The sequence below is a fragment of the Xanthomarina sp. F2636L genome (assembly GCF_026410195.1).
Taxonomy (GTDB): Bacteria; Bacteroidota; Bacteroidia; order Flavobacteriales; family Flavobacteriaceae; genus Xanthomarina.
In genome coordinates this window covers 346,028-461,370 of sequence record NZ_JAPMLM010000055.1, presented here as the reverse complement: position 1 = coordinate 461,370, position 115,343 = coordinate 346,028, and the positions used below count along the sequence as shown (strand labels likewise).

Annotated in this window: 103 protein-coding genes (2 of these 103 running past the window's edge); 59 read left to right on the top strand and 44 right to left on the bottom strand. The window is 32.1% G+C overall.

What is annotated here, in order from left to right:
• The 3 genes from OS191_RS03160 to OS191_RS03150 all read left to right on the top strand — a co-directional run.
• Positions 1-360, top strand: the 3' portion of a protein-coding gene (locus OS191_RS03160; protein ID WP_267154258.1) for a GlcG/HbpS family heme-binding protein. Its footprint begins 39 nt before the window's first position; only the last 360 of its 399 coding nucleotides appear in the window; the start codon falls outside the window, past its left edge; its stop codon occupies positions 358-360.
• A gap of 215 nt (positions 361-575) precedes the next feature.
• Complete coding sequence (locus OS191_RS03155; RefSeq protein WP_267154257.1) at positions 576-1,076, top strand: GreA/GreB family elongation factor; 501 nt, start codon at positions 576-578, stop codon at positions 1,074-1,076.
• Between the two features lie 280 nt (positions 1,077-1,356).
• Positions 1,357-2,244 carry an arsenite methyltransferase gene (locus tag OS191_RS03150; RefSeq protein ID WP_267154256.1) on the top strand — a complete coding sequence of 296 codons (888 nt, stop codon included), beginning with the start codon at positions 1,357-1,359 and terminating at the stop codon, positions 2,242-2,244.
• Positions 2,245-2,341: 97 nt separating this feature from the next.
• On the opposite strand, the gene OS191_RS03145 is transcribed toward OS191_RS03150, so the two are convergent.
• On the bottom strand, positions 2,342-3,697 hold the full coding sequence (locus OS191_RS03145; protein WP_267154255.1) for a DEAD/DEAH box helicase: 1,356 nt from the start codon (positions 3,695-3,697) through the stop codon (positions 2,342-2,344).
• A 146-nt stretch (positions 3,698-3,843) separates the two neighbouring features.
• On the opposite strand from OS191_RS03145, the gene pabB reads away from it, so the two are divergent.
• The 5 genes from pabB to OS191_RS03120 all read left to right on the top strand — a co-directional run bounded on the left by pabB (position 3,844) and on the right by OS191_RS03120 (position 11,197).
• Positions 3,844-5,154: an aminodeoxychorismate synthase component I gene (gene pabB, locus OS191_RS03140; RefSeq protein WP_267154254.1), complete on the top strand. Its 1,311-nt coding sequence runs from the start codon at positions 3,844-3,846 to the stop codon at positions 5,152-5,154.
• 73 nt (positions 5,155-5,227) lie between these two features.
• Positions 5,228-6,550, top strand: coding sequence for a tRNA lysidine(34) synthetase TilS (tilS, locus tag OS191_RS03135; RefSeq protein ID WP_267154253.1), 1,323 nt, complete (start codon positions 5,228-5,230; stop codon positions 6,548-6,550).
• Positions 6,540-8,534, top strand: coding sequence for a protein-disulfide reductase DsbD family protein (locus OS191_RS03130; RefSeq protein WP_267154252.1), 1,995 nt, complete (start codon positions 6,540-6,542; stop codon positions 8,532-8,534). The genes tilS and OS191_RS03130 overlap by 11 nt, the downstream gene beginning before the upstream one ends.
• Positions 8,535-8,614: 80 nt before the next feature.
• Positions 8,615-10,234: an adenine deaminase gene (ade, locus tag OS191_RS03125; protein ID WP_267154251.1), complete on the top strand. Its 1,620-nt coding sequence runs from the start codon at positions 8,615-8,617 to the stop codon at positions 10,232-10,234.
• A 3-nt stretch (positions 10,235-10,237) separates the two neighbouring features.
• Positions 10,238-11,197, top strand: coding sequence for a YheT family hydrolase (locus OS191_RS03120; RefSeq protein ID WP_267154250.1), 960 nt, complete (start codon positions 10,238-10,240; stop codon positions 11,195-11,197).
• 335 nt (positions 11,198-11,532) lie between these two features.
• Here the strand turns inward: OS191_RS03120 and OS191_RS03115 are convergent, their stop codons facing one another.
• Positions 11,533-12,510, bottom strand: coding sequence for an NAD(P)H-dependent flavin oxidoreductase (locus OS191_RS03115; protein WP_267154249.1), 978 nt, complete (start codon positions 12,508-12,510; stop codon positions 11,533-11,535).
• 221 nt (positions 12,511-12,731) lie between these two features.
• On the opposite strand from OS191_RS03115, the gene OS191_RS03110 reads away from it, so the two are divergent.
• The 6 genes from OS191_RS03110 (at position 12,732) to OS191_RS03085 (ending at position 18,129) form a co-directional block, all read left to right on the top strand.
• A complete protein-coding gene (locus tag OS191_RS03110) occupies positions 12,732-14,270 on the top strand; it encodes a YifB family Mg chelatase-like AAA ATPase (protein ID WP_267154248.1) in 1,539 nt (512 codons plus the stop codon).
• A 132-nt stretch (positions 14,271-14,402) separates the two neighbouring features.
• On the top strand, positions 14,403-14,903 hold the full coding sequence (locus OS191_RS03105; RefSeq protein ID WP_267154247.1) for a hypothetical protein: 501 nt from the start codon (positions 14,403-14,405) through the stop codon (positions 14,901-14,903).
• A 3-nt stretch (positions 14,904-14,906) separates the two neighbouring features.
• A complete protein-coding gene (locus OS191_RS03100) occupies positions 14,907-15,626 on the top strand; it encodes a hypothetical protein (protein WP_267147838.1) in 720 nt (239 codons plus the stop codon).
• A 174-nt stretch (positions 15,627-15,800) separates the two neighbouring features.
• Complete coding sequence (locus tag OS191_RS03095) at positions 15,801-16,508, top strand: hypothetical protein (protein WP_267154246.1); 708 nt, start codon at positions 15,801-15,803, stop codon at positions 16,506-16,508.
• Positions 16,509-16,604: 96 nt separating this feature from the next.
• On the top strand, positions 16,605-17,318 hold the full coding sequence (locus OS191_RS03090; RefSeq protein WP_267154245.1) for a hypothetical protein: 714 nt from the start codon (positions 16,605-16,607) through the stop codon (positions 17,316-17,318).
• The gene (locus tag OS191_RS03085; RefSeq protein ID WP_267154244.1) at positions 17,302-18,129 is read left to right on the top strand and encodes a sensor histidine kinase; all 828 of its coding nucleotides are present in this window, start codon (positions 17,302-17,304) and stop codon (positions 18,127-18,129) included. The genes OS191_RS03090 and OS191_RS03085 overlap by 17 nt, the downstream gene beginning before the upstream one ends.
• A 241-nt stretch (positions 18,130-18,370) precedes the next feature.
• On the opposite strand, the gene OS191_RS03080 is transcribed toward OS191_RS03085, so the two are convergent.
• The 3 genes from OS191_RS03080 to OS191_RS03070 form a co-directional block, all read right to left on the bottom strand.
• The gene (locus OS191_RS03080) at positions 18,371-19,078 is read right to left on the bottom strand and encodes an RluA family pseudouridine synthase (RefSeq protein ID WP_267154243.1); all 708 of its coding nucleotides are present in this window, start codon (positions 19,076-19,078) and stop codon (positions 18,371-18,373) included.
• Positions 19,079-19,121: 43 nt separating this feature from the next.
• On the bottom strand, positions 19,122-19,940 hold the full coding sequence (panB, locus tag OS191_RS03075) for a 3-methyl-2-oxobutanoate hydroxymethyltransferase (protein WP_267154242.1): 819 nt from the start codon (positions 19,938-19,940) through the stop codon (positions 19,122-19,124).
• A gap of 153 nt (positions 19,941-20,093) precedes the next feature.
• Positions 20,094-21,518, bottom strand: a complete 1,425-nt coding sequence (locus OS191_RS03070; protein ID WP_267154289.1) for an L-serine ammonia-lyase — start codon at positions 21,516-21,518, stop codon at positions 20,094-20,096.
• 199 nt (positions 21,519-21,717) lie between these two features.
• Between OS191_RS03070 and dnaK the strand changes: the two genes are divergently transcribed.
• The 5 genes from dnaK (at position 21,718) to OS191_RS03045 (ending at position 29,569) form a co-directional block, all read left to right on the top strand.
• A complete protein-coding gene (dnaK, locus tag OS191_RS03065; RefSeq protein WP_267154241.1) occupies positions 21,718-23,628 on the top strand; it encodes a molecular chaperone DnaK in 1,911 nt (636 codons plus the stop codon).
• A gap of 172 nt (positions 23,629-23,800) precedes the next feature.
• The gene (locus OS191_RS03060; RefSeq protein ID WP_267154240.1) at positions 23,801-25,864 is read left to right on the top strand and encodes a BspA family leucine-rich repeat surface protein; all 2,064 of its coding nucleotides are present in this window, start codon (positions 23,801-23,803) and stop codon (positions 25,862-25,864) included.
• 146 nt (positions 25,865-26,010) lie between these two features.
• Positions 26,011-27,546: a M28 family peptidase gene (locus OS191_RS03055; protein ID WP_267154239.1), complete on the top strand. Its 1,536-nt coding sequence runs from the start codon at positions 26,011-26,013 to the stop codon at positions 27,544-27,546.
• A gap of 137 nt (positions 27,547-27,683) precedes the next feature.
• The gene (locus OS191_RS03050; RefSeq protein ID WP_267154238.1) at positions 27,684-28,631 is read left to right on the top strand and encodes an NAD(P)H-dependent flavin oxidoreductase; all 948 of its coding nucleotides are present in this window, start codon (positions 27,684-27,686) and stop codon (positions 28,629-28,631) included.
• 176 nt (positions 28,632-28,807) lie between these two features.
• Entirely contained in the window at positions 28,808-29,569 is a 762-nt protein-coding gene (locus OS191_RS03045; protein WP_267154237.1) for a CDP-alcohol phosphatidyltransferase family protein, read from the top strand.
• Positions 29,570-29,642: 73 nt separating this feature from the next.
• Here OS191_RS03045 and OS191_RS03040 read toward each other — a convergent pair whose 3' ends face one another.
• Both OS191_RS03040 and OS191_RS03035 read right to left on the bottom strand, forming a co-directional pair.
• The gene (locus OS191_RS03040; protein ID WP_267154236.1) at positions 29,643-30,218 is read right to left on the bottom strand and encodes a GNAT family N-acetyltransferase; all 576 of its coding nucleotides are present in this window, start codon (positions 30,216-30,218) and stop codon (positions 29,643-29,645) included.
• A gap of 4 nt (positions 30,219-30,222) precedes the next feature.
• On the bottom strand, positions 30,223-30,858 hold the full coding sequence (locus tag OS191_RS03035) for an alpha/beta hydrolase (protein WP_267154235.1): 636 nt from the start codon (positions 30,856-30,858) through the stop codon (positions 30,223-30,225).
• Between the two features lie 40 nt (positions 30,859-30,898).
• Between OS191_RS03035 and OS191_RS03030 the strand changes: the two genes are divergently transcribed.
• From OS191_RS03030 to OS191_RS03010, 5 genes are all read left to right on the top strand, one after another.
• Positions 30,899-31,324, top strand: coding sequence for a PaaI family thioesterase (locus OS191_RS03030; protein ID WP_267154234.1), 426 nt, complete (start codon positions 30,899-30,901; stop codon positions 31,322-31,324).
• Positions 31,324-32,463 carry a chorismate-binding protein gene (locus OS191_RS03025; RefSeq protein WP_267154233.1) on the top strand — a complete coding sequence of 380 codons (1,140 nt, stop codon included), beginning with the start codon at positions 31,324-31,326 and terminating at the stop codon, positions 32,461-32,463. Before OS191_RS03030 ends, OS191_RS03025 begins: the two co-directional genes overlap by 1 nt.
• Positions 32,464-32,513: 50 nt before the next feature.
• Positions 32,514-34,274, top strand: coding sequence for a 2-succinyl-5-enolpyruvyl-6-hydroxy-3-cyclohexene-1-carboxylate synthase (menD, locus tag OS191_RS03020; protein ID WP_267154232.1), 1,761 nt, complete (start codon positions 32,514-32,516; stop codon positions 34,272-34,274).
• 159 nt (positions 34,275-34,433) lie between these two features.
• Positions 34,434-34,772, top strand: coding sequence for a DUF2853 family protein (locus OS191_RS03015; RefSeq protein WP_267154231.1), 339 nt, complete (start codon positions 34,434-34,436; stop codon positions 34,770-34,772).
• Between the two features lie 92 nt (positions 34,773-34,864).
• On the top strand, positions 34,865-35,695 hold the full coding sequence (locus OS191_RS03010) for a CvfB family protein (protein ID WP_267154230.1): 831 nt from the start codon (positions 34,865-34,867) through the stop codon (positions 35,693-35,695).
• Here OS191_RS03010 and OS191_RS03005 read toward each other — a convergent pair whose 3' ends face one another.
• Both OS191_RS03005 and OS191_RS03000 read right to left on the bottom strand, forming a co-directional pair.
• On the bottom strand, positions 35,696-36,118 hold the full coding sequence (locus OS191_RS03005) for a hypothetical protein (protein WP_267154229.1): 423 nt from the start codon (positions 36,116-36,118) through the stop codon (positions 35,696-35,698).
• Between the two features lie 5 nt (positions 36,119-36,123).
• On the bottom strand, positions 36,124-36,570 hold the full coding sequence (locus OS191_RS03000) for a hypothetical protein (protein WP_267154228.1): 447 nt from the start codon (positions 36,568-36,570) through the stop codon (positions 36,124-36,126).
• A 132-nt stretch (positions 36,571-36,702) separates the two neighbouring features.
• On the opposite strand from OS191_RS03000, the gene OS191_RS02995 reads away from it, so the two are divergent.
• The 3 genes from OS191_RS02995 to OS191_RS02985 all read left to right on the top strand — a co-directional run bounded on the left by OS191_RS02995 (position 36,703) and on the right by OS191_RS02985 (position 39,355).
• The gene (locus tag OS191_RS02995) at positions 36,703-37,542 is read left to right on the top strand and encodes a 1,4-dihydroxy-2-naphthoyl-CoA synthase (RefSeq protein ID WP_267154227.1); all 840 of its coding nucleotides are present in this window, start codon (positions 36,703-36,705) and stop codon (positions 37,540-37,542) included.
• Positions 37,543-37,568: 26 nt separating this feature from the next.
• Positions 37,569-38,474 carry a 1,4-dihydroxy-2-naphthoate octaprenyltransferase gene (gene menA / locus OS191_RS02990; RefSeq protein WP_267154226.1) on the top strand — a complete coding sequence of 302 codons (906 nt, stop codon included), beginning with the start codon at positions 37,569-37,571 and terminating at the stop codon, positions 38,472-38,474.
• 203 nt (positions 38,475-38,677) lie between these two features.
• Positions 38,678-39,355 (top strand): metal-dependent hydrolase, encoded by a 678-nt coding sequence (locus OS191_RS02985; protein WP_267154225.1) that lies wholly within the window; start codon positions 38,678-38,680, stop codon positions 39,353-39,355.
• A 29-nt stretch (positions 39,356-39,384) separates the two neighbouring features.
• Here the strand turns inward: OS191_RS02985 and OS191_RS02980 are convergent, their stop codons facing one another.
• Both OS191_RS02980 and OS191_RS02975 read right to left on the bottom strand, forming a co-directional pair.
• The gene (locus OS191_RS02980; protein WP_267154224.1) at positions 39,385-40,176 is read right to left on the bottom strand and encodes an SDR family oxidoreductase; all 792 of its coding nucleotides are present in this window, start codon (positions 40,174-40,176) and stop codon (positions 39,385-39,387) included.
• Positions 40,173-41,108, bottom strand: coding sequence for a sterol desaturase family protein (locus OS191_RS02975; RefSeq protein WP_267154223.1), 936 nt, complete (start codon positions 41,106-41,108; stop codon positions 40,173-40,175). The genes OS191_RS02980 and OS191_RS02975 overlap by 4 nt, the downstream gene beginning before the upstream one ends.
• 62 nt (positions 41,109-41,170) lie before the next feature.
• On the opposite strand from OS191_RS02975, the gene OS191_RS02970 reads away from it, so the two are divergent.
• The 3 genes from OS191_RS02970 to OS191_RS02960 are packed head-to-tail and all read left to right on the top strand — an operon-like array spanning position 41,171 to position 44,286.
• Positions 41,171-42,205, top strand: coding sequence for an o-succinylbenzoate synthase (locus OS191_RS02970; RefSeq protein WP_267154222.1), 1,035 nt, complete (start codon positions 41,171-41,173; stop codon positions 42,203-42,205).
• Between the two features lie 3 nt (positions 42,206-42,208).
• On the top strand, positions 42,209-43,207 hold the full coding sequence (locus tag OS191_RS02965; protein ID WP_267154221.1) for a CPBP family intramembrane glutamic endopeptidase: 999 nt from the start codon (positions 42,209-42,211) through the stop codon (positions 43,205-43,207).
• 5 nt (positions 43,208-43,212) lie between these two features.
• A complete protein-coding gene (locus OS191_RS02960; protein WP_267154220.1) occupies positions 43,213-44,286 on the top strand; it encodes an AMP-binding protein in 1,074 nt (357 codons plus the stop codon).
• Between the two features lie 37 nt (positions 44,287-44,323).
• On the opposite strand, the gene OS191_RS02955 is transcribed toward OS191_RS02960, so the two are convergent.
• From OS191_RS02955 to OS191_RS02945, 3 genes are all read right to left on the bottom strand, one after another.
• On the bottom strand, positions 44,324-45,109 hold the full coding sequence (locus tag OS191_RS02955; protein WP_267154219.1) for a hypothetical protein: 786 nt from the start codon (positions 45,107-45,109) through the stop codon (positions 44,324-44,326).
• 89 nt (positions 45,110-45,198) lie between these two features.
• The gene (locus OS191_RS02950; RefSeq protein WP_267154218.1) at positions 45,199-45,954 is read right to left on the bottom strand and encodes a hypothetical protein; all 756 of its coding nucleotides are present in this window, start codon (positions 45,952-45,954) and stop codon (positions 45,199-45,201) included.
• Between the two features lie 96 nt (positions 45,955-46,050).
• On the bottom strand, positions 46,051-47,679 hold the full coding sequence (locus tag OS191_RS02945; protein ID WP_267154217.1) for an acyl-CoA carboxylase subunit beta: 1,629 nt from the start codon (positions 47,677-47,679) through the stop codon (positions 46,051-46,053).
• Between the two features lie 143 nt (positions 47,680-47,822).
• On the opposite strand from OS191_RS02945, the gene OS191_RS02940 reads away from it, so the two are divergent.
• From OS191_RS02940 to ettA, 7 genes are all read left to right on the top strand, one after another.
• The gene (locus OS191_RS02940; RefSeq protein ID WP_267147809.1) at positions 47,823-48,179 is read left to right on the top strand and encodes a DoxX family protein; all 357 of its coding nucleotides are present in this window, start codon (positions 47,823-47,825) and stop codon (positions 48,177-48,179) included.
• Position 48,180: 1 nt separating this feature from the next.
• Entirely contained in the window at positions 48,181-48,711 is a 531-nt protein-coding gene (locus tag OS191_RS02935; protein ID WP_267154216.1) for an NADPH-dependent FMN reductase, read from the top strand.
• 1 nt (position 48,712) lies between these two features.
• Entirely contained in the window at positions 48,713-48,997 is a 285-nt protein-coding gene (locus tag OS191_RS02930; protein WP_267154215.1) for a GNAT family N-acetyltransferase, read from the top strand.
• Between the two features lie 137 nt (positions 48,998-49,134).
• Entirely contained in the window at positions 49,135-49,572 is a 438-nt protein-coding gene (locus OS191_RS02925; RefSeq protein WP_267154214.1) for a MarR family winged helix-turn-helix transcriptional regulator, read from the top strand.
• A 161-nt stretch (positions 49,573-49,733) separates the two neighbouring features.
• The gene (locus tag OS191_RS02920) at positions 49,734-50,453 is read left to right on the top strand and encodes a pirin family protein (protein WP_267154213.1); all 720 of its coding nucleotides are present in this window, start codon (positions 49,734-49,736) and stop codon (positions 50,451-50,453) included.
• A gap of 100 nt (positions 50,454-50,553) precedes the next feature.
• The gene (locus OS191_RS02915; RefSeq protein ID WP_007651202.1) at positions 50,554-50,736 is read left to right on the top strand and encodes a CAL67264 family membrane protein; all 183 of its coding nucleotides are present in this window, start codon (positions 50,554-50,556) and stop codon (positions 50,734-50,736) included.
• 69 nt (positions 50,737-50,805) lie between these two features.
• A complete protein-coding gene (ettA, locus tag OS191_RS02910) occupies positions 50,806-52,497 on the top strand; it encodes an energy-dependent translational throttle protein EttA (RefSeq protein WP_267154212.1) in 1,692 nt (563 codons plus the stop codon).
• Between the two features lie 68 nt (positions 52,498-52,565).
• Here the strand turns inward: ettA and OS191_RS02905 are convergent, their stop codons facing one another.
• The 4 genes from OS191_RS02905 to OS191_RS02890 form a co-directional block, all read right to left on the bottom strand.
• Positions 52,566-52,769 carry a hypothetical protein gene (locus OS191_RS02905; RefSeq protein WP_267154211.1) on the bottom strand — a complete coding sequence of 68 codons (204 nt, stop codon included), beginning with the start codon at positions 52,767-52,769 and terminating at the stop codon, positions 52,566-52,568.
• 8 nt (positions 52,770-52,777) lie between these two features.
• Positions 52,778-53,020, bottom strand: a complete 243-nt coding sequence (locus OS191_RS02900; protein WP_267154210.1) for a hypothetical protein — start codon at positions 53,018-53,020, stop codon at positions 52,778-52,780.
• Positions 53,021-53,095: 75 nt separating this feature from the next.
• Positions 53,096-53,914, bottom strand: a complete 819-nt coding sequence (locus tag OS191_RS02895; RefSeq protein WP_267154209.1) for an MBL fold metallo-hydrolase — start codon at positions 53,912-53,914, stop codon at positions 53,096-53,098.
• A gap of 43 nt (positions 53,915-53,957) precedes the next feature.
• Positions 53,958-55,433 (bottom strand): helix-turn-helix domain-containing protein, encoded by a 1,476-nt coding sequence (locus OS191_RS02890; RefSeq protein WP_267154208.1) that lies wholly within the window; start codon positions 55,431-55,433, stop codon positions 53,958-53,960.
• Between the two features lie 120 nt (positions 55,434-55,553).
• On the opposite strand from OS191_RS02890, the gene aceB reads away from it, so the two are divergent.
• Together aceB and OS191_RS02880 are read left to right on the top strand one after the other, a co-directional pair.
• Positions 55,554-57,152 (top strand): malate synthase A, encoded by a 1,599-nt coding sequence (aceB, locus tag OS191_RS02885; protein WP_267154207.1) that lies wholly within the window; start codon positions 55,554-55,556, stop codon positions 57,150-57,152.
• 71 nt (positions 57,153-57,223) lie between these two features.
• Positions 57,224-58,855, top strand: coding sequence for an isocitrate lyase (locus tag OS191_RS02880; protein ID WP_267154206.1), 1,632 nt, complete (start codon positions 57,224-57,226; stop codon positions 58,853-58,855).
• 52 nt (positions 58,856-58,907) lie between these two features.
• Here the strand turns inward: OS191_RS02880 and OS191_RS02875 are convergent, their stop codons facing one another.
• A complete protein-coding gene (locus OS191_RS02875; RefSeq protein ID WP_267154205.1) occupies positions 58,908-59,372 on the bottom strand; it encodes a GNAT family N-acetyltransferase in 465 nt (154 codons plus the stop codon).
• Complete coding sequence (locus OS191_RS02870) at positions 59,347-60,384, bottom strand: formimidoylglutamase (RefSeq protein ID WP_267154204.1); 1,038 nt, start codon at positions 60,382-60,384, stop codon at positions 59,347-59,349. Before OS191_RS02870 ends, OS191_RS02875 begins: the two co-directional genes overlap by 26 nt.
• A 94-nt stretch (positions 60,385-60,478) precedes the next feature.
• Between OS191_RS02870 and OS191_RS02865 the strand changes: the two genes are divergently transcribed.
• A complete protein-coding gene (locus OS191_RS02865; RefSeq protein WP_267154203.1) occupies positions 60,479-61,363 on the top strand; it encodes a DUF8428 domain-containing protein in 885 nt (294 codons plus the stop codon).
• A gap of 73 nt (positions 61,364-61,436) precedes the next feature.
• Here OS191_RS02865 and OS191_RS02860 read toward each other — a convergent pair whose 3' ends face one another.
• From OS191_RS02860 to fumC, 4 genes are all read right to left on the bottom strand, one after another.
• The gene (locus OS191_RS02860) at positions 61,437-62,006 is read right to left on the bottom strand and encodes a hypothetical protein (RefSeq protein ID WP_267154202.1); all 570 of its coding nucleotides are present in this window, start codon (positions 62,004-62,006) and stop codon (positions 61,437-61,439) included.
• A complete protein-coding gene (hutI, locus tag OS191_RS02855; protein ID WP_267154201.1) occupies positions 61,990-63,225 on the bottom strand; it encodes an imidazolonepropionase in 1,236 nt (411 codons plus the stop codon). The genes OS191_RS02860 and hutI overlap by 17 nt, the downstream gene beginning before the upstream one ends.
• Before the next feature lie 100 nt (positions 63,226-63,325).
• Positions 63,326-64,726, bottom strand: coding sequence for a T9SS type A sorting domain-containing protein (locus OS191_RS02850; RefSeq protein WP_267154200.1), 1,401 nt, complete (start codon positions 64,724-64,726; stop codon positions 63,326-63,328).
• Positions 64,727-64,777: 51 nt separating this feature from the next.
• Complete coding sequence (gene fumC / locus OS191_RS02845) at positions 64,778-66,175, bottom strand: class II fumarate hydratase (protein WP_267154199.1); 1,398 nt, start codon at positions 66,173-66,175, stop codon at positions 64,778-64,780.
• A 150-nt stretch (positions 66,176-66,325) separates the two neighbouring features.
• On the opposite strand from fumC, the gene OS191_RS02840 reads away from it, so the two are divergent.
• Entirely contained in the window at positions 66,326-67,648 is a 1,323-nt protein-coding gene (locus tag OS191_RS02840; protein WP_267154198.1) for an APC family permease, read from the top strand.
• 69 nt (positions 67,649-67,717) lie between these two features.
• On the top strand, positions 67,718-67,897 hold the full coding sequence (locus OS191_RS02835; protein ID WP_267154197.1) for a hypothetical protein: 180 nt from the start codon (positions 67,718-67,720) through the stop codon (positions 67,895-67,897).
• A 227-nt stretch (positions 67,898-68,124) separates the two neighbouring features.
• Here OS191_RS02835 and OS191_RS02830 read toward each other — a convergent pair whose 3' ends face one another.
• The 3 genes from OS191_RS02830 to prfB form a co-directional block, all read right to left on the bottom strand.
• Positions 68,125-70,578: a TonB-dependent receptor gene (locus OS191_RS02830; protein ID WP_267154196.1), complete on the bottom strand. Its 2,454-nt coding sequence runs from the start codon at positions 70,576-70,578 to the stop codon at positions 68,125-68,127.
• 118 nt (positions 70,579-70,696) lie between these two features.
• Positions 70,697-71,038: an arsenate reductase (glutaredoxin) gene (arsC, locus tag OS191_RS02825; protein WP_267154195.1), complete on the bottom strand. Its 342-nt coding sequence runs from the start codon at positions 71,036-71,038 to the stop codon at positions 70,697-70,699.
• 2 nt (positions 71,039-71,040) lie between these two features.
• Positions 71,041-72,148, bottom strand: a protein-coding gene (prfB, locus tag OS191_RS02820) for a peptide chain release factor 2 (protein ID WP_267154194.1) whose coding sequence is annotated in 2 segments (ribosomal slippage) — positions 71,041-72,084 and positions 72,086-72,148 — 1,107 coding nt in all. Because the reading frame shifts where the segments join, the coding sequence is not laid out codon by codon here.
• 96 nt (positions 72,149-72,244) lie between these two features.
• Here prfB and OS191_RS02815 point away from each other — a divergent pair.
• Both OS191_RS02815 and OS191_RS02810 read left to right on the top strand, forming a co-directional pair.
• Positions 72,245-73,270: a threonine aldolase family protein gene (locus OS191_RS02815; protein ID WP_267154288.1), complete on the top strand. Its 1,026-nt coding sequence runs from the start codon at positions 72,245-72,247 to the stop codon at positions 73,268-73,270.
• Between the two features lie 29 nt (positions 73,271-73,299).
• Positions 73,300-74,238 (top strand): hypothetical protein, encoded by a 939-nt coding sequence (locus OS191_RS02810; protein WP_267154193.1) that lies wholly within the window; start codon positions 73,300-73,302, stop codon positions 74,236-74,238.
• A gap of 146 nt (positions 74,239-74,384) precedes the next feature.
• Here OS191_RS02810 and OS191_RS02805 read toward each other — a convergent pair whose 3' ends face one another.
• On the bottom strand, positions 74,385-74,708 hold the full coding sequence (locus OS191_RS02805; RefSeq protein ID WP_267154192.1) for a YbaB/EbfC family nucleoid-associated protein: 324 nt from the start codon (positions 74,706-74,708) through the stop codon (positions 74,385-74,387).
• Between the two features lie 86 nt (positions 74,709-74,794).
• Between OS191_RS02805 and OS191_RS02800 the strand changes: the two genes are divergently transcribed.
• The 3 genes from OS191_RS02800 (at position 74,795) to capB (ending at position 79,356) form a co-directional block, all read left to right on the top strand.
• The gene (locus tag OS191_RS02800; RefSeq protein WP_267154191.1) at positions 74,795-76,855 is read left to right on the top strand and encodes a S9 family peptidase; all 2,061 of its coding nucleotides are present in this window, start codon (positions 74,795-74,797) and stop codon (positions 76,853-76,855) included.
• Positions 76,856-76,924: 69 nt separating this feature from the next.
• Complete coding sequence (gene capA, locus OS191_RS02795; protein ID WP_267154190.1) at positions 76,925-77,971, top strand: cysteate synthase; 1,047 nt, start codon at positions 76,925-76,927, stop codon at positions 77,969-77,971.
• Positions 77,972-78,096: 125 nt separating this feature from the next.
• Positions 78,097-79,356, top strand: coding sequence for a cysteate-C-fatty acyltransferase (capB, locus tag OS191_RS02790; protein ID WP_267154189.1), 1,260 nt, complete (start codon positions 78,097-78,099; stop codon positions 79,354-79,356).
• Between the two features lie 56 nt (positions 79,357-79,412).
• On the opposite strand, the gene OS191_RS02785 is transcribed toward capB, so the two are convergent.
• Together OS191_RS02785 and OS191_RS02780 are read right to left on the bottom strand one after the other, a co-directional pair.
• Entirely contained in the window at positions 79,413-80,531 is a 1,119-nt protein-coding gene (locus tag OS191_RS02785; protein ID WP_267154188.1) for a GTP cyclohydrolase, read from the bottom strand.
• 18 nt (positions 80,532-80,549) lie between these two features.
• Positions 80,550-81,536: a transporter gene (locus OS191_RS02780; protein ID WP_267154187.1), complete on the bottom strand. Its 987-nt coding sequence runs from the start codon at positions 81,534-81,536 to the stop codon at positions 80,550-80,552.
• 191 nt (positions 81,537-81,727) lie between these two features.
• Between OS191_RS02780 and OS191_RS02775 the strand changes: the two genes are divergently transcribed.
• Genes OS191_RS02775 through OS191_RS02760 form a run of 4 tightly spaced genes read left to right on the top strand, consistent with a single transcriptional unit; the run spans position 81,728 to position 87,253 of the window.
• Complete coding sequence (locus OS191_RS02775; RefSeq protein WP_267154186.1) at positions 81,728-82,015, top strand: DUF4834 family protein; 288 nt, start codon at positions 81,728-81,730, stop codon at positions 82,013-82,015.
• 29 nt (positions 82,016-82,044) lie between these two features.
• The gene (locus OS191_RS02770) at positions 82,045-84,480 is read left to right on the top strand and encodes a YfhO family protein (protein ID WP_267154185.1); all 2,436 of its coding nucleotides are present in this window, start codon (positions 82,045-82,047) and stop codon (positions 84,478-84,480) included.
• 29 nt (positions 84,481-84,509) lie between these two features.
• The gene (locus tag OS191_RS02765) at positions 84,510-85,802 is read left to right on the top strand and encodes a glycosyltransferase family 4 protein (protein ID WP_267154184.1); all 1,293 of its coding nucleotides are present in this window, start codon (positions 84,510-84,512) and stop codon (positions 85,800-85,802) included.
• Positions 85,790-87,253 carry a lipopolysaccharide biosynthesis protein gene (locus OS191_RS02760; protein WP_267154183.1) on the top strand — a complete coding sequence of 488 codons (1,464 nt, stop codon included), beginning with the start codon at positions 85,790-85,792 and terminating at the stop codon, positions 87,251-87,253. Before OS191_RS02765 ends, OS191_RS02760 begins: the two co-directional genes overlap by 13 nt.
• Before the next feature lie 75 nt (positions 87,254-87,328).
• Here the strand turns inward: OS191_RS02760 and OS191_RS02755 are convergent, their stop codons facing one another.
• Positions 87,329-88,486 carry a hypothetical protein gene (locus OS191_RS02755; protein WP_267154182.1) on the bottom strand — a complete coding sequence of 386 codons (1,158 nt, stop codon included), beginning with the start codon at positions 88,484-88,486 and terminating at the stop codon, positions 87,329-87,331.
• A 221-nt stretch (positions 88,487-88,707) separates the two neighbouring features.
• Between OS191_RS02755 and OS191_RS02750 the strand changes: the two genes are divergently transcribed.
• Entirely contained in the window at positions 88,708-89,775 is a 1,068-nt protein-coding gene (locus tag OS191_RS02750) for a DUF3667 domain-containing protein (protein WP_267154181.1), read from the top strand.
• Here OS191_RS02750 and uvrA read toward each other — a convergent pair.
• On the bottom strand, positions 89,772-92,555 hold the full coding sequence (uvrA, locus tag OS191_RS02745) for an excinuclease ABC subunit UvrA (protein ID WP_267154180.1): 2,784 nt from the start codon (positions 92,553-92,555) through the stop codon (positions 89,772-89,774). The two genes, OS191_RS02750 and uvrA, sit on opposite strands and share 4 nt — an antisense overlap.
• A 239-nt stretch (positions 92,556-92,794) precedes the next feature.
• Between uvrA and OS191_RS02740 the strand changes: the two genes are divergently transcribed.
• Positions 92,795-93,379, top strand: a complete 585-nt coding sequence (locus tag OS191_RS02740; RefSeq protein WP_267154179.1) for an RNA polymerase sigma factor — start codon at positions 92,795-92,797, stop codon at positions 93,377-93,379.
• 57 nt (positions 93,380-93,436) lie between these two features.
• Positions 93,437-93,583: a hypothetical protein gene (locus OS191_RS02735; RefSeq protein ID WP_267154178.1), complete on the top strand. Its 147-nt coding sequence runs from the start codon at positions 93,437-93,439 to the stop codon at positions 93,581-93,583.
• A gap of 59 nt (positions 93,584-93,642) precedes the next feature.
• Here the strand turns inward: OS191_RS02735 and OS191_RS02730 are convergent, their stop codons facing one another.
• Positions 93,643-94,302: an endonuclease III domain-containing protein gene (locus OS191_RS02730; protein ID WP_267154177.1), complete on the bottom strand. Its 660-nt coding sequence runs from the start codon at positions 94,300-94,302 to the stop codon at positions 93,643-93,645.
• Positions 94,303-94,343: 41 nt separating this feature from the next.
• Between OS191_RS02730 and bcp the strand changes: the two genes are divergently transcribed.
• Complete coding sequence (gene bcp, locus OS191_RS02725) at positions 94,344-94,796, top strand: thioredoxin-dependent thiol peroxidase (protein ID WP_267154176.1); 453 nt, start codon at positions 94,344-94,346, stop codon at positions 94,794-94,796.
• A gap of 96 nt (positions 94,797-94,892) precedes the next feature.
• On the opposite strand, the gene OS191_RS02720 is transcribed toward bcp, so the two are convergent.
• Positions 94,893-96,344 (bottom strand): TonB-dependent receptor, encoded by a 1,452-nt coding sequence (locus tag OS191_RS02720; protein WP_267154175.1) that lies wholly within the window; start codon positions 96,342-96,344, stop codon positions 94,893-94,895.
• A gap of 91 nt (positions 96,345-96,435) precedes the next feature.
• Here OS191_RS02720 and OS191_RS02715 point away from each other — a divergent pair, with 91 nt between their 5' ends.
• Together OS191_RS02715 and OS191_RS02710 are read left to right on the top strand one after the other, a co-directional pair.
• Entirely contained in the window at positions 96,436-97,197 is a 762-nt protein-coding gene (locus OS191_RS02715) for an MBL fold metallo-hydrolase (RefSeq protein ID WP_267154174.1), read from the top strand.
• Complete coding sequence (locus OS191_RS02710) at positions 97,197-97,700, top strand: hydrolase (protein ID WP_267154173.1); 504 nt, start codon at positions 97,197-97,199, stop codon at positions 97,698-97,700. Before OS191_RS02715 ends, OS191_RS02710 begins: the two co-directional genes overlap by 1 nt.
• 4 nt (positions 97,701-97,704) lie before the next feature.
• Here OS191_RS02710 and OS191_RS02705 read toward each other — a convergent pair whose 3' ends face one another.
• From OS191_RS02705 to OS191_RS02685, 5 genes are all read right to left on the bottom strand, one after another.
• On the bottom strand, positions 97,705-98,346 hold the full coding sequence (locus OS191_RS02705) for an alpha/beta hydrolase (protein WP_267154172.1): 642 nt from the start codon (positions 98,344-98,346) through the stop codon (positions 97,705-97,707).
• 11 nt (positions 98,347-98,357) lie between these two features.
• Positions 98,358-98,684, bottom strand: a complete 327-nt coding sequence (locus OS191_RS02700) for a DUF4870 domain-containing protein (protein ID WP_267154171.1) — start codon at positions 98,682-98,684, stop codon at positions 98,358-98,360.
• A 4-nt stretch (positions 98,685-98,688) separates the two neighbouring features.
• A complete protein-coding gene (locus OS191_RS02695) occupies positions 98,689-99,942 on the bottom strand; it encodes a dihydroorotase (protein ID WP_267154170.1) in 1,254 nt (417 codons plus the stop codon).
• Positions 99,939-101,861, bottom strand: coding sequence for a vWA domain-containing protein (locus tag OS191_RS02690; protein ID WP_267154169.1), 1,923 nt, complete (start codon positions 101,859-101,861; stop codon positions 99,939-99,941). Before OS191_RS02690 ends, OS191_RS02695 begins: the two co-directional genes overlap by 4 nt.
• 165 nt (positions 101,862-102,026) lie before the next feature.
• Complete coding sequence (locus tag OS191_RS02685) at positions 102,027-103,034, bottom strand: glycosyltransferase family 2 protein (RefSeq protein ID WP_267154168.1); 1,008 nt, start codon at positions 103,032-103,034, stop codon at positions 102,027-102,029.
• A 135-nt stretch (positions 103,035-103,169) separates the two neighbouring features.
• Between OS191_RS02685 and OS191_RS02680 the strand changes: the two genes are divergently transcribed.
• On the top strand, positions 103,170-105,059 hold the full coding sequence (locus tag OS191_RS02680) for a M61 family metallopeptidase (RefSeq protein WP_267154167.1): 1,890 nt from the start codon (positions 103,170-103,172) through the stop codon (positions 105,057-105,059).
• 130 nt (positions 105,060-105,189) lie between these two features.
• Here OS191_RS02680 and OS191_RS02675 read toward each other — a convergent pair whose 3' ends face one another.
• Entirely contained in the window at positions 105,190-106,671 is a 1,482-nt protein-coding gene (locus OS191_RS02675; protein WP_267154166.1) for a S10 family peptidase, read from the bottom strand.
• A gap of 59 nt (positions 106,672-106,730) precedes the next feature.
• Positions 106,731-107,489 (bottom strand): TIGR02757 family protein, encoded by a 759-nt coding sequence (locus OS191_RS02670; RefSeq protein ID WP_267154165.1) that lies wholly within the window; start codon positions 107,487-107,489, stop codon positions 106,731-106,733.
• A gap of 122 nt (positions 107,490-107,611) precedes the next feature.
• On the opposite strand from OS191_RS02670, the gene OS191_RS02665 reads away from it, so the two are divergent.
• On the top strand, positions 107,612-110,641 hold the full coding sequence (locus OS191_RS02665) for an aminotransferase class III-fold pyridoxal phosphate-dependent enzyme (protein ID WP_323370027.1): 3,030 nt from the start codon (positions 107,612-107,614) through the stop codon (positions 110,639-110,641).
• Here the strand turns inward: OS191_RS02665 and OS191_RS02660 are convergent.
• The 3 genes in view from OS191_RS02660 to OS191_RS02650 are tightly spaced (at most 53 nt apart) and all read right to left on the bottom strand, a layout consistent with a single transcriptional unit that may run on beyond the window.
• Positions 110,638-112,305, bottom strand: a complete 1,668-nt coding sequence (locus tag OS191_RS02660; RefSeq protein ID WP_267154164.1) for a DUF8201 family protein — start codon at positions 112,303-112,305, stop codon at positions 110,638-110,640. The two genes, OS191_RS02665 and OS191_RS02660, sit on opposite strands and share 4 nt — an antisense overlap.
• 43 nt (positions 112,306-112,348) lie before the next feature.
• A complete protein-coding gene (locus OS191_RS02655) occupies positions 112,349-113,011 on the bottom strand; it encodes an ABC transporter ATP-binding protein (RefSeq protein ID WP_267154163.1) in 663 nt (220 codons plus the stop codon).
• A 53-nt stretch (positions 113,012-113,064) separates the two neighbouring features.
• Positions 113,065-115,343, bottom strand: partial view of a DUF5916 domain-containing protein gene (locus tag OS191_RS02650; protein WP_267154162.1) — the 3' portion only. It continues 154 nt past the right edge of the window; 2,279 of the gene's 2,433 nt are visible here — the last part of the coding sequence; its start codon lies off the right edge, out of view; its stop codon occupies positions 113,065-113,067.

Below are 115,343 nucleotides of genomic sequence, written 5' to 3'. Positions count from 1 at the left end.
GCAGCAAAACAAAAAGCAACTACAATAGACACCAAAATGAATATTGCCATTGTAGATGCTGGAGCAAATTTACTAGCATTTGGTAGAATGGATGGCGCTTGGTTAGGTTCCTTAGACATTTCAATTAAAAAGGCAAAAACAGCACGTTATTTTGATATGAACACTGGAGTTGTAGGAGAGTTGTCTCAACCAGGAGGTTCTTTATACAATATTGAACATTCAAATAATGGATTAATTACGTTTCCAGGTGGGATTCCAATTAAAAACGCTAATGGTGATATAATTGGAGCTATTGGAGTAAGTGGAAGTTCAGTTGAAAATGATCATGCAGTAGCAGAAGCTGGAGCAACAGCAATCTAAAACATAATAAATAACAAGTTAAGAGGGTAATTGATTTTAATTATCCTCTTTTTTGTTTTTGTCTATTAGCTAAAACTAAAAGTATTTTTAGAAAGTAAATATTCTAGATGCTTTCAATAATAAATAGAAGCGAAATTTTTTTTTATAAAAATTTGATTATTTTTTAGATGTTATAAATGATGTTTTTTAAACATCTTCAATAAAATATAGTACACATGAGTAGAGGATTTGTTAGAGAAGAAGATCAGGAAGAAGTTCCATTAGTTCCGCCAAGAGCTGACTTACCGGAAGGTGTAACAAACTATATGACTCCAGAAGGCATGGATGAGCTTTTAGCTGAAAGACAAGGGTTAATAAATGAAAGAGAGACTTTAGATATTTCTAGTGATAAAGAAAAACGTATTGCAGTAAATTTTATAAATGCCAAATTACAATTACTAAATAACCGAATTTCTTCAGCCTTAATTATAGATATAACTAAACAGCCACAAGATGAAGTCCGTTTTGGCGCTCTAGTAACTCTAAAAATTGGAAGCGATACAAAGCTTCAAAAGTATCAAATTGTTGGTGTAGATGAAGCAGATATTTCTAAAGGAAAAATTTCATTTATTTCTCCAATAGCCAGATTATTGACTAACAAAAGAGTTGGAGACAAGTCCATCTTAAAATTACCAAAAGAAGATAGGATTTTTGAAATAATGAAGATCATATATTAAGATTCTTTCTTGTTACTTCTAAAGATAAAATACATAATATCGTTTAAGCTTAAGACGCTTATTCTTAGTGAATATTGACTTTTTTAATGTTTTAAAATTTAAATTTAATAAAAATTTCACTAAAATAATTTTATCATTTTTATGATTAATCGTAATATTGCAATAAAGGAGTTTGGATTTGGCAAAATAACTGGAAATTTGAGACACAATTTAACTGATTTAACATTTCAAACCCTATACTAATAAAGGATTCTCTAATCATAACAAAACAACAACAATCATGAATAAAGAACAAGAATTAAAAGATATAGTAAAAGAGCGTTACGCTAAGATTGCAGAGCAAGGAAAAGCAGAAAATGCGTCCTCTTGTTGTGGAGCTACTACACCAACTAATAAAGTATATAATATTATGATGGATGATTATTCTGAAACCTCAGGATATATAGAAGATGCCGATTTAGGTTTAGGTTGTGGACTTCCAACTCAGTTTGCGCAAATTAAAAAGGGGGATGTAGTAATCGATTTGGGTTCTGGAGCTGGTAATGATTGTTTTGTTGCCAGACATGAAACTGGAAGCGAAGGAAAAGTGATTGGAATTGATTTCACACCAATTATGATCGAGAAAGCACGAATAAATGCTGAAAAGCTTGGTTATAACAATGTGGAGTTTAGAGAAGGAGATATTGATGCTATGCCAGTAAGCGATAATGTAGCAGACGTGATAGTAAGTAATTGTGTGTTGAACCTGGTTCCAAACAAGGAAAAAGTGATTGCAGAAATTTCTAGAGTATTAAAACCTGGAGGTCATTTTAGTATTTCAGATATTGTTTTGGTAGGCGAATTGCCAGACGCTTTAAAACAAGATGCTGAAATGTATGCAGGATGTGTGGCAGGAGCTATTCAAAAAGATGAATACTTGCAATTAATAAAAGATAAAGAATTTCAAAATATAAAAATCCAAAAAGAAAAAACGATTAGTATTCCTGATGATATTTTGAGCAAATACCTTTCTCAAGAAGAAATAAATTCATTTAATAATGGAGATACAGGTATTTTTAGTATAACTGTTTTTGCTGAAAAAGCAGGAGTAAAACAAGAAAAAACTAAATTAGAACTTTCGGAATTAGATGCTTCAGATTGTTGTGGACCAACTAGCAGTTGTTGTTAATTCTCTAAGTTTTAATAAGCTTGAGTTTATATCATAAAAAAAATCCCTTTTCAGAAATGAGAAGGGATTTTGTTATTAATATATATAATAAGTTTAATCACTTTTTCTTATTGCGTTTATTATAATTTTTATCTCCTCTGGTTTTAGGCTTTTTATATTTTTTAGCTATTTTAAATTTATAAGAACCCCCTAGATTTTCTTTTTGGTTTTTTTCAGATTTCTCATGGAAAGCAGCACCTTTAGTTTCATCTTTTCTAAGTCGTAAAGGGTTATTTCGTTCTTTTATTACTTCACGTTCTTCTTCAATTAATTCTGTAGAAATAACCACGCTTTCTGGTATGTCCAAAACAGGAATTCTCATCTGCATTAAAGCCTCTATCTTCTCAAGAGATTCTTGTTCTTTTTCAGTAGAAAAAATAATAGCATGTCCTTCACGTTCTGCACGACCTGTTCGCCCAATTCTATGCATATAGTTTTCAGGAAAGTCTGGGGTGTCGAAATTGATAACATGAGAGACGTTATCAATATCTAAGCCACGAGCCATAACATCTGTAGCTACTAGAATTCTATTAAAACCCTCTCTAAATTGTTCAATACTTCGCAGTCTGTAGTTTTGTGTTTTATTTGAGTGAATTACACATAATTCATCATGAAATGTTTCATCTAAAGCCTCAAACAACCTATCAGCCATTTTTTTGTGGGCTACGAAAATGAGAACCTTATTAAATGTTTCTGTATCATTTAATAGATAATTTAACAGGTTCAGTTTTGTATAAAAATTTGGTACTGAATATTTTGTTTGAGAGATATTTTCTAAGGGTGTTCCTGAAATAGCTATCGATACACGTTCTGGAGCAATAAAAAAGTCGTAAATTAAATCGTCCACATCTTGTGTCATCGTAGCCGAAAACATAATATTCTGTCTTCTTTCAGGCAGAATATCAAAAATATTTAAAAGCTGATGTCTAAATCCAAGATCCAACATAACATCTACTTCATCAATTACTAATTTTTGAATGGATTTTAACTGCAAAACCCGGCTAACAGCCAAATCGAATAAACGTCCTGGAGTAGCAACAATAATATCTAGACCTTGAGCAACAGCTTGCTTTTGGGTATTGATATTTACACCACCATAAACACCTAGCACGCGAACATTGGTGTATTTTGCCAATTTCTCAACTTCTTCAACTACCTGTACAACCAGCTCTCTAGTTGGAACTAAGACTAATACCCTTGGGTTCTCTTGTTTAGAAAACTTTAGATTTTTTAGTATAGGCAGCATATAGGCAAAAGTTTTTCCTGTTCCTGTTTGCGCAATTCCAACCATATCTTTTCCAGAAGCGACCACATTAAAGGCTTCTTCCTGGATTGGAGTAGGTTGGGTAAAGCCTAAATCGTCTAAGGCGTTGTATAAAGGTGTGTTTAAATTTAAATCTCGAAATGTACTCATGGATGTTCTAATATGCTACAAAGATAGATTTTTTTAAAGGATTTGTCATTCCTGCAAAGGCATGAATCTTTTTTTAATGACGACTAAATAAGATTATAGTTTAGATCAGCTTTTAAATCCGTTTTAATTTTCGGTAATTTGTGGAAGTGAGAACAACACATCTATACAAGCCGGAATCAATCGATACTTTTAAAAAGCAACTCCTTGCTTGGAGTCAGCAATTTTATGAGGTAGTTTGGATGGATTCTAACGGGTTTAATAATACTTATTCCTCTTTTGATACTGTTTTGGCTGTTGATGCTATAACCTGTATTCAAACAGATTATCACGAGGCATTTATAAAGCTAAAAGAATACCAATCTACAACACAGGATTGGATTTTTGGTTATTTGACTTACGACTTAAAAAATGCTGTAGAAAATTTAAAATCTAGAAATTTTGATGGCTTGCAATTCCCAGAGCTTTATTTTTTTCAACCTAAAAAGTTGTTTTTCTTTCATGAAGATATGGTGGAAATGTGTTATTTAAATATGGTTTCAGATGAATTTGAAGCCGATTTAAATGACATAAGTCAGTATGAACCCATAGAAAACAAAAAAGAAAACACTTTGTTTAATATAAATATTAAAAGTCGCATTCAAAAAGCAGACTATTTAGACAAAGTAAAAAATATGCTTGAGCATATTCATAGAGGTGATATTTACGAAGCTAATTTTTGTCAAGAGTTTTATGCTGAAAATACAAACATTCAGCCTTTAGAAATCTATCAGAAACTAAATACTATTTCAAAACCACCGTTTGCAACTTTTATCAAACTTGGAGATAAATATGTGTTGTCTGCTTCTCCAGAGCGTTATTTAAAGAAAACAGAAAACAAAATTATTTCGCAACCTATAAAAGGGACTGCTAAACGTTCAAAAAATAAAATTGAAGATAACAGATTAAAAGAACAGCTGGCTTTAGACGAAAAAGAGCGTAGCGAAAACATCATGATTGTGGATTTGGTGCGCAACGATCTTTCAAAAACAGCCATCAAAGGAAGCGTTCAAGTTGAAGAATTATGTAAGGTTTACTCGTTTCCTCAAGTGCATCAAATGATTTCGACTATTACTTCAGAAATAAATACTTCAGAACACGCTGCACATATAATAGAATCTACGTTTCCTATGGGAAGCATGACAGGAGCACCAAAAATTTCGGCCATGAAAATCATAGAAGATTTAGAAGAAACCAAACGTGGTGTGTATTCTGGAGCTGTTGGCTATTTTACACCAAACAACGATTTCGATTTTAATGTGGTAATAAGAAGTATTTTGTATAACGAAACCAAGCAATACGTGTCTTTTTCAGTAGGAAGTGCCATTACAGCTAAAAGCAACCCACTTAAAGAATATGAAGAATGTTTAATTAAAGCTAAGGCCATGCGTGAGGTTCTTGAAAACGAAATTTATAAGTGAAAAGTTAAAAGTTAAAAGTTTCAAGGTGTTATATTTGAGACATATTTAAAAATATTCGTGAATTTTTGGTAACATGCTAAAAACTTTTAAAAGCCATATTAACAACAATCTAAATTTCTTAAAGGATAGTAAGCTACTTATTGCTATTTCTGGAGGATTGGATAGTGTGATGCTTACGCATCTATCTCATCAAATAGGTTTAAAAATTAGTCTGGCTCATTGTAATTTTAATTTACGGGCAGATGAAAGTGACGCAGACGAAGATTTTGTATTACAATTAGCTGAGGACTTGGAATTAGAGGTTTTTATTGAAAACTTTGATACAGAAACATTTGCTAAAGATCACAAATTATCCACACAAATGGCAGCTCGTAGCTTGCGTTATCATTGGTTTGCTGAATTGGCCGAGCAACTTCATTTCGATTATATTTTAACAGCACATCATGCAGACGATAACCTAGAAACGTTTTTAATCAATCTTTCCAGAGGAACCGGATTAGATGGATTAACAGGAATTCCAGAAATTAATGGAAAGATTATTAGACCTTTGTTGAGTTTTTCGAGAGACGATTTGGAAAATTATGCCTTGCAGAATAAAATTAAATGGCGTGAAGATAGCAGCAATGCCTCCACAAAATATTTAAGAAATAAATTAAGACACGATGTTATTCCTGTTTTAAAAGAAATCAATCCACAACTGCTTAAAAATTTCAAGCTTACCCAAACGCATTTACAAGCTTCGAAAACCATACTAAACGATAGTATTGATAAGGTTCTAGAACAGGTAGTCACAAAAATGTCTGAGAAGGAAATTCATTTCAGCATCTCTAAAATTAAAGAGTTATCACATCCGAAAGCTTATTTATATGAAATTTTAAAAGATTATCATTTTACCGAATGGCAGGATGTGACTGACTTGTTAGACGCTCAAACAGGAAAGCAAGTGTTTTCTAAATCACATCGTCTGCTAAAAAATAGGGGTGAACTGATTTTATTTCGTAATACTATTGAAGAACATGCCGAAGCTATAATTATTTCAAAAGAAACCAAAAGCGTAAACACTGTTTTAGGAAGTTTGATTTTTGAGACAACTGATAGCTTAGATTCTTCAAATAAGTCAACTATTTATGTTGATAAAGATTTGTTAAAATATCCATTAAGCGTAAGGAAATGGGAAAAAGGAGACTATTTTTACCCTTTTGGAATGGAAAACAAAAAGAAACTGAGTAAGTTTTTTAAAGACGAAAAGCTTTCCATGTTAGAAAAAGATAATGTTTGGTTGTTATGTTCTGAACAGGAAATTGTTTGGATTTTAAATTACAGAGCAGATAACCGATTTAAAATAACTAATAAGACACAACATATACTTAAAATATCACTTCAAGATGAAATATAAATTAGGCCTCATTATTACTTTATTTTTTGCAGTTTTAAGTTCTCAAGCTCAAGTACTAAATCCCGTAACTTGGACTGCTGAAACCCAGAAAATTTCGGAAACAGAATACCAGTTAGTTTTTAAAGCTGAGATTGAAGAAAAATGGCATTTATATTCTCAGGACATGCCTGAAGGAGGAGCGCTTCCTACAGAATTTATCTACGACTCTTTAAGTCGTGTAGATAAATATAACCTTGTAGGTAAAACGCAAGAGAGTAAATATATTACTGCATACGATAAGGTCTTTGAGATGGATCTCAATTATTTTGATAAGAGTGCAAGCTTTAAACAAAAAGTTGAAATAATAGATCCAGAATTAAAATCTATTGAAGTTGAAGTTTCTTTTCAAGCTTGTGACGATGTTAGATGTATTTATCAAAACAAAATATTAAATTTCGATTTAACCAGTGCTACGCAGATTACGGAAGATGTTGATGATTATGTTGAAGATCCAAAAGAAACAGTAATCAAAGAAGACATAACGCCTGTTAAAGTAGAAGATGAAAGTAAAGGTTTATTGTCAATCTTTTTTACGGCTTTCTTTTTAGGATTCCTAGTATTGTTAACACCATGTGTGTTCCCAATGATACCAATGACCGTAAGTTTCTTCACCAAACAGAGTAAAACCAGAGCTGCAGGGATTAAAAATGCCTTGTTATACGGGTTTTTCATTATTGTTATTTATACGCTTCTAGGAACCGCTATTTCAGCCCTTTTTGGGTCTAATGCTATGTATGAGTTTTCAACGGGAGTAACCTTTAATGCGATTATGTTTATTGCTTTAATAGTATTTGCATTTTCATTTATGGGAGCTTTCGAAATTATGTTACCTAATTCATGGGTTAATAAAGTAGATAGTGGAGCTAATAGGGGAGGCATCGCTGGTATTTTCTTTATGGCCTTAGCATTAGCTGTTGTTTCCTTTTCATGTACTTTTCCAATTGCTGGAACAGCCTTATTAGACGCAGCAACAAAGGGAGGAATTGCACCCATAATAAGTATGTTAGGATTTTCTTCGGCAATAGCCTTACCATTTGGTTTATTTGCTTTTTTCCCGAGTTGGTTAAACTCGTTACCAAAATCTGGAGGCTGGTTAAATACCGTAAAAGTGGTTCTAGGATTCTTAGAGTTGGCCTTTGCTTTCAAATTCTTATCGATGATCGATTTGGTTTTAGAATGGCATTTCCTAGAGAGAGAAGTATTTATAGCCATATGGATTGCCATTTTTGGTACTTTAGGCTTGTATTTATTAGGGAAAATTAGATTGCCTCACGATTCGCCTTTAGAGCATTTGTCTGTAGGAAGGTTGTGTATGGCAATGTTAACATTTGCTTTTACTTTCTATATGATTCCAGGGCTTTGGGGAGCTCCTTTAAAACTAATTAGTGGATTCCCTCCACCAATGAGTTCTCATAGCGAGTCGCCATATGGTGTTGGTTTTATGAAAAAACAATTCAGCACTACAGGAGAGTTTTTTACTAAAGATCTTCCTGAAGATGCACACTTTGGACCAAACGACTTAATAGCCTTTAAAGATTACGACAAAGGAATGGCTTATGCTAAAAAAGTTAACAAACCAGTTATGTTAGATTTTACAGGTTTAACGTGTGTAAACTGTAGAAAGATGGAAGAACAGGTTTGGGTAGAAGATCAGGTTTATGGACTATTGGATAACGATATTGTACTTATCTCTTTATATGTAGATGATAGAACGAAATTGCCAAAAGAAGAACAATATGAGTCTGAACTTACCGGAAATAAAATTAGAACCTATGGACAAAAATGGTTAGAATTTCAACAAACCAGATATAATACAAATGCACAACCTCTATATATTATACAAGATTTAGAAGGTAAAGATATTAGTGCTCCTGTTGGTTATACGCCAGAAGTTGATGAATATTACGATTGGTTGAAAAAAGGGATAGAAAATTTTAAGAAATAAATTCCAATTATACAATTGAAAAGCGAGACTAGTTCTCGCTTTTTTTATATTTGAATAATTATAAACTTAATTAAGTATTAATGAAACTTCAAGGAAACATAGTAGATATACCAAATAAACGTATTTACAAAGGTGAAATCACTATTAAAGACGGCAAGATTTTAACTATTGAAGAAAAGCATCATGAAGTCAACAATTATATTCTTCCTGGTTTTGTAGATGCCCATATTCATATTGAAAGTTCCATGTTAGTTCCAAGTGAATTTGCAAGAATCGCAGTAAAACATGGAACTGTTGCAACCGTTTCAGATCCGCATGAAATAGCTAATGTTTTAGGAGTTGAAGGCGTAGAATTTATGATTAGCAACGGAAAGAAAACGCCTTTTAAATTCAATTTTGGAGCGCCTTCTTGTGTCCCGGCAACATCTTTTGAATCTGCAGGAGCTGTGATTGATTCTGAAGGCATTAAATTGTTAATGAAAAATCCGGATATTAAATATTTAGCTGAAATGATGAATTATCCTGGTGTTTTATTCGATGATGAAGAAGTGTTAAAAAAAATAGCATGGGCAAAACACTACAACAAACCTGTAGATGGACATGCACCTGGTTTAAGAGGAAATGATGTTACCAAATACATTCAAGCAGGAATAAGTACAGATCACGAGTGTTTTACCTATGAAGAAGGTTTGGAAAAACTTCAAAAAGGAATGAAAGTTCTCATTCGAGAAGGTTCGGCTGCTAAAAATTTTGAAGCGCTTATCGATTTGCTTCCTGAGTATTTTGAAAATATCATGTTTTGTAGCGACGATAAACATCCAGACGACTTACTGTTGCATCATATTAATAATATATGCGCTAGAGCTATAGCTAAAGGCATGGATGTTTTCAAGGTTTTACAAGCAGCTTGTGTCAATCCTGTAAAACATTACAATCTAAATGTGGGATTACTTAATATTGGGGATTTTGCCGATTGTATCGTCGTTGAAGATTTAAAAGATTTTAAAACGCTACAAACCTATATTAATGGAGAATTGGTTTTCGACCAAGATGTTTCAAATATTAAATCTGTCCCTTTTGAAATTCTAAACAATTTTAATACTGATAAAAAAGACGTTTTAGATTTTAGACTTGAATCTTCTGCGAAAGAGATTAGAGTTATTGAAGCCTTGGAAGGACAGTTGGTAACCAATGAACTCATTGAAGAAAGTCTTTTGCAAGATGGGAATCTGGTTTCAAATGTTGACAAAGACATTTTAAAAATGACGGTTGTCAATAGATATCAAAACCAGACACCCGCCATTGCTTTTATAAAGAATTTTGGATTGAAAGAAGGTGCTATTGCTAGTTCTGTTGGCCATGATTCTCATAATATTATTGCTGTAGGAGTCAGCGATGAGGCTATTTGTAAAGCTGTCAATTTACTTATTGAAAACAAAGGAGGAATTTGTGCAGTTTCAGAAACAATTGAAAAAGTGGTGGCATTACCAGTTGCAGGAATCATGAGCGATCAGGATGCCGAAACCATTGGGAAACAATATGCTGAATTAGACCAGATGGCAAAACAATTGGGGAGCACATTATATGCACCTTATATGACTTTAAGTTTTATGGCTTTGTTGGTAATTCCTTCCTTGAAATTAAGCGATAAAGGCTTGTTTGATGGAAATACATTCAAATTTACAAATCTAGAAGTATAGAAAATGCCTATTATTGAATCTACATATAAAGCTCCATTTTTTTTCAGAAACGGATTTATAGCAACCGTTTACTCAGGTTTAATTAGAAAAGTAAACGGGCTAGTTCAAAAAAGAGAGCGCATCACCTTGTCTGATGGCGATTTTCTGGATTTAGATTGGAGTTATTCTGAAGGAAAAGCAGATAAGCTCATTATTATACTACATGGTTTAGAAGGCAATGCACAAAGACATTATATGACTGGAACTGCCAAGCTGTTTAATCAGAATCATGTTGATGCTGTATCTGTCAATTTTCGTGGTTGTAGTGGAGAAGATAATAAATCTTATCGTTCCTATCATTCTGGGGAAACTGAAGATTTAAAACAGGTGATTCAACATGTTTTAAATTCCACAAATTACTCTGATATTTATATAAAGGGGTTTAGTTTGGGAGGCAATGTTACTTTAAAATACTTAGGGGAAACTCAAAATATTCCCCAGCAGATTAAAGCAGGAATAGCTGTTTCTGTACCTTGTTATTTAGCAGGTTCTGCCAAAGAATTACACACCTTAAAGAATAAAGCGTTTCATGATAAATTTAAAAATAATTTAAAGACTAAATTATTTTTAAAATCCAAGCAACATGTTGATATATTGAAAGATACAGATATTACTTCTATTAAAACTTTATACGACTTCGATAATTTGTATACCTCTAAAGCTCATGGGTTTATAGATGCTTTTGATTATTATGAGCAGAGTTCTAGCTTGCAATTTCTTCCAAATATCCAAATTCCAACCTTGCTTATTAATGCCTTAAACGATTCTTTTTTATCGGCCGAATGTTATCCAGTAAAAGAAGCTAAGAACAATCTGAATTTATTTTTAGAAATGCCAAAACATGGAGGACATGTCGGCTTTTTTCAAAGAGGTGGGTTTTATTATAATGAAAAGCGGGCTTTAGAGTTTATTAAGAAGGTTTGATTTTCGTGTATGGGCGCAAGGCTAAAAAGCCTTACTGACTGGAATACTTATTTTGAATTTATTTATTTGACACCACATTAACATAAGGTTTATATGGCTTTGCCATAGGGTTTGTATGGCTTTAATATGGAGTATCTACGAGGGAACCTCATGGAGTTCTCTATTTATAAGTGTTTAAGAGTGTTGCCTATATGGTGTAACCTGCAGTTTTTTTGACCTAAAATTCTGAATTCTATTATTTACGGTGGCTAAAGTTTTATTTTGCTTAGATGTCAAAAACATCTTAAGGTAACCTTGTGTAACCTGTGTTAAGCAGATAAAATAAAGTTAATACATTACTTATAAACTTCCAAATATTTTGTCTGTTCTTCAATAGCAGCTCTAAAATCTTTTTTAAGTTCAACAACCAGCTCAGCAACTTTTGGAGCATCAAGAATATTGGTGACTCCTTGTCCAGCAGACCAAATGGTAGACCAGGCTTTCGCATCGTCTTTGTGGACGGTTAGTTCTTCCCCAAAATCTATTTTTTTCTTTCTTTTAAGCATCTCTTCCGTAATCCCCATCGCTTCTATACTTGGGCCTAAAAAGTTAGCTGCAACACCAGAAATAGCTGCTGTATAAATAATATCGTCTGCTCCAGCATCCATAATCATCTCTCTGTATTCTTTTGGGGCTTTACTTTCTTGAGTATTTATAAAACGGGTTCCCATATAAGCTAAATCGGCTCCCATTTGTAAAGCAGAAGCAATATCACGACCTGTACTGATGGTTCCAGCCAGTATGATGGTTTTCTTAAAAAAGCTTTTAATTTCAGCTACTAATGGCATCGGGTTTATGGTGCCTGCATGTCCGCCAGCGCCAGCAGATACTAAAATTAAGCCATCAACTCCAGCTTCAGCAGCTTTTTCGGCATGACGTTTTTTTATAATATCATGAAACACCAAGCCACCATAGGAGTGAACAGCATCTACCAATTCTGCAACAGCTCCTAAAGAGGTAATAATTAAGGGGACTTCGTGTTTGACACATAGCGCTAAATCTGCTTGCAAACGTGGATTGGTATTGTGAACAATTAAATTAACACCAAAAGGAGCAGCCTTTTTTCCTGTTTCTTTTTCAAATTCAGAAAGTGCTGTTTTTATTTCTATCAACCAAGCTTCAAAACCTTCACTTGTCCTTTGATTTAAAGCAGGAAATGTTCCAACAATGCCATTTTTACAACATTCTATTACTAATTGTGGGCCAGAAATTAAAAACATGGGAGCAGCAACTGCTGGTAATGTTAGGTTTTTTATAAAGGATGGTTTGTTCATGGTATTTGTAAATTTTAAAACGTAATTTTTTATTAGATCAGCATATATCTTTTAAACTATTTTATACATAAAAATATCTGTTAGATAGCTTCAATCACAAATATACCAATCTAAACGCTTGTTTTAAATGATTTATTTCAGATTTATGAATCACTCTTTTGGGGCATTTAGTCATAGTTTTAGTAAATGTTTTTTCTTACATTTATGGAAACCAATCAATTATGCTTAAAAAAGTCTTTGGATCTGCTGTGTTTGGCGTGGAAGCTACAACTGTTACAGTTGAAGTGAATTCGGATACTGGCATTGGATATCATTTAGTGGGATTGCCTGATAATGCTATTAAAGAAAGTAATTTTAGAATAGCTGCAGCCTTACAAAACAATGGTTTTAAAATCCCAGGGAAGAAAATCATTATTAACATGTCTCCAGCCGATTTACGAAAAGAGGGAAGTGCCTATGATCTAACCTTAGCCATAGGTGTTTTGGCAGCAACCAATCAAATTCAAGCCGAAGATTTAGAAGATTTTCTTATTATGGGTGAATTATCTCTCGATGGTTCTTTACAACCCATAAGAGGTGCTTTGCCTATTGCTATAAAAGCTATGGAAGAAGGTTTTAAAGGCTTTATACTTCCAATTCAGAATGCCAAAGAAGCTGCTATTGTTTCTGGATTAGACATTTATGGAGTTGAATCTATCGAGCAAGTGATTAATTATTTTGATAAAGGAGAACCTTTAGAGCAAACTATTATTGATGTTGAAGAAGAATTTAATAAAAGTCTTAATTTTCCAGAGTTTGATTTTTCCGATGTAAAAGGCCAAGAATCCATAAAACGCTGTATGGAAATTGCAGCCGCTGGAGGACATAATATTATTTTGGTTGGACCTCCGGGAGCAGGAAAAACCATGCTTGCCAAGCGCTTGCCTAGTATTTTACCACCTATGACCTTACACGAAGCCTTAGAAACTACAAAAATACATTCGGTTGTTGGACGAGTAAAAGAAAACACAGGGATTATGGCTCAACGCCCATTTAGAAGCCCTCATCACACGATTTCGAACGTCGCACTTGTTGGAGGAGGCAGTTACCCACAACCTGGGGAAATTTCTTTATCGCATAATGGGGTTTTGTTTTTAGACGAACTACCAGAGTTTAAACGCGAAGTTCTGGAAGTCATGCGTCAGCCGTTGGAAGATAGGGAAGTCACCATTTCTAGAGCTAAGTTTACGGTTACGTATCCATCATCTTTTATGTTGGTTGCTAGCATGAATCCGAGTCCGAGTGGTTATTTTAACGATCCAGATTCACCAGTAACCTCGTCTCCAGCCGAAATGCAACGCTATTTAAGTAAGATTTCAGGTCCTTTATTAGACAGAATAGATATTCATATTGAAGTGACTCCTGTACCTTTTGAAAAATTGTCAGATACCAGAAAAGGAGAGTCGTCTATTGACATCAGGAAGCGAGTAACAGCAGCAAGAATTCTTCAAACTAAACGTTTTGAAAATTCGGAAACGGTTCATTACAACGCACAAATGAACACCAAGCAAATTAGAAAACACTGTGTGTTAGATGATGCGTCTATGCAGTTACTAAAAACAGCTATGGAACGTTTAAATCTTTCAGCTAGAGCTTACGACAGAATTTTAAAAGTGTCCAGAACCATTGCCGATTTAGAAGCTAGTGAAGACATACAAGGCACTCATATTAGCGAAGCCATTCAATACAGAAGTTTAGATAGAGACGGTTGGTTGGGTTAATTCCTTAGAAAATAGGAATTTTATAAGATTTTATATTTTTAGAATATTAAAAAGTACCATTTATTAACAATTATTGAAGGAAATTTCAATCTTTTTAATACATTTAGAATCTATTAACCAATCACTTTAACTATGAAAAAATTAGGCTCATTAATTTTAGGAGTTCTTATAGGCGCTTTAGCTACCTACTATTTTTGCTCAACCTGTGAAACCAGTACACAAATAGCTATTGTAGCTCCAAAAGGACTTATTACTCCAGAAGAAGCCAGAACCTTAGATCAAGCCTTTAACAGCAGACATGCTTTGATTAGCGATTCTATAGTCATGCGTCCAGATAACCGATCTTCTTGGTGGTCTTTAAAGGATATGAGAGATTATTTAAACTATGCCGAAAACGAATCTAAAGAGTTGGGTTACACCATGAATGGTGTACGTGTGTATTTAGGCGCTTATCCAACCGACAGAGAAGTTGGTTACACCACCATGTTTTTAGTGCCAACAGGCGTTGAAAATATTTCACAAGGAAATAGTACTTTATTTAATATGTTGCCACCTGGAGGTGGTGATATTCCTGGAGGAGGTTTAAATGGAGGACAGCCTGGAATGCCACCACCAGCTAATTACCCACAATAAATCATGTTAGATTTTATATATAATTATGGCTCACAATTAAATGATTTAATTTTAGTTGTGTGTGCTGTTATAGGTATTATGTTTTATAAAAAATATAGGAATTATAACAGCAAAATTTTTATATATTATTTAGTTTATGTGGCTTTAGTTGATTTTATAGGGAGTTATCCTTCTTATGTTATAGAAATTGAAGAGCTTCATGGTTTAGGAAACTACTTGAAAGGTACCTATTTTAGTAGAAATTTTTGGTGGTTCACAATCTTTTGGAATATTGGAAGTGTTTTATTTATGTCTTATTATTATTACGTGATACTAAAAAATAGAACCTTTAAGAAAATTGTAAAATATATTTGTTTGATATTTTTAGCAAGTTCTATTATTTATATTAGCCAAAATGTAGATGCATTCTTTAATTCACTATTAAAGTTTGTCAATATTTTTGGGGCTTTAGTCATTCTAAATTGCATTTCATTGTATTTTATTGAAATCCTCAATAGTGATAAAATATTGGTATTTTATAAATCTTTAAATTCAATAGTTAGCATAACTATGTTTTTATGGTGGTTAATTATAACCACACTATTATTTTATGAAGCATATTTTTCTGCTTACGATATTGGTTATTTAAATTTAAGAAGTAATGTGTATTTATTTTCAAACTTATTTATGTATTCAACATTTTCTTTAGCATTAATTTTGTGTGATCCAGAACAAGAAATCTAATTATAAAATAAGACTATGAAATTTAAAAATTATGCCGAAAAAGAATCTAAAGTACTAGGTTACACTATGGATGGTGTCCGCATGTATTTAGGTGCTTATCCAACCGAAGGAGAAGTGGCTTAATAGGCTAGGGTTTAATATGTTCAAGAATCAATTATTCAGAATAAATAAATAGTGAGAGAATTTTTATACGAGTATTATACGCTATTAAATAAGAGTGTTGAAATATTAGCTTTTCTTGTTGGTATTATAGTCTATAAAAAGTATAAAAATACCCAAGTCAAATATTTTATTTGGTTTTTAGGCTGGATTGTCTTTGTGGAAACCATTGGTAATTATCCTCGTCATTTAAAGGATTATGGCCTAGAGTATTTAATAGAAGACACTTTAATTGAACGAAATTATTGGTGGTATACTCTTTTCTGGACGTCTGCAGCAACCCTATTTTATTCTTGGTTTTTTAGTTTAAGATACAAGTCGCTCACTTTTAAAAAAACTATAAAAGTTTGTCAATATATTTATTTGTTGATTTTATTAACCAGCATCATTTTTGATCCTCATGAATTTTTTTCTAATAGAGTAGAATACTTAAGTATTTTAAGTGTTTTTATTATTCTATTGAGCTTGGTTTTTTATTTTGTTGAATTGATAAATTCTGAAAAGCTTACAAATATTTCAAAATCTATTTATTTTTATATTTCTGTAACCCTATTTGTTTGGTGGCTTGTTACAACACCATTAAGTTTTTTTGAAAAATATTTTATAGAAGCAGATAGGGACTTTGTCCTAATAAAATGGTACATCATGTTAATATCAAATGTTTTAATGTATAGCACATTTGCTTTTGCCTTAGTTTGGTGTAAACCAGAACATGAAAGATAATTGTTTAAGTTTAAAAATAGCGAACACCTTCTGTAGATGTTTCAAATAATTATATTAAATTGAAGATTAGTATTTTACTTATAAAATTTTAGAAAGGTGAAAGATTTTTTGCTTGTGAATTACTCGAATGTAAATTTAGCGGTTGTTTTTATAGCCGCTATTACTGGATTACTAGTGTTTAATAATTATAAGCATACAGCTGTAAAGTATTTTATATACTTTTTATTTTATGTCCTTGCTGCAGAGGTGCTTGGGTTTTATGGATGGTTTCTAAATTATTTTGATTTGTTTTATTTAATAGAAAACACCCAAATTAAATTTAACTTTTGGTGGATAACTTTAACCTGGTATATTGGTTCTGCTGTTTTTTTGGTTTGGTATTATCGAAAAGTATTACAAACAGACTTTTTAAAATTACTTCTTAAATACGCTGTTTTTTTATTCCTAATAATTTCCTTGGTTACTATAGCATTCAATTTCTCCCAGTTTTTCAATGGAACCTATAAAATTATACGAATAGGGCATATGTCTTTAATCATGCTTTCTGCTATTTTTTATTTATATGAAATGTTACGAAGCAATAATGTCTTGAAATTTCATAAAGACATTCATTTCTATATAAGTGCCATACTTCTAATTTGGTTATTTATGACCATGCCATTAGTGCACTTTGTTTGTGGCAATGCAGATACAGATCCGGTTCAAGCTGAATTAAAATGGATGATTATGTTATATGCAAAGATGTTTATGTATCTTTCTTTTGCCCTTGCCCTAATAGCCTTAAAACCTAAAAATGATTCCATTAATTAATATCTTTTTACAAGCACAACCAACCGTATCGACTTCTGCTGAGCGTTATTTACTAATCTATATGATTGGAGTACTACTTATAGTAACCTCTTTGGTTGTTATTTTCTTTATTGTTTTTCAAAAGAGAAAGAACAAACTATTATTAGATAAAATAAAGCAACAACAAGCTTTCGACGAAGAAATTGCTCAAACCCAAACTGAAATTCAAGAACAAACCTTAAAGCATATTGGCTGGGAATTGCATGACAATGTAGGGCAACTTTTGGCTTATGCCAGCATGCAGTTAAATATGATATCATCAAAAATTCCAGAAGACTTAAAAGGAAGTCTTAACGACACCACAAGCACCATTAAGGAAAGCTTAAAAGAAGTACGCTCCTTGTCAAAATCTTTAAACAATGATGTGATTCTAAATATAGGTTTTGAAAAATCTATTACTAATGAATTGGACCGATTGAAGCGGATGAAGTTTGCTTCAGCCGAATTGCATATAAAAGGCACAAAACAGCCTTTGTCAAATAAAAAGCATGAGATTATTTTATTCCGAATACTACAAGAGTTTTTTTCCAATTCGGTAAAATATTCCGAAGCCCAAAACCTAAAAGTTGCATTGGATTATTCAGAAAACCAATTGTTAATTGTTGCTACAGATGATGGAAAAGGTTTTGATGTTGAAAAAGCAGAAAAAGGCTCTGGGCTTATTAATATGAAAAGTAGGGCAGAGTTAATTGAAGCTAAGTTTGATTTATTCTCTAGACCAAATGAAGGCGTTAAGCTAACAATTACGTACCCTTTAGTTTCTGGAAATTGAACTTGAAAACGAAACTGAGCTTGAACTCGAAATTGAAGCTGAATTTGAAAATAACCTAAACAGGTATAATAAAAACTGACAATTTGGTTTCTCACTTTAGTTTTAGTTAAAGGGAGGTGGCTAGAATAACAATTGGAGGACTAGTAGGAGGGTTTGTTTTTTTTTGAACGTCCGAAAAACTTGAATTTAGCTTTTTGCTATTTGTCCGCTTATCGTATAGGCTATATATAAAATTTGTTTATCAAGATACACAAGCATCCCAAACAGGATCTTTAGGTAGGGGAGCAGTTACATTTATATCTTCATTGGAAACAGGATGTGTAAACTGTAGACTCCTAGCATGCAAACTAATACTGGCATCTTTATTACTTCTATCAAAACCATATTTCAAGTCGCCTTTAATAGAACAACCTATACTTGCCAATTGCACACGTATTTGATGATGCCTGCCAGTTTCTAAGGCAACTTCTAAAAGAAAATAATTATCTAATTTTTTAATCACCTGATAATGAAGAATGGCTTTTTTACCACCGGGAACTTCATTAGGGAAAGCTGTAGATTTATTATTTTTCGGATTTTTACGTAACCAATGAATTAAGGAGTCCTGTTTTTTTGGAGGTTCTTGTTTTACTAAAGCCCAATAGGTTTTGTTGGTTTTTTTATCTGCAAATAATTTATTAAGTCTGGGTAAAGCTTTACTTGTTTTAGAAAACATAAGCACTCCAGAAGTAGGTCTGTCTAATCTGTGAACCACACCAAGATAGACGTTACCGGGTTTGTTGTATTTATCTTTAATATAGTCTTTCACAACATCGCTTAAAGGTTTGTCTCCAGTCTTATCTCCTTGAACAATATCTCCTGCACGTTTATTTACAATGATAATATGATTGTCTTCGTATAAAACTTGAAGGTTTTCTTTTGTTGAAAGTACTTTAGATACAGATTTCACGAATTATCACAGATTTTATTTTCTACCAACTACCAACTAACAACTAGTACTGTTCCTCTTCATTAGGGAAATCTTCCGTCTTTACATCTGTAACATACTGAGAAATGGCAGTTGTCATGTCTTCATATAAATTCATGTAACGTCTTAAAAAACGAGGATGAAATTCATGTGTCATTCCAATCATGTCATGAAGAACCAATACTTGTCCATCGACACCATTTCCAGCACCAATACCAATTACGGGAATAGAGACGCTTTTAGCCACTTCTTGAGCTAATTTTGCAGGTATTTTTTCTAAAACAATAGCAAAACAACCAGCTTTTTCAAGCATTAGCGCATCTTGTTTTAATCTATCAGCTTCTTCTTCTTCTTTTGCACGAACGGTATAAGTTCCAAATTTATAAATTGACTGAGGTGTCAAACCTAAATGACCCATGACAGGGATTCCAGCATTTAAAATACGTTTAATAGATTCTTTAACTTCTTTGCCTCCTTCTAATTTTACAGCATGACCTCCAGATTCTTTCATAATTCTAATAGCAGAACGCAAAGCTTCTTTTGGATCGCTTTGGTAGCTTCCAAAAGGTAAATCTACCACTACTAAGGCGCGCTCTACAGCTCTTACAACTGAAGAGGCATGATAAATCATTTGATCTAAGGTAATAGGTAAGGTGGTTTCATGACCAGCCATCACGTTGCTTGCCGAATCTCCAACTAGAATAACATCTATTCCAGAGCCATCAACAATCTTGGCCATGGTATAATCGTAGGCTGTAAGCATGGAAATTTTTTCACCATTAGTTTTCATATCAACTAAGGTTTTAACAGTAATCCTTTTGTATTCTTTTTTTGCTACAGACATATATGTTGTTTGGTTTTTTATGGATGTAAAAATACTAAATAATTGATAGTTTAATAAAACTCCTACCTAAAATTAGTTACTGATCTTAGTATTCTGATACAGTTTTTAGTAAAAGGCATGAAAGTCTTCGTTTAGGAAAGATCTAGATTGGGTTTAACAGTCAGGGACGTTTACTCCAACAGCTAGGCCACCTTCACTTGTTTCTTTGTATTTAGAGCTCATATCTTTTGCCGTTTCCCACATGGTTGAAACCACTTTATCAAAAGGGACTTTTACGTTTGCAGGATCGGTTTCTAAGGCTATTTCTGCAGCATGAATGGCTTTTATGGCTCCCATAGAGTTTCTTTCAATGCATGGAATTTGAACCAGACCTCCAATAGGGTCGCAAGTTAAACCTAAATGATGTTCCATAGCAATTTCAGCTGCAACCAATACGTGCTCTGGAGAACCACCTAGTAATTCACATAGGGCACCAGCTGCCATGGCAGACGATACACCAATTTCAGCCTGACAGCCTCCCATGGCAGCAGATATAGTAGCACTCTTTTTAAACATACTACCAATTTCGCCAGCCACCAATAAAAAACGCTTAATATGCTCGAAATTTGCTTCGTGATTTTCTATTACCATATAATACATAAGTACCGAAGGGATTACGCCAGCACTACCATTTGTAGGGGCTGTAACGACACGACCTAAAGAGGCATTTACTTCGTTAACACTTAAGGCAAAACAACTAACCCATTTAAGGATTTGTCTAAATTTCACTTCAGTTTTTCTAATGGTTTCCAACCATTCTTGAGGATCAGCATAAGGTAAGTCTCCTTTTAAATTTTGATGCATATCGTAAGCACGACGTCTTACATTTAAGCCTCCCGGAAGATTTCCTTCGGTATGACAGCCAGTGTACATGCACTCTAACATAGTCATCCAAACTCGTTGCAATTCAAAATCTATGGTTTTTTCATCTCTAAGCGATTTTTCATTTTCAAGTACCACTCCTGAGATAGGTAAGTTTAACTGAGAACAATAGGCTAAAAGTTCAGTTCCTTTAACAATTGGATAAGGAAATGTATTTAGAAAAAGTTCTTTATTTTTTTTTGAATTCTTTCGTTCTTCTTTCACAACAAATCCACCCCCAATAGAATAAAAAGTCGATTTTGATTTTTTACCATTTATAGTTGCAGTAAAACTTAAGCCATTGGCATGATATGGAAGAAATTTCCGGTTGAAAACAATGTCTGTTTCCGGGTGAAAGGGCAGTTGTTTTTCATTATTAAAATGAAGTTTTTTATTAATCTTAATAGAACTAATAATTTTTTCAATGGTATCTATGGGAATAATTTCAGGATCGCCACCACTTAAACCTAGCATTACTGCATAATCTGTAGCATGACCTTTTCCTGTTAAAGAAAGTGAACCATATAAATCTACAGAAATTTGTTCCACTTTATCAAATTTATTGGCTTTTTTAAGTTCTTCTATCCAACGCTCGGCAGCTCGCCATGGTCCTAGGGTATGTGAGCTTGAAGGTCCAACACCTATTTTTAACATATCGAAAACTGAAATACATTCCATCATGATATTTCCTCTTTAAGGTAACTACAAATATATAGAGATTTCGCCACTTAATATAAGAAATAAAACAAAGTTTTTTGCTAAAAAGTGACATCATGTCATATTTTTTGACATGGCATAATCATTGACTTATACATTCCGAATTTAAAATTGAACACAACGTTTCCGAAAACGGGAATTTATAAAAACAAATATTATTATGAGTAAAATTATTGGAATCGATTTAGGAACAACAAACTCTTGCGTTTCTGTTATGGAAGGTAATGAGCCAGTTGTTATCCCAAACGCAGAAGGTAAGCGTACTACACCATCTGTTATCGCTTTTGTTGAAGGAGGCGAAATTAAAGTTGGTGATCCAGCAAAACGTCAAGCAGTAACAAATCCAACAAAAACGGTTTCTTCTATTAAACGTTTTATGGGTAATAAGTATTCTGAGTCTAATACAGAAGCAGGACGTGTACCTTACAAAGTAGTAAAAGGTGATAACGATACGCCAAGAGTAGATATTGAAGGACGTTTATACACTCCTCAAGAATTATCAGCTATGATTCTTCAAAAAATGAAGAAAACAGCAGAAGATTATTTAGGAGCGACTGTTACAGAAGCTGTTATTACAGTTCCTGCTTATTTTAACGATAGTCAGCGTCAAGCTACTAAAGAAGCCGGTGAAATTGCAGGTTTAAAAGTTAGAAGAATAATTAACGAACCTACAGCAGCAGCATTAGCTTATGGTTTAGATAAAAAAGGAATTGACCAAAAAATCGCAGTTTTTGATTTTGGTGGAGGAACACATGACGTGTCTATCCTAGAATTAGGAGATGGCGTTTTTGAAGTACTTTCTACAGAAGGAGATACCCATTTAGGTGGTGATGATGTCGATCAAAAAGTAATAGATTGGTTAGCAGACGAATTTAAATCTGAAGAGGATATAGACTTACGTAAAGACCCAATGGCTTTACAACGTTTAAAAGAAGCTGCAGAAAAAGCGAAGATTGAATTATCATCTTCTGCTCAAACAGAAATCAATTTACCTTACGTTACAGCAACTGCTAGTGGACCAAAACACTTAGTACGTACCTTAACACGCTCTAAATTCGAACAACTAATTGACGATTTAGTAAAACGTACGATAGCTCCTTGTGAGTCTGCATTAAAAGCAGCTGGTTTGTCTAAAAACGACATAGACCAGGTTATTTTAGTAGGTGGTTCTACGCGTATTCCAGCAGTACAAAATGCTGTTGAAAAATTCTTTGGAAAAGCACCAAGTAAAGGCGTAAACCCAGACGAGGTTGTATCTTTAGGAGCAGGAATCCAAGGTGGTGTATTATCTGGAGATGTTAAAGACGTTCTATTATTAGACGTAACACCTTTATCTTTAGGAATTGAAACTATGGGTAATGTAATGACAAAGCTTATTGAGGCAAACACGACCATTCCAACAAAGAAAAGTCAGGTTTTCTCTACAGCTGCAGACAATCAACCATCTGTTGAAATCCATGTATTACAAGGAGAAAGAGCTATGGCGGCCGACAATAAAACTATTGGACGCTTTCATTTAGATGGTATTCCACCAGCAAAAAGAGGAACACCTCAAATTGAAGTAACATTCGATATTGATGCAAATGGAATTATTCATGTAACTGCTACAGATAAAGCTACGAATAAAACACAAGATATTAGAATCGAAGCATCTTCTGGTTTGACTGAAGAAGAAATCCAAAAGATGAAACAAGATGCCGAAGCAAATGCTGAAGCAGATAAGGTAGCTAAAGAAAAAGCAGATAAATTGAATGCTGCAGATGCCATGATTTTTCAAACTGAAAGTCAACTAAAAGAATTTGGTGAAAAATTATCTGATGATAAAAAGAAACCAATTGAAGAAGCTCTTGAAGAATTGAAGAAAGCATACGAAACTAAAGATCTTGCAGTTATCGATCCAGCTTTAGAGAAAATCAATGAAGCATGGAAAGTAGCTAGCGAAGAAATGTACAAAGCTCAAGCAGAAACACAAGGTGGACCTGAAGCAGGTGGACCTGAAGCAAATGCTGGAGGAACAGATGCTAACGAAGGAAGCGACGTAGAAGACGTGGATTTCGAAGAAGTGAAGTAAGCAGAGAACCAATTTTGTAAAGCAAAATTGTGTGTATCGCTTATCCTGAGCTAAGGCGAAGGATCTTATACGACTGAACACATATATAACAAACGCAATCATTTATTTGGTTGCGTTTTTTTATGTTTAAAATTTTATAGATATTTAGTTTTTCCAAATTAACTATCTACTTATGAAGAACATTTACTTAACCCTATTCTTAACTTTATTTACTGCATTTGTTCAAGCTCAAGAGCCTTTTATTACTACTTGGGAGGTTAATGATGGAGATTTAAATATTACAATCCTGAATCCTTATGATACTGGTGGTTTTACTTATAATTATAATATAGATTTTGGTGATGGAACAGTAATTAATAATGTCACTAGTTCCATTAATCATGAATATGATATTGCAGGTATTTATACTGTAAGTATAACTGGAGAATTTCCTAAATTCAGTGTTTTATATTCTAATTATAAATTAATGAGTGTAGAACAATGGGGAGATATAGTATGGCTTTCAATGTCAAATTCATTTAAAGACTGTTATAATTTAAATATAAATGCTCAAGACAGTCCAAATTTGAGTCAGGTAACTAATTTGAGTAGAATGTTTCTTGGTTGCTCCAATTTAAATGAATCTCTAGATAATTGGGATGTTTCTAATGTAACTAATATGTTTGAAATGTTTAGGTCAGCTACAGAATTTAATCAACCTCTTGATAGTTGGAATGTTTCAAATGTAACTACAATGGAAGGTATGTTTAACAATGCACTTTCATTTAATCAACCTTTGAATTCGTGGAATACTAGTAGTGTTACCAATATGAAGAATATGTTTTATAGTGCTCAAAACTTTAACCAACCTCTTAATAATTGGGATGTTTCAAATGTTACTAATATGAATTCGATGTTTAAGATTGCCTCAAGTTTCAATAGCGCTATAAATGATTGGAATGTCTCTAATGTTGTTGATATGACAACTATGTTTCAATTAGCATCTAATTTTAATCAGGAATTAGCAGGTTGGTATACCACTAGTTTGATAGATATGGAAGAAATGTTCTCTGAAGCAAGTAGTTTTAATAAAAATATTAATTCTTGGAATGTTTCTAATGTTACAAGCATGAAAGGGATCTTTGAGAAAGCAACAGTATTTAATCAACCTTTAAGTAGTTGGGATTTATCTAGCACGACAAATACTAGTTACATGTTTTTTGAAGCTAAAGTTTTCGATCAACCAATTGGCAACTGGAACACATCTAATGTTACTAACATGTCTAGAATGTTTTATGATGCAGAAAGTTTTAATCAACATATTGATGACTGGAACGTATCTAATGTTACCAACATGTTTGAGATGTTTAGTTATACAGAAAATTTTAATCAACCGTTAAACAATTGGAATGTAGCTAATGTAAACAATATGAGTGGCATGTTTAAAAGCTCCTATAATTTTAATCAAGAAATTAATGATTGGGATGTTTCGAATGTAAATAATATGTCCTCTATGTTCATATTTGCCTTCAATTACAACCAACCTCTCAATAATTGGAATGTATCTCATGTTGTTACAATGGAAGACATGTTTCATAATGCAAGTCAATTTAATCAACCATTAAATAATTGGGACGTTTCCAATGTATCTAATATGAATAGTATGTTTAGATCTACTCCAGTTTTTAATCAACCATTAAATAACTGGGATGTTTCTAATGTAAATGATATGGTGGAAATGTTTTATTTCTCTTATGAGTTCAATCAACCACTAGAAAATTGGAATTTTTCTAATGTTAATAGCTTAGATGCGTTTATATCCTTAACAAATATTGATACCATAAATTATGATGCATTATTATTAAATTGGGTGAATTCAGGAATAGAGAATATATTATTGGGAGCCGATGAAGTGAAGTTTTGTGACCAAGTTAGTAGAGATTTATTAGTTAATGATAGAGGATGGAGTATTTTTGATGGTGGTATGGCGAGTACTTGTAATTTAACCATCGAAGAATTTAGTATTGCCGATTTTGTAGTTTTATTCCCAAATCCTGCTGATGATGGTATTTTTCTTAAAAAGAATTCAAACATACTATTGGAGAATTCAAAACTTTACAACAATCAGGGTCGTGAATTATTGAATCTGCAAGGTAATTTAGATTATATTGATACTAGAAATTTGGATTCAGGAGTATACTTCTTAAAAATTGAAACTAATCATGGAACCTTGAAGAAGAAGGTTCTTATTAAATAGAGTTATCTAAAACAATGAAAAACGCAATCTCCCGATAATTATCGGGGTTGATTGCGTTTTTTTTTGTAAATAATTATTCTCTAGTAACGCATAGAAATATCTCTTTTCTTTCTTACATTCGAGTTTAATTTTTTAAAGTCATAATCATGAAATTACAATCTCTTTTCTTTTCCCTATTCTTTGTAGGGTTTTTATTTAATGGATATTCACAAGTGACTTCTAAAGAGGTGATGCTTGAAAAGATTAAGAACGAAGGTTTTAAAAACTCTCAAGCCATGTCTATGCTAGGCGAACTCTCAGATGTTTATGGACAACGTTTAACAGGTTCGAACGAGTATTTAGCTGCAGCTACTTGGATGTCTGATAAAATGACTTCATTAGGTTTGCAAAATGTGCATTTTGAATCTTATTGCGAGGAATGTCGTGGTTGGAGTATGGAAAGCTTTCATGTGGAAATGGTTTCTCCAAACTATATGCATATTTCAGCTTACCCTTTAGCCATGACAAAAAGTACTCCTGGTATTGTTACTGGAGATGTGGTCCATATAAAAAGTAATAAATCATTAGATTCCTTAAAATTAGAGTTTTCTGGAAAACTAAAAGATAAAATAGTTTTATTAGGAAAGATCCCATCTAAAAAATCTTTAAACGATACACTATTTAAGAGGTATAATGAAAACGATTTAAATAAGATGGCACAATTAGATTCAGCAATGGTTAAACAAACCCCACTGCCTGAACTATTTAAATCTTGGGAAACATCTGATGTTAGAGAAGAAGCCTTTCTTAAGTTTTTAGATGAAGAAGGCGCTTTAGCTGTTTTAATGTCGCGTTCCATGTATTTAGGTGTTTTACATCCAGATGGCACCTATTTTTATAAGAATGGACAATTAAAACCTTTGCCATACTTTACCATTATGCCTGAACATTTTGGCAGATTGGCACGAATGATTGACTTAAATGTGATTCCTAAAATTCGTTTAAACTTAGAAACTTCCTTTTATTCAAACCCAGAAAACAATGTGAATGTTATTGCTGAATTAACTGGAACTGATAAAAAATTAAAGTCCGAAACCATTTTAGTTGGAGCTCATTTCGATTCTTGGCATGCTGGAACAGGAGCTACAGATAATGGAGCAAATTCTATTGTTTTAGTAGAAGCTTTAAGGATACTTAAATCTATAGGATATCAACCAAAAAGAACTATTAAAATTGGACTTTGGGGAGGCGAGGAGCAAGCTTTTTTAGGTTCTGCAGCATTTGCTAAAAATCATTATGGGATATTAGGTGAGAAACCAAATATAGCATCAACTAAAGTGTCTGCTTATTTAAATCTAGATAATGGAGCAGGAGCTATAAGAGGCTTGTATCTTCAAGATAATGCTTTGGCAAAACCTGTGTTTAAAGAGGTGTTTTCTTCTATATCAGATATTACTGAAGGTATTTTAACTATTGAAAATACTTTGTCTACAGATCATGAAACCTTTGATCATTACAATATTCCAGCTTTTCAGTTTATTCAGGATCCTTTGGATTATAATTCGGTAACACATCATTCAGAAATGGATTTGTTGGAATATGTGCCAGAACAGGACGTAATTAAAAATGCCGTTATAATGGCATGGACTATTTATTCACTTTCCGAAAACAAAGAAAAAGTCCCTAGAAAAATCAAGAATTAAAACTTTTTTAAAAAGATATTTATGAAAAGGCATTCGTATAAATAAATTATGCATGCATAATAAATTGATTTATATTTGTAATCTAAATTTACTAGGTTTTAAAACTTAGAAGGTTCTTTTTAAATAAATAAAAACACATGCAAACGCAACTTACCCAACTCTTAAACATAACACATCCAATTATTCAAGCTCCCATGTTTTTAGTTTCTAATACAGCAATGGTTATTGAAGCCATGAAAGGTGGAATTGCCGGTTGTATTCCAGCTTTAAATTATAGAACCTTAGACGATTTGAGAGCCTCTATAAAAGAATTAAAAGCTGCAAAAGTAGAAGGTGGATCTTTTGGGTATAATTTAATTGTAAATAAATCCAATTTAAAATACAAAGAGCAACTTCGTGTATTATGCGAGGAAGGGTGTGACTTTATTATTACTTCTTTAGGAAGTCCAGAAGAAACCATCAATCAAGCGCATGCTGTTGGAATTAAAGTTTTTTGCGATGTTACCGATTTAAAGTTTGCCAAAAAAGTAGAAAGTTTAGGAGCGGATGCTGCCATATGTGTCAATAACCAAGCAGGTGGCCATAGAGGGGATCTTTCACCTCAAGAATTAATAGAGCTATTAACTAAAAACATTTCTATTCCAGTTATTTCTGCAGGTGGTGTTGGCTGTAAAGCAGATATTGATAAAATGCTTAGTTATGGAGCAGCTGGGGTTTCTGTTGGAAGTCCGTTTATTGCCTCTATCGAAGCAGGAGTTACAGACGAATATAAGCAAGCTTGTGTAGATTATGGCGCCAAAGATATTGTTATGACGCAACGTATTTCTGGAACGCCTTGTACGGTTATCAATACGCCATATGTTCAAAAAATTGGAACAAAAGAATCTAAGCTAGAATCTATTTTAAATAAAAATAAAAAACTTAAAAAATGGGTGAAAATGATTCGTTTTTCAATAGGAATGAACGCCACTACCAAAGCAGCTACTCAAGCAACTTACAAAACGGTTTGGGTTGCAGGACCAAGTATTGAGCATACCCATGCTATTTTGCCTACTAAAACAATAATTGAGAATCTGATTAATTAGTATTTGAATAAGATTTAAATTTTTAGACCATTATAAATTCTGAAATTTTTTTAAACTCTTTTTCTAAATAGAAAAAAAGAGATTCTCTTATAAGTCTTATCTTTGCAACTTATTAGAATGCAATTGATGTTTAGGGAACTAAGACATTAAGAAATGCTGATTAGAAAAAGCCATAAATGTCTAAATTACCCAAGGAGCACAAGTTTATAGATCTTTCAGATTATGGTAGAATTCCTGCCAGAATTCTAGCAACTTCTATTAAAAACACCTCGTTAACACCTATTCATGTAACAGTTTCTTTTATTGTTTCAGGGATTATTGGAATTATATGCATTTTGAACAATCAATTTTTGGCAGCTGGATTCTTCTTAATTCTGAAATCAGTTTTAGATGCAGCAGACGGAGAATTGGCACGAATAAAAAAAACACCTTCATATACAGGGCGTTATTTTGATTCTGTTGCAGATATCCTATTAAATCTACTTATTTTTCTAGCAATTTGGCACATTACAGATTCTAATTTATTTAGCTGTATTCTGGCTTTCCTAGGAATTCAACTTCAAGGTACTTTATATAATTATTATTATACTATTTTAAGAAATAGACATAATGGAGACACTACTAGTCGTGTTTTTGAAAATGAAGTTCCAATTGCTTTACCTGGAGAAAAACAAAAGCATGTAAACATCCTTTTTGGTCTGTATAAAATTCTTTACGGAGGATTTGATAAAATAATTTATAGGCTAGATAGAAGTGCTGCCAAAAGCAAAAACTTTCCAAATTGGTTGATGACATTAGTATCCACTTTTGGTCTTGGATTCCAATTATTAGTAATTAGCATCATGTTAGTTTCAGGTTTTAAAGATTATATCATACCGTTTTTTATACTATATTCTGTCATGATTTTTGTCTTTATTGGGATTAGAAAAACGCTATAATTCACAAAAGTTTATATAAAGTTTTACTTTTTTCAGCGTCTCTTGTACGTAAGTCTCTATTGTTTGGATTTCCTTAAAAAGTCTTAGAAAAAATATTTGTTTTTATATCTGGCCATTCCTCTTTTAAAATGCCATAGCAACACGTATTTCTTCTATATCCATCTTGCATTAAGGTGTCTTTTCTTAAAATCCCTTCTAAGCTGGCTCCAATTTTTTCAACAGCTTTTCTAGACTGCACGTTTCGCTCGTCTATTCTAAATTCAACTTTTTCAAACTCTAAAGTTTCAAAAGCATATTGAAGCATTAAAAATTTGATTTGTTTATTTAAACCTGTACCATGAAAATCTCTTCCTAACCAAGTCCAGCCAATATGTAAGGTTTTATTTTCCCAATTTATTAGTCCAAAACGTGTGCTTCCAGCATAAGCTTGTTTAGTTTTATCGTAAATAATAAACGGTATGATGGTTTTATGATAATAGCCATCTACAGCAACTTGAACATACTCTTTAAATTTTTCTAAAGTAGAAATATCGCTAGGAGAGTAGAAAATTAAATCATTTTCAGCTGCAATATCTTGTAAATGCGTGTAATTACTTAAATCTAGTAAAGAGAGTTTTACATGGCTATTTTCTAAAAAAGGTATGTTCATGTTTTTAAACTAAAACCTTGATAAGCTCAATATTCACTTCATGTTTTCCTTCAAAAGAAATAATATTTAAGTTCTTTCCAAACAGTTTCTTGCCTCTTTTTGTTTCTTGTTCCATGCGTTTTTCATCTAGATATGGATCTTCTGTGCCATAAATCATAGAAACTTTAGCGTTTAAAAACTCGAAATTTTGAGGTTCTAATTCTATTGGGATTCCTCCAGAATGCATAATCAATTGCTTGCAATTCAATTTCTTTTTTGCGACATATCTCAATGCGACACTCACACCTTGAGAATAGCCTAAAACTATTAGATTTTTATCTTTTGGAATATTTTCAGCTTCAAATACAGCATCAAAATAAGTCATAACATTTTCTGTTTCCTTAAGCGTATTTTCCTTAGTCAACCAACTAGCTCCAACATGTTTTTGTTTAGGAGGTAAATAATATTTGCTTTGGGCTTGTGGTGCAATGATGTAATTTTCATCTGAATTTAAACCCGTAAAATATCTTAAAAAATAACGACTTAAAAATCCCATCCCATGACAAACAAACCAAACATTTTTAGTTTTAGAAGTTAAGCTGTTTAATGTGGAATAGCTATTGGTAGTTGTGTATGATATTTCTCTTTCTTCTAAATTCATTTTGTACTTTTACAATTCGATATTAAAAATACAATTTTCTATGCAATTATCTAAAGAAAGTGTGCTTGCAAAAGCAAATGCTGCCAGTAAAAATACCTTAATGGAAACTTTAAATATTGAAATGGTCGATTATGGTGCTGATTTCTTAGTAGCCAGAATGCCTGTTGACTCCAGAGTTTATCAACCAGATGGTGTTTTACATGGAGGTGCAACAGCAGCTTTGGCCGAAAGTGTTGGAAGTTTTGCATCTCATCTCTTTATCGATATAGAAAATAAATTTGTGCGTGGTTTGGAAATTACTGCCAACCATTTAAAAAGTGTGACAGAAGGCTATGTTTATGCTAGAGCGACTTTTTTACACAAAGGTAGAACCACACAATTAATAGATATTAGAGTTACGGACGATGATGATAATTTGATATCTATTTGCAGACTATCAACCATTTCACTTCCAAAAAAGAAATAATGACTTCTGAAGATTTTTTTAAAAATATTCAACAGCAGTTCAACAATCAATTACCATTTGTGGTTTATAGAAAACCTAAAGAAGTGGAGGTAAAAGCGCTGCATCAGAAAACAGATCAACTTCATATTGCGAAAGATTATTCGGAAAAAGGTTTTGTATTTGCACCTTTTGATGCAACTAAACTGTCTGTTTTAATTCCCGTTGAAGAATCTCTTTCTTTTGTTTGTAGTTCTTTCAAATCAAGCCTAAGGAATAAAAATGGTGGGGTAGAGAGTGTTCAAAAAATGTCTTCAATAACTAAATCTGATAAAGAGTTTCATATAGAATTAGTTCAAAAAGGCATTGAAGGTATAAATGAAAATCAATTTCAAAAAGTAGTTTTATCTAGGTGCGAACCTGTTAAGCTTCCAGAGGTAGATCCTTTAGATACGTTTAAAAGTTTACTTCATAATTACCCGACGGCTTTTGTGTATTGTTGGTATCATCCAGAGATAGGTTTGTGGCTTGGTGCTACTCCAGAAAGTTTAATTAGCACAGAAGGTTCTAGATTTAAAACCATGGCATTGGCTGGAACGCAAAAATTTGAAGGTACAGATGATGTGCTTTGGCAAAATAAAGAAAAAGAGGAGCAACAATTTGTTACAGATTTTATTTTACAGAGTTTGGAAGAGGCAACGGAAAATGTTCGTGTTTCTGAGGTTAAAACAATAAAAGCTGGTAATTTACTTCATTTACAGACCAATATTTCTGGAATTTTAAATTTTAAATCCTCTAGTTTTAAAGATTTACTTAACAAGTTGCATCCAACACCTGCAGTTTGCGGGATGCCAAAAGAAGAAGCAAAACAATTTATTTTAAAAAATGAAAACTACAATAGGGAATTTTACACGGGCTTTTTAGGTGAATTAAATTTACTAGAGAAAACCATTAGAAACACCAATAGGCGTAATGTTGAAAATAATGCCTACGGGTCTGTAAAAAAAGTTTCAAACTTATTTGTAAATCTGCGTTGTATGCAAATTTTAGATGATACGGCCCTTATTTATATAGGAGGAGGAATCACAAAAGACTCTAACCCTGAAGCAGAGTGGCAAGAAACAGTAGCTAAATCTCAAGTCATGAAAAAGGTATTACAATAATTTTATTTAGACTGTCTATTTACTACATTTACAGCTAGATTTTTTCCAAGATGCTATACCCAAAAAACCCTCTTGCTCAAACCGTTATTCAGTTGTGCAAAGCCAAAAATATTCAACATATTATTATTTCTCCAGGAAGTAGAAATGCGCCTTTAACTATTGGTTTTACTAACGATCCATTTTTTACATGCTATAGTATTGTAGACGAGCGCTGTGCTGGTTTTTTTGCTCTAGGAATAGCACAACAATTAGAAAGTCCTACAGCTTTGGTATGTAGCTCTGGAAGTGCTTTACTAAATTATTATCCAGCAATTTCTGAGGCTTTTTATAGCGACATTCCTTTAGTTGTTCTTTCGGCAGATAGACCAAATTACCTTATTGGAATTGGGGATGGACAGACTATAAATCAGAAAGATGTCTTTGCAAACCATATTTTATTTTCTGCCAATTTAAAGTTGAATTTTGAAAATGCTCCTAAAAATCCTAATGAAAATGAACCAGCTATTATCAAGTCTATTGAAAATAAACTGGAACGTATTTTGGGTGTGAAGCAAGAACTTGACGATGAAAACGAAACTAAGATTAATACAGCTATAAATAAAGCTATTTCTGCACATGGACCTGTACATATAAATATTCCTTTTGAAGAACCTCTCTATGAAACCACTGAAACCCTTGATGTCAAGCCAAAAGTTATAGATATTGAGGTGAAAAAGAGAAAAATTGACGATTTCTTTATTCAAGAATGTTATGATGATTGGAATAGTTATTCTAAAAAAATGATTCTGATAGGAGCCAATCAGCCTAATAAAGTTGAACAACATATTTTGGACGAATTGGCTAAAGATAATAGTATTATTGTTTTTACAGAAACCACTTCTAATGTTCACAACAAACATTTTTTTAATAGTATAGATAAACTGATTGCGCCTCTTTCTGAAGAAGATTTTAAAAAATTGCAACCAGATGTTTTAGTTACTTTTGGAGGTCTGATTGTTTCAAAGAAGATAAAACAATTTTTAAGAAAGTTTCAGCCCAAACATCATTGGCATATTGATAAAAAGAATGCTTATGACACGTTTTTTTGTTTAGACAAGCATATTGAGGCAACTCCAAATCAGTTTTTTAATGCATTGTTGCCAAGGCTTACACATTTTGTTAAGAGCGATTATAAACCCTATTGGAGCGATATTAAACTCCTAAGAGAAGAAAAGCATCAATTATATTTAAATGAAGTTCCTTTTAGTGATTTTAAAGTATTCGATTCTATTTTAAAAGCCTTACCAGAACAAACAGTTTTACAATTAGGAAATAGTTCAACCATTCGCTACACGCAGCTTTTCGATTTAAAGAAAACCATTTCAGTTTTTTGTAATCGTGGTACAAGTGGCATTGATGGAAGTACAAGCACAGCCATTGGTTGTTCTAAAGCAAATAAAATCCCAACCATTTTTATAACAGGAGATTTAAGTTTCTTTTACGACAGTAATGCACTTTGGAATAATTATATTCCTAATAATTTTAGAATTCTTCTAATAAATAACCAGGGTGGTGGTATTTTTAGAATCCTTCCTGGACATAAAAACACGAAAAAATTTGATACTTACTTTGAAACTACACATAATCTAACAGCAAAGCAACTTTGTAAAATGTACGATTTTGATTATGATATAGCTTCCAACGAAAGACAATTAAAAGCACAATTAAAAGTCTTTTTTGAAGCATCCAATCAGCCAAAATTATTAGAGATCTTTACCCCAAGGACTTTAAATGATGATGTGTTGCTTGATTATTTCAAGTTTATTAAATGATAGATTTTAATTAATCTGTTTTTTTTTGAATTTAGAAAAATCATAAATACTAAAAAAGTGAGGCTATGGTTTAAATATCATCATAATATTCTTTCAAATTATACAGATATTGCCTATATTTAAGTTCTAATTATTATTAATCTAAAAATTAAATTTAATATGGGAAAAAGAGATGAATTAATTGTGAAGTATGCTGCAGATTTAAAAGACAAGTGCGGTGTTAATCCAGATATGGATTTACTAACTAAAGTTACTATTGGTTGTGGACCATCAATTTATAATGCAGATGCAGCAACAGTTTCCGGATCCGATCCTTCAGAATTAGCTACTGTAAAAAATAATTTTTTAATAAAAAAACTAGGTTTAAAAGATAGTTCAGATTTAGACAAAGGTATTCAGGCTGTTATGGATCAGTATGGACAGTCTAATAGAAATAAATATAGACCAGTAGTCTATTATTTATTAACTAAACATTTTAAAAAAGAATCAGTTTATTAATATATTACTTTTAAATAAAAGCGTTGCATTTCTTATTTTGGAATTGTAACGCTTTTTTTATTTCTAATAGCTAATATTACTACCTTTGCAGCATGATACATTTAGGAGAATACAATACCTTAGAAATAATTCGCGAATCAGAACAAGGCTTATATTTGGCTGATGATGAAGGAAACGAAATATTATTACCAAATAGATATGTTCCAGAAACATTTAAAATTTGGGAAAAAATTGAAGTGTTTGTTTATTTAGATAACGAGGAACGCTTGGTTGCTGTTACAGATAAGCCATATATTAAAAAAGGAGACTTCGCCTTATTAAGGTGTAATGCCGTTACAGATCATGGTGCTTTTTTAGATTGGGGAATGCTTAAGGAATTATTTTGTCCTTTTAGAGAACAAGCCTTTCCAATGAAAAAAGGAGGTTGGTATTTTGTGTATTGCTTTTTAGATGAGAAAACAGATAGATTGGTTGCTTCTAGTAAAACAAACCAGTTTTTAGATAATAAAGAATTAACTGTAAAAGAGTTTGATAAAGTTGACTTAATTGTATCTCATCCTTCGGATATTGGAATGAATGTAATTGTAAACAAAAAACATTCTGGACTTATTTTTAAAGACGATATATTTCAAGACTTAAGTATTGGAGATAGATTAAAAGGCTATGTTAAGAAAGTTAGATCTGATAATAAAATTGATATTGTTTTAGGGCAAATAGGTTATAGAAATATTGAACCAAATGCCGATGCTATTATGATAGAACTTCAAGATAATAGTGGTTATTTAAATTTAACAGATAAGTCTGCACCTGAAGATATTAAGCGAGTGCTTCAAATGAGTAAAAAAAGCTTTAAAAAAGCTGTTGGCTCTTTATATAAACAAAAATTGATTGAAATTAAAGACGACGGAATCTATTTAATTTAACTAGCTGTTGTGTTCTTCAACTTTTTTGACAATCCATTTTTCAGCATCTTCTAATGTCGAAAATATGCGACGGTTAATATGTTTAAAAAAATGATTTTCTAAGTCGAAATTAATTGTTTTCGTTAGATCTTTACTAACAATAGCTGTTGCTATTAAATTTGGAACTTCTTTTTCTAGTTTCATTGCATCTGTTGGTACAGTATTATAAGAATGAATTTTATTCACTATCATTCCAAAGGGGCTTTTGGTGCCATAATGTTGTAAACCAATAGTTTTTATTGTTTGTAAAGCAGCCATAGAGACAAGAGAATCTTCAGCATACTCGACAACGACAAAATTCTCAAAAAAATAGAAGTTTCCTATTTTTAGATTATATGTTTTATTAGTTTTACGAGATAGATACGATTCGATAATAGGCTTCATTATACTTACTTGTTATACATAGCTGTTTTTATTTTAATTTCACTTTCAACCCAATCTACAGCTTCCAAAAGGTTGTTAAATTTTTGTCTTGGAATTACAAAATATTGATCTTCTAAACTCAAAAATTTTCTAGTAACCTCACTATATGACACAATTGCATATGCAGATAATTGATTAGTGAATTTTGAGTTTTTAAACATATCAATAAGATCTACAGAATACGAGTGAATACGATTTGAAATAAATCCAATAGGAACAGAATTGAGTTTATCATTTTCTAATTTATACTTCTTCTTGCCCAATTCCATAACTTCTTCAAATTCATTAAAAGAAATATGGCTGCCTTCTTTAAATTCTGCAATTATAAAGTCTTTAAAAAAGTAAAAGTCACCTGTTTTTAGATGGATTGTATCTTCAATAAGGTGTTTAATAGGGGAGTTTATAACTTTCATAATTGTAGTGGTTGTTTTACAAGGTAAAAAATAGTATCAAATTTTTAAAAGAATTTTAACAATAAAAAAAATTACTCAGATCGAAATTGCTTGAAAATACCTATTTTTGAATCAGTAAATTAAAATTGAACTATGAAGGAAATTAATTGGGTTGTAGCTAAAGAATATGAAGACATTACCTACAAAAAATGTCATGGTGTTGCAAGAATTGCTTTTAACAGACCAGATGTTCGTAATGCTTTTAGACCAAAAACCACAAAAGAATTATACGATGCCTTTTACGATGCTGGTGAAGATGTAAACATAGGAGTGGTATTGCTTTCTGCTGAAGGTCCTTCAACAAAAGACGGGGTATATTCGTTTTGTTCAGGAGGAGACCAAAAAGCTAGAGGGCATCAAGGTTATGTTGGGGATGATGGGTATCATAGATTAAATATTCTAGAAGTTCAACGTCTTATTAGGTTTATGCCAAAAGCTGTTATTGCAGTGGTTCCGGGATGGGCCGTTGGAGGAGGGCACAGTTTGCATGTTGTTTGCGATCTAACCCTAGCAAGTAAAGAACACGCTATTTTTAAACAAACTGATGCTGATGTTACAAGTTTTGATGGAGGATATGGGTCAGCTTATTTAGCCAAAATGGTTGGGCAAAAAAAAGCTCGTGAAATATTTTTCTTAGGAAGAAACTATTCCGCTCAAGAAGCTTTTGAAATGGGTATGGTAAATGCAGTGATTCCTCATGAAGAATTAGAGGATACGGCTTACGAATGGGCTCAGGAAATTTTGGCAAAATCGCCAACATCTATAAAAATGCTAAAATTTGCTATGAATTTAACAGATGACGGGATGGTTGGACAGCAGGTATTTGCAGGAGAAGCCACACGTTTAGCATATATGACCGACGAGGCGAAAGAGGGGCGTGATGCTTTTTTAGAAAAGCGCAAACCTAACTTTCCTAAAAAATGGATTCCTTAAATCTATATTAGATTCAAAACTTATTTATGTCAAAAAAATATAAAACGTGGATGTCAGCCTTTAGGTTGCGAACCCTTCCATTATCTATTTCAGGAATTATTGTTGCAGCAAGTTTGGCTGCTTACAATGGTTTTTTTGATTGGATGGTATTTGTATTTGCTATTTTAACTACTTTAAGCTTACAAATACTATCTAACTTGGCAAACGATTATGGAGATGGTATTAAAGGAACAGATAATCACGAACGTATTGGACCACAACGCGCCATACAAAGTGGAGAAATCACTCCAGAAAAAATGCTTGATGCTATAAAAATCAATATTCTTATAACTATCGGTTTGGCTCTTTTATCAATTCTATCTGCTTTTGGTTCACATCATTTTCTTTTAGCCATGTTATTCTTTGGCTTGGGGTTACTTTCCATTTATGCAGCTTTAAAATACACCATAGGTAATAATGCTTATGGTTATATGGGTTTAGGCGACTTGTTTGTATTTGTATTCTTTGGTTTAGTAAGTGTGATTGGAGGATATGTATTGTTCTCAAAACAATTAGATCATATAGTGTTTTTACCAGCAGCAACTATTGGTTTCCTTAGTGTGGCCGTATTAAATTTAAACAACCTAAGAGACATAAATTCTGATAGAAACGCCAATAAAAACACCCTTATAGTTAAAATGGGTTTTGAAAAAGGAAAGTTATATCATTACTTTTTAATTGGATCTGCCATAATTTTATCTGTATTATTTGGTATCTTATATTATACTTCCATATATAATCTTATATTCTTTATTGCTTATATACCTTTAATAAAACATCTTTTTACAGTTAGTAAAAACAAGGAGCCAAGACTGTTAGATCTGGAGCTTAAAAAGCTTGCTTTAACGACATTTTTTCTTAGTATTTTGTTGGCAATTGGTCATATTTTATAATGTGAATTAACAAAATAAATTCATAATGTCTTGTTTTTCAAATAAATATGACTTATATTTAATCTGTTGGTAGGTTATTATCAACAATTGAAGCGATTAAAATGCTTCATATTTGGGGATTGAAAAACTCAAACAAATCATTAAAATTTGTTTGAGTTTTTTTGTATTTTACAGTCTCATAATTATATTTAAAATCTCTCAAAATGAAAATTACTTTTTACGGTCACGCTAGTTTAGGAATTGAAGTAAATGACGTTCATATTTTAGTTGATCCATTTATTTCGGCTAATGAAAAAGCGTCTCATATAGATTTAGACTCTTTAAAAGCAGATTATATTTTATTAACTCATGCACATCAAGATCATATATTGGATGTTGAAGCCATTGCTAAACGTACAGATGCTGTAATTGTATCTAACTTTGAAGTGGTAACACACTTTCAAAATAAAGGTTTTGAAGGTCACCCTATGAATCATGGTGGGAGTTGGGATTTTGAATTTGGAAATGTAAAGTTTGTTAATGCCATTCATACATCTTCTTTCCCAGATGGGAGTTATGGCGGACAACCAGGAGGTTTTGTAATTGAAGGAGAACGTAAAAATATTTATATAGCAGGTGATACCGCTTTAACAATGGATATGAAATTAATCCCTATGCAAACTAAATTAGATCTGGCTATTCTACCTATTGGAGATAATTTTACCATGGGAGTAAATGATGCTATCCTCGCTAGTAATTTTATTGAATGCGATAAAATTCTTGGTTATCACTTTGATACGTTTGGCTATATAGAAATAGACCATGAAGAGGCTAAACGTAAATTCTTCGAAAATAATAAAGATTTAATGCTTTTAGAAATAGGGGAGAGTCTTGAACTGTAACAGTATATAAAGACTTATGATTATAATCTTTATCTCACCTTGCTTCTTAATACTAGTTTGTGAAGTAGCTTTATAGATATTCGTTTCACATACACACCAAGTATTTCAAACTTACCTATATAAGCTTCATATTTTTCGTTTTTAATAGCTTTTAACATGCGTTTTACAAAAACTTCAACATCTAATCCACTCTCAGTCATATGATCTTGATAGCCTTGTTTGCTTCCATCTGAAGTTAATGCATTTCTAGCTACATCGGTATTTACAAATCCCGGACAAATTATGGTAACTTTTATATTATCTGCACTATGCTCTAACCTTAAAGCGTCAAAAAACCCATGTAAAGCATGTTTTGCTCCGCAATAGGCTGACCGTAAGGGGGAACTAAATTTTCCCATAAGGCTGGAAACAACAACATAATGTCCGGTTTTATTAGCTACAAAATGAGGTAAAAGAGCTTTGCTTAAAGCTACAGTTCCCAAATAATCTACTTCCATTAGTTTTCTGTCTACAGCTATATCTGTATCAATTATAGGAGAACGTTGACTAATTCCTCCATTATTAATAAGGATATCTATTTTACCGAATAAAGAAATTGCATCTCCAGCAATAGAAGCATGCGTTTCTGTTTCTGCTAAGTCTAATGTTAAAACAGCTATATTTTCAGGTTGCTTGCATAATGCTTTTACTTTTTCTAATTCAGCTTTTCTTCGAGCAGAAAGTATCAGTTTACAATTCTCATTAGAAAGTGTTATAGCTAAACTTTTGCCAATGCCACTTGAAGCTCCGGTAATCCAAATTACTTTATTATTAAAGGTCATACAATGTCATTTTTATTATCAACTGAAAACTGAGACGGTGACTTTAAACCGGCATTAAGCCATTCTTTTCTCAAATCATCACTCGATTTTCCAGTTCCATCATGTTTCCAACCTGGAGGTTTTACTAAATATTTAATCCGGTTAGAAATAGATTTTTTTCCAGAAAACACATCTTTTAACATATGATACCATTCTAAATAAGCAACTTTAATTGGGTTATACGTATGGATGTTTTCTACCAATCCATAAATAACTTTTTCGTCATCTAATTCAGCTTGGAAAGTTCCAAAAAGTTTATCCCAGATAATTAGGATTCCTGCGTGGTTTCTATCCAAATAAATAGGGTTACTTCCATGGTGTACTCTGTGGTGAGAAGGCGTATTCATTACAGCTTCAAACCATTTTGGTAGTTTGTTAATGGTTTCGGTATGAATCCAGAATTGATATAACAGACTTATAGACATTTGCAATAAAATCATGGCTGGATGAAACCCAAGTAAAGGCAACCATAACCAAAACACAAAGGAATAAAAACCACCAGACCAAGTTTGTCTTAAGGCCGTACTTAAATTATAATGTTCTGAGGAATGATGCACCACATGCGAAGCCCAAAAAAGTCTACATTCATGAGAAACTCTGTGGAACCAATAATAAGATAAATCGTCTGCAAAAAATAACAAAATAACACTCCACCAAGCCAATGGAATAGTAAATAATCTAAAGTTTTCATACACAAAAAAGAAAGCCAATAAAACCAAACCTTTGCTAACTAAATTAATAGCAACATTACCCAAGCCCATGGCAATAGATGTAAAGGCATCTTTAGTTTCGTAAGTTTTAATTTTTTGTCTGGTTGTAATAAACAATTCCAGAAGCATGGAAACTATAAAAAATGGAATGGCAAAATAAATAAGATTTGGAAATTCTGGCATGACTATTTAATATATATTGAAGTCTAATGTACAAAATATTTTGAGTATTTTTGAAACTAACTATGAAAGCAGAATACCAGAATTATATTTTAAATTTTAAACAAGCTAGTGGCACGTCTAGAGGGATTTTAAAAACTAAGGAAACTTGGTTTATAATTCTTGAAAAAGATGGAAAAACTGGTGTTGGAGAATGTGGTTTATTTAGAGGATTGAGTGTAGACGATGTACCACATTACGAAGATATTTTAAAATGGACCTGTTTAAATATTCACTTAGGATTACCTGTTTTATTGGATGAACTTTATAAGTTTCCAAGCATTCAATTAGGACTTGAAACGGCATTTGCTTCTCTTAAGAGTAAAGATCCTTTCGAGATTTTTCCATCAGAATTTACTCAAAGTAAAGATGCCATTTCTATTAATGGCTTGATTTGGATGGGAAGCGAAGCCTTCATGAAACAACAAATTAAAGAAAAAATTGAAGCTGGATTTTCATGTATTAAAATGAAAATTGGCGCTATCGATTTTCAAACGGAATTTAATCTTTTAAAGTCCATAAGGAAAGAGTTCTCTCCAAAAGACATCGAATTACGTGTAGATGCTAATGGTGCATTCTTAGTTGAAGAAGCTTTAGACAAACTAAAACTAATTTCAGAATTAGATATTCATTCTATAGAACAACCTATAAAACAAGGTCAAATTGAAGATATGGCTAGTTTGTGTGAAAAAACACCTTTACCCATTGCTTTAGACGAAGAGTTAATTGGTGTTTTTTCAAAAGAAAAAAAGAAAACCTTACTTGAAACAATAAACCCTCAATATATTATTTTAAAACCAAGTTTGGTTGGCGGTTTTTCTGGAAGTAAAGAGTGGATTGATTTATCCGAAAAACAAAATATAGGTTGGTGGATTACAAGCGCTTTAGAGAGTAATGTGGGCTTAAATGCGATTGCACAATGGACTTATACCCTAAACAATGCTATGCCTCAAGGACTTGGAACAGGGAGTTTATTTACCAATAATTTTGCTTCGCCTTTAAATGTAAAAAATGGTACATTGCAGTACCAAAAAAATAAAAACTGGAATTTTAATTTATAACCTATGTATATAGCTCAAGCTTTTAACGTCTTACACGATTGGTGGAGATATTTAGTTGGAATAGTTTTAATTGTTATTGCTGTGGTAATCGGACAAATTCCGTTTACAGTAGCTGTTTTTATGAAAGCCATGACTGATGGTGAAAGTGTTTTTGGTTTGGATGAAACCAAAATGATGACCATGTTGGAGCCAAATTTAAATCTATTTTTAATGCTACTCTCTTTTGCTTTTGGGTTAGTTGGATTGTTTTTGGTAGTTAGACTTCTTCATAAACAAAGTATTACATCCTTGACTACAGCCAGGAGTAAAATAGATTGGAAACGTATCTGGTTTGCTTTTATACTTTGGGGTGTGGTGAGCTCTGGATTTATTTTGCTTGATTATTACTTAACTCCGGAAGATTATGTGGTAAATTTTAAAATGCAACCATTTATTATTTTATGTGTTATAGCCGTTGTATTAGTTCCTTTACAAACAAGTTTTGAAGAATATCTGTTTAGAGGTTATTTAATGCAAGGAATTGGTGTTTTAGCAAAAAATAAATGGGTACCACTACTTACTACGTCTGTTGTTTTTGGAATGTTACATATTGCAAATCCTGAAGTAGACAAATTAGGAAATGTTATTATGGTCTATTATATAGGAACAGGTTTGTTTTTAGGAGTAATGACTTTAATGGATGAAGGAATGGAGCTTGCGCTTGGTTTTCACGCTGCAAATAACTTGTTTACGGCTTTACTGGTTACGGCAGATTGGACTGCTTTTCAAACACATTCGGTTTTAAAGGATATGTCTGAACCATCAGCAACAAGTTTTACAGAAATATTTATGCCAGTTTTTATTGTGTTCCCTTTGTTGTTATTTGTTTTTTCAAAAAAATATAATTGGACTAATTGGAAAGATAAATTAGTTGGTCCCGTTGAAGCTCCTTTGAAAGAATCTCTTATTTCAGAAATAGGAATTGAAGAGTCTATCATTGAAGAAAACAATAACATAGATTAACACTTATGATTCCTACTTACGATAAAGTCCACAATCACTTTAAGTTAAATAACAAGTCCTATGATCGTGACGGGTTAAAGGAAGTTGCTTACAGCTTTATTAAAGAAGGAAGTCCTTATGAAAAAGCCTTAGGCGATTTTTTAGCCGATTGGTTGGATGCAAAAGATTATATAAAAACCAAAACATCTGGAACAACAGGGAAACCAAAAATCATTAAAATTAAAAAGCAAGCCATGGTATTTTCTGCCATTGCTACAGGAAATTATTTTGGTTTAAAACCAAAAGATAAAGCTTTACATTGTTTACCTACGCAATTTATTGCTGGGAAAATGATGTTGGTTAGAGCCATTATTTTAGGCTTACAAGTAGATGTTATTGAACCAGGAACTATTTTAAATTTTAGCTCTAAAAAACATTACCATTTTGCTGCTATGATTCCCATGCAAGTGCAGCAGAATTTAAAAAAACTAACTCATATAAAAACGCTTATTGTTGGTGGCGCTCCCATGTCGTCTGAACTTATAGATCAACTTCAGCCTTTGCAGACTAAGGTATACGCAACTTATGGCATGACCGAAACTATCACGCATATTGCCATAAAAAAATTAAACAACTTTACTAATTCGGAAAGTGTTTCTAATACTTATTATGAAGTACTACCAAGTATTCATATTTCTCAAGATGAAAGAGAGTGCTTAGTTATTGAAGCACCAAAACTTTCTAAAGAAATAATTTCCACCAATGATGTAGTAAAGCTACATTCAGAAAAAACTTTTGAATGGTTAGGAAGATTTGATAATGTGATAAATTCCGGTGGCATTAAGTTCTTTCCTGAGCAGATAGAGGAAAAATTAAAAGGAAAAATTTCAAATAGGTTTTTTATAGCTTCGGAAAAAGATGACAAACTTGGTGAGAAACTAATTCTTGTTTTGGAAGCGGATAAGAATGACTTATCGAACTCAGTTTTTAAAGACTTAGATACATACGAAAAACCAAAGAAAATCTACACAGTTACGAAATTTAGTGAAACCACATCTGGTAAAATTCAGCGTTTACAAACTCTCGCGACTTTTAAATAATCACATTTTTATTTTAAAATTAATACAGTATTAGCTGTTATAATGGGTGAAAAAACATGGTTTTATTACCAGTTTCTTCCAAGGTTTCTTTAGCTTTTTGATGTTGCTCTTGGAATGTTTTTAAATTAGTTCCTTTGCATATACCATACGAATAGTGGTATTTTATAAGCTCTAAGTCCAAGGGAGTTAATTTTTTATTTGACGAATAACAATTTGAGAAATAACTCTCACATTTAAAATCATCAATTAAATTAAAATAGCCTAAATTTTGTATGAAATATTTTTTTAATTCATAGAGCCTTAATGTTTCATTAAAGTACATCTCATTATCAAGTTTAATGGCCGATTTATAAATTTGATTGTTTCCATTCCAATACTGATAATTACTTGATCTTTTGAAATTCATAAGGTTAGACTCATATTCATAATCTCCAAAATAATAAATAATGTAATTAGAATCTTCTACTTTATTTACTTCATATATATTTAGAGAATCTACTTGACTCGAAATTTCTTCTGCAAATTTCATTAAATCATTTTTAGTTTTTTTTGCCACACTTTTTGAAAAGAAAATTTTAACATCATCTTTCCAATATTTCATAACTGTGTTGTCACTTATTACCCCTTTTTTATGATTAAAAGCTACTTTTTCATAATATTTTAAAAATGTTGAGTCCTTATATTCATATGGAACACTATTTCCTTTAGGCCTCATGAAATCAGAAACTTGAACCATGGTGTCTCCATGTATAACTCTAAAACTCAAAGAGTCTTTTTTAGTTAAAGGCACTTTGTACTTGTTTTTGTATTGCTTAACTGTCATATACATGGTGCTGTAAGTTGAATTGTCTTTTTTTTGTGAAAAGCATAATGATGTTGACAATAAACATATTGAGAGATAGAAAAGGAGTTTCATTGTAGGGTTTTATATTTTTTTATTAATTTACTAAAAGCTCTTTCGTCAATTATTTGAGGATAAATTGTACTATAATGAAGTTTAATTAGTTTATAATCAAATTCTGAAATAGTATCTGAACTTATATATTTTTTACTTAATAGACTTGAACTATTTATATCAAATCCGATATCAAAATTCCCTAAACTTAAAAAAAACAGTTGTTTTAATTGTTTTAAAATATCTAAGTCGGTTTGGTCTCTATTTATATTTATTGATAAAATACCACTATAAAACTTATTGTTAGAATCATTAGTTAAACGATAAGTAGCACCTGTTAGAAAAGATTTTTTCCTTTCTGTATCCGATTCGAATTTAAAATCATTATTGTATACGTTAATTTCTTCGGAAGTTGTTTTTATATAATAATTAGCATTTTTAATTTTAGAGGTGAAACTGATGTTTAAATGCTCTAGATTACTTATTTGACTGAAAAATAATTTAAAACCCTTAATGACTTCATTTGGAATTTTTTTGTCAAAATATATTACAATAGGCGTATTCCATTGCCTTAATTGAAAACCATTTTTATAATCTTTTCCTGTTATTCCAAACCCAATGGCATTATATTTATCTAGAAATTTTTTGCCGTAAGTTGTATCGTTTAAAAATCCCAAATCAATAATATTAGAATTTATATTAAAGAGTGTATCATTTTCTAAAATTACTAATTCAGTATCTAGATTTGTTTTGTTTTTTTCATTACTAAACAAAAGCCTAGGCTTTAAAATATGATTTAGATTATTTTGACTAAAAATTGATAATGAAACAAAATAAATGAAATAGGTTAAGATTTTTTTTATCATAAATTACACTTGAATAACTCCTAAGTTAAACTTTTTTTCAATAGGAGCGTGGTTGGCTGCTTCAATTCCCATACTAATCCATTTTCTAGTATCTAAAGGATCTATAATAGCATCTGTCCAGATTCTGGAAGCCGCATAATAAGGAGACACCTGCTTGTCGTATCTATCTTTAATTTTATTAAACAACTCTTCTTCTTTCTCTTTAGTAATGACTTCGCCTTTCTTTTTAAGAGAAGCTGTTTCAATTTGTAATAATACTTTTGCTGCAGAATTTCCGCTCATTACAGCCAATTCGGCACTTGGCCATGCTACAATCAATCTTGGATCGTAAGCTTTTCCACACATGGCATAGTTTCCTGCGCCATAGCTATTTCCTAATATAATGGTAAATTTTGGCACCACAGAATTACTTACAGCATTTACCATTTTGGCACCATCTTTAATAATTCCACCATGTTCACTTTTAGATCCAACCATAAAACCAGTAACATCCTGTAAAAAGACTAAAGGAATTTTCTTCTGATTACAATTAGCAATAAACCGCGTGGCTTTATCTGCGCTATCGTTATAAATAACACCCCCAAACTGCATTTCGCCTTTTTTGGTTTTCACTAATTTTCTCTGATTTGCTACAATACCAACAGCCCAACCATCAATTCTGGCATAGGCTGTAATTATGGTCTTTCCGTATCCAGCTTTATATTCATCGAACTCAGAATTATCAACTAAACGTTTGATAATTTCATACATATCATATTGATCAGCTCTCGATTTAGGTAAAATTCCGTAAATATCTTCTTGCTTTTCCTTTGGTTTCTTAGCATCGGCTCTGTTATAACCTGCTTTATCAAAAGCGCCAATTTTATCAACTACACTTTTAATTCTATCTAAAGCATCTTTATCGTCTTTAGCTTTATAGTCTGTAACACCAGAAATTTCACAATGTGTTGTAGCACCTCCAAGAGTTTCATTGTCAATAGTTTCACCAATGGCAGCTTTAACCAAATAACTTCCTGCTAAAAAGATACTTCCTGTTTTATCAACTATCATGGCTTCGTCGCTCATAATTGGTAAATAAGCACCACCAGCTACACAACTTCCCATAACAGCAGCAATTTGTGTAATTCCTAAACTGCTCATAATGGCATTATTTCTAAAAATACGTCCGAAATGTTCTTTATCTGGAAAAATTTCGTCTTGCATTGGTAAATAAACTCCAGCAGAATCAACTAAATATATTATTGGCAATCTGTTCTCTATAGCTATTTCCTGAGCACGTAAATTCTTCTTTCCGGTAATTGGAAACCAGGCACCAGCTTTTACTGTGGCATCGTTAGCCACAACCATACATTGTTTTCCTTTAATGTATCCAATTTTAACAACTACACCTCCAGAAGGGCAGCCACCATGTTCTTCGTACATATCTTCTCCGGCAAAAGCAGCTATTTCTATACTATCTCTTTTAGCGTCTAAAAGATAATCTATGCGTTCTCTGGCAGTCATTTTGCCTTTTGCATGATGTTTTTCAATATTTTTTTCGCCACCACCAAGTTTTACTTGAGCAAAACGCTTTTTTAAATCTGAAACTAAAAGCTTATTATAATCTTCGTTTTTGTTGAAGTTGATATCCATAGAAATAATTATTTGCCACGAATTTACAAAAGAAGAACATGGTTTAAAAGCGAATATTTTGTTAAATAATTTTACACGGAATTAGTTTCCTAGGAATATATAGATGTTTTATGTACATTTGCACTCTAAACTAAAATAGAATTATGAAAAAGAATAAGATTATCTATTACGTAGCAACTGGTCTTTTAACGGTATTGATATTATTTTCAGCCGGAATGTACTTTTTTAATTATGAAGAAGTAGCACAAATGTTTACGAGCTTTGGTTACCCAACTTATATTATTTACCCATATGCTGTTATTAAGTTGGTAGGCATATTTGTTATTTGGAATCCAAATTTTAATATTATAAAAGAATGGGCTTATGCAGGTTTCTTTTTTGCATTTATTTTAGCCTTTTTTGCACATTTTATGATTAATGATGGGGAGCATATATCGGCATTATTAGCATTAGTTTTATTAATTGTCTCTTATATTTTTAACAAAAAAACGCAAGCTTAATATGAAAAAAATTATTGCATTTGCAGGTAGTAACAGCAAACAATCTATAAATAAACAATTGGTAACATACGCTTCTTCTTTGGTAGACAATGTAGAGGCCAAAGTTTTAGATTTAAACGATTTTGATGTTCCGTTATTTGGAGTAGATCTGGAGGCCAAAATTGGATTTCCCGAGAATGCTAAAAAACTATTGGAAGCAATAAAAAATGCAGACGGTATTATAATTTCATTGGCAGAGCACAATGGTGCATACTCTTCTGTTTTTAAAAATTTATTTGATTGGATGTCTCGAGAAGAAGGAAAATTATTTTTTGGCAAACCAATGTTACTGATGGCAACATCCACAGGAGGAAGAGGAGGACAATCTGTTTTGGCTATGGCAAAAGATAGATTCCCAAGACACAATGCTCAGATAGTTGCAGATTTTTCATTACCACTTTTTGAAACCAACTTTTCTGATGGTAAAATAACAGATGCAAATCTTGATAGGGAATTAAAACAACAAGTAGAATTATTTAAAAAATCAATTTAATATGGAAATTAAACATACAGATAACGGTAAAAATGGTAAGTTTTTTATTGAAATAGACCAAAAGGAAGAAGCAGAAATGACTTATAAATATATTGATGATAACACCATCGATATAAATCATACAGAAGTAAAAGAGGCATTAAAGGGTCAAGGAATGGGATATAAGCTTATAGATGAAGCGGTCAGTTTTATGAGAAAGAACAATTTAAAAGCTGCTCCTACTTGTTCTTACGCCAAAGCTATTTTGGAGAAGAAAAAAGATGAATATCAAGATGTTATAAAATAAACTAAAATGAAAATCAAGAATTTTTTGTTAATATTTATGATTGCGTGTGCAAGTATAAGTTATGCTCAAGATTCCAAATATCAGTTATCTAGTCATATTTTAGACGTAATTAATCTTTTTGTAAATTATTTTTAAATATGGGAGATTTATCTAAAGATATCAATTCAAAATTCGACAGTGCCAAAGTGAAGGCTTTGATTAATATATTATATACTGCCAATTGGATTTCTAGTTTTCAGAACGACTTTTTTAAACCCTTCGGAATTTCTCCTCAGCAATATAATGTTTTACGAATATTGAATGGAGCAGATAAAGCATTAAAAGTGCAAACTATTAAAGAACGCATGATTGATCGTTCGCCAAATACAACAAGGTTAATGGATAAGTTAATCGCGAAAGAGTTTATTGAACGCTTTCCATGTGCAGATGATAGACGTGTGGTTTTTATTAAATTAACAAACAGAGGCAAGCAGCTTATAGAATCAATTTCAGTCGATTTTAATAAGGATTTATTAAAAAACATTACAGAAGACGAAGCAGAGCAATTAAGTGATTTGTTAGATAAAATGAGATGAATTCATTTTAGTTAAAACAGAAATATTAAAAGGTGATAAAAAAACAAGTCTTCATAACTGCAAAAAAACAACCTTTAAATTTTACACTTAGCCCAGATTAAATATGGCTGAGAATAATAAATAACTTAAATAAGAGAGAGCCACTTTTGTGGGGATTAAAGATGAGAACAGTATTACATAAAGCAGAAGATAGAGGTTTTGCAAATCACGGATGGCTTCAAGCAAACCATTCGTTTAGTTTTGCTAATTATTTCGATAAAGATAAAATGCAATTTGGAGCTTTACGTGTTTTAAACGACGATGTTGTAGCTCCAAAAATGGGTTTCGGAACTCATCCACATGAAAATATGGAGATTATTACAATTCCATTAAGTGGTGTGTTAAAACATCGGGATAATATGCATCAAGATTGGCAACAAGTCCTTCCTAGCGAAGTGCAGGTTATGAGCGCCGGAACTGGTGTACAACATTCTGAGATTAATGGCTCAATAGAAAAGCATTTGAGTTTGTTTCAGATTTGGATTATTCCTAATAAACATAATGTGGAACCACGTTATGGGCAGAAATCATTTCTAGAAACAGATAGAAAAAATAAACTTCAAATATTAGTCACTTCTATTGATGAATCTCATGAAAGTAGCTTAAAAATTCATCAAGATGCCATAATTTCAAGGATTGATTTGGATAGAGATAAGAATTTCAGTTATACTCTAAAAAGTGACGTTCATGGTGTTTATATTATGAATATTTTTGGAGAGGTGACTATTGAAAATACCATCCTAGAAGCCCGGGATGCCATAGGAATTTCAGAAACAGAAACTTTCTCGGTTACAGCAAATGATGATTCAGGCTTACTCTTGATAGAAGTTCCTATGAAATAATGACTCAACCTTCAAATTATGAAAAAGCATCTTTAGGAGTGCTTTTATAGTTTTAAATCCCGATATTTGCATTTCTACTAACAATAAATTTACAGATATAATGGCAATGAATAAAAATACCGTTTTAGCTTGGGCAACTTGGATTATGATTTTTGTAGGATTAGCATTAATTGCTTTAGGAGCATTTAGATATGATGATGTTGCAGGATGGGGGTTTGCTGCTGTAGGAATTGGGTTTTTTGCCGTAGCTTGGGTTTTTAATGCACTAAAAGGAAGAGTGTAATTAGTATTCAGTTGGCAATTAGAGCCACATTTTCAATATTCATTTAACAATTTAAACTTATTTATAAAAATGAGCGACGATAAAAAAGTAATTTTCTCGATGTCCGGTTTAACCAAAACCTATCAGAGTGCAAAAAAACCTGTATTAAAGAACATTTATTTAAGTTTCTTTTATGGTGCAAAAATTGGAATTTTAGGACTTAACGGTTCTGGTAAATCTACTTTATTAAAAATTATTGCTGGTATTGATAAAAATTATCAAGGCGATGTCGTTTTTTCTCCAGGTTATACCGTGGGTTATCTTGAGCAAGAGCCACAACTAGACAATGATAAAACCGTTATGGAAATTGTAAAAGAAGGAGCAGCAGAAACGGTTGCTATTCTTGAAGAGTACAATAAAATTAACGATATGTTTGGTCTGGAAGAAGTTTATAGCGATCCAGATAAAATGGAGAAATTAATGAACAGACAAGCTGTTTTGCAAGATCAGATTGATGCTTCAGATGCTTGGGAGTTAGATACCAAATTAGAGATAGCCATGGATGCGTTAAGAACTCCAGATGGCGATAAGAAAATTAGTGTGCTTTCAGGAGGTGAAAAACGTCGTGTAGCCTTATGTAGATTGTTATTACAAGAACCAGATGTATTATTATTAGATGAGCCAACCAACCACTTGGATGCCGAATCTGTACATTGGTTAGAGCATCATTTAGCACAATATAAAGGAACTGTAATTGCGGTAACACACGATAGATATTTCTTAGATAATGTTGCAGGATGGATTTTAGAATTAGATAGAGGAGAAGGCATTCCTTGGAAAGGAAATTACTCTTCTTGGCTAGACCAGAAATCTAAGCGTATGGCGCAAGAAGGGAAAGCAGCTTCCAAACGCCAGAAAACCTTAGAGCGAGAGTTAGAATGGGTTAAGCAAGGAGCTAAAGGTAGACAAACCAAGCAGAAAGCACGTTTAAAGAATTACGATAAATTATTAAGTCAGGACCAAAAACAATTAGACGAAAAACTAGAAATATATATTCCTAATGGACCTCGTTTGGGAACCAATGTTATTGAAGCTATTGGGGTAAGTAAAGGTTACGACGATAAATTGTTATACGATAACTTAAACTTCAATTTACCACAAGCCGGGATAGTTGGAATTATTGGTCCAAACGGAGCCGGTAAAACAACTATTTTTAGAATGATTATGGGAGAAGAAACCCCAGACAAAGGCGAATTTAAAGTGGGTGAAACCGCTAAGATTGCTTATGTAGATCAGTCACATTCTAATATTGATCCTGAAAAAACAATCTGGCAAAACTTTAGCGATGAGCAAGAACTGATTATGATGGGAGGGAAGCAGGTGAATTCTCGTGCTTATTTAAGTCGTTTCAACTTTAGTGGTAGCGAGCAGAATAAAAAGGTAAATATGTTATCTGGAGGAGAAAGAAACAGGCTGCATTTAGCGATGACTCTTAAAGAAGAAGGAAACGTATTGCTTTTGGATGAGCCAACAAACGATTTGGATGTAAACACTTTAAGAGCTTTGGAAGAAGGTTTAGAAAATTTTGCTGGTTGTGCCGTAGTAATTTCTCACGACAGATGGTTTTTAGATAGAATTTGTACCCATATTTTAGCTTTTGAAGGAAACTCTGAAGTTTACTTCTTTGAAGGTAGCTTTAGTGATTACGAAGAGAATAAAAAACAACGTCTTGGTGGCGATTTAATGCCAAAACGAATTAAATACAGAAAGTTAGTTAGATAACTTTTTTGAATGAATAGTATTAAAAAAGCCTCGAAAATTCGAGGCTTTTTTTTGTTGGTGTTTTTAATTCAATTATTTTCATATAAATGTCCAGAACTCATAATAAAATTATCAATCTCAATTTTATCTAAAGATTTATAATTACTGTCAAACTCTTCAAGAGCATGACTCCATTGTTTTTCTGGAGTTACTGTGTATAAAATTTTTTTACTTATAAAAGCAAAGATTAATACAATGATATTTAAGATGCTTAAGTAAATTACTATTGTCATATTATATACTAATTATTATCGTACATATGACTTTCAGTAAAATCTCTATAAGTATGTTCTTCTTTTTCTTTATCTATTGTAAATGATTCATTTAATTTATCGCTTTCTTTTCTTAGTAAATAAGATTTTCTCCATCCTAAAACTAATAATACTAAAAAAAATAAAACAGAAATAGATAAGGCTGTAACGATGCTTGATTGCTCCATAGTCGCTATGGAAAGAAACCCCAAAAGAGAGATATATTGAGACATGTAGGTACTTGATTTGGTTAATAGCTATCCAAATATAAACATTTTATTTTAACTAAACAACTAGTTATTAAAAGTCTATGGATTTTTATACCAGTCCAATAATATCACTTCAATATCTTCGTTTCCTTCATTTACCAGACTTTTAAATTTTTCAATATCGCTAAAACCCTCTGTTCCTCTATAATGATAAGGATATACTTTCTTAGGCTTAAAATCTAAAACAGCACTGGCAGCACTTTCAACCGTCATGGTATATGGTAAATTCATACACACAAAAGCGATGTCTATATTGCTTAGATTTCTCATTTCCGGAATGTCTTCTGTATCTCCAGATATATAAATACGTTTGCCACCAAACTCAACAACATAACCATTACCTCGTCCTTTTGGATGGTATTTTAATGCTTCTTCTCTTAAGTTATACATGGGTACAGAATATACCACTACATCTAAGCCAGCTTTTGTATAATCTACCCGTGCGTTATTTTTAACTGCAAACATATTATATTGCAAAGCCATAGGTATTTTAATAGCTACATCTGGAGGTACAATAGGTTGGGTTGTATCCTTCATAATTCCTTCAAAAGTTTCTAAATTAAAATGATCATCATGAATATCTGTAATTAAAATAACATTTGGATCTTTCTCGTTTTTATACAATTCGGGACCTCCAACAGGATCTACATAAATAACAATATCTTCATATTCTAAAATAAAACTAGCATGATTTATAGGTTTAACTATTATGTCTGAAAGCGGTTTTTTATTATCCAAAATTGAGATAGTATCTGTTTTAATTTTGGAAGTTTGATTTGTGTTTACATCTTTAACATCCCCTTTACAACCAAAAGAAAGTATAGAGATTAGGAATAACACTAAAAGGAAATTTCTCATAGTAATAATAATTAAGGGAATAAAATTATAAATAAATTATAGATTAACTAAATCTATTCTTTAAATCTTCGACTACCATTTCAATTTTTTTGTTTTTAGCTTCATGTTCTAGTCTAATTGCTGGCACTTGTCTTATTTCACAATTGGAGATTGAACAGCGTTCGCAAGTAACTCCAACTTCAGTTTTCTTGATATTAGTGGTTTCTAAAAAACTTAATTTTCTTTTAAGTTGTTTATCTATTAAAAGTCCCACACTAATACTTCTAAAATGGTTTTCCCTAAAAGGGTCTCTGGTTGCTGAAGATAAGACTAAATAACTCATATTATCATCAGGATAATTTGAAATTTGCATATCAAATATATGTTCTTTATTGCTTCTACTGATGTCTTTTAAAACCTTTAAAGAAATCCAGCGTCTACAATAATGCTCATTAGTTTCGTTGGCATGTGGGGAATGCTGATGCGATAAATGCAACTCTTTTTTAAGATGAAATCTATTGGTTCCAGAACGATGTGTAAAGCGTAAAAAGAAAAGGTTTTGAATATTGAAATCTTTGGGTAAAATATTTGTCAAGCGCTGATAAAATGATTCCGGAGAAGCATTAAAAGAGTTAATGATATCTAGAAAAAAATTTTCATCAAATGTTTTTTTACTGAATAATTGATTTAGCTTTTTTGTAATAGTTGCTCGTGGTATAATTAAGGCTCCAGCAAAATAGGAAGCATGAAAATTATTCAGTACTTGATCGAAATTATCAAATTTAATCCAGGAAAAGGTGTAAAGTCGTTCACTATAATCTAAAAAATTATAAGCAATTTCTTTAGCAAATATGAAGGTTTTTTGCGCATCGTCCATATTACTGGCCAGTAATAATGTTTTTGTTTTAGGTACAAATACTGATCGTAAATTATCTAAGGCATGATGCTTATTTAATTCTGTTTCATTTAACGTGTAACCATACTCTTCAACCAATATGTCTTCTAATTCTTTAGACGAAATTGGCTTGGTTAAATCTACTTGATAAGCTTTCGAAAATTTAATAACACTTTGTTCTATGTCCTCAAAATAATTGTTATTTGCTTCCTGAAAAGAACGGACAGAAGCCAAATAAAAACTCTCGCGACTAAAGTTGTAGTTTTGTGCTATTTCAATAATGGTACTTATAAATGCATTCACTTTTGCTGGTGCGTTCGAAATAATATCAATAAGGTTGCTCTCTTTTATTCCGAAGAGTTCAAGAGGGATTTCCTTGAGGATTTTAGACTGAAGTACGTCTCCAATTGGAGCTAAGTTTTTATCTAATTTTAAAGAAACCATTTGATCGTAAGGAACATCCAACTTCTCTGATAATATAGCTATTTTATCAGGTTTTGGATATTTTTTTCCTTTTTCTATTTCATTTAAATAAGACTTTGATAAGCCTGAAAGTTTAGATAAACCAAAAAGAGATAAATTCTTCTCAGTCCGCTTCTGCTTTAACTTTAAACCAAAAATAAGCTTAATATATTCTTCCTCCATATAAGCAAAGATAAGTTTTTTTGCGAACTTAATGTTTTTGCGAATATTTATTTTTAGCGAACGTTCGCTTGTTTTTTTAAAATGTTTGTTTTATCATTGTAAACAGAAAACAATAACAACATGGAAAACACAGTATTAAGTAAGTCTAAACTTCAATTCTCAAATCAAGTAACTAATTTTTATCCGAAAATTTTATCAGAAGAAGCTCAAGAGTTCATTTTGGCTTTACACGATAAGTTTAATAAAAGCAGGTTAGAATTATTAGAGGCAAGAAAGCAACAACAGCTAAACTTCGATAAAGGTGTTTTCCCGGATTTTCCATTAGAAACTAAAGAAATTAGAGAATCTAATTGGGTTGCAGGCTCTATTCCAAAAGATTTGTTAGATAGAAGAGTGGAAATAACCGGGCCAGTAGATAGAAAAATGGTAATTAACGCTTTAAATTCTGGAGCAAAAACCTTTATGGCAGATTTTGAAGATAGTACAGCTCCTTCTTGGCAGAATATTATGGAAGGCCAGCAAAACCTGATAGACGCCAATAGAAAGACGATTTCTTTTATCAATAAAAAAAATAAAAAAGGGTATCATTTACATTCAGATCCTGCTGTTTTATTGGTTCGTCCAAGAGGCTTACATTTAAATGATAAACACCTTTTAGTTGGCGATAAGCAAGTTTCTGCTAGCTTATTGGACTTTGGTTTATATGTGTTTCATAACACAAAAATACTATTAGAAAATGATACTGCTCCGTATTTCTATCTTCCAAAATTAGAACATTACTTGGAAGCGCGTTGGTGGAATATGGTTTTTGAATTTGCTCAAGACTATTTAAATGTTTCAAAAGGAACCTTTAAAGCAACTGTTTTGGTTGAAACTATAACTGCTAGTTTTCAGTTAGATGAAATTATATACGAGTTGAAAAATCATATTGTAGGATTAAACTGTGGAAGATGGGATTATATTTTTTCATATATCAAAAAATTTAGAAATCACACCAATTTTACTGTTCCCAATAGAGACCAGGTTACAATGACATCTCCTTTTATGGATGCTTATTCTAAATTAGTAATACAGCGTTGCCACAAAAGAGGCATTCATGCTATAGGAGGGATGGCGGCACAAATTCCTATTAAAAATGATGAGTATGCAAATATTATTGCCTTAGAAAAAGTGAGAGCAGACAAAGAGCGAGAAGTTAAGAATGGGCATGATGGTACTTGGGTTGCTCATCCCGCTTTGATTAATATTGCTTTACAAGAGTTTGATAAGTATATGCCTACCAAAAATCAAATTCATATAAAGAAAGAAGATGTAAAGGTTTCTAAAGAAGATTTACTTGAATTGCCAATTGGAACGGTAACAGAGGATGGGATTAGAAAAAATATTAATGTGGCCATTCTATATCTGGAAGCTTGGTTGCGTGGTTATGGTGCGGTTGCCTTATATAATTTAATGGAAGATGCTGCAACGGCTGAAATATCACGAACTCAAATTTGGCAATGGCTTAAAAATGAAGTGATTCTGGAAGATGGTAGAAAATTTAATATAGAACTTTATATGTCCATTTTTGATGAAGAAGTTGAAAAAATTATAAAAGAAGTTGGTGAGCAAAATATTGAAAACACCAAATTCGACTTAGCTATAAAACTATTTGATAAATTAGTTTTGTCGGATAGGTTTGAAGAATTTTTAACAGAATCAGCTTATCAATATCTATAAAAAAAATCCTGCGAATGCGCGAACACTCAACAGGATTCAATTATTAATAAATAATAACCTAAAGCAAAAGTATGAAAAATTTAGCACAAACAAATTACAGTTCTGCCTTGCAGACCGTAAGAAATCTCAAAGAAAAGTATGGCACATCATGGAATTCCATAAGTCCGGAAAATGCAGCTAGAATGCTTACTCAAAACCAATTTAAAACAGGAATAGACATCGCTAAATACACAGCAGCCATCATGAGAAAAGACATGGCGGAATATGATGCAGATTCATCTAAGTATACACAGTCTTTAGGTTGTTGGCATGGTTTTGTGGCTCAACAAAAAATGATTGCCGTTAAAAAGCATCATAAAACAACTGCTAAAAAGTACTTGTATCTTTCAGGGTGGATGGTAGCTGCATTACGTTCGGAATTTGGTCCTTTACCAGATCAATCAATGCACGAAAAAACAGCTGTACCAGCGTTAATAAAAGAGATTTACGATTTTTTACGTCAGGCAGATGCTATTGAATTAAACGATTTGTTTAAAAGGCTGGAAAATGGAGAAGATGTACAAGATCAAATTGATAATTATGAAACTCATATAGTTCCTATTATTGCAGATATAGATGCTGGTTTTGGGAATGAAGAAGCCACGTATTTACTGAGTAAAAAAATGATTGAAGCTGGCGCTTGTGCTATTCAGATTGAAAATCAAGTATCCGATGCCAAGCAATGTGGTCATCAAGATGGGAAAGTAACTGTACCTCACGAAGATTATATTGCCAAATTAAATGCCATTAGATATGCATTTTTAGAACTGGGAGTAGAAGACGGAGTTATAGTAGCTAGAACAGACTCTGAAGGTGCAGGTTTAACTCAAAAATTGCCGGTAAGTCAGGAACCTGGCGACTTAGCTTCTCAATATTTAGCTTTTGTTGAAGCTGAAGAAATTACTATTGGTCAGGCTAAAGAAGACGATGTTCTTCTTAAAAGAGATGGTAAATTAGTAAGACCAGTAAGGCTAGCCAATGGTTTATATAAATTTAAAAACGGATCGAATATTGATCGGGTGGTGTTGGATTGTATTACCAGTCTTCAAAATGGAGCCGATCTTTTATGGATTGAAACACCTACTCCAAATGTGAAGCAAATTGCACATATGGTGAACAGAATTAAAAAAGTTGCTCCAAATGCTAAATTGGTTTACAATAATTCACCTTCTTTTAATTGGACATTAAACTTCCGAAATCAAGTTTATGATGAGATGTTAGAACAAGGAAAAGATGTATCCAACTACGATAAAAATAATTTAATGGATGTAAAGTATGACAACTCAGAACTTTGCATTTTGGCAGACGAAAAAATTAGAACATTTCAAACAGATGGCGCAAGAGATGCAGGTATTTTTCACCATTTAATAACCTTGCCAACGTATCATACTACAGCATTAGATATGAATAATCTTACCGAAGGATACTTTGGTGATAAAGGGATGTTAGCTTATGTGCAAGGAGTTCAAAGACAAGAAATCCGGAAAGGTGTTGCTTGTGTTAAACACCAGCGCATGGCAGGTTCAGATTTAGGGGATGCTCATAAAACATTTTTCGCTGGAGATAAAGCTTTAAAAGCAGGAGGTGAAAAAAACACTTCCAATCAATTTGAGATAAATACAGAGACCACTAAAGTTAAAGAGACATTAAGTGTGGTTGCTTAAAGACTGAATGGAGTAAAAAAAGACGTTTCATTAATTTGAAACGTCTTTTTTTTTATAAAGGATATTCCATTTTAATATCACATCGAGCATAAGTACAATTTTCTTCAACAGGAACTTCAACAAACCCAAACTTTCTATAAATATAAATGGCATTTTCTAATTTTTTACTAGAATAGAGGAGAAGCCTTTTAAACTCCTGTTCTTTTGCAAAATCTAAACAGTGCTGCATCAATTTTTGTCCTATATTTTGTCCGCGATATTTTGGCGAAACAGCCATTTTTGTGAGTTCAAAAGTACCTTTTTCTTGAATTGGCATTAAAGCCACAGTACCTATGGCTTGATTGTTTAATAAGACAAAAAATATAAACCCTCCTTTATCAATGATATACTTCTTGGGATTACTTAAAACCTCTTCATCAAAGGGTTCTACATAAAAATATTTTTTTAGCCATTGTACATTTAACGTATAGAATTCTTTAGAATAAGCACTATTAAATGGAATAATTTCTATTTGCATTAGCTCTAATAAAATCGGTTATTAAATAAGTAATTAGTTTTCCAACTTGAGTTTCTGTTTCTGGGGATGGCGCAGCTTCGCAAATATGTAAATAAGTAGCATTGGAATCTTTAGCAAAATATGAAACAAATTGCCTGGTTTCGTTTACAGAAAAACCGCTTGGAGTCATGGCGCTACTTGGTATGTTCTGGATAGAGTCGCAATCTATTTCTATGCCGAAAAAATCATCTGAAACATAATTTAGAGCTCGAGACATCTCAGCTTTAAATTTTAGTTCCTTCCTAACAACCATAGATTCGAACGTATTGTAGGTTATGTTTTTAAGGCTTTTTATTGTTTTAAATATTTCTGATGACGTATAGTTTTCATGCAATCCGAAAATAAAGTAATTTCTTAAAAAACCTTCAGAAAAAGCATACTTGAAACCATTCCCACTATGTCTGCCTTCTTCTTTTCTAAAATCTGAATGGGCATCGAAATTTACCACGTTTATGCGAGAGTTTAGAGCTAAAGAAGCACCTTTTAAATTGCCATAAGCATTGTTATGTCCGCCTCCAATAATAATAGGTTTTTTTCCAGCTTTAACAATATTGTAAATAACATTGGAAACCTCAATATCAATTTTTGAGACTAATTTCCTAGCCTTCTCAACATCTTTAGGATTATTTTGGTCTAAAGTTGAAAGTTTTTTTAAAGCTTTATCAAAATTTAAATGGCCTAAAATCAGCACTTTTTTGGCATGTGTAAATGCATTTGCTTGAATATTTAACAAAATTTTAATTGTTGCATCCCAAGCAGTTGAAGTTCCTGATTTACCGTAGTTTGCGAAAACCCCTACATCTTCTGGCAATCCTAAAACAACATATTCGACGTCCAAAGTTTTAAGTTCTTCGTATATATTGGAAATGTCGGTAATCATTTTAATATGTTCACCAAATTTGGATTCAGCTGGTCTTTTTTTAAGTAACTTTTTTAAAGTTGAAGAATTAAATAAGATAAGTTTGTTTTCCATTTTTGATGTATATTTCAAGAAGTTAAAATTACATTTTTTAAACAAATTAGACAATAACTAACATTAAAATTAAAAACAACAAACACAAATAATAATGGAAAATAACACAAATAATAACATGGGTTTAAAAGTAGCTTTAGGGATTGCTTTAGTGCTCTTTTTAGGTGCAGCTTTTTATTCTTTTGATTTATTAAAAGATAAAAAAGAAACTGAAGCTCAATTAACGGAAGAAAAGCAATTAGTAATGAAGGATCTTAGCAATATGGCGAAACAATATGATATTGTTATAGGTGACAATGAAATTGCTAATAAAAATTTAGTTGAAGCAAAAGCACGTATTCAAGGTTTAATGGATTCTTTGCAAATCTCTGAAACAAATGTAAAAAGTCTTTGGAGATATAAATCTAAGTACTTATCGCTACAAAAAGAAATGGATATTTTATTAACTGAAAACGATAAGTTAAAAATAGAAAACTCTTTATTGGCAACTTCATTAGATAGTACAAGAGTACGTTTAGAAGAGCGTACTATGTTTACTGACTCTTTAATGGTTCAGAATACAGCTTTAGCAGATGTTGTTGAAAACGCAGCTGTTTTATCAACTGTTGGTTTAAAAGGTTTTGGTGTTATAGAAAGATCATCAGGAAAACTAGTGCCAACAGAAAGAGCTGGACGTTCAGATAAAATTAGAGTGTGTTTTACAGTAGCTAAAAACGCTTTGGTACAGTCGGGAGAACAAGAGCTTTATGTACAGGTAATAGATCCTAAAAACAATACTTTAGGAGTTAATGAGCAGGTTCAGTTTGAAGAAAAAACACTCAATTATAGTATAGTTAGTAAGTTTAACTACGAGAATGCTAACTTAAATATATGTGAGTTTGTAAGTCCTGGGAAAGATGGTTTTGAAAAAGGGCGTTATACAGTAAATGTATTTAACGAAAAGGACTTAGTATCTACTTCAGAATTCACATTAAAATAAAAAATAGTTATTATTAGTTAATATCCATAGAGCTAATTATGACAGAAACCCGGAAGTTTAAACTTTCGGGTTTTTATTGGTCTAAATTTTTTATACAAGCTTCTCGAATGTCCCAAAGACTTTCAAAACTGAATGAAATAGATTCTTTTAAAATCCACTCTTTTAAGAATGCTTGATGCACATTCACCTTATAGTTCCCAATTTGAGAAGGAATAATTTCTTCTTCCTGTAAGATAGAATGAGTAAAAGAACTAATATTTGTTGATGTTCTGGTTATGTCTATTATGTTATTGTTGATTTTTAAATAGCAATGTGCTTCTGGAATATAATGTAAATTCCATTTTGAAAGAATGGTCCCAACTCCTTGAGTATTCTCTTCACACATTTTATAAATACCTATGTATAGCTTAACATCGGGAATGTTATTTTGTTTTGCTATTTCTGCTAAAAAAGCATGTTTAGTGGAACAAGTTCCTTTTTGCTCTTTTAAAATTAAAGTATAATCACTTCTATTAGAGTTTCTTCCGTATGGTAATTTCTGAATGTAGCTTAAAGCTTCTTCAAAATTACTTATTCCTATTTTTAATAATTTATTGGATAACTTTTGATTAGAATTTATTGGATATTTATATAGTTTGTCCATTAATTATAACCTGATCTATATTGTTGTCTCCAAAGGCATAAGGTAGAAATCCATAGCTAGGGATTTGTTTAGTGATAATAAGATTTGCTTTCTTGCCTTTAGTAATGCTTCCATACATGTTTTCAATTCCCATAGCATAAGCTCCATTAATAGTGGCAGCATTTATGGCTTCTTCTGGAGTCATTTTCATTTTAATACAGGCTGTACTAATCACAAAATTCATATTTCCACTTGGTGTAGAACCTGGGTTATAATCTGTAGCTAAAGCCAAAGGTAAACCAGCATCTATAATTTGTCTGGCTGGTGTGTAAGGAATGCTCAAAAAGTAGGAGCAAGATGGTAAAGCAACAGGCATGGTATCGCTATTTTTAAGAACATCGATATCATCTTGGTTCATTTCTTCTAAATGATCTACAGAAAGCGCTTGATGTTTTACGCCAACATCAACGCCTCCAAAAGCATTGAATTGATTGACATGAATTTTAGGAATCAATCCATGTTCTTTTCCAGCTTTTAAAATGCGTTCAGTATCTTCAAGATCAAAATAGCCTTTTTCGCAAAATACGTCGATATAAGTAGCTAATTTTTCTTTAGCAACTTCAGGAATCATTTTGTCTATTACTAAATTTACAAAAGCTGTTTTATTGTCTTTAAATTCTTTTGGAATGGCATGTGCTGCTAATAAGGTTGCTCTCACTTTTACTGGAAACTCTTTCTTTAATCTTTTTATTACGCGAAGCATTTTTAGTTCCCCATCGATAGTTAAACCATAACCAGATTTTATTTCAATAGCTCCGGTTCCAAGCGATATAACTTTTTTTAAGCGTTCTGCAGATTGTAAATAGAGATTTTCCTCACTTGTGTTTTGAAGTTTTTCTGCTGAATTTAATATACCACCACCACGATTAGCAATATCTTCATAACTCAAACCGTTAATTCTATCAACAAATTCTTGCTCTCTGTTTCCAGCATAAACAATATGCGTATGAGAATCGCACCAAGTAGGAAGTACTATTTTTCCTGTGGCATCAATGACCTTTTCTGCATTGAGATCCTGTATAGTATCCATAGAACCATAATCTACAATGGTATCGTGGTCAATTAAAAGGTAAGCATTTTTAATACTTGGAAGTATTTTCATGTCTTTTCCTTTAACAACTGAAATATTTGTATCCCTAACTTGGAGGAGTTCTTTGATGTTTTTAATGAGTATTGACAAAATGTTCTGTTTTCTTCAAAGTTCCGAATTTCTTGTGATAATAAAAAACGCTATCATAAAATGATAACGTTTTTAGTATTTTATAAGATGTTAAAAGAAATTATTCTTTAACAAATCTGTAGCTTGTATCAGAATTTTCTAATTTTAGAATATACACGCCATTTTGCAGTTTAGAAACATCTAAAGATTTATTTGTGCCAATGGATTGACTTAATACTTTTTTTCCTAAGATATCGTAAACATAAACATTTGTATCTTCATTTAAACCTATAATCTTAAGACTGTTTGATGTTGGATTGGGGTAAATACCAACAGTGTTTAGTTGATTTTGAGGAATGTTTAATAAGTTTAATTCATTCTCTATCCATTTTAGTCTACCATCTTGATAACCTAAAGTCGCAAAGTCTATATCTCCATCATTATCAAAATCGTTAATAGTAAAGTTATAAACTTGATTGTGTAAGTTGTTATCTGTAATCCTAGTTTCAGTTCCTAAAACCCCAAAGGCATCACTTTCAAACCAAAATACATCGTCATTTTGATTAAGACCATCTGCAGCTACAATATCATTATATCCATCGTTGTTTAAATCTGTTACAAATGCAATCGAAGGGTAAGGGTGGGAATTGTTAACGATTATTTCAGTAAAATTTCCAGCTCCATCGTTTTGATAGTAAGCAATTTCTTGACCAGATAAATCAACTTTAACAATATCCATAAAAGTATCATCATTTACATCACCAAAATCGATTCCAAATAAGTAAGTATTACCTGTTGAAATATCTCCTCCAGCTGATTCTGTAAAACTCACGGGATTATTGTCTGTAAGTGGGTTATAATTATTATAATATAATTCTACTGTTCCAGCATCTGTATTGTTTACAACAATATCTAGATCTGTATCTCCATCAACATCAGCAATGTCAAGATTCCCACAACCCAAACCTGCAGTTGCAGGAATTACGTTTTGTTCTGTCCAAGGCGATCCATCATTGGCAAACCAAATAACTCTATCTGTATCTCCAGAACCACCATAAACAGACAATACGATATCTAGCGTTGCATCAGAATCTATGTATCCTGTAACAATTGTTCCCGGTCCATCCACAGTGTCTGTTATAATTTCTTCATCTGCAAAGGTACCATCACCATTGTTAGCATACCAGACTAATTTATTATCGCCACTGGATGATGCCAATACATCATTACCATTTATACCATCAATATCTGCAATATGAATACCACCTACCTGAGTTAAATTTTTTATAATTGGGGCTGCAAAGGTCCCATCTTCATTGTTGATATAAATTTCAACAGTATTTCCAGTCTGCGTACCAACAGCTATATCTGGATAAGCACCTGGATTTAAATGCCCAGAATCGATTACATACGGATTTGAACCTGTTGATCCAATAGTATGGATTATAAATGCTTCTTCTTGGCTAAAGCCAACAAAAATAAATGCATTTATAAAAAGTAAAGAAAGTAAAGTTTTTTTCATAATTAAATTGATTAATTAGTGCTAATATATTGATTTTATTTTGGTTACAAGTTATTTTATTGTGCCAACCATATCTTCTGGTTTAACCCAAGCATCATAATCTTCGGCAGTTACATAGCCTAAATTAACAGCCTCTTCTTTTAAAGTTGTTCCATTTTTATGAGCTGTATTGGCAATTTCAGCTGCTTTATAATACCCAATTTTAGTATTTAAAGCTGTAACAAGCATTAACGAGTTGTTTAATAATTGCTTTATTACTTCATGATTTGGTTTAATACCTTCAGCACAGTGTTCGTTAAAACTCATACAGGCATCTCCTAATAATTGAGCTGATTGTAGGACATTAGCAGCCATCATTGGTTTAAAGACGTTTAATTCGTAATGACCTTGCGTTCCTCCAACAGTTACAGCCACATCGTTACCCATAACTTGAGCGCAAACCATAGTTAACGCTTCAGATTGGGTAGGATTTACTTTTCCAGGCATAATGGAACTTCCAGGTTCGTTGGCAGGAATAATAATTTCACCAATTCCTGAACGTGGTCCTGAAGCCATCATTCTTATATCATTAGCTATTTTATTTAGAGAAACAGCCAATTGTTTTAAAGCACCATGAGTTTCTACCAAGGCATCGTGAGCAGCTAAGGCTTCAAATTTATTTTCAGCAGTTACAAAAGGCAGATTAGTAAATTTTGCAATGTATTCAGCAACTAATTCGGAGTAACCATCTGGAGTATTTAAACCTGTTCCAACAGCAGTTCCACCCAAAGCTAATTCTGCTAAATGTGGTAAAGTGTTTTCAAGGGCTTTTAAACCATGATCTAATTGAGATACATAGCCTGAAAACTCTTGACCTAATGTAAGTGGTGTGGCGTCCATTAAATGTGTGCGTCCAATTTTAACCACATTTTTAAACTCTATAGATTTATTATGAAGTGTGTTTCTTAACTGAATAACACCATGAATGGTGTTTTCTACTATTTTCTTATAAGCAGCAATGTGCATCCCTGTTGGAAAGGTATCGTTTGAGGATTGCGACTTATTAACATCGTCATTAGGTTGAATGGTTTTATCTCCTTCACCTATAATTTTTCCAGCAATTTGATGCGCTCTGTTGGCAATAACTTCATTGACATTCATGTTGCTTTGTGTACCAGAACCCGTTTGCCAGATCACCAATGGAAATTGATCATCATGTTTTCCTTCTAAGATTTCATCGCAAACTTGAGCAATTAAATCGCGTTTTTCTTCTGAAAGGACTTTTAAATCACAATTTGTATATGCAGCAGCTTTTTTTAAATAAGCAAATCCGTAAACAATTTCTAAAGGCATGGAAGCAGGAGCTCCAATTTTAAAATTATTTCTAGAGCGTTCTGTTTGCGCTCCCCAAAGTTTGTCAGCAGGCACTTTAACTTCGCCCATGGTATCTTTTTCTATTCTAAAAGTCATGATTTAAATATAATTTATTGTAAAAACAAATTTACGATTTTATGCCTAAATTATTTAACAGTTAGGAAGTTATTTGTAAGAAAATATTTGATAGAATTTTCATAATGATTTAAAAAGCCTACTTTTATTTTAAATTCATGTCATCTAACTATGCCTATAGTTCCAGATAATAAAAAAATTAATTTGCAAGAAGCCATATCTATTGGCATTGGAGGTATGGTGGGAGGAGGTATCTTTGCAGTTTTAGGTTTAGCTGTCTCATTAGCACAAGGTGGTACACCAATAGCCTTTTTTTTCGCCGGAATAATAGCCTGTCTTACCGCCTATAGTTATTCAAAACTTTCTCTGGCTTTTCCTGATAGAGGAGGTACTGTAAAGTTTATAAATCAAGGTTTTGGAAAGACGGTATTTAGTGGTGCCATTAATAATTTATTGTGGATAAGTTATATTATTATGTTGTCGCTTTATGCTTCAGCATTTGGGTCTTATGCTCCAAATTTATATGTTATAACAGGAAATACATCCTTAGATTTTCATATTTATTTGAGTGGTATTATTATTTTGGCAACCGTAATTAATTACTATAGTATTGCAGTAGTTAGTAAAATTGAATCTTATGCTGTAATTATAAAGTTAATTATACTAATAGGGTTTGTAATTATTGGATTTTATGGGTTATTTGGTAATCCAAGTGTTGAACAATTGTCTGTTTCGAATTGGGAGAGTCCGTTATTGTTATTAACAGGAGGGATGGTTATTTTTGTAGCTTATGAAGGATTTGAATTAATTGCTAATGCAGCACCAGATATTATTAATCCTGAAATAAATATTCCAAAAGCTTATAATTATTCAGTTTGGTTTGTAGTATGTCTTTATGTTGTTATTGCCATAGTTACTGTTGGATCTTTGTCATTTGATACAATAGCAAAATCAGAAGATTATGTTTTAGCAGAAGCTGCTAAGCCCATGCTTGGAAAAGTAGGCTTTACTATAATTACCGTTGCAGCTTTAATTTCAACTTTTTCAGCTATTAATGCTTCACTTTATGGAGGTAGTCGGGTTAGTTTTGAAGTAGCTGAGGATGATGAACTACCACATCATTTAACAAGTAAACTATGGAATCAACCAGTAGGATTAATTATTACTGCTGTATTAACCTTATTAATTGCAAACACCTTAGAACTTGAAAGTATATCTACAGCTGGAAGTGCTGGATTTTTATTGATTTTTGCAATTGTAAATTATGTGGCTTATAAATTATCGAAAGAAATTAATGGGAAAGGAACAATTTCTTTTCTAGGGTTTATTATGTGTTCTTCAGCATTTGTTACTTTAATGATTCAACAATACACATCTAATTTTGTTGGGGTTATAGTTATAATTACTCTATTATTAAGCTGTTTTATTTTAGAATATCTTTATAAAAATCAGGAGTCAAGAAAAAACATTAATAAAGATGTTAATAAATCTTAAATTTACTATTGTATACAAAAACCATTTCTTGTATCTTTGCGATAGTTATCTAAAAAAGAAATTTTTATTATGTTCGATTTTGACCAGTACTTAGGATTTATAGCATTCTTAACCATACTTACCATAGGTTTTTGGTTAATGATATTTTTATTAACTTTCGTTATACCTTATTGGATTGGTGGAGCATTGGTAGAACGTATGAAAGAAATTAAAGAAGAGAAAAAAGCTAAACGCGAATTAAACAGCTAAATAGCTTTATTATTATAATATTTGGAATTAATCGTCTAGAAAGAAATTTTTAGACGATTTTTTTGTCGCTTAAATTTATCAAAACTTGTTTTATTTATAACAAAATCTAAACTGATGTTATTATAAAAAGTTTTAATTCTCTAATAAAAAATAGTCTAAACAGATACAAAAAAAGAGCTACCCTTACAGATAGCTCTTTTAACTTATACTATTATTTCTTCTAAGTCTTATCCTTCAAAATCCATGTCATCTCCACCACCATAATTACGTTGTTGACGTTTCTTTTGTTGGTTGAATCTATATGTAAACGATAAGTTGATGCTACGTTCTCTCCATTGAAACTCTGATGTACCTGTATAAGTTGGTGTATTGGTGTCCATAGTACGTTTTCTAGAATTTAGTAAATCGCTTACGTTTAAAGCAATGGAGGCATTTTCACTAAATATATCTTTGCTAAAGGCCATGTTTGCAGAAAATACGCCATCTCTTTTATTTTGAGCATCTTCTGAAGGACCTCTATAGTTTAAGCTTGTTTGCCATTCAACTTTTCCTGGAAGCGTATATTTATTGTTTAATCTAGCAAACCAACTTGTACTTTTACTATCTAGAGATAATCCGTTTGGATCTGTTCCTGTTAAAGATTGTTGGAAAATATTAAAGTTTGTGTTGATGTTCCATTTACGAGAAGGACTATAGGTTACGGTAAATTCAAAACCATATCTATCTTCCTCTGCAAGGTTAATTGGTGTACGCTCAATAACTGAAAATTCTTGACCGTTAACATCTACTTTAACACCAGTATCAAAACTTATAAAGCTAAATACATCTGTAGCATGTTGGTAATAAGCTGAAGTGTTTAAAGAAACTTTACCAAACTTCTTGTAATAACCCAAATCAAACAATCCTGAATAACTTGGGGCTAATTCTGGGTTCCCTCTAAAAACGCTAGTAATACTAGAACGAGATGGGAAAGGATTAATAAACCAAGATCTAGGTCTTCGAATACGCCTGCTATAACCCAAAGTTACGTTTTCATCTTCACTTAGCTCATAACTTAAATTTACTGTTGGAAACAACCCTGTATAATCATTCTTACTATAATCTCCACTTGTAGGTTGATCTACAGTAATACGTGTGTTTTCTAAACGAAGCCCTAATAAGTATGAAAACTTACTTCCAATTTTACTACCAAATTGTGTGTAAGCAGCATTTACATATTCGCGATAGTTTAAGAAGTTTGATAAATTGTTATTAATTTCAAATTGATTTGTGTCTTCATCATAAATTTCAACTGTATAGTCGGTATCTTGATCATTGAAATTACCACGATATCCCAGTTCAAACTGGCTTGTTTCGCCTATTGGTAAAACATAATCTGCTTGCAGTAGAATTCTAGTTTGATCTTCAAGTGTAGCTACATTTTCTGTATTAAAACCTTCAAGTAGTACGCTAGAATATTCATCTTCCGAATTGTCTTCATATTGAAAGTCCATAGTTAACTTATGCCCACTATCATTAAAGTTTTTCATGAAATTTAAAGAGTACTGTATTACTTTATCATCCTCTTCTTCAGGATCAAAACGATTGTTTTGTGAAACAAATTGTTGATTTTCGTCAAGCTGAATCAAGGTATTTGTCGTATTACTTTCGTTATCACCATTTCTATAAGACACAGCACCTGTTAGAGAAGCAGAATCTGTAATATACCATTCTACACCAAAATTTGTACTTAAACCTTTTCTAATACGGTCGTATTCATTTGATTCATCTAGGTAGCTGTCTGGGTTATCTAAAATTAAATTACCATTACTATCGAAGTCTCTATTAAAATATTGAGTGTACGAGGAAGAGTTTCCAGGTACTTCTCTATAATCGTAACTTGTGGTATTAAAAATGTTTAAATCTCCTGTTCTGTAATTAATATTACCTGAAATACCAGCCGATTTAGGCCATCCAAGATTTGTAGTTACAGCGCCATTTAAACCTTGTAATTTACTTCTACGTAAAATAATATTTAAAATTCCTGCACTACCTTCTGCATCATATCTTGCAGAAGGAGAAGTGATAACCTCAACACGTTCTATTGATTCTGCTGGTAATTGACGTAAAGCATCTGTAGAGTTAATTCCAACTAAACCGGATGGTTTTCCATTAATTAAAATTTTAACGTTTTCGTTTCCTCTTAAAGAAACGTTTCCTTCTACATCTACAGCTACAGATGGCACGTTGTCTAAAACATCACTAACAGTACCTCCACGTACCGTTAAATCTTTACCAACGTTATATATTTTTTTATCTAATTTAATTTCAACTGTTGTAGTTTCAGCTATAATTTCAATTTCATCTAAAGCTTCTGTGTCTGCTTCTAATCTAATAGTTCCAATATTCTTATTTGCAGTAAGTGTTTGATTAGGAATAATCTGTTTTTTGAAAGAGATAAACTCTATGGAAATATCGTAGGTACCACTTGGCACTGGAATGCTAAAGTCACCGTTTTCACTAGTAATACCTCCTGTAACAATTCTGTTTTCTGCTTTGCTAAAAAAAGCAACAGTTGCGTATTCTAATGGTTGTCCTGTAGTTTTCTCTATAACTTTACCAGTTATGGTAACATCTTTTTGAGCTTGAATGGTAACAATTGTTACAATTGTAAATAGAAAGGATAATAAAAATTTATTCATGGTTGTATTTTTGAAATATAGGACTGCAAAAATAGAATTTGGTTTAGTGGTGATTGGTTAAATGTTTGTTAAATAAAAAAGCTTCAAAATTTAGAGGTTTTGAAGCTTGCTATTAACATTATAGAATTTCACTAATTTTTTCTGGAGGTCTTCCAATAACTGCTTTTTTTCCATTTATAACAATGGGTCTTTCTATAAGTTTAGGAAACTTAATCATGGCTTCTATAAGTTGAGTTTCAGTCAAGTCTTTACCTTTATAATTGTCTTTCCAAATAGACTCGTTTTTTCTAATTAAATCTTCAGCTTTTATGTTTAAAAGAGCAAGTAGGTTTTTTAATTCTTCTTTTGAAGGAATATCTTTTAAATAGGATCTGATTTCATAATCTTTACCAGACTCTTTAACTATTTCAAGCCCATTTCTAGATTTACTGCAACGAGGGTTGTGATATATTTTAATCATAATTATAAGGTTTTTTCTTCAGTTTTTTGTCCCATCATCATTAAATAGGCTTTTAAAAAGGGTTCTATATGTCCATCCATTACAGCATCTACATTTCCAGTTTCATGTCCTGAACGTACATCTTTAACTAGTTTATAGGGATGCATCACGTAATTTCTAATCTGGCTTCCCCATTCAATTTTCATTTTATCGGCTTCAATATCTTCTCGTTGCGCTAACTGCTTTTGTAATTCAATTTCATATAATTGCGATTTCAACATTTGCATGGCACGCGATCTATTATCGTGCTGCGAACGTGTTTCGGAACAAGAAATTTGAATGCCGGTTGGTTTATGAGTTAGTTGAACTTTTGTTTCTACTTTATTCACATTTTGTCCACCAGCCCCACTAGAACGTGCTGTTGTTATTTCAATATCTGCAGGATTAATATCTATTTCAATTGTATCGTCAACCAAAGGATATACATAAACAGAAGCAAAACTAGTATGACGTTTGGCATTGCTATCAAAAGGAGAAATACGCACCAATCTATGTACGCCATTTTCACCTTTAAGCCACCCAAAAGCATAATCGCCTTCAATTTCTATAGTCACCGTTTTTATTCCAGCAACATCTCCTTCTTGATGGTTGAGCTCTTTTACCTTAAATCCACTTTTTTCTGCATACATTAAATACATACGCATAAGCATGCTTGCCCAATCACAACTTTCAGTGCCTCCAGCTCCGGCAGTTATTTGAAGTACGGCACTTAAACTGTCTCCTTCTTCAGAGAGCATGTTTTTGAACTCTTGTTCTTCAATAAGATTTGTTAGATTCTCGAAACTGTTTTCTAAATCTTCTTGTGTAGATTCACCTTCTTTAAAGAATTCGTAAATAATTTCAAGTTCTTCATAGAGGCTTTTAGCTTTTTGAAAATCTTCAACCCATTTTTTCTTATTTCGAAGAGATTTCATTACAATTTCAGCAGCTGTAGAATCATTCCAGAACGTAGGAGAGAAAGTTTGTTCTTCTTCGTTTTGAATTTCAATTAGTTTGGCATCTATGTCAAAGATATTGTCTAAGCGAACTTAGACGTGTATTAAGATCTTTAATTTGATCTGAAGTAATCATATTCTTATTTTCTTTGCACAAAAGTAAAATTAATAATTGGCAGATAAAATATTCCTTGATTTAATTTTATAGTTTTATACTTTTAATTATTATATGATGATAATAGACTTAAGAAGTGATACGGTTACCAAACCAACAAAAGGTATGTTGGAAGCTATGATGCAAACACCAGTTGGTGACGATGTTTATAAAGAAGACCCAACAGTCAACGTCCTAGAGGAACGCTTAGCTAAGCTGTTTGGGAAGCCTAAAGCTTTGTTTTTTCCATCGGGAACTATGGCTAACCAAACAGCTATAAAGTTACACACCCATCCTGGAGACCAAGTTATATGCGATAAAGACGCACATATATATAATTACGAAGGTGGAGGCGCCTCTTTTAATAGTGGCGTTTCATGTAAGTTAATAAATGGGAACCGTGGCATGTTTACTGCAGAACAGGTTATTGAAGCTATTAATCCGCCAGATTTTTACCACAGTCCTTTAACTTCTTTGGTGGAAATAGAGAACACAACAAATAGAGGAGGTGGCGCATGTTGGGATTTTGAAGAATTAAATAAAATAAGAACTGTTTGTAATACACATAATCTCGGCTTTCATTTAGATGGAGCAAGAATTTGGAATGCTTTGGTGGCAAAAAATGAAGCTGCCAAAGATTATGGGAAAGTTTTCGATACAATTTCTGTGTGTTTAAGCAAAGGTCTTGGTTGTCCAATTGGTTCCGTTTTAATTGGCGATGAAGATATTATGGAAAACGCTATTAGAATTAGAAAAATTTTTGGTGGAGGCATGAGACAGGTTGGTTATTTAGCAGCAGCTGGAATTTATGCTTTAGATAACAATATAGAACGCTTGGCCGAAGATCATAAAAAAGCCAAAGAAATTGAAACCGTGTTAAGCAAACTATCCTTTGTTAAAAAGGTGGAACCTGTAGAGACTAATATTGTAATTTTTGAATTACAAGATCAATTAAACGATTCCAATTTCCTTAAAACACTTGAGAATAATAATATTCGTATAAGTAGCATGGGGCAAGGTAAGTTAAGAATAGTCACGCATTTAGATTATACTAATGACATGCATGATTACTTTTTGACATTTTTGAAAAACATGAGATTGTAATTTCACGTTTTAACTAAAAGCAAAAACAGATGATTCGTAATTTATTAATTTGCTTGACTTTTTTATGGTTTCAAAATAAGTTTAGTGAAACAGACTTTTTAATATATCATCAAGAATTTAATAAAGTTGAAGAGCTTATAGTTAACGAAGACTTTATTAAAGCTGAAAAGCAATTAAATGAATTACTAAATAATTATAAACCTGCATTTGCAAAGGATTATATTATTGCTTCTCAAATTTCCCTAATTAACAATAACAAATCTAAAGCTCTAGATTGGATAAAAGAAGCTTTTAAACATGGAGTAAAAATTAAATGTTTAAAAGAGATTCAGATTTTTAATGAGAAATTAAACGATTTTAATTGGCAGAAGTTAGAAACGTTATTTCCTGATTTATATATGGAATATCAATCAAAAATTAGCATTGGCGCATCAAAAGCATTTCATAGAAACTATCAAAAAGAACAGGGAAATAAAAGGAGTAAGGAATATAAAGGGATTGTTTACTCGAACTTTTATAAAATTAAAGAGGGTCTTGATAAAAATGCATATCCAGGCGAAAATATCATAGGTATTGATAATTCAGATGATGCTTCAAAAATTAACGACTGCGATTTAGACAATGCTAAAGTAACCGTTACACTTTTACATTATGATTATCCTATAAGTGATTTAACAGAAGAAAAGCTAATGACTGCTATAAAATCTGGAGCCATGCATCCCAGAGAGTTTGCAATAAGTTATGCCTTTCAAAAAGGCAGGGTTTCTATTTTATATCGAGTAAGCAGGAAAACGCGAGCAAATCTATCAAATTATCATTTTAATTTTCCTTTTGAGAAGCAATCAACAGATTTCAAAAAAGTGAATGCAGATCGTTCAAAATTTGGTATTTGTTCTATTGAGACAGATAAAATTAAACCTGAGATTGAAGAAAAATACGGTATTAAATTAAAGTTTGGCTATAGATAGAAGATCTTGTGTATTTAGCAAAAAACTTCGATTTGTCATTCAAAATGAGGTGAAGATTCTTTTTGATTTTATTGTAGGTTCTTCAACCGACTCCTCCTTCTGAATGACAAATGTATATTTCTTATTTATGTATCATACTAGTTTTCTTATTTAAACATATCCATACCTGGAATATTTGGCATCCCATCTTTTGCAACTGCTGCTAATTCAGCATCATTTATTTGTGTGGCGCGTGTAATGGCTTTATTAAGAGTTAAAAGTAAGTAATCTTCTAATTCTTCTTTGTCCTGTAATAAGCTGTCGTCAATACTAATAGATTTAATAGTTCTATTGGCAGTTAAAGTAACTTTTAGTTTATCGTCGTTACTTTTTTCATCAACTAAAACCGTGTCTAAACGTTTTTTTGTTTCTTCAACTTTTTTCTGGGTTTCTTTTAGTTTACCCATCATTCCCATAAGATCTCCAAACATAATTTTATAATTTATTAATTTAAGTACAAAGCTATTTAATTTTCATATTTTTGAAGCCAATAATTAAGTTAAAAATTTCTTCACATTTGAAAAACAATATATTTCCTCCTAAGGCAAAAAAAATACCAAAAAACCTTGTTGCTCATGACGATGTTCGTATTGATAATTACTATTGGTTAAACGATAGAGAAAATCAAGAGGTTTTAGATTATTTACATGCCGAAAACAATTATACCAAACGTATTATGAAACATACGGAACCTTTACAGGAACAGTTGTTTGAAGAAATGAAAGCTAGAATTAAGGAAGATGATCAATCGGTTCCATATAAATTTAATGGCTATTGGTATATTACTAGATTTGAAAAAGGAAAAGATTATCCTATTTATGCAAGAAAAAAAGATACTTTAGATGCGCCTGAAGAGTTGTTGTTTGATTGTAATGACATGGCTAAAGAGCATTCTTATTTCAGCTTAGGAAGCATCTCAATAAGTTTAGATAATAAGCTGGCTGCTTTTTCTACAGATACAGTTAGTAGAAGACAATACACCGTTCAAATTAAAAATTTGGTAACTGGTGAAATTTATCCTGAAAAAATTTTAAATACAACTGGTAGTGTTACTTGGGCTAACGATAATGAAACCGTATTTTATTCTCGAAAAGACGAGTTAACCCTTCGCTCTAACAGTGTTTTTAAACATAAATTACATACTAAAGTAGAAGAGGATATTGAAGTCTTTCATGAAACAGACGAAACCTTCAACACCTTTGTTTATAAGACTAAATCTAGAAAATACATTGTTATTGGCTCCTCGAGCACGTTAACTTCAGAGTATCGTATTCTTAATGCCGATACACCTAATAAAGAATTTAGAGTATTTAATAAAAGAGAAAGGGGGTTGGAATATTCTATAGCACATTATAAAGATCATTTTTATGTGCTTAATAATAATGATGATGCTATAAATTTTAAACTTCAAAAAACCAGCGAAAAACAGACAGAAAGTAAATATTGGCAAGATTTAATACCACATAGAAAAGATGTGCTATTAGAAGATATAGAGATTTTTAAAGATTATTTGGTAATTAGTGAAAGAGAGAAAGGTTTAAATACACTTCGCATTTTGAGTTGGGATGGAAATGAAGACTATTATTTACCTTTTGATAGTGAAACCTATACTGCTTATACTGGTAACAATCCAGACTTTAATAGCGATGTATTGCGTTACAGTTATAACTCGCTTACAACTCCAAGTTCTGTTATAGATTATAATTTCAAAACTAAAGTTCATGAAATTAAAAAAGAACAAGAAGTTTTAGATAAAAACTTCAAGAAAGAAAATTATGCATCAGAACGTATTTGGGTTACAGCTCGAGATGGTGTAAAGGTGCCTGTTTCATTAGTTTATAGAAAAGATTTAAAAAAAGAGTCAGGCAATCCGTTATTGCTTTATGCATACGGGTCTTATGGTTCTACAATTGATCCGTATTTTTCAACTGTAAGATTAAGCTTATTAGATAGAGGCTTTATTTATGCCATTGCGCATATTAGGGGAGGAGAGTATCTTGGTAGAGATTGGTACGAAAATGGAAAGTTATTATCTAAAATGAACACCTATTATGATTATATAGATTGTTCTAAATATTTAATTGATAAAAAATATACCTCAGAAAAACATTTATATGCATATGGTGGATCTGCAGGAGGACTTTTAATGGGAGTTATTATAAATCTTAATCCAGAATTGTACAGAGGTGTTTTGGCTATTGTACCTTTTGTAGATGTGGTAACAACGATGTTAGATGACAGCATTCCATTAACTACTGGAGAATATGACGAATGGGGAAATCCGAACGAAAAAGATTACTATGAGTATATAAAATCCTACTCTCCTTACGATAATATTACAGCACAAAACTATCCAAACCTATTGGTAACAACAGGTTTACACGATTCTCAAGTACAATATTGGGAACCAGCTAAATGGGTTGCTAAATTAAGAGAGTTTAAAACCGATACAAATAAATTATTGCTACATACAGATATGGAGACAGGACATGGTGGAGCTTCTGGACGTTTTGAAAGTTTAAAAGAAGTGGCTTTAGAGTATGCTTTTATACTGGATTTAGAAGGAATTACTCGTTAGTAAAAAATTTTATGTATTTTTGCAAGGTTTTAGGCTTCCATAGTTTTTGGTTGTCAAAAGATAACATGTATGAAAAAAAATAAACAAGTTTTTAATAATGTTTTAGAATTAGTTGGTAATACACCACTAATTAAACTAAATAAAATAACATCTCCTTTAAAAGGAAACTACTTTGCCAAAGTAGAGGCTTTTAATCCAGGACATTCTTCAAAAGATCGAATTGCACTTTATATAATAGAACAAGCTGAAAAAAAAGGAATATTAAAACCTGGTGATACTATTGTAGAAACAACTTCAGGTAATACAGGATTTAGTATTGCCATGGTAAGTATAGTTAAAGGCTACAAATGTATTCTTGCTGTAAGTTCTAAATCTTCAGCAGATAAAATCGACATGCTTAAATCTATGGGAGCGCAAGTTTATGTTTGCCCTGCACATGTTCCTGCAGACGACCCTAGATCTTATTACGAAGTGGCTAAAAGACTACATGAAGAAACCAAAGGTTCTGTATACATTAACCAATATTTTAATGAGTTGAATATTGATGCACATTACCATTCAACTGGTCCAGAAATATGGAATCAAACGGAAGGTAAAATTACGCATTTGGTAGCTTGTAGTGGAACAGGAGGGACTATTTCTGGAATTGGAAAATACCTTAAAGAGCAAAATCCTGATGTTAAAATCATTGGAGTAGATGCTTATGGTTCTGTTCTTAAAAAATATCATGAAACTCATGAGTTTGATGAAAAAGAAATTTACCCATACCGTATAGAAGGATTAGGTAAAAACTTAATCCCAACGGCAACAGATTTTGATATTATAGACGAGTTTGTAAAAGTAACTGACGATGAAAGTGCTCATACTGCAAGAGAAATTGCTAAAACAGAAGGCTTATTTGTTGGCTACACGTCTGGTGCAGCCATGCAAGCTATAAAGCAGCTTAACGAAGAAGGTACATTTACTGAAGATTCTAATGTGGTTGTAGTTTTTCCAGATCATGGATCACGTTATATGAGTAAAATTTATAGTGATGCATGGATGAATGATCAAGGTTTTTTAGATCATGACCACGAACATGAAGAATCTGCTCAAAGCATACAATATATAAAATAACTCCACTTTAAAACATGTTACTAATTTTAGTAACATGTTTTTGTTAATAATAGAGTGAAAAAAGATTATGTATTAAGTATTTAAATATCTAATTTTGCACTATTAAATCATGATTAATAGCTTATATGAAAGACTTATTCGATAAAATTTATAGAGATAAAGGACCATTAGGAAAATGGGCTTCACAAGCTGAAGGCTACTTTGTTTTTCCAAAATTAGAAGGTGAAATATCTAACAGAATGAAATTCCGAGGGAAGGAAGTCATTACTTGGAGTATTAATGATTATTTAGGTTTAGCAAATCACCCAGAAGTCAGAAAAGTAGATGCTCAAGCTGGAGCAGATTATGGTTCTGCTTATCCAATGGGAGCACGTATGATGTCTGGTCATACAGATATGCATGAGAAACTTCAAAATGAATTAGCTTCTTTCGTTAATAAAGAAGCTGCTTATTTACTTAACTTTGGTTATCAAGGTATGGTTTCGACTATAGATGCCTTAGTTGCTAAAGACGATATTATTGTTTATGATGTTGATGCCCACGCATGTATTATAGATGGTGTGCGCTTACATATGGGAAAACGTTTTACTTATAAACATAACGACATTGAAAGTTTAGAAAAGAATCTTGAAAGAGCTACAAAAATGGCTGAGCAAACTGGAGGGGGTATTTTAGTTATTTCTGAAGGCGTGTTCGGTATGAGAGGTGAGCAAGGTCGATTAAAAGAAATTGTTGCTCTTAAAGAAAAATTTAAATTCCGCTTTTTTGTTGATGATGCTCATGGTTTTGGAACTTTAGGTAAAACAGGAGCGGGAGCAGGAGAAGAGCAAGGTGTTCAAGATGGTATTGATGTATATTTTGCAACTTTTGCTAAATCTTTAGCTAGTACTGGAGCTTTCATAGCTGCAGATAAAGAAATAATTGATTACTTAAAATACAACTTACGTTCACAAATGTTTGCAAAATCTTTGCAAATGCAATTGGTGGTTGGTGCTTTAAAGCGTTTAGAAATGCTTAGAACCATGCCTGAGTTAAAAAATAAACTTTGGGAAAACACCAATGCTTTACAATCCGGTTTAAAGAAACGTGGTTTTGATATTGGTACCACACAAAGTTGTGTTACTCCGGTTTACTTAAAAGGAAGTATTCCTGAAGCCATGGCTTTAGTAAGAGACTTAAGAGAAAATTACGGTATTTTCTGTTCTATCGTTGTGTATCCAGTAATTCCAAAAGGATTAATATTATTACGTTTAATTCCTACTGCTACTCATACGTTAGATGATGTAAATGAAACGTTAGACGCTTTCGACGCTATTAGAGAAAGACTAGAAAACGGTACTTATAAAAGATTGTCTGCTTCAGTAGCAGCTTCTATGGATAAATAAAACTACTTATTTGTAGTATAAAAAAATCCGATAACAAACGTTATCGGATTTTTTTATTATAATTCTTTTCTAAAGGTTTTTCGTCGCTTAATAATTTCACAATCAAAATCCTTCCAAATTTGTTGAGAAGCCAAATTATCTGATAATTCTGGTAAGCGAATACAGGTTTCTATGTTTTGTTTTTTAAAAGTTTCATAAAATTCATTAAAAATTATAGCAGTCACACCTTTGTTTTGATAATGTGGTTCAACTCCAATTAAATAGAATAAAACAGTTTTACTATTCTTTTTGGCTTTCAATAATTTTAAAAACCCAAAAGGGAATAATTTACCGTTAGTTTCTTGAAGTGCTTCAGAAAACGAAGGCAAAACAATGGCAAATGCAACCATGTTATCATTTTCATCAAATACAAACTTGATATATTCTGGGTTGATAAAATTGATGAATTTTTGCTTAAAATAGTCTCTTTGAGCATTAGAAACAGGAACAAACGTTGATAGTTTAGAATAAGACTTATTAAAAAGGTCGAACATCCCATCAATATGTGGGATAATTTCTTTTGTTTTTGTGAACTTACTAGGTCTAAGCTTGAAGCGTTTGGTAATAATTTCATTAACTCTTTTAAAACGTTCTAAGGGTATGGTTTTAAAGGAAAACTTACTTTCTATATATTCTTTCTCTCCTAAAAAGCCTAAATCTTCAAAATGGGAGATGTAATATGGGTGATTATACCAAGTAGCCATAGTACCAATATGATCAAAACCATAGGTTAAAGCACCATTCTTATCCAAATTAGAAAATCCAACAGGACCTTCAACAAATTCTAAATTATGAGATTTTCCTATCTCAGTAACCTTATCTAACAAAGTTTTTGAAACTGAAAGATCTTCTATGGTATCAAACCAACCAAACCGCATTTTTTTTACTTTCTGTTCGTTAATTTCAGTCCAATTAACAATTGCAGCCACACGTCCAACAATCTCATTGTTTTTATAGGCTAGAAAAAATTGAGCTTCAGCATGAAGAAATGCCGGGTTTTTGTCTGAACTTAGCGTCGCTATTTCATCTGAAATAATAGGAGGTACCCAATATTTCGAGTTTTTATAAAGTTGAAAAGGAAACGTTACAAATGCTTTTAACTCCTTTTTATTTTTGACTTCTTTAAGTGTTATCATAGGTGTAAAAACATCAAATTAAATATCTGAATCAAAATCTATATCTTCTTTTTTTCTTTTATTCTTCTTTTCTCCACGAGCTTTGTTTTCTCGTCTTTCAAGTTCTTCTTCTGCCGAAGTACCATCTTTTTCTTCTTTATCCTTATGAAAATCTAAGCGATAGGAAGCACCTAAACTAACCCCAAACACAGAAGGTGTGTCTTTAGTGTTGAATGTAGCTGCAGCATCTACCTGAAAGTTTCTAGTCCATAAATAAGCGCCACCAAAACGAATGAGGTTGTCTGCATAAAAATCGCTACTTATGTTTTCAGATTCTGCAAAAACAGCCCATTGATCGGCAATAGACTTTGTTAATGTTAAAATGAAAGTAAAATCAGATTGGTCAGTTCCAATTCGATCTTTCACAAAGTTCATGACAAATACCCAACCTCCAGAAAAATTGTTTTGTGTAGAAATCATGATCTTTGGACTAAAACCTTCAACTCCAGCAGCCGTAAATGGATTGTCTTTAGTATCGAAATTTGCACCAGCATAAACAGCTACTGCAGGAATTAAATATTTCCATTTAAAGCTATGGTTAGCATTCCAACTGTATAAATTAGGTTTTTCTTCTTCGGCATTTTTAAAAGGATCGTAAACTAAATATTTAGCACCAAGAGTTAGGGTCTTAAAATCACTAAACTTACTTTCATTAGGAACCGTATTCGTGTATTCTCTTTTTGTAGATTGAAAAGTTCCCTCTAAGTTTAATTCTAGTTGTGGCCATAATAACCCATATCTTACGGCAAAATCAGCACCAAAACTTTTATCTTCTCTATCCAGAAGCTGATGTTTTTCGTTTAACATATATGGACCTGCTTCAAATTGAACCACGTTTGTTCCAACTGAAAAAGCACTTTGAGAAACTCCAGGTCTGTTGGAATTTATAACTTCGGTATATTGCGAATAAGCATTTAATGTAAAGGCAAAAGCTAATAAGAATACATAAGTTTTTAAAGATGTCATATGTAACATATTTAGTTGATTTGAAGCTGTAAAATATAACGGTTTGCTTTTTAGTGTTTTATAATTATAAACATGTGGCAAACTTATTATGCAGTTTAGTTTGAATCAAATATATAGATTTTATATTTTTTTTAAGTATTTATTTCACATTTTAAAAAAGGAGATTTGTATTTTTGTTTAAAATTATATCTATGCTACAGTATGCATCTATAACAGGCGTTTTAAGGGTTATTTTGATTATTCTATTAATTTATTATGGAATAAAAATACTATCCAGATTGTTTGCGCCTTTATTAATGAAATATGTTGCAAAAAAGGCAGAAGAGCGTTTTGGCGGGCAGTTTGGGCAATATCAACAGCCTAAACAAACTACGCAAGAAAAAAATAAAGAGGGCGAAGTATCTATAGATAAAGCACCTCAAAGAACAACTTCAAATAAAAATGTAGGAGAATATGTAGATTACGAAGAAATTGATTAATTTTCGCTTTCATAGTATAACATATTTTCATGTCTATTTCTTTTAAAAAATTCCTCCCTCACATCCTTGTTTTAATAGGATTCGTGATTATTTCCTTAACTTATTTTAGCCCTGTACTTCAAGGAAAATCTATTTACCAAAGTGATATTGTGCATTATATTGGTATGTCTAAGCAACAAAAAGATTTTAAACAAGCTACTGGCGAAGAGACATATTGGACAAATAGTGCTTTTGGAGGGATGCCAACTTATCAACTAGGAGCGCATTATCCCAATAATTATATTAAAAAGTTAGATTTAACACTCCGGTTTTTACCTAGGCCAGCAGATTATCTTTTTCTTTATTTTATAGGATTTTATATTCTATTATTGGTCTTAAAAGTAGATTATAAATTAGCTGCACTCGGGGGGCTTGCCTTTGGCTTTTCTACTTATTTAATTATTATACTGGGGGTTGGACATAATAGTAAAGCGCATGCAATTGCTTATATGCCTTTGGTTTTAAGTGGTATTTTATTAACCTTTAGAAAGCGCTATATTTTCGGATTTCTGCTAACTACTGTTGCTATGGCATTGGAGTTAGTGGCTAATCACTTTCAAATGACCTACTATTTGATGTTTTTAGTACTTGTTTTAGGAATTGCTTATTTAGTAGATGCTTATAAAAAACAAGAATTATCCCATTATTTTAAAACTGTGGGCATTTTATCATTAGCCGTTGTTTTAGCTATTGGACTTAACGCAACAAATATCTTAGCAACCCAAGAGTACGCCAAAGTAAGTACCAGAGGACCTAGTGAATTAACCATAAATGAAGATGGTTCTCCAAAAGAAATTACAACCGGACTTGATAGAGATTATATTACAGAATACAGTTATGGCATATTAGAGACCTTCAATTTGTATATTCCTAGATTTATGGGAGGTGGTAGTCATGAAGATGTTGGAAAGGATTCAGAGTCTTACCAGTTCTTTTTAAAGCAAGGAGTTCCACCATTGGAAGCCAGAGAATATGCCAAACAAACACCTACTTATTGGGGAAAACAAACTATTGTGGAAGCTCCAGCTTATATTGGAGCAGTTGTAATTTTCTTATTTATATTTGCGCTGTTTTTAGTAAAAGGTCGTTTAAAATGGTGGCTTGTTGGTGGAAGTTTATTATCCTTAATTTTATCATATGGAGATAGTCAGCCATTTAAGTTTATAACCGATTTTTTTATAGATTTCATACCTCTTTACAACAAATTTAGAGCAGTAAGTTCTACTCAAGTTATTCTAGAATTATGTATTCCTGTTTTAGCCATTTTTGGACTTGTAAAGCTTTTTAATAATTTTAATAAAGAAGAAGAAAAACTAAAAGCCTTAAAATATACAGTAATTATAACGGCTGGGTTGGCTGTAGTTTTCTTATTGTTTAAATCATCCTTGTTTAATTTTGTTGGAGGAAGCGATGGGTATTATCGTCAGAATTTTGGCCAACAATTTATGGACGCCTTAATTGCAGACAGAAAAGCCTTTTTTACGGCAGATACGTTTAGAACTTTAATTTTAGTTCTAATTGCAGCTGGAACCATCTATTTATTTTTGAAAAAGAAACTTTCCGAAACAAAAGTAATTATGGCTTTTGCAGTTTTAATTTTAATCGACTTGGTGGGTGTAGATAGACGTTATGTTAACAACGATTCTTTTGTGCCTTCCATAAGAATGAATAAACCGTATCAAGCTACTGAAGTTGATAAAGCTATCATGCAAGATTCAGAAAACTTTAGAGTTTTTGATTTGGTTTCTCGAGCCCCAGCTAAAGCCTCTTATTTCTACAATTCTTTATCGGGCTATCATGCAGCCAAATTAAAACGTTATGATGAGTTGTATGATTTTTATATTTCAAAAAACAACATCAACGTGTTAAACATGTTGAATACTAAATATATTATAGCTGAAGATGAAGAAGGAAATCCGTTTCCTTACACCAATCCAGATGCCAATGGAAATGCGTGGTTTATTGAAAACATTAAGTTTGTTAACTCGGCAAACGATGAAATAAAAGCTCTTGACAGTTTAGACACTAAAAAAGTAGCTATTATGATGACCGATGATAAATATGCTTCTTTTTTAAAGGAAGATATTATGATAGATACTACTGCTACAATTAAAGTTGAAACCTATAAGCCCAATTATATTAAATATAAATCTTCTAGTGCTGTTGATGGTTTTGCTGTGTTTTCTGAAATTTATTATAAAGATGGTTGGAATGCGTATATAGATGGACAATTAGCCCCACATACACGCGTAAATTACGTATTACGAGGAATGAATATTCCTGCAGGCAATCATGACATAGAATTTAAATTTGAACCACAGGTTGTAAAAACCGGTAGTAATATTGCACTGGCAAGCTCTATAATATTTGTTTTATTGCTTCTTGGAGGTTTGTTCTATAATTTTAAGAAGGAAGATAAATCTTAAATTCATTCTAAGACTTTACGACTGTAAAAATGACTAAAACCAAGGTTCTTATAATCGCGTACTATTGGCCACCAGCTGGAGGTCCAGGAGTACAACGTTGGTTGAAGTTTGTAAAATATTTACCAGAATTTGGTATAGAGCCAGTTGTTTATGTGCCATCAAACCCCAGTTATCCCATTATAGATGAAACTCTTTTAGAAGAAGTTTCAAATGAAATTACTATTCTAAAACAACCCATAAAAGAACCTTATAAATTTGCTGGATTTTTATCTAAATCCAAATCCAAGACCATAAGTAAAGGGATTATTCCTAAGGATAAGCAACAATCAATCATAGATAAATTACTGCTTTTTGTACGTGGAAATTTTTTTATTCCAGATGCTAGAAAGAGTTGGGTAAGACCTTCATTTAGATATTTGGATACCTATATATCAGATTATAATATAGAAACTGTTATTACAACAGGACCTCCACATAGTTTGCATCTTATCGGGCTCAAATTACAAAAAAGTTCAGGAGTTAATTGGATAGCAGATTTTAGAGATCCTTGGACAACTATTGGATATCATAAACAATTAAAACTTACTAACTACGCCAAACAGAAACACAAGGCGTTAGAAAAAGAAGTTCTTCAAAAGGCCAATCAAATTATAGTGACTAGTGAAGTAACAAAAAAGGAGTTTTCAAATATTACAGACAAGCCCATTTCGGTAATTACTAATGGTTACGATAGAAACTCGGTTGGGAATCCACCACTTGATAAAAAGTTTACTTTAGCCCATATTGGCTCTTTATTGTCTAAACGAAACCCAGAAGTACTCTGGAAAGTTTTAAAAGAACTTCTAGAGGAGCATGCAGATTTTGCTAAAGATTTAGAACTTCATTTTATAGGTTCAGTTAGTGCAGATGTATTAGAAACTTTAAAATTATATGGTTTAAGCTCTTATGTAAATAAACATAGTTATGTAACACATAATAAGGCGATTGAATTTCAAAAAAAATCTCAAGTTTTATTATTGATTGAAATAGATTCCGATGAAACTAAATGTATTATTCCAGGAAAACTATTTGAATATATGGTTTCTAATAGACCAATTTTAGCTATTGGTCCAAAAGATTCAGATGTTGAAACTATTCTTAAAGAAACCAATACCGGATCCTATTTTAATTATCAAGATCACGATGCCATAAAAAGGACCCTCTTAAATTTTTATAAATCATATAAAGAAGGGAATTTAAAATCTCATGCTATCGGATTGCAAAAATATAGTAGACAAGCTTTAACCGAATCTTTATCTAAATTGATTTTATGGGAGTTGTAGTAAATCAGTCTATAAAAAACACGCTTATTACTTATCTAGGCTTTGGAATTGGAGCTATAAATGTTATGTTTTTATATACTTCTTTTTTAAGTGACGAGTACTTCGGATTGGTAAGCTATTTACTTTCTACGGCTAATATTATGATGCCCCTTATGGCTTTTGGTGTTCATAATACTATCGTGAAATTTTATTCTTCCTTTAAAACAAAGCAATCTCAAAATAGCTTTTTAACCCTAATGTTATTTTTACCTTTATTGGTAATTATTCCGTTTGGTCTTATTGGATACTTCGCTTTTTCATTTATAAGTACATGGTTAGCAGGAGACAATATTATTGTAGTCGATTATGTGTGGCTTATTTATATTGCAGCCATAACTTTTGCTTACTTCGAAGTTTTTTATGCTTGGTCTAAAGTACAAATGCAAACTGTGTTTGGTAACTTTATGAAAGAGGTGTTTCATAGAGTTTGTACAACAGCTTTGCTTCTTATGTTGTATGCAGGATTCTTGACAGTAGATCAGTTTATTTACAGTGTCGTTGGTGTTTATGCTATGCGAATGCTTATTATGAAGTTGTATGCTTTTAGTCTTCGTTTTCCAAAGTTAAAATTTGAAAGAATCCCGAATCTTAAGTCTATTTTAAAATACACGACTTTAATAATTATTGCAGGTTCTGTAGCAAATGTGATTTTAGAAATAGATAAGTTTATGATTAATCGCTACGAAGCCATTGAAAACGTTGCTTATTACGGAGTCGCCATTTATATTGCTACGGTTATTGGAGTGCCTTACAGGTCTATGTATCAAATTGTTAATCCGTTAACGGCAAAACTTTTAAACGAAAAAAATAAAATTGATTTAAAGATTCTTTATAAAAAAAGTTCCTTAACCTTATTTATTATATCAGGGTTTATATTTCTATTAATTATTTTAAATATTAATGAACTTTACAAATTGATTGATGAAAATTATGTTGATGGATTGATAGTTGTATTTATAATTGGTCTTACTAAGTTGCTTGATAGCTTGTTAGGAAATAATAATGCTATCCTTTTTAATAGTGATTATTACAGAATGGTTCTAGTTTTAGGTGCTTTTCTGGCTGTACTAACAGTAGTCCTAAATATGATTTTTATTCCTTTATATGGAATAAATGGGGCTGCTTTTGCAACGTTTATTGCTATTCTAATTTACAACATATCTAAAATTGTCTTTGTATATATTAAGTTTAAAATGTTGCCTTTTACTGCAAATACCGTAAAGGTTATTTTGCTTTTGTTAGTAAGTTTAGGTGTGTTTTATTTCTGGGACTTTCCATTTCATCCAATTGTAAATATTGCTCTAAAAAGTTTGCTGATTTCTTTAAGCTATGGCTTTTTAGTGTATTGGCTTAATCTATCTGATGATATTTCAATCTTATTAAATAAAATATTAAGAATCAATAAAAACTAAAAAAAGGAAAATCCCACAATGTTGCTTTGAGGCAAACTACTTGCAGGACTTTCCAACTAACCAACCAAAATTTAATTACCTTCTGCTTCTATTATTTGAAGCCATCTGATTCTTATTGCGATCTTTACTGTATGTACGATTATTTACTTGCTTTGGTTTTCTACTAGCTACATTCTGTTTAAACTCAGGTCTTGCTGAATTCCCTCCAGTTTGAGTCCTAGGCTTTGAAACTGCTGGGCTTTTAGATCTAGGAGAATTCATTTGAGAATTAGTTCTAGGTCTTACAGTATTAGTAACGGTTCTAGGCTTTGGTGCAACCTGATTGTTAGATCTGGGTGAGTTATTGCTTGAACCTTTATATGGTCTTACTGTATTAGTTGCTGTTCTAGGCTTTGGTGCTACCTGATTATTAGATCTAGGTGAATTAGCTTGAGAACCAGTACGTGGCCTTACCGTATTGTTCGTATTTCTAGGCTGAGCAGCAACTTGATTTCCTGATCTAGGTTTTGCAGTTCCAACATCTCTTCTTGGAGTATTGTTTGCACGAGTAGGTCTTGTGGCCAACTCAGTTCTTCTTTTAATTGTATTACCTCGTCTTGTTGCAACAGCAGTAGAACGTCTGTAATTGTTTGTATAAGGTCTGTTGTAATTATATCTAATAGGCGTGTAATATTGTCTATAAGGTCTGTGGTAAACAACACAGTGGTTGTAGGCTGGAACCCGGTAATATCCATGCCAAGGTCTGTAAACGTAGTACGGATTAAACGCATTGATATATCCCGTATAATAAGCATATCTTCTATAAGAGTTATAGTGAATATAAAGCCCTCCAATTCGCGATACGTTTCCAAAACTGTTATAATTAATAAACACATTTCCAATTTGATTTACACGACCATAATAATCGTAATAAACTGGTACGTGTTCCACTTGAATAATGGCTCCGAATTCATCGTATTGTAAAAACGGATTGTAATTGTATCCAGAGTTAAAACTGATACTTATTCCAGGACTATAAACACTTATATTTGGTCCGTATGATGGCATATAAAAATCGAACTGTCCATCTGGGAATATGGAGAACTCAACTCCATTTTCAACAAATATGAAAGAATTACCATAACCTCTCAAAGCTGTTGTATTATCAATAGAACTTGGTTTGTTGGTAGTTGTTGCGCTAACAGTTAGCCCGCTCAGGACTAAAGCTGTTATTAAAAACATAAATTTTTTCATAATTGTTAGATTTAAAATGAAACGTGTCAAGTATAAAACAAACAACATGCCAAAATCGGATTTTTAGAACTGTCTAGGTGTAAAGTCTTGTTAATAAGTGTCTTAAAATTTGTTTTATTTAAAAATTATAACTCTTAACAATCGCATATCTATTAAATTATTTTTAAATAAGTAATAAATACTCTCTTTTTTATACATTTATAGAACCAATTTTAAAAGTAATGTCAACCAACCAAACTATTTGCAAAAATTGTGAAAACTCTTTTGATAGCGATTTTAAATTCTGTCCTCATTGTGGTCAGAAAGACAAAGATGAGTTAACTTTAGGTGTCTTATTTTATAATACAATAAGTAATTACTTTTCTTTTGATGCGCGTTTTTTTAAAAGTTTTATTCCTTTATTAATAAAACCCGGGTATTTAGCAAGGAAGTTTATAGAAGGTAAACGTTTATTATATTTACATCCAGCACAGATGTATCTGTTTGTTGCTATTGTTTTTTTCTTTTTATTTTCGTTTAAAGCCAATGAACAAGCAAGTGATATGGATAAAGGTCTTGCTAGTGCTTTTGAAGAACATGTTGATATAAATTCGCTTTCAGAAGAAGAAGTTTTAGCTTTAAAACTAAAAGATTCCTTAGATAGAGAAGAAGCGAGGATTGCTCTTAAAAAAACGGCTGTATTTTCTGGAATGACCGAAAAGCAAATAGACTCATTAGTTTCAGATAAAAATTTTAATTCTAAAAAAAATGACATTAGTTTTGCTGGTACAAAAGTAGATTCCTTAATAAAAATAAACGCTCCAGATAAAGAGATTTTAACTTCCATGGGTTTGGAAGAAACCGATAGTGCGTTTAAAAAACGTTTATATGCACAAGCTTTGAAGTTTCTGAAGTCCAAACAGGGAGGAAGTATTCTACAAACTTTTTATGATACCGTACCCATTGCCATGTTCTTTGTTTTGCCACTATTTGCTTTATTATTAAAGCTATTTTATAGAAAAAGTGGGCGCTATGCACATCATCTGGTGTTTAGCTTTTACTTTTTTGCATTTATATTTACTGTATTTAGTTTAATTGTTGGGATAAATCTAATTGTAGATATTCCTGATTGGATAGATACAATAATCGTATTATCCATATTTATATATCTATTTATTGCCCTTAAACGTTTTTACAAACAAAGTTGGTTAAAAAGCTATTTTAAATGTAGCCTGATAACACTTTTGTTTTTTCCTATAGTTAGCTTAGTTGCTGTAGGAGTGGCATTTTTCGCCTTTATGTTTTATTAGAGTTTTTCTTTTAAATATGAACCGGTAATAGATTTTTTATTGGCAACAATTTCTTCAGGTGTTCCTGAAGCCACTAAGTGACCACCATATTCACCACCTTCAGGACCTAAATCGATAATATAGTCGGCACATTTTATCAATTCCAAATTGTGTTCTACCACTAAAATTGAATGTCCTTTCTCTATTAAGGCATTAAAAGATTTTAAGAGTTTTTGAATGTCGTGAAAATGTAATCCCGTTGTTGGTTCATCAAAAATAAACAAAGTATTATCGCTCTTGCTTCCTTTTCCTAGAAATGATGCTAATTTTATACGTTGTGCTTCTCCACCCGAAAGGGTAGATGAGCTTTGACCTAAGGTAACATAACCTAAACCTACATCTTGTAATGGTTGTAATTTGCCTTTAATCTTATTTTGCTCAGACTTTTCAAAAAAGCTAATGGCATCATCAATGGTCAGATTTAGAATGTCGTCAATATTTTTCTCATTAAAAGTAACTTCCAGAACTTCTTTTTTAAAGCGTTTTCCATTACAGGTTTCACAGGTTAAATGTACATCTGCCATGAATTGCATTTCGATGGTTACTTCGCCTTCACCTTTACAGGTTTCACAACGTCCACCATCCACATTAAAAGAAAAATGCTTGGGTTGATAGTTTCTAATCTTACTCAATTTCTGACTGGCATATAAGGCACGAATATCGTCGTAGGCCTTTATATATGTAACTGGATTGGAACGAGACGAACGACCGATAGGGTTTTGATCTACAAACTCAATCTGTTTAATATTACTAAAGTTTCCAGTTAATTCTGAAAACTGCCCGGGTTTATCTCCAAAATCTGTGAGTTGTTTTTGAAGTGCTGGATATAGTATTTTCTTAACTAAAGTACTTTTTCCACTTCCGGAAACTCCAGTAATAACTGTAAGCATTCCAAGCGGAATGGTAACATCTATATTTTTTAAGTTGTTCTCTCTAGCGCCAAGAATATTTACTTGATATTTAGAAGTTCTTCGTTTTTCAGGAACTTTTATCTCAAGTTTGCCATTTAAATACTGAGCAGTTAAAGAGTTTGAAGCTAGAATATCTTTAAATGTTCCGGTGGCAACAACTTCGCCACCAAGAGTTCCTGCTTCCGGGCCAATATCAATAACCTCGTCGGCTTCTTTCATAATATCTTCGTCGTGCTCCACCACAATCACCGTATTGCCTAAGTCTCTAAGAGATTTTAATACGCCAATCAACCTTTCGGTGTCTTTTGGATGCAAACCAATACTAGGTTCGTCTAGAATATACATAGAGCCAACCAAACTACTTCCAAGAGAAGTTGCTAGGTTAATTCTCTGACTTTCACCTCCAGAAAGTGTGTTTGATTTTCGGTTTAAAGTCAGATAATTTAAACCTACATTTTCTAAAAATAACAAACGGTTGTTTATTTCTTTAAGTAGACGGTTTGCAATTTTTAGATCGTATTTGTTTAATTCTAAATTTTTAAAAAAAGCAGATAATTTATCTAAGGGCAAATCTACTAAATCGGTAATGGTAGCATCGGCAATCTTTATATAGTCTGCTTCTGGCCTTAAACGTTTTCCTCCACATGCCTTACATTTGGTTTTTCCTCTGTAACGAGAAAGCATCACACGGTTTTGTATTTTATACGCTTTGGATTCTAATTCGGCGAAAAAAGAATTCAAACCTTCAAAGTACTTATTGCCATCCCAAATAAGTTGCTTTTGCGCATTACTTAATTGAAAAAAGGGTTTGTGAATGGGAAAATCGAATTTATGCGAGTTGTTTACCAATTGATCTCGATACCAACTCATACTTTCGCCTCGCCAGGCAAAAATGGCATTTTCATAAACAGATAAAGCCGTATTTGGAATAACTAAATCTTCATCTATACCAATAATATCTCCATAACCTTCACATTTTGGACAGGCGCCATACGGATTATTAAAACTGAATAAATGTACATTAGGTTCCAAGAAGTCCATGCCATCCAATTCAAATTTATTGCTAAAAGATCTTTGCTTATTATCTTTTAAAGACTCTACATAACATTCGCCTTTCCCTTCAAAAAATGAAGTTTGAATAGCATCTGCCAAACGGTTATAAAAATCTTCTTCGTTTTTAGTAATTATTCTATCAACCACTAAATAAACCGGTTCAGTTATAGAAATGCTTTTTACTTCTTCAATTCTTTGAACCTTATCATCAACTTTAATTCTGGCATAACCCTGTTGCTGAAGGACTTTTAGTTTATCCTCCATAGTTCGACCTTCTTCTAAATAAATAGGAGCGAGGAGTAGGAGTTTTTCACCCTCATCAAAGGTTTTAATATAATTTAGAACATCTGCAACCGTATCTTTTTTAACTTCATTTCCAGATTTTGGAGAATAGGTTTTTCCAATTCTAGCAAATAATAGTTTTAAATAATCATATATTTCTGTAGAAGTTCCAACTGTAGAGCGCGGATTGGTAGAGTTTACCTTTTGCTCAATAGCAATTGCAGGAGCAATACCTTTTATGTATTCAACCTTAGGTTTGTTGAGTCTTCCTAAGAACTGTCTGGCGTAACTAGACAAACTTTCCACGTATCTACGTTGTCCTTCGGCATAAAGTGTATCGAAAGCTAAACTAGATTTCCCAGAGCCCGATAAACCTGTAATAACTACTAATTTATTTCTGGGAATTACAACATCAATATGTTTTAAATTGTGCAAGCTAGCACCTTTAATAATGATGTTTTCTTTCGGATTTACTTCGGAAATGTTACGTTTCATAAATTATATAGGCGATAATTTTGCAAAGATACTATAAGTAAATCAGCCTAAAAAATGGAATGTTATCGAATATTTTTTTATAAAAAATAAAACTTTATTTGCTATTTATACAAGAATGTTATTATATTTGGAACTTACTAATCTTAAAATCACTCGTCTAGCCTATAGCATAATATTACTTTAAAAAGTTATTTAACCCCAAAAAACATAGAGACTTCTTTATGTTTAAAGTAATAATTATGCGAAACGAACTTATCACAGATGCTACGCTAGTTTGCAACTACATTAATGGTGATGAACCTGCTTTAGAGGTTTTAATTATCAGGCACAAACAACGAATTTACAGTTTTATTTATTCCAAAGTCTATGATAAAGATGTGGCTGAAGACATTTTTCAAGACACGTTTATCAAAGTTATTAAAACCTTAAAAAGAGGTAAATATAACGAGGAAGGTAAATTTTTACCTTGGGTTATGCGTATAGCTCATAATTTGGTTATCGATCACTTTAGAAAGAATACTCGTATGCCTAAATTTAGTAATACAGGAGATTTTAATATATTTTCTGTACTAAGTGATAGTACTTTAGATGCAGAAAAAAGCATTATAAAAGAGCAGGTAGAGTCTGATATTAGAAAGGTTATTGAAGAATTACCAGAAGACCAAAAAGAAGTATTAATGATGCGTATGTACAGAGATATGAGCTTTAAAGAAATATCTGATAATACAGGAGTAAGTATCAATACGGCCTTAGGCAGAATGCGTTATGCTTTAATTAATATGAGAAAGATAATTGATAAACATAATATTATTTTAACTAATTAAACAATAAAAATAGATTTGCTTCGTTTAGATTGTAAATAAACCCATAAAACATTTTTAATGGCAAAACTTTACTCTCAAAAAAATCCCCAAAAGCAAATTGATTTGAACCCAAAAGACGAAACCATACAGTTTCTTCTTGATTATTCGAAGGCTTTAAGTGTTATAAATTGTAATAAGATGAAGTTTGAAGCGCTTCTCAACTAAACTTTGAAAAAGTCCTAATTAGTCGTTAGGACTTTTTTGTTTTTAGAAGCTTTAGGTTTTTATTCAGGTTTGTACTGAGGGTGTGCTTTCAACACACTTTTTCTTCCAATGGTTTTAGTAATGATGTCTTTATCTAAATCCCAGCCTCTTGCTGGAGAATATTCACGTCCATACCAAATAATTTGTAGATGTAAATCGTTCCAAATTTCTTTAGGGAATAAGCGTTTAGCATCTTTTTCTGTTTGAACCACATTTTTCCCATTTGTAAATCCCCAACGATACATCAATCTATGTATATGTGTATCTACTGGAAATGCAGGTATTCCAAAAGCTTGCGATAAGACCACAGCTGCCGTTTTATGTCCTACAGCTGGTAATTCTTCTAATTCTTTATAAGTTTTAGGTACTTGACCATTGTGTTTGTCAATTAATATGTGCGACAGACCATGAATCCCTTTACTTTTCATAGGAGATAGACCTACGGGTCTAATTATGTCCCTGATTTCTTCTACGCTTAGTTTAACCATATCGTACGGATTATCTGCTTTTGCAAATAATTTTGGAGTAATTTGATTCACGCGAACATCTGTGCTCTGTGCAGACATTAAAACCGCAATTAATAAGGTGTAAGGATCTTTATGATTTAAAGGTACAGGTATGGTTGGATATAGCTCCTTTAACGTTTTTATAACGAATTCTACCTTTTCTTGCTTAGACATAAGTTGTATTTTTACAAAAATTGAATTAAAACAAAGATACTATGACAAATTTAAAACCAGGAGATAAAGCACCAGATTTTACAGCAAAAGATCAAGATGGAAATAGCATTTCTTTAAAAGATTTTCAAGGAAAAAAACTAGTATTGTTCTTTTATCCAAAAGCCAGTACGCCAGGATGTACTGCTGAAGCTTGTAATTTAAGTGATAATTACTCTAGATTTCAAAAAGCAGGTTACGAGATTCTAGGAGTAAGTGCAGATAGCGAAAAAAGGCAGAGTAATTTTAAAAATAAATATAATTTCCAGTATCCTTTATTAGCAGATGAAGATAAAAAAGTGATTGAAGCATTTGGTGTTTGGGGACCAAAAAAATTTATGGGAAGAGAATACGAAGGTATTCATAGAACTACTTTTGTAATAGATGAAAACGGTATTGTTGAAGATGTTATTTTAAAGGTAAAAACAAAAGAGCATACAGCACAGATATTGAAATAAAATATAAAATGTCATTCAGAAGGAAGTAAGATTTAAAAACCTTAATTACTTATGAGGTTCATCGTTTCATTCTGAATGACATATAGTGTTTAGTTTTTATTCATTTCTAAAGGTCTCTTCAGTTTCGCAACCAAACAAGCTTTTCTCTTTAATTAACTTAGAAACTCCTTCTGGTAGCATAGTTTCCCAACCTTCATCCCCATCTGATATCTTTTTGAGCACATTTCGTGAAAATACATTTAAAATGCTGCTATCGTAATCTGTAATATCCACAACTTTTCCATTGTATTTAAAGAATTTATACAACTCTTTCATTCGTGGATGCACTTTTAAGTTTTCACTGGTTATCAACTCGCCATTCTCATCCTCCATTGGATATAAGTAAACACGTAAATCTTTAAAGAATAACTTGCCGAAAGCTTCTAGAATTCCACCACTTAGATGACGATAATATTTCTCATCAAAAATATCTATTAGATTATTAACTCCCATGGACAAGCCCATTCTACTCTTAGTATATTGAGAGAAGTATTCAACTAATTTATAGTATTCTTGAAAGTTTGAAATTAATACAGTTTGCCCTAAAGAACAAAGTAATTTGGCTCTGTCCATAAAATCTTGTTCGTCAATTTCTCCTTCAGCACGTAAATTGGAGAGAGTAATTTCAAAAACCACTTGAGTTTTATCAACATCAACTTTATTCTCTTTAATAAACATGTCGTAAGATCTTTGATACATATCCATGTTTACTTTAGTTACAGGTCTAAAGCTACCACGTAAGGCTAAAATATTTTTCTTATATAAAACTTTTGCAGGAAGAACATTATTCCCATCAGGAGCAAACATTACGGCATCTGTCATTCCATTTTTGACCAATTGTAGACTCATTAAACGGTTATCAACGTCTTCGAAAATAGGTCCAGAAAAGTTAATGGTATCTATTTCTAATTGATCTTTATCTAAATGGTCGTATAAATAACGAAGTAATTTTTTAGGTTCATTATATTTATAGTAGGCGCCATAAATTAAGTTGGTCCCTAAAGTCCCTAAAGTTTCTTGCTGTAAGCGAGCATCGTTTTCTTTAAAACGAAGGTGTAATGTAATTTCGTTATATTCTTGATAAGGTTCCACTTGATATCTAATTCCAACCCAACCATGTCCTTTGTACTGTTTAGCAAAATCTATGGTGGTTACAGTATTGGCATAGGAAAAGAATAATTTATTTGGATGCTTATCTCTTATTAATCGTTGTTCTATAAGATTAATTTCATGATCTAACATTTTATGTAAACGCGCTTCAGTTACATAGCGTCCATCTTCCTCTATACCATAAATGGCATCACTAAAATCCTTGTCGTAAGCAGACATGGCTTTTGCAATTGTTCCAGACGCACCACCAGCTCTAAAAAACTGCCTTACAGTTTCCTGTCCGGCACCAATTTCAGCAAAAGTTCCATAAATATGTTCATTTAGATTTATACGAAGTGCTTTGGTTTTTATTGAAGGTATTTCGTTAAATTCTTTATCGCCTTTTAAGCTAATTTCCATTCTTAGTTTGGATTAAATCTTAATCACAAAGGTATTGAATTACCGTGTTAAACAAAAAAATAACCTTATTTTTGTTTCAAAATATATCTCATTGAAAATAACATTTTTGGGCACGGGAACATCTCAAGGAATTCCAGTTATTGGTAGTACGCATCCTGTTTGCCTTAGCGCTAATTTTAAAGATAAACGTCTCAGGGTTTCCGTTCTCATCGAGTGGGATTCTTTTGCATATGTAATTGATTGTGGACCAGATTTCAGACAGCAAATGCTTAGTAATTCTTGCACTAAAATAGATGGTATTTTATTTACTCACGAACATGCAGACCATACAGCAGGTTTGGACGATATTAGACCGTTTTTTTTTAGACAGGGAGACATTCCTGTTTATGCGCATAAGCGTGTAATAGATGAGCTTACCAGAAGATTTGATTATATTTTTAAAACTGAAAATAAATATCCAGGTGCACCAGGAGTTCTTTTAAATGAGGTTAAAAATGAGCCATTTTCACTAGCTAATTTGAAAGTAACACCTATAGATGGTATGCATTATAATCTTCAGGTTTTTGGGTATAGATTTGATAAGTTTGCCTATTTAACAGATATGAAAACTGTTGCAGATGAAGAAATCAAAAAATTACAGAATTTGGATGTACTTGTTATTAATGCCTTGAGGCAAGAGCCACATGCTACACATTTTAATTTAGAAGAAGCTTTGAATTTTATAAAAAAAGTAAACCCTAAAAAAGCTTATTTAACACATATTAGTCATTTAATGGGATTTCATGACGATGTTCAACAAACCTTACCAGAAAACGTTTTTTTGGCTTACGATAACTTACAAATTACTATATAATGAAGACTAAAATATTTATGTACTTGTTTATTTTTACACTTTTACTTGTTGTTTTTCAATATGTAAATTCTAAAAATATTCTAGATGCTTATAATGTGAAATACGAAAGAATTTTAGGACAAAAGGAAAGCTATAAGGATACTATTTCTGAGTTAAGAGATCAAGTTTTAACATTATCTGAATTTAAATTAGACCAAACTGAAGCAGCTATGTCTTATTTTGAAGAACAAGGTTACAATGTGGCTGAATTAATTCCATTTATTAAAGATGAAATTTACGAGTTAAATTTATTAAAAACTGAAGAACACCCTCTTATTCCTTATGCATCAATGACTGAGGGTAAGATGTTGATTAATTCCATTAGAATTTTAAATCACAAATGGATTATTACCAATTTTTCTGATGGAAAATATTGGGGAGAATTATTACTATATTATGAAATTACTGAAAATGATGAGTTAAAGTTTAAGTTAATCGATTCGTTTTTGTATCAAACGCAATAAAAGGTTATATTTTATCGAGGAGCCATTTTCTAAATTCATAAAAATTCTGAGGAGCAACACCATGTCCTACAGGAAATTCTGAATATTGATGCTCTATATTTAAAGCTTCTAAAAACTTAGGTGCTTTTCTTGCCCATTCTACAGGTAATACTTGATCTACATTACCATGAGAGCAATAAAAGCTTAAATGTGAATAGTCTTTTTTAGACATGTCTTTTGGAATAATATTCTCATTGATATAACCACTTAAAGCAATAACTTGATTTATTTTTTCAGGATAAGTTAATGCTACAGCATAGCTTAAAATTGTACCCTGACTAAAACCTAGAATAGTAACATTATCCTTGTTTACTGGATATTTGCTGCATGCTTCATCTATAAAATCAGCTATTAAATCTCTAGATATTTTTGCTTGCTCATCGTCGCTCCATTTGTTTTGCTCTGCATCAAAATTAATAGCATACCAGGCATTTCCATAGGGTTGGAGCTGATAAGGTGCTTTTAACGAAATGATAAACAATTCTTCAGGTAATTCGGAAGCAAAGGAAAACAAGTCGTTTTCATCGCTACCATAACCATGACACAAAATTAATAATGGGGCATTTTCCTTTAAAGTAGATGGTCTTGTAATGTATGATAAGCTCAAAATATAATTATTTAATTAATGTTTCTAAACCACTCTTGGAACTTTTCTCCAATAACAGGAATAGGTCTTGCTTCTCCTTTTGCAGCATAAAAAATTCCAAATAGCCAGCAAACAAAAGTAATTATCCAAAAGCTAGTTCCTAACCAACTATTTACATATTCTTCAACTAAATTTGAAAAAAGTAGCATTAGGATTAAACCCAGCATTTGTCTTACATGAAAAAAAGTAAATGTATTCTTTTTTTCTAGATTCATTATTATAGCTATTATTAATCCAATAAAAGTTAAATAACTAACAATAGCCAACGTTTTTCCTTCTTGAATGGTTTGATTTGACATAGATTTAATTTAAAACAAGTTTATTATTAGCAACAATACCATATACTTCACCTTTGGTTTCGCAATCCAGGAAAATGGCATTCTTGGAGGTGGATTTAATATCATCTTTCGAAAATTTCTGATTTCCATTAGGATTAAATAAAGTCAAATCTGCTTTATTTCCAATGGCTATCACTTGAGAAGGTATTCCAAATCTGCTTTTTCCTTTGGTTAAATAATCGATTGTTTTTTTCGTACTAAAACGGTTGTTTAAAATTCCGAAAGCAGATTCTAGGCCAATGGTTCCGTATTTAGCTAAATCGAATTCAATTTTTTTGTGTTCGATATCTATAGGATTGTGATCACTGGTAATCATATCAATCGTACCGTCTTTTAAACCATCAATTAAAGCATTGATATCTTCTTGAGTTCTTAAAGGAGGTAATACTTTGAAATTGGTGTTAAATGTGGTTAGAGTTTCGTCCGTTAATACAAGATTATGAATAGCAATACTACAACTAACATCGAGTTTTTTCTGTTTTGCCTCTCGAATGAGTTCTACAGATTTTGCTGTGGAAATAGTTGGAATATGAAGTTTTCCTTCAGTATATTCTAATATAAATAAGTCTCTTACAATTTGTAGTTCTTCAGCCATATTCGGATTTCCTTTTAAACCAATGGAAGTACTTGTAAGTTGTTCGTTCATAACTCCTTTTCCTGAAATCTTGTTTTCTTGTGGAAATGAAAGTACCAAACCATCAAAATTGCTAGCATATTGCAAAGAAATTTTTAGCAAATTAGGATTTTCAATAGGTTTTTTATAATCGCCAAAAGCGATAGCTCCTGCATTTTTCATATCGAATAATTCAGCTAAATCAATCCCCTTGCTTTCTTTGGTTAAAGCCCCAATTGGATAAAGGTTTACAGCATGTTTTCTAGCTTTATTTTTTATAAATGAAACATCGGAATTACAATCTATTACTGGATTGGTGTTTGGATTTAAAGCAACAGAAGTAAATCCTGACCAAGCGGCTGTATTTAAACCATTTTCCAGGGTTTCTCTTTCTTCAAAACCAGGTTCTCCAAAACTCACACTACTATCAAACCAACCTTGAGACACATGAAGGTTAACTAAATCTATTTCCTTGACGTTCTTACTATTCTTAATGGATTTTGATATTTTAGAAATCACACCATTTTCAATTAGGATATCGACTGTCTGATTATGGAAATCGCTTTTAGAGTCAATAATTGTGGCAGATTTTAAGAGTACGTTCATTTAAAGTATTTTAAGATGAGCATTTCAATAGCTAAAAAGCCTAATGCAAAAATAACAAACCATTTCCATAGCTCGTTAATTTTTGAGTCACTTTTTAACGTATCAAATAAATTTGAAACAGATTGTGCCACATGGATGTTTTTAATGGCAGACAGGTCTTGGTATTGCAAGATGCTTTCGTCTCTTTTATAGTTAAAACTAATATTTTCTATAAGCTCAGTTTTGTTGTTAACATGGTATGTTCCAGCACGGGTAGGTGTTTCAGTTGTTGTAACTTGTACTTTATTGTTGAAATATTGTTGTTGAGGAATCATGCTTTCTTCACCTAAAGACAAAGTTAAAATATCGTCTTGTTGAAGTGTTACAGAAATATCAAAGGTGTTTTCTTCACCAATAGTATAATATAAATTAGAAGTTTTTAAACTCTGTTTTCCAATATTATAGAACGTAGGTACAATTAATGGCGAATTTTTAAAGTTTGAATTTTCAGTTTTTAAAGACGCTGAAAACACATAGACCTGTCCACTTTTACTTAAAAAGGCTTTACCATCTTCAAATTTTAGAGGTGTAGTAGAATTTTGAGAAAGCACTGGGTAGTAACTTTCAGCTTTAGGATACTGGAAATTGGATACCTGCTTGTTAAATACATCTTTATATAAAGGGTGCGAATAATTGATAGTTGTAATACGTTTTTCCGAAGTATTGAGCTTATCAAAACGCATGTTATATGGCAATAAAAAATTATTATAATTCTGCAAATTGCTTTTTACTGAAGGAATAATCACAATAAAACCTCCTTTTTCTGAAAAAGCTTTTAACGCAGTACTTAAAGAATTAGGTATGTCTTCTAACTCGTTTAAAACAATGAGATTTTGATTTTCAATGTCGCTATAATTTAAATTAGATAAAGCTTCAGAGGTGAAAAAGAATTCTTCCTCGGTAAAAATTCGCTTTAAAAACCTGTCATCATTTTCATTAATAACAAGTACTTTCGTTTTATTAGGTTTGTTGATGTTAAAGTATAGCGTGTTGTCAAAATTTAAGTTATCATCATCAATTACAATCTCTCCAATAATCTTTTCTTCGTTATTTATTGTAAAATTTGCAGGTGTATCTTTCTCAACATCTATGACTGTTTTTGCAATTAAGTTGTCGTTACTAAATAATGAAACTGGTACGTTTTCAATAGCAGTTCCTTGATTAGAAATTATTGCTGTAAGTTCTATGTTTAAAGGTGTTTTGTTTGAAACATATAAACTGTCTACTGAAAAATTATTAGTATTTACAGGCTTTAATTGTACCGCATGAATACTCATTAAAGAGTCTAAAATAGGATTAAATCTGGTTTCTTTTGTTTGAAAATCTGATATCAAAATCAGTTGCTTTAGGTGTCCAGAATTGTTATTAAACAAGTTCTTGGCTTTTAATAAAAGAGCATCGTAGTTTAACTGGTTTGAGGTGTAATCTAGTTGTAGGAGTTCGTTTTTAATAGCTCCTATAGTTGTATTTTTAAAGGTATGATTATTAGTAAAAAGAGTCAACTCTTCTGTTTCATTTACGTTTTTTATAACATCTTGAACAGCTCTTTTTAAAAGTTCACCTTCTTGACCATTAGCTTGCATACTAAAGGAGTTGTCTAAATAAATAACCGATTCTTTTTTAGTGTTTAACTTATTTGTCTTAGACGTAAAAGGTTGAGCAAAAGCAATAATTAAAGCTGCTAAAAGCAACATTCTAGTGCATAAAATCAGCCATTTTTTAAGTTGGGAACTTTTTCGAGTCTGAGAGGTAACTTTCTTTAAAAATGCTACATTAGTAAAACTTTGCTTTTTAAACTTTCTAAGCTGAAATAAATGAATAAGGATTGGGATAAGCAACGCAAGTAAAGCGTAAAGAAGTTCGGGATGTTTAAACTGCATTCCTTGTTAGTTTAATTACAAAAATAAGGTTTACTCTGAAATAGAAAACCTTTTAACAACAAATTAAATTATTTAGTTATCAAATCACTAAATTCTTTAAAAAAATCTAGATTTAAAATTTTGTGTTTAACTTTTATAAGATAACCTCATTATATCATAAAAAATTTAACAAAAGAAAAAATAATCTGTCGTTGCTATTTTATTCTTGTTCTCAAAGAAGGATCTAATCGTTTTTTGAGATTGTTTATTGGCAACAGTAATAATACATTGGGTTTGTTTCAATTCGGTTAAATAAGTATAACTATATAATTCCTGCCCGTAAATGTGTTTTCCAATTTTCTTTGGGTTATTACAAATCCAGATAAAATCTACCTGACGTTCAATTAATAGTTTTGCTATTGTTTTTCCTTTAAAACCAGCTCCCCAAATAACTAATTGTTTTGAAGTATCGAAATCCAATTCCAGAAAATATTTCAGCTTTATTTCTAAAAAGTAGTTTTGTGCGTAATGTTCGTGGGTTCTGGAAGTTCTTGTACTATAGTCTCGCCAATGATGTAAAACTTGGTTACATGGTATTACTTTTAATTGCTGTTTGTAGAATCTAAAGGCTAAATCGTAATCTTCAGGATAATCGTTTGGGTTAAAAGCATCGGCAGCAAATAAATCATTCTTATGTACCATCCAACACGGAGAAGGGATGACACATTCTTTATATATTTCAGAATAGTTATTTCCGGTTCGAGTAAGTTGATTTAACCATGTTTCGTAATTTCTATATCCATCATTAATTCCGTCTTCACTAAAATAAGAGACTAAGCCAGTTGCTAGATGTTTCTTTCCATGTTTTTGTAAATTATTCAGAAGTGCTTCTAGTTTATTAGGCGTCATTATATCATCACTATCCATTCTAGTTATATAGATGCCGGAACTTTTTTTTAAAGCAAATCTCAGAGCTTCGATAATCCCTTCACCTGGATTTTTAAAAAGCTTAATCCTCTTGTCATGTTTGGTAAACTCATGGACTATCTGGTAGCTATTATCTGTAGAACTATCATCGATAATAAGTAATTCCCAATTTGTATAGGTCTGATTTTGTATAGATTCTATACAATCATATAAAAACTTGTTTGTGTTTTTAAAAGGAGTTAAGATGCTTATTAATGGGTTTTGCATAAGGCGAAGATAATATTAAAGTTCTAAGTGTCTAATGTATTAGATTTTAACAAAAACTTAAGGCATATATATGTAACACATTGTATTTTTGGTCGTCATACCTACAACTATTATTAAAACCATTAAACTATTAAAATGAAAAAATTATTAACCATTTTTAGCATCAGTTTTTTACTTGTTGCTTGTGGTACATCGACAAAAACTTCTGCCGATTTAGCAGTAAGTACACCCATTGTAACAACTATTAATTTAACAAAAGTATCTAACGATCAGGTTCCGGTAGTTATTAATCCTGGAAGATTTACAGCTGAAACAGTTACTTATAGATTACCTAAAGTAGTTCAAGGAACTTATTCTGTGAGCGATTTTGGAAAATATGTGGAAGATTTAAAAGCCTTTGATTACGAAGGTAACGAACTTTCTGTAAGTAAAATCGACACAAACTCATGGACTATTAGCAATGCAACAGCACTTGACTATATTACATATATGGTGAACGATACTTTCGACGTTGAAGAAACCGGAGGTATTGGTGGAGATACGCCTTTTTCGCCAGCAGGAACAAATATTGAACCAGATAACTATGTTTTAAACTTACACGGATTTATTGGGTATTTCGATTCTTTAAAAAACAACCAATATACTTTAGATGTTACGGCTCCAGCAGATTTTATAAGAACTTCTGCTTTACAAAATGTAGCTGAAAAAATGAGTGAAGATGGAAAAACGGTCACTACAAGTTATTTTGCACCTAGATATTTTGATATTACAGATAACCCAATGATGTATGGAAATCTGGATGTAGAAGAATTTGAAGTAGGAGGTATAAAAATTGTTTTAAGTATATATTCTCCAAACCAAGTACATACAGCAAAAGCTATTGGAGAGACTATGAAAACCATGATGGAAGCTCAAAAAGCATATTTAGGAGATATTAACAGCACACCTAGATATGATATTTACTTGTATTTATCTCGTGGAGATGCCAAATCACCTAAAGGTTTTGGCGCTCTAGAACATCACACATCTACAGTTGTAGTAATGCCAGAAGCGATCCCGTTTGAAGCTTTAGCAGAGAGTATGATTGATGTGGTTTCACATGAGTTCTTTCATATTGTAACACCTTTAAGCGTACATTCTGAAGACGTACACTATTTCGATTATAACAATCCAACATTTTCTAAGCATTTATGGATGTACGAAGGGGTAACCGAATATTTTGCGACTTTATTTCAAGTCGATCAGAATTTAATTTCTGAAGACGAGTTTTATGCGAAGATTACTGAAAAAATTCAAACAGCTTCAGGAATGAACGATGCCATGAGTTTTACTATTATGAGTGAAAACGTTTTAGATGAACCTTATGCAAGTCAGTATTACAACGTTTACCAAAAAGGTGCTTTAATTGGAATGTGTATCGATATATTAATGCGTGAGGAAAGTAATGGAAACAGAGGAATTCTTTCATTAATGAAGCAACTTTCTCAAAAATATGGAGAAAACAAACCGTTTGAAGATGACAAGTTAATTGATGAAATTACTGAAATGACTTATCCTTCAATAGGAGAGTTTTTACAAACTCATGTTGTTGGAGATGTTCCAATTAATTACAATAAATTCTTTGAAAAAGTAGGCCTTGAAATGGGAGAGAGCAGAGTAGAAACGAATCTGTTACAAAACAGTGGTGCTCTAATTTTTGGAGCAAATCAGGCTGATGGAAGTATTTATTTTAATGGCTTAGTAAGTCAGAATAGTTTTTGGCATGACAATGGAGTAAAACCAAACGATGTTATTAAAGCTGTAAATGGCGAAGAAGTTAATATCATGAGTGCTAACTCAATTTTCCAAAAAGTATTTATGTGGGAGCCAGGTCAAGAAATTGAAGTAAAAGTAAATAGAGATGGCGAAGAGGTTGTTATTAAAGCAACGGTTGAAACATCTTATACTTTAGGAAAAACTTTAGTTGAAAACCCTAAGGCAAACGAAACTCAAAAATCAATACGTAAAGCTTGGTTAAAAGGCTAGATATTGTTGATCGTTGATTTACGATTTAGAAATTAAAAAAGCACCAAATGATTCATTTTCATTCGGTGCTTTTTTTATGCTTTTATTACAACCAAAACAGGTTGCATTTTGATTATATCACAATTAACAACTAATACTTAGCAGCTTTACCTTTAGAGTCTGAATCTTTTATAAACTGTCTAATATCTTCTGTTGCTGTTTTTAAGTCGTCTTTTCTTAAATACATCATATGGCCACTTCTATAGGCCTTAAAAGAAAACCGATTTTTCATTTTTCCACTCGGATCCATTTGTCCTACGGTATATTTTGCAGCAAAATAAGTAGTTGCTCCATCGTAATAACCAGATTGCACCAATACTTTTAAATATGGATTTTGAGCCAAAGCTAAACGCAAACCTTCACGCGTATTATCATTTTGTCTGTCCCATGGATGGACATCGCCAAACATATTGTATTTAATGTCTGTTTTAAATTTAAGCTCTTCACGAAGATAATAATTGATTGCAGGTGTAAAAGAGTGCAGCCAAGACGTTAATTCCGAATTAAAATCTGGAGAGTTTCCTGCTGTCATTTTATCAATTCCTAAATAGCGAGAATCCAACCTACCAATAGTGAATCCTTCATCACGTAACAATTCTTTCCAGAAAAAACTGGTTGGAACATTTAAATTATGATCCAAAATGGTTTTCTTATCCAAGCCGGAATACAGACTCATTTTTTCGGCTACACTTTCTTTTTCTTCAGCTGAAATAAAACCACCCTTTGCAATAGCTGGCATTAAATTATTAATGGCATAACTTTCAACTTCTGGTAAAATCTCTAATAAATCTTTTTGTTGTAATGAGCTAGGAAGTGCCTTTTGATGCCAAGCTGCTGCCGTAAAATATGGCAAGTTTAAGGCAGAATATATGGGCTGATTGGTTGAATATATTTTATAATCGGCTGGCGATACTAAAATCACTCCATTTAAGTACATCCATTGTTTGTTCTGTAATTCTTTTGCCAAGCCCATCACTCTTGGACCTCCATAGCTTTCGCCAATTAAATATTTTGGAGATTCCCAACGGTTATTTCTAGAAACAAAATTGTTCATCCATTCAGCCAGATATTTAATATCAGCATTAATTCCGAAGAATGTTTTTCTATCTGGTAATTTTCCTTCTTTATCTGCAACCATTCTTGAATATCCCGTATTTACAGGATCTATAAAAACAATATCTGCTACATCTAAAATAGAGTGCGGATTATCTTTTACGCCGTAGGGTTGAATTGGGTAACCTTCTTCATCAATATTCAATACTACAGGACCTGTGTAGGCAATATGCATCCATGCAGATGCTGAACCAGGACCACCATTGAATGAAAAAATAATGGGACGTTTTTCCTTATCGCTATTACTTTTTTTATAATACGTATAAAATAAAGTCGCAATTGGTTCGCCTTTTTTGTTCCATACAGGTTGTGTCCCAGCCGTGGCTTGATAAGACAGGTTTTGTCCGTTAATAGCTACTGTATGATTGGTAACAACCGTAGTGTCTAATGGAATTTTAATGGCTTGCGAAAAAAGCAAACTCGTTGAAAATGTAGCAAGTAGTAAAAAGAGGTGTTTCATAATAATTATTTAAAAGCTTAAAGATAAATTGTTTTATTGTAAGTCATTTTTATAAATTGTTAAAATCCTTCGAAAACACCCAAGCCAAAGAGTGCAAAATCGTATTTTACAGGGTCGTTGGAATCTAGTTTTCGCAGGGCTTTGTCTAGCTCGGCTAAGGCTTTTGCATCGTTTTGTTTGCGTTTTAATAAACCTAGTTTTCGTGCTATGTTTCCAGAATGTACATCTAGAGGACAGGATAATTTTGAAGGAGAAATACCCTTCCAAATCCCAAAATCTACGCCCGTATTATCCGAGCGAACCATCCATCTTAAATACATATTAATTCTTTTAGCAGCCGAGTTCTTTAACGGATCACTTACATGTTTTTGAGTTCTTGGTAAATGCTCAATTTCGAAAAACACCTTTTTAAAATGATGAATGGAATTTTGTAACGAATCTGTTTCACTTGAAAAAATAGCCTCCAAACCCTCATGATTTTTGTAAATATGCTGTAAAGCCTTTATAAAAGTGATAAAATCTGTGCCATTAAACGTTCTATGTACAAATGGGAGCAAAGCTTCTAAATCCTGTTCTTGGTGATTTATTACAAATTCATACGGCGAATGATCTAGTAGTTCCATCATTTTACTAGCATTGTTTATAATGCTTTTTCTATTTCCCCAGGCAATGGTTGCACTGAGAAAGCCTGCAATTTCAATATCTTCTTTTTTACTAAAAAGATGTGGAATTTGAATGGGATCGCTTTCAATAAAATCTGGTCGATTATATTGAATGACCTTGGCATCTAAAAATTCTTTTAATTCTGTTTTGTTCAATGTTTTTGGTATTATAATCCATAAAAATATGAATCAATTTTTAGAAATATGAGGAATCTCGTTCTAATTATTCATTTAAAAAAAACTAACTTCGTTATTCTTATTTTTTAAATAAAATATACATGATGTCTGCCGATTATTCCCATATAAAAGTACTTCCGAATCGAGCCAAAGAAATTGCAAAAAATCTCTATAATCTTGAAGGTGAAATAAAAAGTTTACCGGGAGAATTAGATTTTAATTTCAGACTTAAAACCAAAACAGAAAGCTATATTTTAAAAATAGGCAGACCAGATGAGGACTTAGAGTATTTAGAATTCCAGCAAGAAATTCTCAACTATGTTTCTAATAGTAATTTGAATGCACCTAAGGTTTTTCCTGATATCCATGGAAAATACATCAGTTCTATAAAAGATGCTGAAGGAAACACCAGATATGTTCGTTTACTTTCTTGGATTGATGGCAGATTATGGTCTTCGGTTAATCCCATAAATGACGAGTTACTTTTTAGTTTAGGAAGGGAAGCTGGAAAAATAACAAAGGCTTTAGAAGGTTTTAAACATTCAAAAGTTCACAGATCATTCGATTGGGATATCGCCCAATCTGAATGGACTTTCAAGTATTTAAAACTATTTTCTAAAGAACAACAGGAAATTGTTTCTTACTTTCAAAAGTCATTTGAGGGCTTCCAGAAAGACTACAAAAAACTCCGAAAAACCGTTATCCATAACGATGCTAACGATAATAATATTCTGGTATCAGATAATTTGATAGATCCAACCGTTACAGCCATAATCGATTATGGAGATGCTATTTATAGTCAACCTATAAACGACTTAGCTATTGCCATAGCATATGCCATAATGGGCAAACCAGATTTGTTGGCTGCTGCTTTACCCATAGTTTCTGGATATCACAAAGAGTTTTATTTGCAGGAAGAAGAGCTCCCATTTTTATACCATTTGGTTGCTATGCGTTTGATTATTAGTGTGACTAAATCTGCTTTAAACAAACAAAAAGAACCGGATAATACTTATTTGTTAATTAGTGAGAAACCCGCCTGGGATGTATTAAAAAGATGGCTGGAATTAGATGCAAACCTGGCTCATTTTAGTTTTAGAGGAGCTTGTGGTTTCTCTGCACATCCTGATGAAATAGCTTTTCTAAATTGGGCTAAAACACAAGATGTTTCTTTAAATAATTTATTTCCTAGTCTTGACTTCAATCAGGTATTTAGTTTGGATATGCGTGTAGGAAGTACTTGGTTGGGACATGAGACCGAATACAACGATATAGAATTAACTACCTTTAAAATTAACAGACTCCAAGTCGAAAAGCCAAATACATTATTTGCTGGTGGATATTTAGAAACCAGACCATTTTACAGTACCAAAGCTTATCAGAAAGAAGGAAATTCTGGCTCGGAATATAGAACCATGCATTTGGGTGTAGATTTTTGGGTGAATGAAAACACGCCTATTCATACGCCATTTGACGGGCAGGTATATAACATTTATAACAATGGAAATTACAGAGATTATGGGCCAACTTTAATTTTAGAACACAAAACCGATAATGGTATTCCGTTTTATACTTTGTACGGACATCTCTCTGAAAGTAGTTTGAACTTAGTAAGAAAAGGACAAAAAATCAACAAAGGAGATTTGATGGCTTATGTTGGAAATTCCAATGAAAATGGCAGTTGGTCGCCACATTTACATTTTCAAATCATGTTAGATATGTTGGACTATCAACAGGATTTTCCCGGTGTTGCTTTTCCGAATAATGTGTCTGTATGGAGTAGTTTATGCACAAATCCGAATGTACTATTTAAATATGATGGTATGGATTCCCATCAAAATAAGTCCAATAAAGAGCTTCTTAATTTTAGAAAAAAACACCTTGGAAAAAGTTTGAGTTTATCCTATAAACAACCATTAAAAATGGAACGAGGTGCAGGAGTTTACTTAATAGATGTTTTTGGAAGGAGATATCTGGATACCGTAAATAACGTAGCTCATGTTGGGCATGAACATCCAAGAGTGGTAAAAGCTGGACAAGAACAAATGGCTGTTTTAAATACGAATTCACGCTATTTACATGATAATATTAATGGTTTTGCAAAAGAGTTGTTGGAAACGTTTCCACAGGAATTATCTGTTGTGCATTTTGTAAATTCAGGTAGTGAAGCCAACGAATTAGCTTTGCGGATGACCAAAGCTTTTACCAAAGCCAAAGATATGATTGCTGTGGAAATTGGCTACCATGGTAACACGAATGCCTGTATTGAGATTAGTTCGTACAAGTTTGACGGCAAAGGTGGGCAAGGAGCTCCAGAACACACGCATATTGTGCCACTTCCTGATATGTTTAGAGGTTTGTATCAAGGTGAAAATACAGCTGAAAATTATGCTAAACATATTGATGAACAGATAGAGAATATTCATGAAAAAGGCAGAAATTTAGCGGGTTTTATATGTGAAAGTATTATTAGCTGTGGCGGACAAGTGGAACTTCCTGAAAATTATTTAAAATTAGCTTATCAAGCTGTTAGAAAAGCGGGCGGACTTTGCATTGCAGACGAAGTGCAAACAGGTTGTGGCCGAGTAGGACATACATTTTGGGGATTTCAGTTACACGATGTAATTCCAGATATTGTAACTATTGGAAAACCTATTGGCAATGGTCACCCATTAGCAGCTGTGGTTTGTACACAAGAAGTTGCTAATGCTTTTGCAAATGGCATGGAATACTTTAATACGTTTGGAGGTAACCCAGTGTCTTGTGCTATTGGAAAAGAAGTTTTGAAGGTTATTAAAGATGAAAAGCTTCAGGAAAATGCTCTAAATGTTGGGAGTTATTTAAAACAGGAATTAATAAAACTTCAAAATCCATTTCCAATAATTGGCGATGTTAGAGGACAAGGTTTGTTTTTAGGTTTTGAACTGGTTGATAAAAATAAAAACCCATTGGCTGAGAAAGCCTCGTATTTAGCTAATAGAATGAAAGATTTTGGAATTTTAATGAGTACAGATGGTAAAGATAATAATGTGCTAAAAATAAAACCTCCTATGGTTTTCTCTGTAGAGCATGCTGACGAATTGTTGATGAGATTAAAACAAATCTTTCAAGAAGACTTTATGAGGTTTTAATCCAATGCTTTCAAGTAAAAACCATCTTTTAAATTATTACTTCGTTGTTGAGGAATCACTTTAAAATGGGTTTTAAAATACTCTAATTGTTGTTTGTTTAAAGTTGGTAACGGCGTGTTTCCAGTTCCCCAGAAAAAATCAATATTTGTTGGAGTATTAATTTTTGTATTGCCTATTTCAAGAGTTTTATATTCCGTATTAAACTGACTGTTTTCATGTGGTTCAATTAAATAACTTATTGAAAACGTACTGTTTTTAAAATTAGGAAAGGAAAAAAATAAAGGAATCATAATAACTATCGTACTAGCTATTATAAGGCTTTGTGCAACTTTTTTGGTTTTAATAATTTCAGATATAAGAAAGAGTGAAAGTATGATTAGAAAAGGCATATAAAACCTAAATTGAGGCGAAGTAGCAAACAGAATACCAAGTTGTAAGAATGCCACACTATAAATAAACATGATGGCTTTATTGTTCTTGAACTTCTTAATAAATACCAGAAATAGCGTTAAGACTATAAGAATAAGTTTATTAAAAAACCCATCTATTCCCGTTTGAAAACCCCATCCTTTTACTAAGCTTAAAACGGAACTCTGACTATAAACTTCTGGAGTTATGGCATAACCGTAGGCTTTGGCGTAATTATAAAAGTAGTTTTCTATGTCTGTAGGCAAACTCCAGCTGGTTTTTAAACCTTCAATTCCAACTAAAGGATACATGATATTTCCAGTAATAAAAATGTTTTTAATGATAATTAAACCTAAGCTAAGAATAGCAACCACCCATACCAGAAACGTATATTGTTTAACATGTTGATAATGCTTTATATAAATAATAAGAGGGAACATGACAAAAACAAGGTTCGTAGCTTTAATAAGGATTAAAAATGAGCTTAGAATCACTAGCGATATCAATCCATTTTTACTACAAGCATGGTAATTCATGAGAAAGCCATAAAAAAGGAAAAGAGAGATCACGTAAACAGCCAAATCAGGTGAAGGTGAACTGATAAACTGAAATAGAAACACATTAAAAACAGGAAATAATCCAACCACTAAATCCAAGGAATTATTTTGATATTTATAGTAATCATTCAGTTTAACAAGGGCATAATAGTTTCCAAGTAAGAGACAAAGACCGTTTAAGTCGTTAAAATTTTCATATAAAAAGTTAAAGCTAAAAGCACTTTGTAAGATGTGCCAACCACTAGTTTGTCCTAAAAACAAATGCAGATTTATAAGGCCTTTTACAAAGCCATACTCATTTAACCAAGCCATGGTTTGTATGTAATAAGATTCGTTATCCAATAAAAATGGAGAAGAAGCAGACTGTGCTAAAATGAGTATAAAAATAACAGCTAGAACTATTTTAATAAATTGAGATAGCTTGATAAATTCATGTTTAAATATGGAGGTATATTTGTTTATAAATGAGTGATTTATAAAAAATAAAACAGTAGTAATAAGTAATAAGAAAATGTGAAATTTTAAATTTATTGCTGAGAATATAGCCCAGAATCCAGCCAATAAAGTAATGCCAAAAAAACCATGAAATAAAACCAAAATGGGTTTGATATCTTTCAGTTTTAATAGCCGATCGATGCTAACTCCAACCACTAAAGTAATTGCTAAAATATAGATCCAAGAAAGAAGTATGAATAGCATGTGTTTTTATTAGTTAATTGGCTGATGATTAAAATACCAACCTCTAATATATAATTTTTCCATCAACCATGGTAAGCTTTCTATCTGCCATATCGGCTAATTCCTGGTTGTGAGTAACAATTACAAAGGTTTGTCCAAATTCGTCACGAAGTTTAAAAAACAGCTGATGTAGGTTTTCAGCAGATTCACTATCTAAATTTCCAGAAGGTTCATCGGCAAAAATAAGTTCTGGATTATTAATTAAAGCTCTAGCTACGGCAACACGTTGTTGTTCACCTCCAGACAATTCATTTGGTTTGTGTTCGTATCTGTCTTTTAAGCCTAAAAAATCAAGTAGTTCTTTGGCTCTTTTTTCGGCATCAGATTTTTTCGTTTTTTTAATATATGCAGGAATACACACATTCTCTAAGGCTGTAAATTCTGGTAAAAGCTGATGAAATTGAAAAATAAATCCAATATGTTCATTTCTGAATTTGGCCAAAGCTTTATCGCTTAAAGTACTAATACTTGTACCATTTATAACGAACTCGTTTTTTTCTTTTGAGGAAGGTTTGTCTAAAGTACCTAAAATTTGAAGTAAAGTTGTTTTTCCAGCTCCTGAAGCACCTACAACAGAAACTATCTCGCCTTTTTTAATGTCTAAATCTACACCTTTTAAAACGTGTAAATCGTTAAAGTATTTGTGAATGTTTTTTGCTTGAATCATATTATACCTAAAGAAGTTGTGAATTTAATACAATAAGTGCTTGTGTACAATTATCAGCTGTGTTTCTTATTGAAAATATTTTTTATTTGGTTATAATCGATATAATAAACTAATCTAATAGAAAAGTTATGATCTATAGGTTGCTTAAAAAGATTATTTACACTGTTAAAATAAGTGTCTCTAGAAGCGTTTGAGAAATCGAACAAACTATTTCTATATAAAGCCGTTAAAGTGCTACCAGGAGCAAATTGCCAAGAATAAGCAAAATCAAGATTCCATGTATTAAAATTAACATCAGGATTATCTATATCGTTTAAAGTATAACCATCATCTGTGCTTAAACTCCCATTGTCTTCCAAAGTATATAGTTGGTTGTTGTAGGTAACTACGCTCCAGTAATTTCTAAAGGATAAAGACAAGGCATGAAAGACATTAAAATTATAATTCCCGGTAATAGTATTAATAAGTGTGTTTTGATCTCTTTGCCCAAAAATTATATCACTTTCAAGGTTTTGTATAAAACCTCTATCCCCTCTTGCTTGCCTGAAGTCCATGCTATAAATCAACGTAAGTCTATCGTTAAATCTAACTCTAGGACTAATCGAGAATTCAAAATTGAAAACATCTCGATCTGCTTCAAATAGTGTTTCAATGCCAATTTCTGCATCTAAGGCAAAAGTTTTGTTGTAATTAGATGATATCCATCCACTAGTGCTTAAAAAGTTTTCATAAATAAAATATCGTCCTTCTGTTCTGGCTTCGTAATAGTCATACTGTTTTCCTATTTCATAATTAATTCTGGCTCCATAACTAAGTAGATTTTTATTCTCAAGTGTAATACGGCTTCCTATGTTGTTTCCCGTGTATGTACTTGGGTTGTATAGCATGTTGTAGTTGTACCAAAAACCGTAATACAGACTGATTAAGTTGCCTACAGGTTCAAAAATTTCATAAGAAAAATCGGCAGTAAAGTTACTGTAGTTGTTTCTAAAATTGATACCTAAATCGTTGATGTCGTAGTTTTTATCAGCTAACTCATGTCCAATGCTATATTGATAATTCCCACTTATTTTACCAATCTCAAACTGGGTATTAAAACCACTTTCGTTTCCATCTTCTAGATTAAGATAACTATGTTTTACAGCAGCTTCAACTCCAATAGTATTTTTCTTATTTGCATAATCTAATAAGGCAGCAGTTACATTTGCATCTCTAAAATGTCCGTCCCTAGTCACGTTTGTATTGATTAAACTTACAGACGAGTTGCCGTTAAATTGTTGATCAATCACAAAAATATTGTAATTAGTTATAGGTTCAACAAGTTCTTTTCGAGAGTTATGGCTCAAGGTGTCTTCCACAGTGGCGTAAGTTTTTTGAGTAATGGCGTTAAAAACACCAACACCTAAACCGTTTTTTGTTCTTCCAGAAACTTTAAACGCATTCAAGGTTTTAACTTTGTCAGGATATTTGTTAACCACTTCATTTGCATCAAGATTTGTGTTTCCTGTTGGAGCATTTCCTACTCGTCTGGAGTAAAATAAATCTCCTTTGGTAAATAAATCAACCCCTTCTGTAAAAAACTGTCTTTGTTCGGAAAACTGTTGTTCAAAAGGGCCTAGATTTAATTCAACATCATCAAAACCCACCTGACTAAAATCTGGAATGAGTGTTGCATCTAAAGTGAAGTTTTCTGTAATTCCATATTTTAAATCCATTCCTACATGATATTCATCATTGATATTTGAATCTCCTTCCTTACTAAAAACTGTTGAAGCATAAGGATACAACATGAGACGCGTAGGAGGTTGGATATCTTTTATGCCAAGCAACTGTCCATGGTATAACCCTGTATTTCCTATTTCTGGATTGATAGGGTTCCAGGTATATTGAGATCTATCGGATCTAAATTGTCTATGAAATTGTAAACCCCAAATATGATCTGTTTTATTTGAAAAACGCAAGGCTGAATATGGGATTTTCATTTCTACAATCCAGCCGTCGTCAACAATTTTCACGGCACTTTCCCAAACAGAATTCCAGCCAAAATCTTCTCCAATAGCAGGAGATAAAATAGCATCAGCCTGATTCCCTGTAGGGAAAACAAAGAATTCGGTGTCGTTTTGTGAATCGTTATTTGGGTTCAATACGACTCCAAAAAAATCGTTGATTCCAAAATTATCACGACTTTGGAATTGTTTAGTTATTTCATCTGGATTATCGTAAAGATAGGCGCCAAAATAAATGGCGTCGTCATCATAAGTAACCTTTACTACCGTTTTTTTGTCGGGATTTTCTTGTACACCAATATCAGGTCTAAACTGAATAAAGCCTT

Coding starts and splice junctions, on each gene's coding strand:
- OS191_RS03155 (WP_267154257.1), top strand. CDS start 576: ATGAGTAGAGGATTTGTTAGAGAAGAAGATCAGGAAGAAGTTCCATTA.
- OS191_RS03150 (WP_267154256.1), top strand. CDS start 1,357: ATGAATAAAGAACAAGAATTAAAAGATATAGTAAAAGAGCGTTACGCT.
- OS191_RS03145 (WP_267154255.1), bottom strand. CDS start 3,697: ATGAGTACATTTCGAGATTTAAATTTAAACACACCTTTATACAACGCC.
- tilS (WP_267154253.1), top strand. CDS start 5,228: ATGCTAAAAACTTTTAAAAGCCATATTAACAACAATCTAAATTTCTTA.
- OS191_RS03130 (WP_267154252.1), top strand. CDS start 6,540: ATGAAATATAAATTAGGCCTCATTATTACTTTATTTTTTGCAGTTTTA.
- ade (WP_267154251.1), top strand. CDS start 8,615: ATGAAACTTCAAGGAAACATAGTAGATATACCAAATAAACGTATTTAC.
- OS191_RS03120 (WP_267154250.1), top strand. CDS start 10,238: ATGCCTATTATTGAATCTACATATAAAGCTCCATTTTTTTTCAGAAAC.
- OS191_RS03115 (WP_267154249.1), bottom strand. CDS start 12,510: ATGAACAAACCATCCTTTATAAAAAACCTAACATTACCAGCAGTTGCT.
- OS191_RS03110 (WP_267154248.1), top strand. CDS start 12,732: ATGCTTAAAAAAGTCTTTGGATCTGCTGTGTTTGGCGTGGAAGCTACA.
- OS191_RS03105 (WP_267154247.1), top strand. CDS start 14,403: ATGAAAAAATTAGGCTCATTAATTTTAGGAGTTCTTATAGGCGCTTTA.
- OS191_RS03100 (WP_267147838.1), top strand. CDS start 14,907: ATGTTAGATTTTATATATAATTATGGCTCACAATTAAATGATTTAATT.
- OS191_RS03085 (WP_267154244.1), top strand. CDS start 17,302: ATGATTCCATTAATTAATATCTTTTTACAAGCACAACCAACCGTATCG.
- panB (WP_267154242.1), bottom strand. CDS start 19,940: ATGTCTGTAGCAAAAAAAGAATACAAAAGGATTACTGTTAAAACCTTA.
- OS191_RS03070 (WP_267154289.1), bottom strand. CDS start 21,518: ATGGAATGTATTTCAGTTTTCGATATGTTAAAAATAGGTGTTGGACCT.
- dnaK (WP_267154241.1), top strand. CDS start 21,718: ATGAGTAAAATTATTGGAATCGATTTAGGAACAACAAACTCTTGCGTT.
- OS191_RS03060 (WP_267154240.1), top strand. CDS start 23,801: ATGAAGAACATTTACTTAACCCTATTCTTAACTTTATTTACTGCATTT.
- OS191_RS03055 (WP_267154239.1), top strand. CDS start 26,011: ATGAAATTACAATCTCTTTTCTTTTCCCTATTCTTTGTAGGGTTTTTA.
- OS191_RS03050 (WP_267154238.1), top strand. CDS start 27,684: ATGCAAACGCAACTTACCCAACTCTTAAACATAACACATCCAATTATT.
- OS191_RS03045 (WP_267154237.1), top strand. CDS start 28,808: ATGTCTAAATTACCCAAGGAGCACAAGTTTATAGATCTTTCAGATTAT.
- OS191_RS03040 (WP_267154236.1), bottom strand. CDS start 30,218: ATGAACATACCTTTTTTAGAAAATAGCCATGTAAAACTCTCTTTACTA.
- OS191_RS03035 (WP_267154235.1), bottom strand. CDS start 30,858: ATGAATTTAGAAGAAAGAGAAATATCATACACAACTACCAATAGCTAT.
- OS191_RS03030 (WP_267154234.1), top strand. CDS start 30,899: ATGCAATTATCTAAAGAAAGTGTGCTTGCAAAAGCAAATGCTGCCAGT.
- OS191_RS03025 (WP_267154233.1), top strand. CDS start 31,324: ATGACTTCTGAAGATTTTTTTAAAAATATTCAACAGCAGTTCAACAAT.
- menD (WP_267154232.1), top strand. CDS start 32,514: ATGCTATACCCAAAAAACCCTCTTGCTCAAACCGTTATTCAGTTGTGC.
- OS191_RS03015 (WP_267154231.1), top strand. CDS start 34,434: ATGGGAAAAAGAGATGAATTAATTGTGAAGTATGCTGCAGATTTAAAA.
- OS191_RS03010 (WP_267154230.1), top strand. CDS start 34,865: ATGATACATTTAGGAGAATACAATACCTTAGAAATAATTCGCGAATCA.
- OS191_RS03005 (WP_267154229.1), bottom strand. CDS start 36,118: ATGAAGCCTATTATCGAATCGTATCTATCTCGTAAAACTAATAAAACA.
- OS191_RS03000 (WP_267154228.1), bottom strand. CDS start 36,570: ATGAAAGTTATAAACTCCCCTATTAAACACCTTATTGAAGATACAATC.
- OS191_RS02995 (WP_267154227.1), top strand. CDS start 36,703: ATGAAGGAAATTAATTGGGTTGTAGCTAAAGAATATGAAGACATTACC.
- menA (WP_267154226.1), top strand. CDS start 37,569: ATGTCAAAAAAATATAAAACGTGGATGTCAGCCTTTAGGTTGCGAACC.
- OS191_RS02985 (WP_267154225.1), top strand. CDS start 38,678: ATGAAAATTACTTTTTACGGTCACGCTAGTTTAGGAATTGAAGTAAAT.
- OS191_RS02980 (WP_267154224.1), bottom strand. CDS start 40,176: ATGACCTTTAATAATAAAGTAATTTGGATTACCGGAGCTTCAAGTGGC.
- OS191_RS02975 (WP_267154223.1), bottom strand. CDS start 41,108: ATGCCAGAATTTCCAAATCTTATTTATTTTGCCATTCCATTTTTTATA.
- OS191_RS02970 (WP_267154222.1), top strand. CDS start 41,171: ATGAAAGCAGAATACCAGAATTATATTTTAAATTTTAAACAAGCTAGT.
- OS191_RS02965 (WP_267154221.1), top strand. CDS start 42,209: ATGTATATAGCTCAAGCTTTTAACGTCTTACACGATTGGTGGAGATAT.
- OS191_RS02960 (WP_267154220.1), top strand. CDS start 43,213: ATGATTCCTACTTACGATAAAGTCCACAATCACTTTAAGTTAAATAAC.
- OS191_RS02955 (WP_267154219.1), bottom strand. CDS start 45,109: ATGACAGTTAAGCAATACAAAAACAAGTACAAAGTGCCTTTAACTAAA.
- OS191_RS02945 (WP_267154217.1), bottom strand. CDS start 47,679: ATGGATATCAACTTCAACAAAAACGAAGATTATAATAAGCTTTTAGTT.
- OS191_RS02940 (WP_267147809.1), top strand. CDS start 47,823: ATGAAAAAGAATAAGATTATCTATTACGTAGCAACTGGTCTTTTAACG.
- OS191_RS02935 (WP_267154216.1), top strand. CDS start 48,181: ATGAAAAAAATTATTGCATTTGCAGGTAGTAACAGCAAACAATCTATA.
- OS191_RS02930 (WP_267154215.1), top strand. CDS start 48,713: ATGGAAATTAAACATACAGATAACGGTAAAAATGGTAAGTTTTTTATT.
- OS191_RS02925 (WP_267154214.1), top strand. CDS start 49,135: ATGGGAGATTTATCTAAAGATATCAATTCAAAATTCGACAGTGCCAAA.
- OS191_RS02920 (WP_267154213.1), top strand. CDS start 49,734: ATGAGAACAGTATTACATAAAGCAGAAGATAGAGGTTTTGCAAATCAC.
- OS191_RS02915 (WP_007651202.1), top strand. CDS start 50,554: ATGGCAATGAATAAAAATACCGTTTTAGCTTGGGCAACTTGGATTATG.
- ettA (WP_267154212.1), top strand. CDS start 50,806: ATGAGCGACGATAAAAAAGTAATTTTCTCGATGTCCGGTTTAACCAAA.
- OS191_RS02905 (WP_267154211.1), bottom strand. CDS start 52,769: ATGACAATAGTAATTTACTTAAGCATCTTAAATATCATTGTATTAATC.
- OS191_RS02900 (WP_267154210.1), bottom strand. CDS start 53,020: ATGTCTCAATATATCTCTCTTTTGGGGTTTCTTTCCATAGCGACTATG.
- OS191_RS02895 (WP_267154209.1), bottom strand. CDS start 53,914: ATGAGAAATTTCCTTTTAGTGTTATTCCTAATCTCTATACTTTCTTTT.
- OS191_RS02890 (WP_267154208.1), bottom strand. CDS start 55,433: ATGGAGGAAGAATATATTAAGCTTATTTTTGGTTTAAAGTTAAAGCAG.
- aceB (WP_267154207.1), top strand. CDS start 55,554: ATGGAAAACACAGTATTAAGTAAGTCTAAACTTCAATTCTCAAATCAA.
- OS191_RS02880 (WP_267154206.1), top strand. CDS start 57,224: ATGAAAAATTTAGCACAAACAAATTACAGTTCTGCCTTGCAGACCGTA.
- OS191_RS02875 (WP_267154205.1), bottom strand. CDS start 59,372: ATGCAAATAGAAATTATTCCATTTAATAGTGCTTATTCTAAAGAATTC.
- OS191_RS02870 (WP_267154204.1), bottom strand. CDS start 60,384: ATGGAAAACAAACTTATCTTATTTAATTCTTCAACTTTAAAAAAGTTA.
- OS191_RS02865 (WP_267154203.1), top strand. CDS start 60,479: ATGGAAAATAACACAAATAATAACATGGGTTTAAAAGTAGCTTTAGGG.
- OS191_RS02860 (WP_267154202.1), bottom strand. CDS start 62,006: ATGGACAAACTATATAAATATCCAATAAATTCTAATCAAAAGTTATCC.
- OS191_RS02850 (WP_267154200.1), bottom strand. CDS start 64,726: ATGAAAAAAACTTTACTTTCTTTACTTTTTATAAATGCATTTATTTTT.
- fumC (WP_267154199.1), bottom strand. CDS start 66,175: ATGACTTTTAGAATAGAAAAAGATACCATGGGCGAAGTTAAAGTGCCT.
- OS191_RS02840 (WP_267154198.1), top strand. CDS start 66,326: ATGCCTATAGTTCCAGATAATAAAAAAATTAATTTGCAAGAAGCCATA.
- OS191_RS02835 (WP_267154197.1), top strand. CDS start 67,718: ATGTTCGATTTTGACCAGTACTTAGGATTTATAGCATTCTTAACCATA.
- OS191_RS02830 (WP_267154196.1), bottom strand. CDS start 70,578: ATGAATAAATTTTTATTATCCTTTCTATTTACAATTGTAACAATTGTT.
- arsC (WP_267154195.1), bottom strand. CDS start 71,038: ATGATTAAAATATATCACAACCCTCGTTGCAGTAAATCTAGAAATGGG.
- OS191_RS02815 (WP_267154288.1), top strand. CDS start 72,245: ATGATAATAGACTTAAGAAGTGATACGGTTACCAAACCAACAAAAGGT.
- OS191_RS02810 (WP_267154193.1), top strand. CDS start 73,300: ATGATTCGTAATTTATTAATTTGCTTGACTTTTTTATGGTTTCAAAAT.
- OS191_RS02805 (WP_267154192.1), bottom strand. CDS start 74,708: ATGTTTGGAGATCTTATGGGAATGATGGGTAAACTAAAAGAAACCCAG.
- capA (WP_267154190.1), top strand. CDS start 76,925: ATGAAAAAAAATAAACAAGTTTTTAATAATGTTTTAGAATTAGTTGGT.
- capB (WP_267154189.1), top strand. CDS start 78,097: ATGAAAGACTTATTCGATAAAATTTATAGAGATAAAGGACCATTAGGA.
- OS191_RS02785 (WP_267154188.1), bottom strand. CDS start 80,531: ATGATAACACTTAAAGAAGTCAAAAATAAAAAGGAGTTAAAAGCATTT.
- OS191_RS02780 (WP_267154187.1), bottom strand. CDS start 81,536: ATGACATCTTTAAAAACTTATGTATTCTTATTAGCTTTTGCCTTTACA.
- OS191_RS02775 (WP_267154186.1), top strand. CDS start 81,728: ATGCTACAGTATGCATCTATAACAGGCGTTTTAAGGGTTATTTTGATT.
- OS191_RS02770 (WP_267154185.1), top strand. CDS start 82,045: ATGTCTATTTCTTTTAAAAAATTCCTCCCTCACATCCTTGTTTTAATA.
- OS191_RS02765 (WP_267154184.1), top strand. CDS start 84,510: ATGACTAAAACCAAGGTTCTTATAATCGCGTACTATTGGCCACCAGCT.
- OS191_RS02760 (WP_267154183.1), top strand. CDS start 85,790: ATGGGAGTTGTAGTAAATCAGTCTATAAAAAACACGCTTATTACTTAT.
- OS191_RS02755 (WP_267154182.1), bottom strand. CDS start 88,486: ATGAAAAAATTTATGTTTTTAATAACAGCTTTAGTCCTGAGCGGGCTA.
- OS191_RS02750 (WP_267154181.1), top strand. CDS start 88,708: ATGTCAACCAACCAAACTATTTGCAAAAATTGTGAAAACTCTTTTGAT.
- uvrA (WP_267154180.1), bottom strand. CDS start 92,555: ATGAAACGTAACATTTCCGAAGTAAATCCGAAAGAAAACATCATTATT.
- OS191_RS02740 (WP_267154179.1), top strand. CDS start 92,795: ATGCGAAACGAACTTATCACAGATGCTACGCTAGTTTGCAACTACATT.
- OS191_RS02735 (WP_267154178.1), top strand. CDS start 93,437: ATGGCAAAACTTTACTCTCAAAAAAATCCCCAAAAGCAAATTGATTTG.
- OS191_RS02730 (WP_267154177.1), bottom strand. CDS start 94,302: ATGTCTAAGCAAGAAAAGGTAGAATTCGTTATAAAAACGTTAAAGGAG.
- bcp (WP_267154176.1), top strand. CDS start 94,344: ATGACAAATTTAAAACCAGGAGATAAAGCACCAGATTTTACAGCAAAA.
- OS191_RS02720 (WP_267154175.1), bottom strand. CDS start 96,344: ATGGAAATTAGCTTAAAAGGCGATAAAGAATTTAACGAAATACCTTCA.
- OS191_RS02710 (WP_267154173.1), top strand. CDS start 97,197: ATGAAGACTAAAATATTTATGTACTTGTTTATTTTTACACTTTTACTT.
- OS191_RS02700 (WP_267154171.1), bottom strand. CDS start 98,684: ATGTCAAATCAAACCATTCAAGAAGGAAAAACGTTGGCTATTGTTAGT.
- OS191_RS02695 (WP_267154170.1), bottom strand. CDS start 99,942: ATGAACGTACTCTTAAAATCTGCCACAATTATTGACTCTAAAAGCGAT.
- OS191_RS02690 (WP_267154169.1), bottom strand. CDS start 101,861: ATGCAGTTTAAACATCCCGAACTTCTTTACGCTTTACTTGCGTTGCTT.
- OS191_RS02685 (WP_267154168.1), bottom strand. CDS start 103,034: ATGCAAAACCCATTAATAAGCATCTTAACTCCTTTTAAAAACACAAAC.
- OS191_RS02680 (WP_267154167.1), top strand. CDS start 103,170: ATGAAAAAATTATTAACCATTTTTAGCATCAGTTTTTTACTTGTTGCT.
- OS191_RS02675 (WP_267154166.1), bottom strand. CDS start 106,671: ATGAAACACCTCTTTTTACTACTTGCTACATTTTCAACGAGTTTGCTT.
- OS191_RS02665 (WP_323370027.1), top strand. CDS start 107,612: ATGATGTCTGCCGATTATTCCCATATAAAAGTACTTCCGAATCGAGCC.
- OS191_RS02660 (WP_267154164.1), bottom strand. CDS start 112,305: ATGCTATTCATACTTCTTTCTTGGATCTATATTTTAGCAATTACTTTA.
- OS191_RS02655 (WP_267154163.1), bottom strand. CDS start 113,011: ATGATTCAAGCAAAAAACATTCACAAATACTTTAACGATTTACACGTT.